Genomic DNA, 115,343 nt, shown 5'->3' on the forward strand with positions numbered 1-115,343 from the left:
TCTCTAAAAAACTACAGCAACTACCCACTCAATTTTTTGCAGCACTCGTTCAAAAAGTAAACTTGGCTCTAGAAGAAGGGCGTGATGTCATTAACCTTGGGCAAGGAAATCCCGATCAGCCAACGCCTATTCACATCATTCAAGCATTACAGGAAGCAGCTGAAAATCCTCAAAACCACAAATATTCACCATTTAGAGGTCTCGCTGAATTACGCCAAGCTGCTGCGGACTTTTATCAACGTGAATATCAGGTAGAACTAAATCCAGATACAGAGGTAGCGATTCTTGGTGGAACAAAAATTGGTCTAGTTGAGCTACCTTTAGCTGTGTTAAACCCTGGTGACACGATGCTCTTACCAGATCCTGGCTATCCAGATTACCTATCAGGTGTTGTACTAGGAGACGTCAATTTTGAAGTAATGCCCCTTTTTGCTGAAAATGATTTCTTACCTGATTATCATGCATTACCTGATGAAGTGAAAGAAAAAGCAAAGCTTCTTTACTTAAATTACCCGAACAACCCTACAGGTGGTACAGCATCACTTGCGTTTTTTGAAGAGACCGTTCGCTTTGCGAAGGAGCACAATATTATCGTATCACATGATTTTGCTTATGGGGCAATAGGATTTGACGGTAATAAACCAGTTAGCTTCCTTCAAGCAAAGGGTGCAAAAGAAGTAGGAGTTGAAATGTATACATTATCGAAAACCTATAATATGGCTGGCTGGCGTATAGGCTTCGCTGTAGGGAATGCCGAGATTATTGCTGCTATTAATCTAATCCAGGATCATCTGTTTTGTAGTCAATTCCCTGCCATTCAACAAGCCGCAGCAGTAGCACTGACGGCTTCCCAACAATGTGCATGTGAACTACGAGCTACTTATGAGCGTCGCCGCAATGTACTCATTGAAGAAGCTCGAAGAATTGGCTGGCATGTTACGGCTCCAAAAGGCTCCTTCTTCGCATGGCTCCCTGTACCATTAGGCTATACAAGTGAACAGTTTGCTGATCTTTTGCTCGAAAAAGCTGATATCGCTGTAGCAGCAGGTAATGGCTTCGGTCAATATGGTGAAGGCTATGTTCGCGTAGGATTGCTGGTTAGTGAGGAGCGCTTACGTGAAGCAATCCATAGAATCGAGCAATTACAATTGTTTAAAAGATAATGACGCCATATCCTGTAGCTATCCCTAGCTACAGGATTATTACTATTATTCAATTTTCCTTGGTTGCCCTAAACCATTTTCTAATGGATAAAATTGAACATGACCTGTTTCATCATCCCATTTTCGAATATGTTGAATCCCTTGTACCTCTGCCAACACGATATCAGCAGTAATAACAGGGTTGCCCCCTTTTATTAAATGCCCACCTGATACAACACCCCATTGATCGCTCATAGAACCATGGAAATGTGTCTCATATCCACCATCTCGCTTACACACCACACCTGAACCTTGAATAAATTCTAATGGTCCCTCTTTTTCAATCACATCACTAAAACGAACTTGAATTTGAACTGTTGCATCTGGCACTAAATAAACAAAGCTACTTTTTTGAAAGCTGCCAATACAGCTTACAATTGTTGCTGACTCTATACTATTCTCTTCGCAAAGCGCTTCAATCCCTTCAATGATATCTGTTCCCGTTAGAAAACGAGCACTAATAACCTTACCAAATGAACCTATACCATAATTAACTCTTACAGACATTGTTATCCCTCTTTTGCGTCGAAATATTATAATTATATAAAAAATTTAAAAATTATTTATTGACTTACTATACCCTATAAATTATATTAGTTCTATCGGAATTACAAAAAAATATTATAAATCTCTTATCAAGAGTAGCTGAGGGACTGGCCCTATGAAGCTCGGCAACCTCCTTTTTAAAGGAAGGTGCTAAATCCTGCAAACGATCTTCGTTTGATAGATAAGAGAGGACATCTTTTCATGAGCCTCTCTTAATTTGTAAGAGAGTTTTTTTATTTTCAAAAAACCGATAAAAACAATCTTGGAGGTATTTTCATGAAAAAGAAAAATAAATTTTTAGTAGGTTTAGCAAGTTTAACATTAGTAGCGGCTTTAGCAGGCTGTGGCTCTAAAGAAGATAGTAAAAGCCAAGCTGAAGGAATTGATGAAAAGAAAATCGTTGTAGGCGTCACTTCTGGTCCACACGAACAAATTGCAGAAGTAGCCGCTAAAGTAGCAAAAGAAAATGGGCTAAAAGTTGAACTAAAATCATTTTCTGACTATGTTTTACCTAATACATCCTTAGCTGAAGGTGATCTTGATGCGAACAGCTATCAACACGAGCCTTTCCTAGATACATTTAATAAAGACCATGATACAGATTTAGTACCAGTGGGCAAGACGATTTTAAATCCAATGGGTATCTACTCTGAAAAATATAAATCCTTTGATGACATTCCTGACGGTGCAACGTTTGGCCTACCAAATGACCCAACGAATGGAGCACGTGCCCTCTTTGTTTTACAGGAAGCTGGCTATATTAAGTTAAAAGAGGGTGCAGACTTAACAGCCTCGATCCGTGATGTAGAAGAAAACATAAAGAATTTAAAATTCATTGAATTAGAGGCAGCTCAAATTCCTAAACAACTTAGTGAAGTAGATGTAGCAGCTATTAATACAAACTTTGCACTAGAGGCTGGCATTAACCCTAAAGATGACTCTATTTTATTGGAATCTACTGATTCTCCATACGTGAACTATATTGTTGTACGTGCTGAAAATGAAAATGATCCAACAATTAAAAAGTTCGTTGAGGCTTACCAATCTGACGAAGTGCGTCAATTCATCGAAGAGGAATTCAAAGGTTCTGTAATCCCTAGCTGGTAATATGTTCAGAAAGCTTCTATAAAGCCGAAGAATCTGCTGAAATTCCCCAATGGGAAGACGAGCAGATTCTTGCTTTTTAGAAGGTTGAGAAAGGAGCAAACAATCGCATGATTCAATTACAAAATATCTCAAAAGAATTTAAATCGAAAAAAGGCATCATAAAAGCTGTGGATGGCATCAACCTTCACGTAAAAAGGGGACAAATTCATGGTGTAATCGGCTATAGTGGTGCTGGTAAAAGTACACTCATTCGTTGCGTTAATCTACTAGAACGTCCTACAGCAGGAAAAGTAGTGATAGACAATGTAGACATTACGACCCTTTCTCTTCACGAATTACGTCAAACACGCCAAAAAATCGGGATGATCTTCCAGCACTTTAATCTCTTAAAAACAGCAACAGTTTACAATAATATTGCAGTTCCCTTAAAGCTACTAGGCTATAAAGAGGCGGAAGTAAAAAACCGAGTAGCTAAGTATGCTGAAATTGTCGGTTTAACAGATAAACTAGATAGTTACCCAAATCAACTTTCAGGTGGTCAAAAACAGCGTGTGGCTATTGCACGTGCCTTAGCACAGGAACCAGAGATTTTACTTAGTGACGAAGCAACAAGTGCACTTGATCCTGAGACAACGGAAGCCATTCTTGAATTGTTGTTAAAAATTAATCGTGAATTAGGCATTACGATTCTGCTCATCACACATGAAATGAATGTAATTCAAAAAATTTGCGATGAGGTTTCTGTTCTAGAATCAGGGAAAGTTGTGGAATTTGGCACAGCGATTGAACTTTTTGCGAAACCGAAGCACCCTACAACGCGAAAGTTTTTGAATACAATTTCACAACGTAATTTATCCCCTTCTCTTATTGAGCAATTAAATGTTTCAGGAAGTGTAATCCGTTTAACATTCCTTGGTGAAAGTACTGGTAAGCCATTATTAGCAGAAGTCACTAAGGTATATGATGTGCAACCAAATATTTTAACAGCTAATATTATTGAATTAAAAAACGGTATTGTCGGCAATATTGTGGTGCATTTACATGGCGAAACGCAGATTGTCCAAAAGGCGTTAACGTATTTTTCAGAAAATGGCGTGGCAGTGGAAGAATTAGGAGGTGCGTTCAATGAGTAGTATCCAAAGCTTCTTTACAGATTGGTCAGATGTTATTGGCAAAGCAATTATCGAAACATTTCAAATGGTCGGAATTTCATTATTTTTCTCCATTCTGATTGGCATTCCATTAGGGCTATTAATCGTTTTAACACGACCAGGACAATCCTTTGAAAATAAATTTTTCTATCAGTTTTTTAATCTATTTATCAATATTGTTCGCTCTGTTCCATTTATCATTTTACTATTCTTCATCTTACCTTTTACCAAGTTAATTGTAGGTACAACAATTGGTGTTAAAGGTGTAATCGTTCCACTAGTTGTTTACACAGCTCCTTATATTGCACGACTGATGGAGTCTGCGCTTTTAGAAGTGGATTCCGGAGTAGTAGAAGCCTACACAGCCATGGGTATTAAACGTCGCCATATCATTTGGCATGTCCTATTACGTGAAGCGCGACCATCTATTATTTTAGGCTTAACAATTGCCACAATAGGATTAATTGGTGCAACAGCAATGGCAGGAATGGTTGGTGCTGGCGGTTTAGGTGACCTTGCCTATCGTTATGGTCATTTGCGCTATGAGGTTGATGTGATGTATGCAACTGTCTTTATCTTAATCATCCTTGTGCAGAGCATTCAATCCATTGGTAACCGCTTCGCCGCGAAGTTGAAAAAAGATTAAGAGGAGAATGAAGATGACAAACGAAATTTATGTAGAGAAAAATGGCTATATTGCAACGTTAGTATTAAACCGCCCGGATAAACGGAATTCTTTATCAAGGGCAATGTTTCAAGCCATAGTAGACCAACTAGAGCTGCTCCGTATAGATTCTTCCATCAAACTTTTAATTGTTCGCGGTGTCAATGAAGTAGCCTTTTCTTCCGGTGCAGATATTAGCGAGTTTTTAGATGTTCGTTATGCTACAGACAATGCTAAAGCCTATAATGAATTGGCTCTAAAGGCGATCGATGCTCTCTATAAATTTCCACACCCGACAATTGCTATGATTCAGGGCTTAGCAATTGGTGGTGGCTTAGAGTTAGCAAATGCTTGTGATTTTAGAATAGCAACGCCTAAGAGTAAGCTAGGCATTACCGCTGCAAACATAGGTATTGTCTATAATTTAGAAAGCACGAAACGTCTCATCAATATTGTTGGTGTCGCTAAGGCAAAGGAAATTTTGTACACAGCAACTATTTTTACAGCTGAAGAAGGAAAAAATATTGGTTTAATCACGGCCCTACACGAACCAGAGGAAATTGATGAGGCGACATTGCAATTCGCTGAACATTTATTAAGTAAATCATCCATTGCAAACGCAGGCATCAAAAAAATTATCCAAGCAATTGTTGATGGTGAAATTGAAGAAAACGATGAGCTGGCACAGTTAGTTTTGGATTCATTTAGTTCAGACGATTATAACGAAGGTATTCAAGCCTTTTTAAATAAAAGAAAGCCTATTTTCAATAAATAAGTGAGGTAGTAACGATGACAAACATAACTGATGGCGATCTACTCTTAAAAAATATAACTGCACAAGCCCCCTTCCCCATTTGCTTTGCAGATTTAGAAAAGGCCGTAGCGGAAAAAATCGATGCTGGCCCTTTTGGCTACATCCGTTCAGGTGCTGGCGGTGAACAAACACTGCGCAATAATCGTGCAGCTTTTGAGAAGTATTCCATTGTTCCCCGATTTTTAAATGATGTGTCACACGTTGATACATCGGTTCATTTGTTTGGTAAAACATATCCAACTCCTTTGCTTTTTGCTCCTGTGGGCATGAACGGAATGGTTCACGATGAAGGTGAGCTTGCCGTTGCACGTGCCGCCCAGTTTTTAAATATCCCTTATATACAAAGCACTGTGTCCACTTTTGCTCTTGAAGAAGTTGCTCAAGCTGCGCCTTCTGCAACAAAATGGTTTCAATTATATTGGTCTACTAATGAAGAAATTGCTTTTAGCATGGCTGCACGTGCGGAGGAAGCTGGATTTGAAGCGATCGTTTTAACTGTCGACACCGTAATGCTAGGCTGGCGTGAAGAAGATGTACGCAATCAATTTTCACCATTGAAGCTAGGCTATGCAAGAGGAAATTATATGAATGATCCTGTTTTTACAGCCACTTTACCTGATGATTCATTCGAATCCTACGTACAAGGTGTCTTGCAAAATGTCTTCCACCCAACACTTAATTGGGAGCATGTTCGAGAGCTAAAAAAACGCACCAACCTTCCTATATTATTGAAGGGAATTTTACATCCTGAAGATGCAAAACATGCTATCGACAATGGTATTGATGGCATTATTGTATCAAACCATGGTGGCCGTCAATTAGATGGTGTGATTGGTTCACTTGATGCCCTTCCTGCTATTGTGAAAGTTGTGAATGGACAAATTCCTATTATATTAGATAGTGGTATATATCGTGGCATGGATGCCTTAAAAGCACTTGCTTTAGGAGCGAATGCAGTTGCAATTGGACGTCCTTTCGTCTATGGACTAGCCCTTGAGGGACAACAAGGTGTCGAAAAGGTGATGACCAATCTTTATGATGAATTAAAGGTTTCTATCGCATTAGCCGGTGCTACCTCTGTCAAAGGATTACGCAACATCACATTAGTCAAACAGGATGGGACTGAGGGTAAATGAAACAAGCATTACAAGGATTAAAGGTTATCGATTTATCACAAGTCTTAGCAGGTCCCTATTGCACCATGGTATTAGCAGATATGGGTGCAGAAGTTATCAAAATTGAAAAATACCCAAATGGAGACGATACCCGTACAATGGGTCCATTCGTTAATGAAGAAAGTCATATGTATATGATGGTTAATCGTAATAAAAAAGGTGTCTGCATCAATTTAAAAACGACTGAAGGACTGACTTTATTTAAAGAATTGATTCAATCTGTTGATGTACTTGTGGAAAATTATCGACCAGGTGTCACGAAAAAGCTTGGTATTGATTATGACACATTAAAAGCCATCAATCCTGGCCTAATTTACTGCTCTATTTCTGGTTATGGTCAAACAGGTCCTTATAGTCAAAAGGGTGGCTATGATATTATGGCTCAGGGTCTGAGTGGCTTAATGCATATGACAGGTGAAGCAGATGGACGACCTGTAAAAGTTGGCTTTGCGGTGAATGATATTGCTGCTGCACAAACAGCCTTACAATCGATTTTAATGGCCTATATTTATAAGCTTCGTAGTGGTGAAGGTCAATATATTGATGTGTCCTTAGTGGAGTCAGGTCTTGCGTGGACTGTTTGGGAGGCCGCTGCTTACTTCGGAAAGGGTGAGTTACCTGAGCGAACAGGAACCGCCCATCGTGTGTCTGCGCCCTATCAAGGTTTCAAAACACAGGATGACTATATTCTAGTAGGTGCTGGCAATCAAAAGCTATGGGAGATTTTTGCGGCAAAGGTTGTCAATCGACCTGATTGGTTAGACAATCCTCTCTTTGCTACCAACTATTCACGTGCCCAACATGTGAGGGAGCTGGAAGCAGAAATTGAAAGCGAGCTAATTAAGCATAAGGCTATCTACTGGCTCGAACTATTAGATAAGCATGGTGTACCATCTAGTCCAATCTATTCTTATGACCAAACATTGAATGACCCTCATATACTAGAGCGTGGCATGGTACTGTCCTATGAGCATCCGACTGCTGGACCAATGAGAACATTGGGCTTCCCAGCTAAGTTTTCACAAACACCTGGACAGCTAACAAGTGCAGCACCCACTTTAGGACAACATAATGAAGAAATTTTACAGGCATTAAATATTTCTGATCAAGCTATTCAACAGCTCAAGGCAGGCAAAATAATTGGGTCAAAATAAAGAGATTGTCTATTTTTAGATCGCTATCAATTAGATTTAAGCTTCTATCGGTCACTTTTTCGATTCTATCCTTCACTTTTTCCTTTCTATCATGCAAAAAAAGGCTTCCCCATCCATGAGGAAGCCTTTTTCTTATTGAATAACCCCTAATTCACGACCAACCTTCTCGTAAATCGCAATTGCATCATCAAGCATTTCTTTTGTATGTGCCGCTGTTGGCATATTCCGAACGCGACCTGTACCTTTTGGAACTGTTGGGAAGACAATTGATTTTGCATAAACGCCTTCTTCAAATAAACGTTTTGAAAATTCCTGTGTTAACTTTTCATCCCCAATGATGCATGGAGTAATTGGTGTCTCAGACGCACCAATATTAAAGCCAAGCTTCTCAAGCCCCGCTTTTAAATAATTTCCATTATCCCACAGCTTATCGTGTAGCTCTGTTGAATCAATCAGCATTTGCACGGCTGCTGTAATAGCGGCTACATCACCTGGTGGTAATGCTGTTGAGAATAGGAATGGGCGTGAGCGAACTTTTAGCCAATCAATTAAATTTTTCTTACCTGCTACATAGCCACCTACTACACCAATGGCTTTTGATAATGTACCAATTTGGAAATCAATTTCTTTTTCTAATCCAAAATGCTTCACAGTTCCTTTTCCTTTACCTGTTACACCCGAACCATGTGCATCATCCACATACGTGATTAAATCAAACTCTTTAGCTATTTCCACAATTTCAGGTAATTTAGCAATATCACCATCCATTGAGAAGACACCATCTGTGATAACCATGATTTTATTGTATAAACCTGATTCCTTTGCTGCCTTTGCCTTTGCACGTAAATCCTCCATATCAGAGTGATTAAACGCGATGATTTTTGCCTTTGATAAGCGACATCCATCAATAATAGAGGCATGGTTTAATTGATCAGATAGAATGGCATCATTTTTATCCATTACAGCCGAAATAGCTGCCATATTACAATTAAATCCAGATTGATAAGAAATAGCCGCTTCTGTTCCTTTAAATTCAGCAAGCTTTTCTTCTAATTTTACGTGCAAGTCAAGTGTCCCGTTGATTGTACGAACAGCACCTGCTCCAACACCGTATTTATCAATTGTCTCTTTGGCAATACGCTTTAATTCTTCATTTGTTGCTAAACCAAGATAGTTGTTAGAGGATAAGTTAACAAGATTTTTGCCACGGACCTGAATAATTGGGCCATTTGCTCCCTCTACTGGATCGATTTCATTGTATAAGCCTTGTTCATGTAAGGCTTGTAGGTTTTCATCTAAAAATGCATTCAATACTTTTGACAAGCGTATCATCCTTTCCTAGGAAAACTGTTCTCGCTCCTAGTTTAGCACATGCAAGCCATTAGCTACATTACTTTGTTAATCTTTCGAATAGTGGCGCTGTTTTTTCGCGCCATAAAGAAGCCGATAGACAATTATCTAATAAACGACGAACGGTATATTCAGCTTCTGCATATCGTTTGGAATGGCCCATCGCATCCTGTATAGCTTCTTTGTATTGTGCTCGCACTGCCTCGATCGCAGTTTCTGCTTCCTCTGACAGCGCACAATGTTGACCAATATCAAATATCTTATCCCCTAACCTACCATCCTCTGGATCAAAGATATGAGGCTCTGTGCTATCAAAAATACAGAAATTAAGCTCTGGGATAATGACCATATCTACAGATCCCGCATCTAAGCCACACCAAACAATTTGTGCATCAAGCCCTCTTGCATTTGCTTCATCGGCTAAGCTTTTCATTAGTGAAGATTTGCCTGTACCTGGCTTACCTTTAATCATGAAGCGAGTCGTGATACTTTTGGTGATACTATCCACTGTATTTTCCGCACCTCTAGGAGTTAGCGTTCCCAGTAAACGATGTGTCCGCATACCTGTTTTATTCAGAATAATAGATTGGAACACTTCCGACTTTAAATTTTCCACCTGTTCATTTAATGCCTGCCAGTTCATACAGCTTTGTGTGATAACCTCCCAGTCATCATGTAGCTTGATTGCTTGATCCAGTTTCGCTATGCATTTTTCACGCCATGTTGCACGCTCTTGCATCGCCTCTGCAAGCTGTTCTCCTACCTTTTTAAGCTGTATGTCTTCTAAGCATTCATAGAAAGACATGACACGATGCTTTGTACCGAGTAAAGTTGGCTCGATATTCCACTCAGATGCCCATACAAAAAGTCTGTTACAGCCTTTTATATAAACGGCCTCAACAACCTCCTCTAATAAAGCATGCTTAAACCACTCGACAGCAAAGCCCTGTTTCACATAGAAGTATCCTAGTTCTTTTAACAGTTCTGAACCTTTAAATGTGGCAGGCCCTTGCAAAAAATAAACGAGAGACGCCTCTTCCATCATTTCTTTATATAAATGCTTCACACCTTGGCCAGTCAATGCGTGTCCAAAATAATACGTTACATTTCCGTTCAAATGTCGTTCCTCCTTTAGCTTGTGCCCTGCATTATATGAAAGAACGCTAAAAAAAATGAAAAGCTACTTCTATCCTTTACAGATATAAGTAGCTTCTTGGTTTAATAGAATGGCTTCATGCCTTCCATATTTCCAATACATTTCATCAATATTTTACGACAATACGGTAATGAATATTGCACAATATAGCCTGAAGTTAAAGCGATCAATACAGTCCCTACTCCAACTGGTCCTCCTAGAAGCCAGCCAACAATGGTTACAAGTACTTCAATTCCCATTCTTGCTGTTTTAATAGATCCACCAAACTTTTCGACAAGTATCATCATTAAGGTATCCCTTGGTCCTGCGCCCATATTCGGTGCAATATACATCCCACAGCCAAAGCTCAAAACAAATAAGCCAATAATAAAATATGTAATTTGTAAGCCATATACATCCGTTGAGGGCAACATCCAATTAAATACATCAATGAACGAGCCAATTAACAGCATATTGAGCCAAGTACCTATCTTTGGCCATTGACGTAATACAATGGATGTTGAAGCAACTATAAAGAGTCCTGTTACAATAGACCATGTGCCGATACTTAACCCAAAATTTTGAAAGAGACCTACATGTAAAACATCCCATGGGCTTGTGCCAACGATTTTCCCCTTTATCGACATCGTGATTCCAAGTGACATCACCATTAAGCCACCAATAAAAAAGGTCCAACGCCACCCCATTATTCTACGCATTCCTTATCCTTCTCTCTATGAATAATATTGCTATTACTTTATCATACTTTCAACCAAAATTAAGCTATAGTGCTTAAACTAAACCGTTTATCTTACCACATAAAAAACTACCCATTCTCTCACTCATGGGTAGTTGTAATTGAGGCAAGTTGTGCCTTTGTTATATTCTTCAAATCATCTATTTGTACATGAATTTGCATACCAATTTTCCCAGCACTAACGATTATACTACCTTGTTCTTGAGCAGATACATCGATGACCGTTGGATATAACTTCTTCATCCCTACTGGTGAACATCCACCACGAACATAACCAGTATGGCTAAGTAGATCTTTTACCGCTAACATTTCAATTTTCTTTTCCCCAACTACCTTCGCGGCTGCTTTTAAGTCCAGCTCTTCAGCCACTGGAATAACAAATACAAATAACCTTTGTGCACTTGCTTTTGCTACTAATGTTTTAAATACCCGAGCAACAGGCTGTCCTATTTTCTCAGCTACAGAAACACCATCAACTTGACCGTCCCCTGTTTCATATTCCATCACATCAAAATGAATTTTTTGTTGTTCTAATAAACGAATCGCATTCGTTTTCGCGTGCTTTGCCTTTGCCATGTCAACAATCTCCTATCTACAGCATCAGGCTATCAAAGAGAACATAGAATCCTTGTCTGGACGATAGCCATTTTTCGTCATTTGAACGTGAGCCGCATATCTTTCCGATGCCTGTTTAAATGCTCTTAACTTGAATGCAGTCTCATAGTTCTTACCGAAAATTGTATCTGCAAATGGGTCCAATTTCAATTCCTTCGAGTAACGTTCAGGAACCTTCACTTCAATGATGTCACGTACAAAAGATGGTTCGCTTTCATTTGTGGTAACCTCGTCAACATTTGAATTATTTAACATATGCTGTATTTGAGCATCAACGCTTTGCGCCACACGTAAATCTTGAGGAGAAGGCTCTGCTGATGACAATGCTGCATTACGTACCTGCTCTAAAATGTGCAGTGTGTCACCTAGTTCTGAATCGGATATATTCGAGGGATCAGCGTTATCATTCATTCCTACTTTATAGGTTTGCTCATGTGCCCGTACATTCTTTTCTGTTTGCTGTAAATCTTCCATAATGGCTTTCTGCTGAGGAGTTACTTCTTTTGACTCTTCTTGCTGCTGGTCATACAAATCTTGGTCAGTACGTCCTAATAATAAATTTTCAAGTTCAATCAATAATGGGTTTTTCTTCGGCTGAAAATACATCGCATTTTTTCTATAGGCATCTCCTGCCTCTTTACGCTGAAGTATTTTTTTACGATTATGCTGGGATGAAATTCTTTCTTGTTCCATTAAATTTGATATTTTCATAGTTTTCACCTCGCCCTTCTATCTACATATGCTAATAAGTTAATAGATATGAACATTCTTCCTCACACTCTATCTATACCATTTTATAAGTTTCTGTACACTTATTATCGGAATTTTCACTATTAAATTCAAGCACTAATTACTACTAACCTCCTAAAGAGATACTAATTATTTTCAAAAATAGGTATAAAGAATCTCATCTAATTAATGTTTTCATATTCATTTATTAGCTCCATATCCTTTTCAATAAAATTTATTACCATATACACTGCACAAATAGTGTTAATCAACGTAAAAAAACAGCCCTTCATACTGGACTGCTTTTCTTATTTTTTGGGTCTAATCAATATCCCTTTATAGGCTAAGTAACCAAGCCATGCACCAATTGTATTCAAAATTAAATCATCAATATCCGCAGAACCAACGGTAAAAATAAATTGAACGGTTTCAACAGCAAGACTAGAAATAAAGCCTAAACAAATAATAACCCACGCTTTTCGGAATTTCTTCGATAGCAATGGCAGTAAAAAGCCCATTGGAGTAAAAATTAATAAGTTGCCAAGTAAGTTAACGATTATAATTTCCCAATTAAAATATTGAGAGTAGTTTATATAACGGAGAATCGTTTCGAAGGGAATAAAATTAGTAGTTAATCGCCAGCTACTATAATCAAACAATCCTAAGTCACCTATAGAGTAATCTCCCTTTAATAAAATGACGACTACATCTACTAAGCGATCAACAACCAATTTATAAAAAGCCATAAATGAATAGATACTAAATAAAATCCAACCTGCGATCTTTAGCGGCAAATGATATGTATCAATGACATCCCGATATGGTAATGGGAGCTTGGCATTATTTTGAACATCCGCTATGTTGTTTTTAGACAAGCTTAACACCCACTTCCCTTTTATTCCTTCCCATATTTTAATATGCTCAACTATAGCTTGCAAGTAGCTGAAAAAATTATCATCCAAAAAGGCTGTCTCCTACCAGCAGAGACAGCCTTTTAATAAGTATGTTTAAACTGGGTTTACCCCATGCTTACGTTGTGAGAATAATAAGTATTTTGACATATAAAGTTCTAAGCGATTTTCTAGTACCTTACGCAGCTCATTAGGCTCAATCACATCATCAATGATAAGCTCTGAAGCTAAGCGATACACATCAATTTCCTCTTGATATTCTTTACGTTTCTCGGCAATGAAGCTTGCTTGCTCTTCTTTTGGAAGTTCTGCAATTTTATTGGCATAGACGGCATTGACAGCAGCTTCTGGTCCCATTACGGCAATTTGTGCATTTGATAAGGCAATACAGCAGTCTGGTTCAAACGCAGGGCCAGCCATTGCATATAATCCTGCACCATACGCTTTACGCACAATGACCGTTAGCTTAGGAACAGTTGCCTCACTCATGGCAAAAATCATTTTAGCACCATGACGAATGATTCCTGCTTTTTCTACCTGAGTACCAATCATAAAGCCTGGAACGTCTGCTAGGAATAACAGTGGGATATTGAATGCATCACAAAGTGAAATAAATTTCGCCGCTTTATCAGCAGAATCGTGGAATAGCACGCCTCCCTTAACACGTGGTTGGTTAGCGATGATCCCAACGGATTGTCCATTAATTCGTGCAAGGCCTGTAATTAATTCTGGTGCAAATAATTTCTTAACCTCACAAAACGAATCTTCATCAATAATACGATCAATTAGCTTATACATATCAAATGGTACATTTTGATTTTGAGGAATTAATTCTTCAATAGATTTATCAAATGAAGCTGGTGGTTTAGGAGCCTCTACCTTGCTACGCTCTGCATAGTTATTCGGGAAATATCCTAAATATTTGCGCGCATAAGTAATAGCCTCCTGTTCGGATTTAACAAGCACATCTCCACAACCAGAAACGGAACAGTGCATTTTTGCGCCACCCATTGTTTCTAAATCTACTTTTTCACCGATAACCATTTCGGCCATTCGAGGAGATCCTAAATACATAGAAGCATTCCCTTCTACCATCACCACGATATCGCAAAATGCAGGAATATAGGCGCCACCCGCTGCGGAAGGACCAAATAATAAGCAAATTTGCGGAACTTTTCCTGACAGTTTGACTTGATTGTAGAAAATGCGTCCTGCACCTCGGCGTCCCGGGAACATTTCAAGCTGATCTGTAATACGCGCACCCGCAGAATCTACTAAATAAAGTAATGGACAATTCAACTTTTCAGCGGTTTCTTGAATGCGAATCATTTTTTCAACCGTGCGTTTTCCCCAAGAACCAGCTTTAATCGTTGAATCGTTCGCTAGCACACAAACTGTGCGACCATGGATTTTACCAATACCAGTGATAACGCCATCTGCTGGTAAATCCCCTGCTAAACAGTTCGCATAGAGTCCATCCTCTGATTGAAGACCATCATCCAGTAATAGTTCAAGACGCTCACGTACAAATAGCTTGCCTTGTTGTGCATTTTTGTCATGATATTTTGGTAATCCACCTGCTAAAATTTTATCTTTCATTGTAGGTGGTGTATTTTCTGTCGAGATATTGCTCATGTTTTTTTCCTCCCTTTGCCCAATCGATTACACCAAAATTATTTCTTGGCGTTTTATTTCCCTGAATATTGTGGCGCTCGCTTCTCTTGGAAGGCAAGTAAGCCCTCTAATCGGTCTTCTGTTGGGATCAGTGCACTATATGCAAGTGATTCAATTTTTAACCCGGTAGCTAAATCTACCTCAACACCTTGATTGATCGCAACTTTGGCTTGCACTAGAGAGAGTGGTGCATTTTTTGCCATTTCCAGTGCAAGCTGTTGTGCCTTATCTAATACCTCATGTCCTTCATAAACATACTCGATAATGCCATAATTTTCAGCTTCTTTAGCACTGAGCCTACGTGCTGTATAAATTAATTCCTTTGCTTTACCAAGACCAATTAGACGTGGAAGTCGCTGTGTTCCCCCAGCTCCTGGAATAATACCGAGTGATGTTTCTGTTAAGCCAAGCTTTACATGTGTAGCCGCAATTCGTAAATCACAAGCTAGTGCCAACTCCAAGCCTCCACCAAAGGCAACACCATTTAGGACAGCAATGACAGGCTGTGCAAGCGTTTCAACTTTTGCCACAGTGGCACCAATCAGTTGCACGATCTGCTTCACTTGTCGATCAGACATTCCTTTACGTTCCTTTAAATCAGCACCTGCACAAAATGCCTTTTCGCCTGCACCTGTTAGAAGGACTACACGCACTGCTGGATCACCATTGATTTGGTCAAGTGTGGCAGACAGCTCATGCAGTAATTGAACCGACATAGCGTTAGCAGCTTCTGGTCTTGAAAGAGTAATAAGTCCAATACTACCCTCTAGTAATTCAAATCGAACGAGTTGTGTCATCCTTGATTTGCACTCCTTTCATTGCGGACAATAGCCATTTGCTTTGATGCAACCGCTTTGCCTAACTTCTCTTCAATAAAGAGTGCTGCCTCTAGCACCTTTTGTCGATCTACGCCTGTTTCAATGCCCATCTCATCGAATAAATACAATAAATCTTCTGTGGCTACATTACCTGAGGCACCTTTCGCATATGGGCAGCCCCCTAGCCCACCAAGCGCACTATCAAATTTGGTAATACCCATCTCTAAGGACTTCATAATATTGGCTAATGCTGTCCCACGTGTATCATGAAAATGCATGGCAAATTTTTCAGCAGGATACCTTTTTAGCAATTCCTCTAAAAGAAACTCAACCTGCGTCGGTACACCAACACCAATTGTGTCACCAAGCGATATTTCAGTCACACCCATCTCCAATAATTTTCCCGTTACTCGTAATACCTTGTCAGGGTGTATATACCCCTCATAGGGACAACCAATAACCGTTGAGATATAACCTCGAACATGTTTTTTTGCAGCCTGAGCTCCTACTACAACTTCCTCTAATATAGGAAATGTATCTTCTATGGTTTTATTAATATTACTTTGGTTATGGCTTTCACTAGCAGACATAAAAATACTTACTTCATCTACTTCAGCCTGTAATGCGCGTTCTAAGCCCCTCATATTGGGTACAAGTGCCGCATAGGTAATATCCTTATGTCTTTTAATGGCTTGCAGAACCTCGACTGCATCTGCCAATTGAGGAATCCATTTGGGATGCACAAAAGATGTCACTTCAATATAATTTAATCCTGTTTGACCTAATAAATTTACTAATTGCACTTTATCAGCTGTTGAAATATGCGTTTTTTCATTTTGTAAGCCATCACGGGGACCAACTTCTTTGATTGCGACTTGCTTAGGTAGCTGCATAAACAAGCCTCCTCTTATTCAATTTCTAAAATATCATCATCAACGTTAATGAAGTCTCCCTCATTGGCAATGATTTTCGTCACTACGCCATCCTCTTCTGCTGCAATTGGAATTTCCATTTTCATCGATTCTAAAATAGCTACATCTTGACCTGCTGTCACTTTCTCGCCCTCTGTTACGACGATTTTCCATACTGTTCCTGCCATGCTTGCTTTTACTGTTGCCATAATCATTCACTCCTATTTTTTTATCATGTATTCGTCCCTCTATAGAAGCACGAATACATGATAATTGTTATTTTGTTTCTGCTAATTGCGGTAAATAATATTGCTCTACAAATTTTGTTGTCGTATAGCCTTTTAAAAATTGCTCATGTGTGACGGTTTTTAACAGCATCGGGATATTCGTTTGAATCCCCTCTACTTTATACGCCTTTAGCGCTTGTGCTAATCTTTCACAGGCAATTTCTCTTGTTTCCCCCCACACCACCAATTTACTAATCATTGGATCATAGAATGGTGTTACCACTGAACCAGACTCTACACCACACTCATGTCGAATTCCTTCACCTGTCGGTAATTCAAGAGTCGTAATAGTACCTGGAGACGGGAAAAACGTCGAAGGATTTTCAGCGTATATGCGCACTTCAATCGCGTGCCCCTCTTTAGTAATACTTTCTCTAGTAAACGTAAGAGGTTGTTTTGCCGCAATTTTTAATTGCTCTTCTACTAAATCAAGCTTCGTAATTTCTTCGGTAACGGGATGCTCTACCTGTAGTCTTGTATTCATTTCTAAAAAATAAAAGTTTTGATCTTCATCAACCAAGTATTCGATTGTTCCAGCATTGACATAACCAATATGCTTCGCCGCCTTAACTGACGCTTCTAGCATTTTTTCTCTGGTCTCTTGTGAGATAAACGGTGATGGTGCTTCTTCTACTACTTTTTGATTTCTTCGTTGAATAGAGCATTCTCGTTCAAATAATGGAACGACATTACCTTGATGATCAGCAATAATTTGCACTTCGACATGGTGAGGGTTAGCAATGAATCGCTCCATATACATCGTGCCATCACCAAAGAATGATTGTGCACGCTTTTGATTGCCCTCAAAAGCTTTGGCTAGTTCCTCAGCATTTTCAACTAGCTGCATACCGATACCGCCACCGCCTGCCGATGCCTTTAACATAATCGGATAGCCTAAACGCTCCGCTATGGCAGTGGCTTCTTCTACATCCTTCACTGGCGCTTCTACACCCTCTACAATCGGTACACTAGCAGCTTTCATTGTTTTACGAGCCTCTAATTTACTGCCCATTGAAGCAATCACATCAGCACTTGGCCCGATAAACACTAAACCTGCCTCTGTACAACGTTTCGCAAAATTTGCATTCTCTGATAGTAAACCATAGCCAGGATGAATAGCCTCTGCGCCACTTTCTAGTGCAATTTCAAGAATGCGGTCGATGTTTAAATAGCTCTGTGCAACAGGGGACTTCCCTACACAGAAAGCCTCATCTGCATCTTTCACATGTAAGCTTTCAGCATCTGCCTCTGAATAGATAGCAACCGTATGAATATTTAGGCGCTTGCATGTTCTGATCACACGTCTAGCAATCTCCCCACGATTTGCAATTAATACCTTGTTGAACATATCCACTGCCCCTCCTTACTTTACAGTCATAACGAAATCTTCTCGTAATTTATATTTTTGAACTTTTCCAGATGCAGTCATTGGATAGTTATCAATAAAGAAAATATGTCGTGGAATTTTATGTCTTGAAATTTTATCCCGACAATAATCTCGGATTTCTTCCGTTGTGGCCTGCTCTCCTTCTTTTAAAACAATCCAAGCTGCCGCCTCCTCGCCATAAACAGGATCAGGGACACCTGCAACCTGAACATCTGAAATTTTCGGATGTGTATAAAGGAACTCCTCAATTTCACGAGGATATAGGTTTTCGCCACCACGGATAATCATATCCTTTAAACGACCTGTTACACGGACATAACCTGCTTCATCCATCGTTGCTAAATCACCTGTATGCAACCAACCATCCTCGTCAATAGCCAGATCTGTTTCCTCCTGGTTTTTATAATAGCCCTTCATCACATGATAGCCCCTTGTACACAGCTCTCCCTGTTCATTTGTCGGAGCTTCCTCGGTAGTTCCAGGAACAACAATCTTTACTTCTAGGTTAGGTAAAGCGCGGCCAACCGTCTCCACCTTTAACACTAGCGGGTCATCCGTTCTTGTCTGTGTAATAACAGGAGATGATTCTGTTTGACCGTAGCATATTGTTATATCTTTCATGCCCATCTTCTCAATGACCGCTTTCATAACCTCAATTGGACAGTTTGATCCTGCCATGACTCCTGTACGTAAAGTTGAAAGATCAAAAGATGCAAAATTCGATAAATTCAGTTCACTAATGAACATCGTTGGCACGCCATGTAATGCAGTGCATTTCTCTTGTTGAACGGTTCTTAGTACCTCTTCAGGTGAGAACTCCTGCACTGGTACCATTGTTCCACCTCTTGTTGTAATGGCTAATGTTCCTATGACACAACCAAAGCAATGGAAGAATGGGACTGGGATACATAGACGATCCTCTGCCGTTAAACGCATACATTCTGCAATGTTAACAGCATTATTGACTAAGTTAAAATGCGTTAGCATTACTCCCTTAGGAAAGCCTGTTGTACCAGAAGTATATTGAATATTAATGACATCATCATAATGAAGAGACTGCTCTCTCTGATCTAACTGTTCCTCGGTTACTTGCTCGGCAGCAGTTAAAACGTCTGACCAATTAAGTACGCCGGGGTATTTGGTTTCACCGATTAAAATAACATTTTTTAATAAAGGTAGTCGCTTTGATTGCAAATTACCTGGTTCACAATGTTCAAGCTCTGGACATAACTCTTGCAGTGTATTGATAAAAGAATGGTCTCGATAATTTTCAATTAAAAAAATCGTTTTAGCATCAGATTGCTTCAATAAATACTCCAACTCACTCGCACGGTAATTCGTATTTACCGTTACAATTGGAGCACCCATCTTCCCTGTACCAAATTGAAGCTGTACCCACTCAGGAACATTCGTCGTCCATACTGCGATATGGTCTCCCTTTTCAATTCCTAGAGCCATTAAACCTCTCGCTACGTATCGTGCTTGACGATTTAGCTGTTCATAAGTCATGCGTAAATTTCTGTCAGCATAGACTAATGCTTCATTCTGCGGGTACTTTTTTGATTGTTCATCTAGCAATTGACCAATTGTTTGATACACAAGTTCTGCCATGAAGATCCCCCTTATTTATGCTATTTAACTTAACTGATGATGATTAACAGCCAATTAGACGAGAAATAACAAGACGTTGAATTTCAGATGTTCCTTCACCGATTTCCATTAATTTAATGTCACGTAAATGACGTTCTACATCATATTCTTTCATATATCCAGAACCACCATGAATTTGGATTGCTTGATTACATGTACGGAAGCCCATTTCAGAAGCAAATAGTTTAGCCATCGCAGCTTCTTTGCCAAATGGCTTCTTTTGATCTTTTAACCATGCCGCTTTATGTACTAGCGTACGAGCAAGCTCTATTTCCATCGCCATATCCGCTAATTTAAATTGGATCGCTTGTAGCTTCGAAATAGGTGCACCAAATTGCTCACGTTCCTTCGCGAATTTTAGTGCCTTTTCATAAGCAGCCTGGGCAATTCCAACAGAAAGAGCAGCGATGGAAATACGACCACCATCCAATGTATTTAAAAACTGGCTAAAGCCACGTTTTTCATCCCCTAATAGATTTGTTCTTGGGACACGGACATTTTCTAACACAATTTCACATGTATTGGAGCCACGTACACCCATTTTGTCATAATTACAGTTGATTGTTACGCCTGGTGTGTTTGTTGGCACAATAATAGAAGAAATAATCTTTTTACCATCCTCACGTTTACCTGTTACCGCCGTTACAATAATTTGTCGAGCATATCCTGCATTAGTGATCCAGCATTTCTCTCCATTAATAATGTAGTCATCACCATCAATAACAGCTGTAGTACGTGTGCCCCCTGCATCTGAACCTGCATTTGGCTCTGTTAAACCGAATGATCCTAATGTCTCACCCTTAGCTAATGGAACTAGCCACTCTTGCTTTTGCTCCTCTGTGCCGAAGTTGTAAATTGGTGAGGCTCCTAAGCTAACAGCAGCTGCATAGCTTAACCCTGTGCCCCCACATGCTCGACCAATCTCCTCTACAGCTAAAGCGTAGGACACCGTATCACCACCTGATCCACCATATTCCTCAGGAAACGGGATACCCAATAAGCCTAGTTCTGCCATTTTCTTAAAACTCTCTATTCTCATTGTTGATGTCTCATCAACCTCACGAGCATACGGTTTAATCTCCTTCTCAGCAAAATCACGCACCATGTCTCGAATCATTTCTTGCTCTTTTGTTAATTCAAAATTCATCCCTAATCCCCCTATTGTTGAATTTGCCATAGTAGATGTAGCTCAAGAACAATTGCTTACAGTGTAATACCGACTAGTCGGTTTGTAAAAACAAATAATAAAACCAGTGTTTCCTACTGGCTACCCCTTTATTATAAATTGCTTCGCTTCTCCCATGGCTTGTTCTGTCACAATTGCCCGTAATACCATATCGGTAAAAACATCTGTGATTTGCTCCATCGTTAATGGTCCTGATTGCTTAAACCATTTGTACGTCCAGTTAATCATCCCAACAATTGCCATTGTTACAATTGTACAAGGTAATTCGGTACGAAAAACCTTTGCTTCCTGACCCTCTGCTATCACTCTTTGTAAAATATCACGATAGTGATCTCGCTTTTTATGGATGATGTCACTATATTCATCTGAGAGTGAACGACTTTCTTCATAAAAAATCGTAATATGTGCTTGATACATATCAAATACTTGTGTCAGTGTTTGCAGCATGGCACACAAACGTGTGATGGGTGTATCGAATTTGTCATATGCAGCTTGCGATTGTTGAATGACATATGAAATAAAGACATCATGAATTTCATACAACAGTTCATCTTTTGATTTAAAATTATGATAAAATCCACCCTTTGATGCCCCAATATATTCCACAATACGATCCACGGTTACATTGTGATAACCATCTTGTTGAAACAATTCAACTGAAGCGTCTACAATTCTTTGTTTTAACGTTTTCTTTACCATAGGCCCTATCATCCTTCATCTAGCTCTATACTTCATCACTCCTTATAATCAGGAAAAACCATTAAACCCATAAAGTATTCTATTTTTTCCTAATTATAAAAATACTATGACAATACAAATATAACATTCTCAAAAATTGGTGTCTAGCACCGAATAGCTTTTTTCTATAGTTTCGAGCATAATTTTTACTTAAAACAGCATGGATAGATTTTGCAAACACAAATTAACTGTATGATATATATCTTGCTTTCATCACAAAAAAATAGAAAAATTTCCCTTACGTTCACAAAAGGGAAATTTTTACTTTATAAAGTTTTTGGTAGTTTACGTAGCCACGAAATAATAACAGCAACAATTAAGGCGAAACCTAAGTAGCCCATTGTTGAATAGACTTTACCAACTAATGTAGTAAATCCTACTAGGCTTGCAGCAAAACCTATTAATCCTATAACTACAATAGCTACTTTAAAATATTGATGGTCTGGCGCAATAAATCGAACTGTAAATGAATAGAACATCCCCACCGCGGTATTGTACATCATGCCTAATAAAGCAATAGACATTAAGACACCTACTATAGGGTGAATTTGTTTTGCTAATTCTAATGTTGGCATTGCTACTCCATCAATAACATTTATTTTAGCAAACATGGCTATATTGATTAATACAATTAAGATACCAAGCATTAAGCCGCCAAGTAGTCCACCTCTGCCAGCAACTTTGCGGTCCTTTACTGTTCCACCCATTACAATTAACATTGCTGCACCAGCAGCGATATTATAGGAAACATAAAGTAACGCTCCCATTAACCAATTAGATGCTGCTGCAGATGATTGTGCTTTCGCTAAAGTATTTTGCTCTGCAATAGATATATCCATCGTAAAGATAGAATAAATCAAAATAATAAAAATGATACCCATTAAATAAGGGGTAACCAATGCTATTAAATTAATAATCTTATTAACATTTAATAGTAAGGTTAGTATAGTTATAACAACCATAAAAATACTACCAACTACTGGATTGATGCCAAACATCTGATGAAATGTTGAGCCTGATCCAGCAAACATGACAACAGCAACGCCAAATAAGAAAAACGTGATAACGATATCTAAAATAATGCCAACATATCGCCCTCCTATATGATAGATCACCTCTTTATGTGATGTTGTTTGTAAATCTGTTCCTAATTGAGCTAAACTCATTCCTAAAAATGCGAAGGCAAGGGTAGCAACAATGGCACCTACCATACTGTACAAGCCAAAGCTAGTAAAGTACTGCATTATTTCCTGACCCGATGCAAACCCTGCTCCAACAATTAAGCCTACAAATGCTCCACCTATCTGCCAACTTTTTTTCATAGCCCACCTACTATTCTAATATAAGAAATTTAAGTCTATTTATTGATATGTTTTCTGTGCGACTGTGAAGGAATTAACCGTTTCCCTATTTATTTCATAACCAATTCCTACTTGTTGTGGTACTTCAATATAACCATCTTTTACAACTACTTCTGGTTCGATAATATCCTTTTCCCAATATCGATTAGAGCCAGCAGTATCTCCCGGTAATATAAAATTTGACAACGTTGTTAAGGCTACATTGTGCGCACGACCAATACCAGATTCCAACATGCCGCCGCACCATACTGGGATGTTATGTGTCTCACAATAATCATGTATTTTTTTTGCTTCTGTTAGGCCACCAACACGACCAATTTTTATGTTTATAATTTTGGTGCTCCCTAGTTCTACAGCCTTTCGTGCATCTTCTAACGAATGGATACTTTCGTCCAAACAAATTGGTGTTTCCATTAATTTTTGTAATGAAGCATGGTCGATAATGTCATCTGAAGCCAGTGGTTGCTCAATCATTGTTAAGTTAAATGCATCCAGTTGTTTCAATGTTTCAGTATCCTCTAGACGATAGGCTGAATTGGCATCCGCCATAAAGGCTACATCAGGAAATGTTTCCCTTAATGTACGCATAACCTCTATATCCCAGCCCGGTTTTATTTTAATTTTCATGCGCTTATAGCCTTCCTTTACATAGCCGTCAACTAATGTAACTAACTCCTCGATCGAATTTTGTATGCCGATACTAATACCTACTTCAATTTTATCCTTTTTACCACCAAGTGCTGTTGCTAGGGATTGACCAGTTTGCTGTGCATATATATCCCAAATAGCTCCTTCTATCGTCGATTTCGCCATATTATTTTTGCGAATCGGCTCAAATAGTTGACTCACTTCATCGGGGTGATGAATCTCTTTATTTAAAATAAGAGGAATGAGGAAGTCTTCAAGCATATGCCAGTTTGTTTGAAGTGTTTCTTCATTGTACCAAGGTGAATGAAAGGCAACTGATTCTCCCCAACCAATTAAGCCTGTCTCATCTTTTGCCTCGAGGACTAAAAAGTCCCTCTCATCAAACGTGCCAAAGCTTGTTGTAAACGGTGCTTTTAATTTCATCTTCAATTGTCGTATTGTGATTTCTGTAATTTTCATATTAAAATGCTCCTTCCAAATTTAAAGCTGCTTTTTTCACTAAAACATATTCGTTATAGCATTCTCGTTGTTGCAGTGAAATTGCTGCATACCCTGCTGAAAATAGTTGCTTTAGTATAGTTCTTGTTTTGAAACGCCAATCCAATGCTAAGCTAGGATTTTGTGCTTTTAAGGCTTGAAAGTCCTTAGGAACAGGTAGCGTATACAACTCTTCTACAAATTCAAAATTTTCAGTTATTTTTAAACATAATAAGCCCTGCTTTGTAAGTTCACAGCTTGCCACTGGTTTTGCATCCGCTACTTCTATTGTAATGTCGTTCACCACATAATCTGAAGTTAAATGCCAGCTCACCTCAAATCGATCAGAGGGTAGCCCTTTATTGAAACCATCCTGCATTTCACCGTAGCAATTTTCTATATAGGTATAGCAAATACCCTTTAATTTAGATAAATTAAGATAAGCATTTCGGGTTTCAAGAGGGTCAAATGTCCATACCATTAAGTCATAGCCACGTTCAATAGCAATAGCTCGCTGTTCATACTTTAACTTTTCTCCTATGCCTAGTGATCGATATTTTTCATCAATCCCTAACATATGAGAGCATAGATAGCTTTTTCCTTCTCGAAAACCCGCAAAACCATAACTAAATCCGACTAATTTATCTTCTTGATAAGCACCTACAACGATGCCCCCATTTTTCACTGCTGTCAGCGTTTGATGGAGAGGAATAGCAGACATTCCCCATACATTCAACTCTAATTGCTGAACCTGCTCAAGTTGTTCTATTGTTTTGATTTCTCTTATCTCTATCATAGCTATCTCTTCTTTCTATATCTTTATAATGCTCTCAAAATAGCCCTTGTAATAATATTTACTCCTACTAACAGCCGGTCTTGATTAAAGGTCATTTGCGGATGATGTAAGCCAGGAGTAACCCCACAGCCTAATCCAAGCATTGTAGCTTTAAGCTTCGGACGTTCATAGGTATAAAAATGAAAATCCTCCCCTCCTGGTGTAACAACTGATGGAGCGCAAGCCTTTTCCCCAACTACATCAATAATAGCTGCCTTCATATGTTGTAAGGCTTCATCATTCACCAATGCTGCCACTATATGAGCATCTACCTGTAAGAATATCTTGGCACCATACATCGCTTCAACAGATGCTTTTACACGCTCTACCCCCTCTGTGATTACCTGCATCACTTCATTTGTTTGAGCTCGTGCATCAATGCTAAAGCTAGCTTTACCAGGAATAATATTTGTGGAGGTACCTCCTGCATTAAACTGTGTCATTTTGACAGAGGCAGAGATAGTTGGATCCGTCCAAATTTTTTGAAGACCTTCGACTATAGCTGCTCCAACCTCAATTACATTAATGCCGAGTTCTGGTCGTGCGCCATGTGCCTCTTCCCCAATAATGGTCCCTGTAAAAAGCTTTGCTGCTCCATGGTATAATGCTGGTGCATACGAACCATCCTGTAATTCCTTTAATGGTCGAACATGGACACCAAATAAATAATCTAAATCATCTATAATACCTTTTTCGACAAATGCGCGTGCTCCTTGGGCCTTTTCCTCAGCAGGCTGAAATAGTATGCGTACAGCACCTGACAGTAAATGCTCCATGTCCTTTAACAGCAATGCAGTTCCAATAGCCATCGTCATATGACCATCATGTCCACAAGAATGGTTAGCTTGAAAGACACCATTAACCTCCTGCCAAAGTGCATCTATATCAGTGCGGAACCCTACTCTAGGTGTTCCCTCCCCTATATCAACATAAAGTCCTGTCATATCTTCAAAAAGGTGTGGCTCCATTTGGGCCTCTCTTAATAAATTTGCTATATATTGAGTTGTATTGTGCTCTTGCCAACTAACTTCTGGATGTTCATGTAAATGTTTAAAAATATCTGTAAGAAGTGGCTGTAACTCTTGTAAAATTTGATTCATATTAGTCAACTCCATCGGTTTGCTAAAAAGCTATTTTGAAAATCGTCATATTTTACGCGCTGATTTTCATAATAGTCATGATCTTGAGCAGTCATTCCTGCTATTAGTGTATTTAAAAATGCTATGAGTGCTGGCATAGCATCAATTGTTGAAACTTCTTGTTGTTGTTCATTCACAAAGGTAATAGTTGCATATTGAGTTATAGGTGCAATCTGAGAATCGGTTATGCCAATAATCTCACATTTTTTTTCTTGTAATTCGGCTGCAAATTGGATCGGCTCTTTAAAGTAACGGTGGAATGATAAAATAATTACTACACTATTTTCATCAATCTCTTGAATAGCACGTATGACCTCACTTGTTTCAAAATTTAATAAAACAACATTCGGTCGCAAAAGATTTAATGTAAAATGAAGCCACTGTGCAGCTAAATGGGAAGAGCCATTCCCTGCAATATATATTTTTTTCTTCTCATGGAGCAATACTGAAGCTCGATTAAAGTCTTCCTCGTTAATGTTTTTAGCCATATTTAAAATGCGAGATGCATCCTTTTCCATCGTCTTTACATAAAAACGTGGATTTTCAAAAAGAGCTTGCTTCGATTGCAAATAATTCTGCAAACTACTTGCATTCCCTTCATTAAATAAATGCATGGTTACCTGACGTTGCAATTGTGCATAACCAGATAAGCCTAATGCGTAACAAAAACGGATAACTGTCGTTTCACTTACTCCGGCCTTTTCCCCTACATATGAAGCAGAGTGGATTCCTACTGTCTGTAAATTTTTTAATATGAATGTAGCTACCTTTTGTTGACTTTTAGACAACTCTTGATATTTCTCTTGAATCATTTGCTGAATTGTTTGATCTCTCATAAAAGAAGCTCATCCTTTTTTTATCTATACTATGAAGTCGTTACTTCATTTTCATGTACACTAGACTAACATAATAATTTTCAGAATTCAATATTTTTTCTGAAATTTATGTTTCCTTACTGTTACCTGCCTAAATCTATCCTCCGACATTTAATAAATTTCGCTTCAGTTAAACTGCGAACCCACTCAACCTATGCTATATTTAAAACCATGGAACTATGAAAGGGTGTTAACAATGGCAAAGAGCGTAGTAATTGCTGAAAAACCTTCTGTAGCACGTGATATTGCACGTGTGCTGAAGTGTAATAAAAAAGGAAATGGCTTCCTTGAAGGAGATAAATATATTGTGACTTGGGCGCTTGGACATCTTGTAACACTGGCTGACCCAGAAAGCTATGATGTGAAATATAAAACATGGAATCTTGAAGATCTCCCCATGTTACCTGAACGCTTAAAATTAACGGTTATAAAGCAAACTGGAAAGCAATTTAATGCGGTCAAAAGTCAGCTTACACGTAATGATGTTAATGAAATCATCATTGCTACAGATACAGGTGTATCTCCATAAAAGTATCATGTACATAAATCCTAATTATATAAAAAGATTGTTAAATATTAATTATCTTTCGATGTAAAAATGCACATAATTATTTTTAAATTTTGCACATAAATAATTGGGACTATAATACTTTACATAGAGTTATGTTAAGAACTAGACCCTTTAATTAATCGTTTAATATGATTTATTAAGGGCCTCTTTTCATTTAAAAGTATTTAGGATTTGGCAAGCCATTCAGTTAAAAATTGTTTCATCAGTAATTTTTGATGTACAGAAAAAGGACTGAATTTTGTTTCAGACCTCACCAGTATATTAGAAATGATAAAGTCTTTATTTCGGTTAAAGCAAATATACTCACAAATAATACCAGTTATTGTATGTTTGTCGTTTATTTGGATTATTGTAGTCCATAGCCAATAAAGAATATTTGAGACTAAATCTATCAAAAATTCTACCTTTAAATCTTCATTTTTAAAATAATGAAAGAGTAGTTGCATTTCATAATCCATAACGTAATTTTTCTCTTTTATATAACAAGTGAAAACTTCATCTGTAATTGGTATTAATGTATAACCAGCCATTATTAGTTTACCCATCAAGAAATTTTGTTCTTGTTGCGTTTGAATTTTTCTGAATTTTAATAAATTCATTATATCTAGCGTAGAGATACAGTTAATATTAAATTCATTTTTAGCTATATCTCTTACAGTTACACTATCGATTAACAGATTTAGTGATTGATTTTTACATATTTCAAAAATGTTTTCCAAGAATGGAATTTCTTTAGAATTAGAAACTTGATCTTTAATAATATTACCAACCATTATGCAATTTTCTTTAATCCAGTTAAGTATATACTCTTGATTTTGTACTGCTTCTTTTACTTGGCTTGGAGAGTATTCGATTACTTGTATTTTTTCATTTTCATATGACATTGTCTTAATACCATTGTGCATAGAAAGTTTATTATTGTAATATTCATGTAAGGCTGAATCAAATTGTTCTTGTTGAATATATAACTTGAATTCTGATTTAAGCATGTCAAGTAAATTTAAATGATTTAACATTAGTAAGGTAGTAAAATCACATAATATTCCTTTTGAATTTAAAGCAATTTTTAAACCTGACACTAATTCTTCAACAGACCCGTTTATAACCTTTATTGGGAGATCCTTATTATTAATTACATATGCCCATGTTTCAAAGGGGTTTCGATTTAAGATGTTGACTAGAAAATTTATAGGTAGTTTATACTTAATAAATAATGAAATAGGTTCTTCTGTAGATTCCTTTGGCTGTTTTAAGTTAGAAATTAATTCGGAAGATATTTTATCATTTTCTAATACTGTAATTTTTTTAAAATAGGATCATCATCTGGAAATGTACTTTCAAAGTTTTTAATAATATTTTGGTATTCTTTTATCCAGTTTTCTTCAGGGTCATTAATGAACTGATTCAGCGTTGAAAAATTGTAAAAATAAAATCCCCATATTTTTGCGGAATTTTTACCTGCCATGAAAGTTTTATACGCATATTCCATTGACTTCCTATATTCCATTGCTTCTTTATATGCAAAACTTATTAACTGGTAATCTTCTATATTTCCACGTTTATTTACTTCATTTTCCGCAGCAGATAAAATTTCAAGGCAAGTTTGGATATCCCCTTGTTGATAAAAACAATTTGCGTAACTTAATTGGTATTTTAATTCTCTAGTTTGTTGGTATAGTGATAAATAATTAATTTTTGCCTTTTCATACCACCCAAAATTGAAATAAATAGTTGCAATTACCTCAGATAGGATAATAGATTTAAAAGGCAATTTCTCCTCAAAGTCAACTATAGTTTTGTATTCACCAAGTTCATAGAGAGTTTGGATATAGCGATTAACTATAGATTCGTGTTGTATCCAATTAGGAATTGTAATTATAATTTCTTTTATCTTTATATAATCATCTTTAGTGTTCTTATTGTAATAAGCTATACTTAAGATTACTTTTATAGATACCTTATCTTGATAATTGAATTTATCTAAATTGGGTTCTAAAAGGGATATCGTCTTTTCCCAATCTTGTTTTTTAAATGAATAATATCCATTTAAAATGTCTTTGAACGAACTATTAAACTCGTCGATATTAAATGAATTAATTAATTCTATAATGTCCGCATGCTTTAATTGTGCAAACAACGCATCAATATATTTAAAATAGTAAGAAAAGTTAGTATAGTTAGGCTCCCTCAGTAATTGGTTTTCTTGCAGAAGTTGTACTGCTTTAGCAGGAATGCTTGAATTTATATATGAATCAGCTAAAATTAACATTTCATCTAGGTCTAAACCATCGATAGTTTTTTTCTCTTCTAATAAAACTATAGATTTTTCCCATTCATTAGAACCAATAATATTAAGAAGTAGATTGTCAAATATTTTACTACTATAATTTTTGTCTTTTTGAAATAATTCTTCATACAGTATCTTAGCTTCTGAAAACCTATTTGTTCTAAAGTAAAGACAAGCTTTTAACTCTTTTATTCTATCTAAAATATAAAAGTTCTCGGGTGTTTGCTTTTCAATATTTTCAAGAAGTGGTAGCACCTCTCTAAATGTAAGTTCTGGATATACAATTTCATTTCTAGACAGATTAGTCTCTAATTGTAATACTAATGCTTCAGCTTTTATTAATAACCAATCCATATTAAATTGATTATCCTCTAGTTTTTCACTTGCAAGATTAATGACTTTTCCAAACTCTTGCAAAAGAATCCATATACTAGCTTTTGTTTCCTCGAATTTTCCGTCTGATTGACTTTCAATAATATCAATAGCTTCTTGATATTTATTTTGGCCTATTAAAACATTTAATAAGACACTAAGATTTTCAGAAGTCTTTCCACCTATTTCAATAGCTTTTCCAATGTGAATTTCTGCTTTATTAAAACGTTCTTCAAATATGTTTATAAGAGCTAAAAAACGTTCTTTTCTAGCTTCGTCTTTGCAGTGTGTGATGGCAGTGTAGAGGTGTCGAATAGCCTTTTCAAATTCTCTAGTTTCAATAAAAGTATTTGCTATTACTATATGTAGCTCTAAAGTTTCGTCGGGCTTTAGATTTGGTTTATTTAATCTTTCAATAGCTTTTTCTCGAGCACTATTTAAGAGACCTTTTTTCATTAGATCATTTAAATCATTTAATTCAGTAGGGGTAATTATTTCTTTTAAGTAACTATTATTCTCTTCAACTAAATTAGTAGTTAAAGCTTGCTTTTCAATCACTGTATTAAAGCCTTCTTTAATTGTTTCTTCTAAATTTCCGATTTTGTATAGTAGTTCTAAAAATTCTGGATCCCAATTTTTTGTTTTATAGTCATTCATACAAAGAGCTATTAATTCAAAAAAGGGTTTAATTAAATCTTGGTACTCTCGATAAGATTCCATATAGGGGTCGAGATTTAGTTCGTCTGTATTAATACTTACTGGGGTCTCTTCTAAAATCCAGCGAAATACCTCATCTCTGTTTATAGAATCTTCTAATAAAGCTACTGCTAATTCATCAGGAATATTCAACACTGCTTTTGCGTCTTCAATAGCTGCTTTAAAAATGAGTGTAGTTTTTTGTGTATAATTGTCTCTTACCCATTTATCTTTAATATCACGAAAGATTTTTGTATTTGTAACTTTAGGAAGCAGATACGAAAAAAATTTAGGACCAATAGTTTTTAAAAAAATAATCAAAGATGGAGTATTCAAATTAACATTCACCTTTCATTTATAATTTAATTTCCGTTTTTATTAAATAAACTGCCATGGGGCGATTCTTATGGGAATTGAGGGTCTGCAGGTGTGAAGTGATGAAGAAGAATGGCACCTACCTGCGAAACTATTCCTTCGGAATGGTAATCAACTTGTTACATTAATTTAAAATAAAATATACTGAAGACAAACTCAAATTCCTTCGAGTCTGCCTTCGGTCCCAACCTTCTAATTAAAATTGGAGAGCTTATTTATCAGAATTAAAGCCCTTTAATAAATCTGCAAAAGGATTATTTAAAGGTTCTGCCTCTTTATCTTGCTTCTTCAAGTACTTTTGAACACTTCGCTTATCCACTTTACCACCGCCTTCTTTTTTACGACGAGCTTCAAATGCAGATAGCTTCTCACGGTGACCGCATTTACATACGAAGATTTGGCCATCTCCTTCACCACGTAACTCAAGCTTCTTCTTACATTGAGGACAGCGAGCGTTTGTTATGCGTGCAACATTTTTCTTATGACCACATTCACGATCTTGACAAACAAGCATTTTACCTTTTTTACCATTTACTTCAAGCATCGGCTTTCCGCAATCAGGGCATGATTTTGTTGAAATGTTATCATGCTTATATTTTTTATCACTTGCTTTAATTTCAGCAACTATTTTTTGCGTATGTTGCTTCATTTCATTAATAAATACTTCTTTTTTCATTTTCCCTTTGGCAATTAACTCTAGCTTTTGTTCCCACTCAGCAGTTGTAGCAGGTGAGCGTAACTCTTCTGGGACTAAATCTAATAGCTGGCGACCTTTTGAAGTAATATAAATGTCTTTGCCACCACGTTGCTCAATCATAAACGAGTTAAAGAGCTTGTCGATAATATCAGCACGTGTTGCAACCGTTCCTAATCCACCAGTAGATTTTAAAGTATCTGCTAGTTGCTTATCATTTGTTTGTAAATACTTTGTTGGATTTTCCATTGCAGACAATAATGTGGCCTCAGTGAAACGTGCAGGAGGTTTCGTTTGACCAGATGTTTGTGCTATTAAACGAACTTCTAGTGTTGCACCATTTTCTATACGAGGGAAGACCTGTTCCTTTAAATCGTCTTGATTTTCTTCATCATCAAAACGGTTTTCATATACTTCCTTCCAACCAGCTGTCACAATTGTTTTACCTCTTGCAATAAAACTTTCATTGCCAATTTTTGCACGTAGCGTTAATTGCTCAAATTCATGCGCAGGATAGAATACCGCTAAGAAACGTTTTACAACTAAATCGTAAATTTTACGTTCCTTATCATTAAAGTTTGCAAAGTTCACATGTTCTTCTGTTGGAATAATAGCATGGTGGTCAGACACTTTAGAATCGTCTACAAATGCTTTAGTTACTTTTATCGGCTTCGTTAATACTTTATTCGAAAGTGAACGATATTCGCCAACACCGCAAGCTTTTAAACGCTCTGGTAATGTGTTAACGATATCACTTGAAATAAATCTCGAGTCTGTTCGTGGATAAGTTAGAACTTTATGCTGCTCATAAAGCTTTTGCATAATGTTCAATGTTTCTTTAGCAGAGTAGCCGAAAATTTTATTTGCATCCCTTTGCAGCTCAGTTAAATCATATAGGCCAGGAGCAAATGTTTTTTTCGGTTTACGCTCGATTTCGACAACCTTAGCATTGTCATTGCTAACCTTTTTAACGATTGTATCGATTTTATCTTTATCGAAGCTACGTGAATTGCCCTTTGCATCCTGCCATGTTAGCTTTAATTTATCGTTAGTTTGCGCTTCAATGCCATAATACGTTTGTGGCTTAAAATGTTTTATTTCATCTTCACGTGCTGCAACCATTGCAACGACCGGTGTTTGTACACGTCCACAGTTTAGTTGAGCGTTAAAGCGTGTTGTTAAAGCACGTGTTGCGTTTAAACCGATGTACCAGTCTGCCTCGCTACGAGCAACCGCTGCATGATATAGATTATCGTAATTTTTGCCTGGCTTTAAGTTTGCAAAGCCTTCTTTAATTGCTTTATCGGTAACAGATGAAATCCATAATCGTTGAATAGGTTTTTTGTACTTTAATTTTTCTAAAATCCACCTTGCAACTAACTCACCTTCCCTACCACTATCGGTACCAATAATACAACTCGATACATCCGATCTCTCTAATACATGCTTGACCGCATTATATTGCTTTCCTGTTTGTTTGATTACCGATAACTTTAGCTTTTCAGGTAACATCGGTAAAGACTCTAAATCCCAAGTTTTATATTTTATATCGTAGCTTTCGGGATCGGCAAGTGTTACTAAATGGCCCAAAGCCCAAGTTACTATATATTTATCTCCCTCAAGATATCCATTTCCTTTTTTGTTACACTTCAATACTCTTGCAATATCTCTTGCAACTGAAGGTTTTTCAGCTAGCACCGCTATTTTTGACATAAAAACACCCTTTCTTATGATGCAAATATAACATAGAACTCTTTCTCAAATAAGTTATGAGCCTTTTTTATCATTTGCTCAAACTATATAAAATCATTACTTGTATGTTTCAAAAATATTGTTCGCAATATTTATTAACAATTGAATCTCTTTTTCAGATTTATCTTGCATATAGCTTGTGAATATTTGTAGTAATTGTTGTTTTTCCAAGGCTAGCTTAATTAATGGTGATTCCAGTTCAAATAGTTCCTTAGCGTTAATTTCTAACCCTAAAGCAATTTTTTCTAACGTTTGTAAAGTAATATTCCTATCTCCACGCTCAACTCCTGCTAAATAAGAAGTTTGTAATCCACACTTTTCTGCTAGCTCTTCTTGGGTTAGCTTTTTTTGCTTTCGAATTTCTCTAATATTAACACCAACGATATCTACTAACTGTTCCATTTTAATCACCTCACTTAAAGACTATGTGAGGCGCAAATTCACATGAAGTTTCATAAAAGTACATTTTATTTGTTTTTATTACTTATAAGTACTATTATGTACTTTGAAATATTTTTAAGGAGTGTTTACTTATATGAACAGTCATTTAAGTTCAAATATAGTTATAGAAAATGTTATCCAATCAAAGATGAGGGGAAGAGTAATATATCAAGGTGCTGTATCATCACAAATAGCTATTAATTTCTGTTATTCTAAATTATTTAATGATCCTTCAGGTAAAGGCTATCAACGTCCTATAAACAAAAAGAGATGTAAGGATTTTGCTGATTATTTATCGCAAGGTGAAGATTCATTATATACACCTATACTACTAAATGCTTGTGGAAACTGGGAATTTCATGCATATGATAGAAGCAGAGGAAGCTATGGCCGTTTAGTCTGCCGAAAAAAGGGAACCTTGATGGACGGGCAGCATCGTTTAGGAGGAATTAAAGAATATATTAGCGAAACAGATAGTACATTGACTGTGCCATTTTTAGCTTTTCATTATTTAGATGATGATGATGAAATTAAACTTTTCGATGTCATTAATACAAAAGCTAAAGGAATCGGTACTTCGTTGAGTCGTTATTTAAATCGGAATAATGACGATTTTGGATGGATAGCCACTAATCTTATTATAAAGCCGGAAAGCCCCTTTTTTAGTAAGGGAACATTAATTGGTAGACGTACAAAGGAAAAACACATTACTTTGCAAAATTTATATCAAATTGTAAATTTATTAACTAAAAAATCACCTTTAGCAAAGTTACCAAAGGAAAAAATATTGAATATTACATTATTTTACTTTAATTTAATCAAAGAATTGCTACCTGATGAATGGAATGATTATAAAAATTACCGACTCACACATATAACATGTTTAAACGCTCTTGCTATAGTAGGTAATGAGCTAGTGAATGAATTTTACTCAGAAAAATCACAACAAACAGATTCTGTTAAAATCGCAAAAAAGCTGCAAAGTTTAGGAGAAATCGATTGGTCGTCAAATGGAGATTTAAAATTTTTAAAAGGAATATCGGGGTCAAAAATTTTAGCTGAGGACATAAGAAATTGTTTGAAATAACTTAGTAAATTTAAAGGACTCCAAAAGTATAATATAATTTATCTTTTGAAATGTAGCCTTTTTATTAATGTCGATAACTTACTACAAATTTAGATAGTTTTAAATATAGGTTAATTAAAATCATCTCCCGACTAGAGACTTCTTTGTTGAGAGATGATTTTTATTGGGTATTTTTATTAAAGCAACAATGAAGATAGTGAAGAAACGCATTTAGACTAACGGCGCTGGTTAGTTTAAGTAATTTTTTAACTTGTGTTCAACAAAACCAGCTAATAGTTGTCAAGATTTTTCAATAAAAAAATTAAAACTCGCATGATATACTAAAAAAGGGTACAGCAAATAAGCCTTCCTCTTTAAAATTGGAAGGTTTTTCTCAATGTACTTAAATGTGATTTTTAAACCGAATTTTGGAAGGCTTCTTTTCTTTTTAGTAGGGCATATATCCAATGTAAAAGCTTATTAGCACATGCAATTATGGCTACTCTAAAAGGCTTCCCTTCTTCGCGTTTTTTATTGTAGAACTCTCTTAATTTCTTATTTCTAGGGATTATTTCTTCACTTGTTTTTTGCTTACGTGCATCTCTTATACCGCATTGTACAGCCATAAACAACGCTTGTCTTAACCTGCTAGAACCTCTTTTGGTTATGCGATTGATGGAAGCAGTAAACCGGCCAGAAGAGTAAACGCTAGGATCTATCCCGGCGAATGCTACTAGCTTTTTAGGATGGTTAAACCGTTCTATTTCTCCAATTTCAGAGATGATTGTTGCCGCAATCTTTTCTCCAACACCAGGGATAGACTGGATTATCTCATATTCTTCAATTTCTTTAGCGAGGGCATCTATTTCTGCTGCTAACTTCGATAGATGCTCTTGATATTGAAGAACAATGTTAATAAACATTCTTAGGTTAAAGATATGGCTTTGGTACAAGTTGTTTTGAAATGGATTACGTAATGCAGCTTCTCTCAATTTAATTGCCTTTTCTTTTGCCCATTTTTCTGAACGGGTTGTACATAATTCTGCAATTTTATTAGTAAGATCCGATTCGCTAACACTTAAAACCTCTTTGGAGGTTGGGAAGATTGATAGAATCTGTAACGAAATTTTTGAATAGAGATCCCCAAAGACACCTCTATATTCAGGAAATATTTGATCTAAGATTGATTGTAGCTGTAATTTTGTTTGTACAGCTGTGCTTGATACTGTTTCTTGTTGTCTAGTGAGATTACGAAGATTTAAGAGGTGTATGCCTCTTTTTTATATGGTTCTAACTCTTCCTTGTAATACAGTTCACATAGTTGATAGGCATCAATGGCATCTCTTTACTTTGCGTAAATTTGTACTTCTAGCTCGATGAGAGATGAGTGGGTTTACAATAATATAAACGTATTGTTGCTCCTCCAAAAATTGAATGACAGGCATATGATATTGACCTGTAGATTCTAAAATAACCGAAGGTTGCTTACCATCAGCTAGTTTCTCTATTTCCCTTAGAAATTCTAATAAACTACCTAAACCATCAAGAGTATGTTTAATACTAAAGCTCTTACGATATGGTTTGCCTTTATCTAAAAAGGCTTGAACCTGACTTTCTCCTTTTGAAACATCCAGACCAACGACTGGATTCATAATTACATCTCCTCCTAAAGAAAACTAAATTCGTCGGTAACCCCTAAAGCTGCTTGTAATGTCATAGGTTCGCTTGTTAAACGGGATCCTTGTCCCAACCAGCTCGAAACATGTTTATACAAGTAGGGGGTGAACAGTTTTGCGGACGGGATCTAGTCCCACGGGCCAGACGTTCTACCCCGACTACCGTTATAATAAGACCTAAAAGAAAAAGGTCAACCAGAAAAAACTGGCTAACCTCATATTACGATCGGGCCAGATTGTTGAATAACAAATTTTCGCTAAATATTACCAAGTAAGGGTTTGGGAACAATTTAATTACAATTTATGTCTATATTGAAAAAGGGAGGTGTCATTTTGTGGTTAATATTAGGTCTTATTGCTATAGTAGCAACTTTTATAAATCTTTATATGTATACAACAGGTAAAGATTATAAACTTGCGATGACAACCGGGTTATCATTTACAGCACTGACACTCTGTGCAGAACATAGACTTGTATCTAATTGGGTAAAAGTTGAAGATTGGACGGCTTTATTGGATGTTGCACCTACTATGGAAAAGGCGTTATGGTTTCTGACAATTGTTTCTATTTTACTAAATATAACACCTATACTTTTAGAACTAAAAAATAAAAAATAATTACTTATTGTTGTTCATTTGGATTTACAACGTTAAGAGCAAAAAGTCCCCAAATCTCGCTTTGGGAAGGTTATACTTTAATTAATTTAAAAGTATAGCGATTTTGATACGGAGGTGTTGAAATGTATACTCAAAAAATAATGTTAGCTTTATTTTTATTTATTTTTCTTTTAACAGGCTGTGGATTAGAAACGAAAACACTTACGGAATTTTATAAAAACGACCTTGAAGATGTTACTAAAATTCAAGTACAAGATGGAGGTACAGGTTATTCAAAAATCACAACAGATAAAAAAGTAATTGATGAGTTTTTGAGTGAAATCAAGGATGTACAATTTATACCTGAAGAAAATCAAGAAGATAGAGCTGGATTCCTTTATTCCATTACCCTTTATGAAGATGAACAAATGACTTTTATATTTACAGAAAATTATGTAAATGACTATTACTATTATACAGAGCCTGATATTTATCCAATAGTTGATAGCTTTTATAAAAATCTCAAAGTTGAAGAAGAATAAGCATTTCCTTATGCAACTAACGATGTCCCTAAGAATGGTAGGTTAGTATTTAAACTAACGGGATACTTTAGTGTAACATGGATTTATAACGCATACATCAATAAACAAAAAAACGTTCCCAAATCAAAGTTAGGGAAATGTTGTTTTCACAGTATTTTTTGGGTTCTCCTTTTAATTTAGTTAAAAAACTATCTTCAACAAAAGGGCGCTTTTCTGTAATGACGAGCGTCTTTCTTCATGAATAGGGACATTTTCTTGAGTAATACATTTAAAGAAAATCGTAATAGGCAATGAAATTTTGAAGATTTTCACTTAAACCAACAGAGCAGGATAGTAAAGAACATTTAGGGTACGTTACGTTACTTCTAAAAGGAGTAATCTAAATGATGAAAAATAAGAATGACAAAAAAGGTATCGAGAATACTCTTCTAGATACCTTTTATCTAAAGTTCACTGCAGCCTTAAAGGGTGCTTTTTTACGTCTCTTTTGACTATTAGGTTTTATTTTTCTAGTTCTAACCAACCCTCAAATAGGGTATCATCTTTTAAATCAAAATAGTATTTTACGAATCTCACAAATTCTTTAGTATCAATTTCTTTATATTTATAAAAATGGTAATATATTTTTAAAAATTTTTCAGCTTCTTTAACCTCTCCATTATCTTTAAATAATTCCCATAACTTTCTGGCAGATTTTCCATAAACATAGGAACTCATGTTGGATTCATATTGATTGAGAGGTAAATTTACTGGTAACTCTAAATTAGGATCTGGTCTGTACATTGAATTATAATCTTCAGTCTCTTTCAATTTGGAAAGTTTGAATAAACTCGCTGCAAATACTGCGAAACCTTCATCTAACCATGCATCACTATAAGGATCGTTGCTAACGATCCCATAAAACCATTGATGAGCAATTTCATGTATCACCATATTTTTTAGCTCTTGAGAATTACTAGGACCAGTATTATAAATCGAACCAACTGTAACTATTCCTGGATACTCCATCCCCATTCCATCTACTATAATATCAAATTGTTTGAAAGGATAAGGCCCCATAATTTCTTCAAAATAGTTTATTGCAGCTATAGCCTCATCTGCTATTTCTCGATATAGTTTTTCTTTATTTTCATTAAATCCAAATACTCTAACGGAAGGGCCCCCATCATTTTCCACAAGTATAGGATCTTTTAAAATAGCGACAAATATTTCTTTTATATTCTTTGCTTCAATGGAACCAACGTTTGAACTCGGAAAGACTTCTTTATCAGATGAAGATACAAAGGTGAAACCTTTCGGAATATCGTATGTTAATTTAAAATTACTAAATCCAGTATGGTAAGTCTCTCCTCTATCTCGGTAAGACTCCTTGTTCCACCGAGAGTTCCTATATGTTGCAAGCATTGGGTAAAATTGAGCTAAATGAAAATTACCATTATTACTCTTTGTAAATCTTAAGCCTTGTTCAGGAAAGGTGAGTTCATAGGAAAAATAAACTTTAACTTCTTGATTAGGTTTCAACTTATGGGGAAGTTGAATATTTAAAGTATCTCTTTCTAATGTGTAAACGACTTTTTTTCCATCAATAGATATGTTATGAAAATTAACCGTAGAGGGATTTTCCAGCTCTGGTGAAACACTTTTTGTAAATATATTTGGTATAAAATAGAAGGTTAATTGTTCCCAATCATCGGTAGATAGATTTTTGATTAAACCGGTTAATTCAAATTGGAAATTTCCGTTAGTATCCATTGTTAGTTTAATGTCATAATCACTGGAATTTCCAGGATTTACTCCTTTGGAAATAAATTCTTCTCTATTCACTTTTTTAGTAACAGTCGATTCCAAGTTATCATCTTGTTTATTTAACTTCCATGCTGCGAAAAATACACATATTAAGACTAAAAATATAATAATTATTTTCTTCTTAATAACTTCCCCTCCAATCTACGTAACACTAAAAAAATTTACTCCACTATATGAATTTACTAAAAAGTTTTTAAATTTATACATATTTCTTGAACTTAATAGTTACTACGTTTCTCTACTCAAAATGTCGGATTTGATAATGATGTTCTACCACAATTACAGGAGAAATTGTTGAAATCGAAAATGAAAGATCTTTTGTGGAAAGCACAACGAAAAATTCACCAGATGGGTTCGATACAAAAAAAGTTCTAAAATAAAAGTTTGGGGACACAGAAAAACATCTTCAACAATCGGGCGCTTTTCTGAAATAGGAAAGCGTCTTTCTTCATGGAAAGGGTCATTTTCTTGAATAACACATTTAAAGAGAATCATTATGAAGCAAATATACTATGAAGATTATCACTTTCTAAAGGTGCAGGATAGTAATAGTTGAAGAAAGAATTATTGTAAATGAACAAGACATACTATATCTAAATAAAAAATAAGGGTGATGAAATTGGATAAACGTATTCCTCTTCTAATGGTTTTATTTAGTCTATTAATTTGCGTGTGGTGTTTTGGAACAGTAAAAAATGCAAAGTCGAGTGATACTCCTCCCTCTTTTGAGGAAAAGTACACTGAAGCTGGATATAAATCTGTAAAAGCTGCTGTTAAGGAATTTGAAAATCATTGTAAATGTGATGTAAAGGTACCCGAAAAGTTGCCTTCTATTTCTTTCACACATCAATATGGAAGATTCTTTGAAGATAAGAACTATAATGTGAATGATTCCCTGGAAATTAGGTTTATTAACAAAGATTTAAGTAATAATATTTATAAAATTGATATTCGTCCTTTAAAAAACAAATTGGACTTTGCAGATAAACTGAACTTAAATGGAAAAGAGTATACACTTCAAGATGGTGCAAAAGCCATTTATTTTGAGCATCAACTATTTAACTTTTTTGTATTTGAAAAAAATAATTTGCAGTATATACTTGGAATTTATAATAAAGTAGCCAACAAAGTAACACCTGAAACTTTTGTTCTAATAGCTAACTCAATTTAATAATTAATTTAAATAATAATTTAGATGAAAATCATTGGGACCTTATAAAATGAAATAGCCATCTGGCTGATTTCTCAACAGATGGCTATTTAGTGTTTAAAGTAGAGTTGACTAATTAATCTTCGTATTAAAAATCAATATCTCTTTTAGCTTGCATTTCTTGCTCCACATCTTGTTTTAAATATAAAACATAATCCATAACAAAATGTAAATCTACTTGTCCTTTATTGTACGCCGATTCCAGAGCTTCATAATTTCTAGCAACCAAATAATAAAATAGATCATCTTTGTTTATACCTTGAATTTCAGCAATTTCAATCATGCTTTTATCTTCCCGCATTTGGAAGTATTCATTCTCAGAAAGGTTGAAAAAATTTGCTAAAGATTTAAAATCTCTTTTGTAACTAAAAACAACTTTTCCTTCATCGCTATTTTTTATATACGAAGAATTTTCAACGTTTTCTGTAGTCTGAGATTTTGCAGAAATTGAACTGTTTAAAAAAATGGAAATCAAAGAAATAAAGACTAGTGACGTGTATAAAATTTTTCTCATTGTACACTCCTTAATTATTTTTTATTTTTATTTCAACACAACTTATTATGTTCCAGAAATATTGATTTAAACTGCGTAAGGACAATGCTAACAGGGATATTTATGGTTAAGAATTTTGTAAATAGCTAAACTTTATAAACAATCAAAAGAGTTAAACTTGCTTTGTTTAAGAAAAAATATCCTTATGATCTTCCACAATCGGGCGCTTTTCCGTAATTGATCGCGTTCTCATTAAGGGCAATTTACTTGAATGGGGATTGTTGTAATTGAACTGGATATACTAAACCCATATATAATTTAAGGTGATGGAATTGAATAAAAGTAAACCTTTTCTTTTGGTTTTATTTAGTATACTAATTTGTGGTTTGTATTATGGAACAGTAAAAGCAAAATCGAATGATACTCCTCCTTCCTTTGAGGAAAAGATTACTGAAGGCAAACAACTCACTCCTTTAGAAAGCCAGTTAATGTCTTTTATGACTGGTTTGATGGTAACCGAACCAAAACAAGCTGTTGAATTGTGGATATCAGGAGTAAATAATCGAAGTGGTGCTGTTCAATATGCGATGCTGTCCCCTGCGCTTCGAAAGCAATCAAGGAGTAAATTCGAGCAAACTCACTGGATAACAGGTCAGTCAAGTCCTTCGGTTAGTAACTTTCGTTTTACTAAAGTAGAAAAGCTCAGCGAATCAAAAATGCAATATACCGTTAAATACGATTTATGGGCATCATATGGAGACTTTGGTGGTGGGGAGAAGATTATAATCGTGGTGAAAAATTTAGAACCATTTAAAGAGTATTGGTTTATTTCATCAATTACAACGAAATATAATCCATGGGAAGCATTTACCCCAGCCGAGACAGTTTTAAAATAGGGCATTGAAGATAAAAAAACTATTTTGTAGAGTATTTCTTTCTTCAACAATCGGGCGCGATTGTTGAAGATCACAAGACAAAAAAATAAATCTTTCTTTTTATAAAAAAGAAGCTTAAATAATGTTAGATAATTATCCCTTTTGATTAAACTTCTATCAAAAGGGGTTTTTTTAAATTGCCGTAAAACGCACTTTTATCGATATATTTGTTTATAAACCGTTATTTCCATGCTACATTTATAAATCAAATTCATCTTTTAAAAGAGTCATTACATCCTCTTTTTTATTTATTTCATCTAAAGACAAACTCTCTTCATAAGTTTCTTCTACATCGACATCTAGCTTAATATTCTTAAACATCATATGTTTATCCGTATTATTTTTAACATCTATAAGCTTGTTATTGATGTTAAATTCTTTCAAAAGAGGAGATTTAGAATATAGATGTGGATATAAACTTGAAGCAACTGTTTTATTGTATAATTCCTCGTAGTATTTTGCTTTTTGAAGCTGCTCTGTAGATTGTTTTTTGTATTTGATAGCTTCAATTCTATAATTACTTAACTTTTTATTTTCATCTCTTAATAATTTTACTTCAGAATATAAAGTATCTATCATTTCTTCTAAAGAATATAATTCTCTTATTATACCGATTTTATTATCTCCATGTTTTTCAAAAATCATTTCTATGTTAGGTAGAAAAATTTCATCTGAACCATTTAAAGGAATTGAGCGCAAAATAGGGTCATTTAATTCCTGTAAGAAATCTTTCAATCTTCTACTCCAAGTGTTTCTACCTATATCTGTTTCTTGGTCCAGTAACGAAGGAGTAATTTTCACACCTTTAAATTTATATTTTATTTTAACTGCTAGCTCTTTTAGCTCTGAATCAGTGTAACTTTCTGGTCTTCCAGGTCCTTTTTTATATTCTTTAGAACTCATGATTTTTATCACTCTCCAATATCTTTGCGTCGACTATAGCTTTTAAATCCATGTAACTCACAAGGTTTTGTGATGTGGTTTGTAATAAATTCTGAGCAGCCTTATTGTCATTATTTATACTATTAGTAACTATATCTTTCATGAAATCAATTGCGTTTTCAATTTTAATTTTCATTTGGTTAGATCCATTAACCAACCATTCCATTCCTTCATTAAATTCTGAAACAGCAGGTTTGAAATAGTACTTATTACAGAATCTACAGTCCTCAATACAATTCATAGGAAACTCTTTCTCTAACTCTTTACAGATACCGTAATCAACTTGTCCAACAATTTGTTCTAAATCTAATTCTTCATAAGAAATCGTTTTACCAACATCGTACATATAGCGTTTCCAGCCGACTAATCCACCAGAAAAGTTTTTAGAAAATGAAAATCCTAATTTTTCCTGAGCCATTATATATACATAAGATGTGGCAAAATGCTTCGCATGAGAGAAATATTCATTTTGTGTATAAATACTTTGATGACCTGCCATATTTGCTACAGAAAGCATATTAAACCCTTGCAAACACATATTAATGATTGCAAAATGTCTGGTATCTCCAAATTTAACTCTTTCAATCTCATTAACCTGATATATCCCACTAACTACTTCATTATAAAAGTCATCCAAAATCGAATAAAAATCCCTTCTATTTAATCTCTGGTTTGATTTTCTTCTATTGTGTTTTCGAGGACGACGATAATAATAAAAATCGATATTAAATAGATAAGGAGAATTGTTAGGAATCTGGGTAGTAATTTTATTTATGATATTATTTAAAATATTATAAGTTGCTTCATCAATTTCTATCGACTCTTTGTTATTGTTGTTCTTAATTCTATAAATCGTAATGAAATACCTATCTTCACCATCAATTTGCGAAGTAAGTAAACAGTCTTTCCTCAAAAGTAGGAATTCAGTTGGTCTCTGAGGAATAATGTTTGTAATTAACCACCACAACATTATTGGCAAATATCTAAAAATGTTATCAATCGAATTGTTTCTAAAATATTCATTGATAATTTCGTCAAATTTCAGAACATCTTTTAGATTTGGTAATTCTCTATTTAAATATTTTTCGCCAGGAAATTTTTTACAAATATTAATTAATTCTTCTTTATTTTTAATCTGGATAAACTTTAAAAATAGTTTTAAATCACTGGCTAAATTCCCACCTTGATTTTTACTTTTTGTATATTCCTCATTAAAAATATCTCTAATTTTACACTGTCTTTTAAACCATCACTACGCAAAATACAATTCTTAATAGATTGTATTTCGTTATACACAGTCATAGGTTTTTTTTTAGATTGTAACCTTAATAAGACATACCATTTTAAATAGTTTTGTAAAAAATTATCCCCACCTGTATCAAAAGAAAATTCCTTATACATGTCTTCTAATTCGTCCAATATCTTCCATTTGGGTAATTTATATTTACCTTTGATTAAGTTTATTTGTGATAGATTATTAAACATTTCTTCGTATTCTTTCTCTTTAAATGTTAAAACACTGACTTTCCTTACTCTTTGCATGACTAAATTTTCGGAAATATTAGATATATTTATTTTTAATTCCACTTATAAATCACCTCAAAATTTAGTTAATTACAAGCTTATGAGCTACTTTTTTAAGTTTATGTGTGATTTGGTCTTTGGGTAAATATGCGCTACAGATATCTTCTCCGTATGATAATCGAGCCTCTTTCCAGATAAATAGATAATGCTTTAAAAAATAAGTATGTTTTCGGATTATAGCTGCATTATTCGACAAATGAATAAGATCTATAACCTCATTAAGTTTCTGTTTAAGTTCAATCAAAATTAAATATTGTGGTATAAAATATTCACATTTAAAACAACCTTCCAATAGTGGATATTCACAGGTTGGACTTATTAAACATTGACCAAATTCATTCTTGGAAGGAAGTTCATTTTTAGCTAACTTAACAATTAATTTTTTTATTTCATCCCTAGAATATTTTTTTAATCTTTCGACTACGCTGTTGGACTTTGAATATATTTCATTTAATAACTTTGAGAAATCATCGTTCTCGCTTTCTTCAAAAAATCTTTCAATATCTCCTGATGATGTGTAATCTAAAAACAATTGAGCTATTTCTTCGGTTTTAATAGGAGAATACCTTTTTCTCAATTCTTCAATGGCGATTGTTCGTTCCTCTAAGGTATGTTTTACATTCTCATCTTGTAAGGCAAATAAAATTAAATAGTTATATAACCAACCAAAGTACCCTCTCCGAAATAAATTAATAGAGACACGATTAATATAGCCATCTTTATTAGTTAATTGGATATAAATAGCTGTAGAGTTAGAATCAACATGTGATCTGCTGTTTTGCGTTAATGTTAATGCCAAATCTGAATTCTCTGAATCCTCCTCCACAATACTAAAAAATAAATATGTTGCAACACTTCTATTCATTGTTTGACTATGAAACTTAAAATCATCTGGTAATTTACATTTCTTGAAAAACTCCTTGTGAGTACGAAGTCCACTAGTATATACAGTTTGAAACTTTGAATCACTAACAAATGTATTTAGTAATAGGGGGTTATTATTTTTTTGTCTGTGTAATTCACTGATGACTAATGCATGGGCTAAAGGCTCAATTAAATCAGGGGAAACTATAAAAGTTAAGAATTCTTCATTTTTACTAGCTCTTTTGTTTCTAAAATGAATATAAAGTTGGTTAATAACCAAATGTGATTCTCTTAACTTAAGATTAGTTGAATTTAAATCTTCTAATGATTTGATAGTTAAATCCTTTATATAGATATTAGGTGCTTGAAGTATTAAGTCTGCTCCACGTATAAAATCAGTTAGAAGGAGAAGTGTGTATGCCCACATATTCGCATAACCTTGATTTTCAATAGCCTCATTCTTATGAAATTTAACTTCTTTAGTGTAATCATAGATTTTATTGAATATAGCTGGGGAATACAGAGTGTCGTTTTTTTTTCTATTGGAGGAATCTATTGTTATTTTCTCATCATTATTAATTCCTTTAATTGAATAACAATAATTTGTAAATCTGAGAATTAACACTTTATTTGTCTTTGTATTAGACTCATTAAGAAATATATCCAGCTCATTAACTTTTAAGAGATAAATTTCGTTTTTAAGGTTTTGTTGTAGATAAATAAATATCTTTTTGTATGTGCCTTCTCTATCTCTAATATATGAAATGGAACCTCTCATTTTATTAAATTGAATCCTTACAAATTCTTTAAATAAATTTAGAGTTTCTTTATATTTAAAATTCATGGAACAATCATTAATGAATATTAGTAATTCTGTTAAAGCTATACTCGAGTTATATTCTTTTGCTTTTAAATAGTTTTCAAGGTCATGAGGGGGGACTTTCCAAATACCTCTAAAATCTTTAACAGCATTAGGAAAGTATTTTTCTATTCGCTGTGCTATAGCCGTAGAGTTTTTGTTGATTCTTGAAGCCGCCTCTTTTAAAGAAATATATTCTTCATTATATAGTCTTTGTTTATTTAAAAAGAGATCAAAATCAACTTTTGGAATTCTATATTCACCCTTAATTTTTTTATATTATTAGATATACTACCATTTGTAATTAAACGTGTTACTGTTACAGCTTGTACGCTCAATAGATTAGAAATATCTTTTCGTGTATAATAATCCTTTTTTGCATCTGCTTCTAATTGCATTTGATACTCTGTTATGTCTCTAATTGGAATTTTCCATAGACGAGAGTGCTTCTTAGCATTAGGAAAAATAACACCCCTTTTACATAAACTAGCCAGATATTGAGGATCTTTATTTAATTTATCCGCAGCTTCTTTTAAAGTAAAATATTCTTTGTTATTTAACCCTTCTAAAAAAGAATCTAGTTCCTCTTTAGAAATTAACCATTTCCCCTTTACTTTTTTTGAATTTATTAAAGAACCTTTACCTATAAGATTCCTAACACTGGTAGGGCTACTATAACCTAATTTTTTCTGGACTTCTTTTAAGCTTAAAAATTCCTCCATAATTAATCATCTCTTTCAATTAAGCTAGGTATATATACTTCATGAAGATTAGAAAACTTCTGTTGTATTTTTTCATGAATTCTAACAGATCGCTTTATATATGCTAACGAGGAGTTAAGATCATTATCTCCACGCGGCTGGGCTATTTCATAAGGATTTTCAGCAAACTCAGCTAATAAGTTTGAAAATGTACCTCTTCCTATATGCGTAGACCACTTTATTTGGTTTAAATGCAACCCTAACATTTTTTGCTCTATATCTGAGCTATTAATTAAAAGGTCTATGAATGCTTTTTTTACTTTTTCAAAATATTGCCTATAGCTTCTTACAGACATGGCGTTTCCTGCTGCATTAACGAAAAGAGGGTTAGATGGATCTGAAGATTTATATATTGCCAAATGGTCTTTTATTAACGAGTTTGTCCAATTATTTAATTCAAAAACTAGTTGAAACCGTTTCTTTTTAACGCTACTATTTTCTTTTAAATCTGGACGAAGGTTTCTATTCATTAGTTTTAAAGTCATGCCATGTTGAGAAACTGTTTTTAATACTTGATTTCTTGTTAAATTAACAACTTCACCAACCCTTAACCCTCCTAAAAATTGCATATATATTCCTAATGCAATTGGTTTGGCAACAGCTATGGCAACCTCAAAGAATAAAGGTATATAGCTAGGTGGAAAAGTATGTTCAATATTTTTCGGAGTAGCTGCTGGGTAAACAGGTGAAAAAGGTGACTCTAAAAATTCTCCTAATTTCCCATACTTAACGTTTATCCTTGGTAACTGAGTATTAAAGTTCTCTGATAACCATTTATAAAAATAAGATAGGGTTTGTTCAGCATTTTTTATAGTATCTTTTTTTAATCCTTCTTCAGTTAAAGTATTTAAGTACATATTTCCATGATTTAATTGTATATCTAAAATAGAGTCAATCCTGAGGCTCTTGTAATTCTTAATTAAATAGTTTAAAAATTTCACAATATTATTAGCATGTTTTTTTTGTGTATTAAACGCTTTATTCTGCCAAAAGCTCATAATAAATTCAGTTATAGGATGAATTAAATGAATATCAAGTTTTAAGCCTTTAATTCCTATCGCGCATATTTGCCTTTTTTCTATTTTTCCATCATTGTAAATTACATAATCAATCCATATAGGTATTGAAATAAATTTAATATCTTCTTTCTTTAGAAATATTAAATTATCATTCCCCAATAAAATCACTCCTCCATTTAATTTTAGAAAAATCTGATAATTTAAGATAACATAAAACACTTATTATGTGCAAAATATTTATGTACATTCATATGGAGATATGCTGGACGTGAAGGTGAATTAGTAGCACGCTGGATACTTGATAAAGTGAAAATTAAAAAGCCTTTGAAACGCTTATGGATTTCCTCTGTTACCGATAAGGCAATAAAAGATGGGTTTGCTAATCTAAAGCCAGGCAATGCATATGATAATCTCTATGCCTCTGCTGTAGCTCGCTCAGAGGCAGATTGGTATATCGGGCTTAATGCTACTCGTGCTTTAACTACCCGCTTTAACGCACAGTTGAATTGCGGACGTGTACAAACACCAACAGTAGCAATAATTGCTGCACGTGAAGATGAAATTAAAAACTTTAAGGCACAAACTTATTATGGTATTGAAGCGCAAACAACTGATAACTTAAAGCTTACATGGCAAGACCAAAATGGTAATAGTCGTAGCTTTGATAAAGATAAAATCAATACACTGGTGAAAAAAATAGGAAATAACAATGCCATCGTTGCGGACATTGAAAAGAAACCTAAAAAATCATTTGCACCTGGTCTTTATGATTTAACTGAATTGCAGCGAGATGCCAATAAAATCTTCGGCTACTCAGCGAAAGAAACATTGAATATCATGCAAAAACTCTATGAGCAATATAAAGTGTTAACTTATCCACGTACGGATTCTCGCTTTATTTCACAGGATATCGTTGCTACACTACCAGAACGTTTAAAGGCCTGTGGTATTGGTGAATATCGCTCCATCGCCAATAAACTGCTTACTAAACCAATCAAGCCAACAAAGGCCTTTGTCGATGATAGTAAAGTATCAGATCATCATGCGATTATTCCAACAGAGGGCTATGTAAATTATTCAGCTTTCACAGATAAGGAACGTAAAATTTATGATCTTGTTGTAAAGCGTTTCCTAGCTGTTCTACTGCCTGCTTTTGAATATGAACAACTAACACTGCGTGCAAAAATTGGCGATGAAAGCTTTATTGCTCGTGGAAAAACGATTTTATCATCTGGCTGGAAGGAAGTTTATGAGCATCGCTTTGATGATGAGGACACAGCAGATGACGTAAAGGAACAAATACTACCACGCATTGATAAGGGCGATATATTAAAAGTAAAGCTTATTGCCCAAACTTCTGGTCAAACAAAGCCACCTGCTCGATTTAATGAAGCTACTCTTTTATCAGCCATGGAAAACCCAACAAAATATATGGCAACGAATGATAAAAAATTAGCCGATACATTAAAATCTACGGGCGGTCTTGGCACAGTCGCTACACGTGCAGATATTATTGAAAAGCTTTTCAATTCCTTCTTAATAGAAAAGCGTGGTGGCAAAGATATTTATATTACCTCTAAAGGTCGTCAACTACTCGACCTAGTGCCAGAGGAATTAAAATCCCCTGCCCTGACAGCAGATTGGGAGCAAAAGCTTGAACTTATTGCAAAGGGCAAGCTAAAAAAAGATGTATTTATTAGCGAGATGAAAAATTACACAAAGGAAATTGTTACAGAGATTAAGGGTAGTGACAAAAAGTATAAGCATGATAATATCTCTACCAAATCATGTCCTGATTGCGGTAAACCAATGCTTGAAGTGAATGGCAAGAAAGGAAAAATGCTTGTCTGCCAAGATCGCGAATGTGGTCATCGGAAAAATGTCTCACGTACCACAAATGCACGTTGTCCACAATGTCATAAAAAATTAGAGCTTCGCGGAGAAGGTGATGGTCAAATTTTCGTTTGTAAATGTGGCTATCGCGAAAAATTATCAGCCTTTGAAGCAAGACGCAAAAAAGAAGGCGGCGGAAAAGTGGATAAACGCAGTGTCCAAAAGTATTTGAAACAGCAAGAGAAAGAAGCTGAGCCAATTAATAACGCGTTTGCAGATTTATTAAAAGGATTAAAATTAGATTAATTAAATATCCTGTCTTAAACAAAAGCACACAATTGATCGAATATCTACAAAATGATCAATTGTGTGTATTTGAATAATGTGTAATCACAAAAACAGTATATGTATGTAAAAAGTTGTAGCCTCTTAATTAAAAACATTATAAGGTAAATCTAAAAACTTCCTCGAATAAGAAAAAATAGAGTGAACAGCCTAAGCATTCACTCTTATATTTTTACTTTATTAGCCTAATTATTCGTGGAAACTAATCAGATATTATTTAGCATATATTTTCCCCATTTTGATTAATGGAGCTGTATAAAACCAAGCTATAATTAAGTTCGGGACCCAGCATAACCATGAAATTACTACATAATAGGATGCATATGCTTCACCACCAAATATGAGAGCAAATAAACCAAGCCATAAACGTAATGTAACAGCTACAAATGTTAAACTATAACTTCTAATTGCCCAAGCTCTGTGCAAGTATTTCTCACCTTTGATAGCAAAGTAAGTTACCATCAAACCTGTGTAAATCCATAAAATTGCGAGGATACCAAAACCAAAATGCGAAATAATCCCTCCTGTTGAATATAAAGCTGTATAGAAACCTGATATTCCTCCAATTAGAATTCCCGCTACATACGTGTAACCCAAGTATTTATGGACAGTCACTTTTTTTCTCCGTAGCTTTTTAATAAATAAAAAGGGACCAATCAGTAACGAAATAGAAGACCCAATAATATGAATAAGAATCATTGTATCCCATATATAAGAAAGTTTCTCCTTATAATAAAACACTTTAACAAAATAAAATCCAGAGTTAACCAAACCTATAATCCCATACTGAATAATAGCATATATGACGATGCTAAAACCTAATACAAACACAAGCCACTTAAAAAGTATTTTTATTTTACTAGGTTCTGTCAAAAATTAAGACCACCTTCCTCTTTTAGGATAACCCAAATAATGTTTATTACTTCTAACGATTTGTATGTACTATTAGTAAAAATAAACTTTTAGAGTTGCACATTTAACTTTATTTATATTTTTCCTCTTTTTTAATCAAATCCTTTAGTAATTTTTTAGCATCTAATGTCTCTATTTGTATATTTCCCCCTTCTCTTACGCATAGAGAAATTTGATAACTACTTTCAATTTGAAAGGTTTGAATATTTACATTTTGTTGTTTTCCATCTAACATAATCGTTGGTTTTTTAGCATAAACATTTGTTTGTAAACGATTAGGTGATAAACTTAGACCTTTGCCAATCATTTTTAAATAACTTTCCTTTATGGTCCAAATCATATAAAAATACTTTATTGCTTCATGATTAGAAAGAGATTTTAATTTCTCATACTCTTTCTTTGTGAGAGCACCTTCCATTGTTTCTAAACAAACAGGCTTTACATATTCAACATCTACACCTACCTCTTCTTTAGAAACTGCTAATACTACCCAATTTCTCGAATGAGAAATATTAAAATGAAAGTATTCTTGATCCCTAATAAACGGTTTTCCATATTTCGTAAAACTAATCGCATTGGAATACTGATCATATTCTAGAATTTTTTTCAACATCATATACCCTAGTAAGCTTCTGACCTTATCTTCTTTATGATAAAATGATTTTATTTTCTCTTTTATGGCAAAAGGAAGAAAACACGTAGCTCTATTTATTGTTTTATCATCTAAGGAATCCATTACTTTTACTAGATATAAATCAATACTCATTGTTTATACCAAAGATAATTCTAATTTCTCTACTATTTGTTGCACAATTAATTGTTCAAACTGATGGATAAAGAAGTGATTCCCTTCCATCTTAATTATTTCAAAGCTTCTATTTGTCAGTGAACCCCATTCCTCAATGGACTGAACTGTAACATTTTTATCATTAATCCCTGAAAAAGCTGTAATAGGAACAGGAATTATATCATTATCATTAGAAAATTGGTAAGTTTCACAAATTTGAAGATCAGCTCTCATAATTGGGAGTACTAAATTTAATAATTCTTTATTATTCAGTATCGTCTCTGGCGTTCCATCTAGTTCTCTTAATCTATGAATAAGTTCTTTATCTGATAAATCATACGTCTTTTTATTAGTACTTCTATTAAGATGGGGTGCTCGATGAGCTGAAGGGAAGAAGTACTTTGGCAACAGTCCTTCATCTTTATTTAAAGACTGAATCAATTCATAGGCAATTAAAGCCCCCATACTATGACCAAAGAAACAAAACGGTTTTTCCTCTAAATAAGGAATAATCGCTTTTTTTAACGATCCCACCAAAATATCTTTTTGACGAATAGATGGTTCGTTGATTCGTCTCCCTCTTCCTGGCAATTCTATACAAGCCAATTCAATATCATCCGGTAAATATTCATTCCATCTTTTATAAATATTAGATCCACCACCAGCATAAGGAAAACAAAACAACCTCAATCGTGCCTCTGTTTTTTTCTCATCTATTATTACCCATTTATTTTGCAATTAGTTCACTCCTTACTCTGATAGGAGTACTGCTCTTAAAACTACGAAAAGAGCAGTACCTTATTTCAAATCTTTATTTCTAATTTTGAAAGTCGTTTGATTTTATACATGTATTAATTTAGGTTCGATATAATCAGCTAAAGAACGAACGCTTGGATCTTGATAAAAATCCCTTAATGATAGTTCAATGGACAATTCTTTTTGCAGTTTGGTCATCATTCGTATTGCCTGCATCGAATCCCCACCTATTTCAAAGAAAGTGTTATTTATCCCTATTTTCCCCACTTCAACTTTTAAAATTTCAGACCATAATTTAGCAATTAGTCGTTGCATTTCTGTAACTGGAGGCTCCCACTTTTGCACCAAATGAGTTGTCTCATTTATAAGTGAATTCAATACTTTATAATCTACTTTTCCATTAGGTGTTAGTGGAATTGACTTAATACGGATAAATTGAGACGGAATCATATAACTTGCTATCTTGTTTTCAAGGAAACGGTATAAGTCCTCAGTTTCAATATCGTACTCGGTTATATAGAATGCAATAAGGCTTTTATTATCCTCCTTATTGCAAGCTAATATAGTACATTTATCAATCTTTGAATGTTTGATCAAGTTTGCTTCAATTTCTCCAAGCTCTACTCTATGACCTTGGATTTTTACTTGATTATCTTCGCGACCTAGCAGTTCAATATTACCGTCCGGTAGATATCGCCCGATATCTCCTGTTTTATAAATCCGTTCTCCAGTTCGTGGATGAATAATAAAACTATTTCGGGTTTTCTCTTCATCTTTCCAATAACCTTTCGCAACCCCTAGACCGCTGATATAAATATCTCCATACCCCCAAATAGGACAATGCTCTAAAAATTTATTTAAAACATATACCTTCTGGTTTTTCATCGGCTTACCATAAGGAATACTCTTCCAATCTGTCTCAATAGTTTCTATAGGGTACAGAATAGACCAAATTGACGCTTCTGTAGCACCACCTAATGAAATAACTTGTAGATTAGTATTTTTCGATAAATCCTTTATTTGATCTGGTAAGGATAGTGGGATCCAATCTCCACTTAACATAATTAATCGAAGAGTTTTTGGAAGACTCAATGTATTACTATAGACATACTCTACTAATAACGACATAAACTGTGGTACTGAATTCCAAATAGTAATTTGTTTTTCATTTATTAATTCAAACCAATGGATAGGATCTAAAACTTTCTCCTTGTCCGGAATTACAATTGTCCCCCCTGTTGCTAACATTCCAAAGAAATCATATACAGATAGATCAAATGTAAAACTAGATAACGCTAAAACTTTATCTTGTGCACCTATAGAAAAACGGTCATTAATATCTAAAATTGTATTCATTGCTGACTGATGAGAAATCATAACGCCCTTTGGATCACCAGTAGAACCAGATGTAAAAATTACATAGGCTAAATCATCAGGATTAACTCTTGCTGGAATCGTATCCTCACTATACGAAGAGAAATCAAAGGTATCCACTTCAACTAAATGTATTGAACGATTTTCTTCAATGTTTAAATCCAACCATGATTGAGTTAGAACAATCTTAACATCTGCCTTTTGAATTAAATAATCGATCCTTTCTTTAGGTAATTCTGGATTTATCGGTAAATAGGCGGCATTTGCTTTAAGTATGGATAATCCACCAATGGCCTGTTCCCATCCTTTATCCATGAAAATACCGATAACCTGATTTTTCTTTGCTCCTAAATCAATTAAATAATTACCAAGAGAATTTGATTTTTTATTTAACTCATGATACGTAAAGTTACGATTAGTGGTCTCAACTGCAATTGCATTTGGGTACTGTAATGCTTGCCTCTCAAAGCTTGTATGCAGGAGTTCCTTTTCCCAATCTTGTTCTGTATCATTTATTAGGGCTCTTAATTCTTTCTGATTATTCGGAATTAAAGAAATTACAGTTTGTTCCCAGATTTCATCTTCTATAGCTAACTTCTCAACAAACGACCAATAAGATTCAAACATTTCTTTAATAAACCCATCAGGATATACTTCTTCTACAACATCCCAATTGCACAGCAATCGTTTAGTATCTTCCCAAACACCACAATCGAGCCATACTTGGGATGTTTGTGTAATTCCATCTTCACTTACAGGCTTAAATGGAATCGGTGTATCTTCTTGATCAGGCACTGGGACCACAAGTGCCGAGGTAAATACAACAGGCATCTTTGCTTGGGTTGCTTCTCCTTGGACACTTGTCATAGCTCTAAGTACTTCCACTCCAGAAATATAATTATGCTCTAAATCTATCCATAAATCTTTTTGAATTTTTCGAGCCCTTTCAATAAATGTAATATCCATTTGTTGATTAATTGCTAATAGCGTTAATGAAGTGAATTCTCCTACAATGTCTGTAACTTGCGGATGAACGGCATGCCTGCTTAAAAACGTCAAATTCAATGAAAATGCAGATTCCTTACTCCAAGCAGCAAATACTTCTGCATGTATGGCTAATAATAAAGCAGTAACAGTAATTCCATAACTACTCGCTTTTTTCTTTAATACTTCCCACCGTTCCCTTTCTAAGACTCGATGATATCGAGTAAACTTTGGATTATGAATTGAACGTGGATTTCTTGCTATTGGGAAATCAGGAGCAGGAGGCAATGATTTGACTTTTTTGTACCAATACTCTCTTGCTTCTTTATATTTTGGGGAATTCTTAATAATTTCTTGTTCGGCAAATACATAATCTCTAAATGAAAAATCTAATACAGGTAGCATCTCTGACTTACCTTCGTATAGAACAACCAACTCTCTAACTAAATTGACAAAGCTCCAGACATCCCAAAAAAGGGCATCTGTTGAAAAATGAATTCGTGCTTTATTTTGAGGTAACTTTGTGATCCGAAGGTCGAAGGTTGGCCATTCAGTCACACATAATTGTTGATGAGACATTTCATTTCTTACCTCTTGTAAACCACTAGCACACTGTTCCTCATTTAAATTCTCTAAATCTTGTACTTTAATTTTATAATACGGAACCTCTTTTAAAGTTTGTTGGTACCCATCTTCTGTAATAATCGTCCGCAGCATTTCATGACGGTTAATTAATTGATTCCATGCTTGCTCAAAAGCCTCAATCCTTAAATCTTCAGCTTCTAACTCATCATAGCTATGTGTTGTAACATTTCCTAACTCAAATATTTCCTGTCTGCCTACCCAATACGCTTGCTGTACATCAGTTAATGGGAAAGGCTTATACTTATCTTCCTTTCTAGGTTGATATTCAGGAAGATCATATTCTTCATTCTGCTCCTCCCCCTCAAGCTTTGAAATGTATTTAGCTAATTTTGATATAGTTGCATTTTCAAATATTGCCTTTAGTGGGACATTTATATGAAAAGCTTTACGAATTTGACTAGTGATTTGCATCGCCATAAGCGAGTGGCCGCCTAACTCAAAGAAATTATCATTAACTCCAATTCTTGGTTGTTTAAATGTTTGTTCCCAAATGTCTTGTAACATACTTTCAACTAAGGTTCTTCCCGAGATATAGGAGGATATATACTTTTCTAAATCAGGAAGTGGTAACAATTTGCGATTAACTTTTCCATTAGCATTGAGTGGAATATGATCGATTTTAATAAATTGATTTGGAACCATATAATCAGGTACATACTTTTTCATATGGGCTCTTATTTCTTTTGTTGAAACTTCTTTTTCACTTTCTACATAATAGGCGATTAGTTGTTTTTCATCATTTTCACCAACATCAACTACAATACCTTCTTTTAAATGAGCAAGCTTTAGAAGAACAGAGCTCACCTCATTGAGCTCAACACGAAAACCTCTAATTTTTACTTGACTGTCCATTCTACCAACAAGTTCAACATTCCCATCAGGTAAAAATCTAGCTAAATCTCCTGTTTTATAAATAAATGAGTTCTCTTTCCCTAGTGAATGATAGATAAATCTTTCGTTTGATAATTCTTTTCGATTCTTATAACCTTTAGCGACTCCTCTCCCACCGACGTATAGTTCCCCAACTACACCATAGGGTACGATGTTTCGCTTAGAGTCTAAAATAAACATTTGTTTATTAGCAAGGGGCTTTCCAATGGGAACAGTAGATACTTCAGGTAAATACTCCCCATTCCATTCAAAATAAGATGTATCGATTGTATCTTCCGTTAAGCCATATGAGTTGATTAATCTTGTTTCTGCATTCAAATATAATCGAAAATATTTATATTCGTTCATATACCAAATATCAGAGCCAAGAACTATAATTTTTATTTGGTCTAGTTTTTGTTTGCTATCCTCGCAATACTGAATAAGATGACGGAAAACTGCTGGGACAAATTCTGCAAAATCAATTTTTTCCTTTACAATTAATTCATATAATTCTCTTGAGTTTGTCAAATACTCTGGAGGACATAAAACAAGTTTTGCACCAGATAAAAGCGCACGAATGATATCTCCAGTGCAAACATCAAAGGAAAAGCTCGCCATTTGTAAATGATTTTTTATTCCATTATTCAAAGCATATGCTTTTTCCCAGCCATAGTAAGCATTAAGAAGATTTCCATGAGAAATAATCGCTCCTTTAGGCTGTCCAGTAGTCCCCGAAGTATAGATGATATAAGCAGTGTCATCTAAATCGATTTCTTCCCCTTGATAATTTTCATTCATTTCGCTCAATTTTTCTTTAATTGTGTTGTTTAGAACAATAACTTCATTTAAACCCAGAGATACATCTGGATTGAAGTTATAAGAAGTAATAAGGACTTTGATACCGCTATCTTTTATAATAAATTCTTGCCTTTCAATAGGATACTGAGGATCTATAGGAATATAAGTCGCCCCTAATTTTAATACTGCCAAAATACTAGTAACCATTTCGATTGATTTATCAACTGATATTCCAACCAAAACATTTTTTTTGACACCCTTTATATTCAAATAGTTAGATAAACGGTTTACTTCCTTATTTAATTCATCGTATGTTACTGAATGATCTTTGTAAGAAAGAGCAATATGATCCTTGTTTTCTTGAACAACCTTCTCAAACAATGTCATTACAGTATTAGAAGCGTTAAAAGGTATTTTTGGACCACTTCCTAATGCAACTAGTTCTTCTTTTTCTTTTTCTGACATTAAATTTAAATGAAAGATATTCTGTTCTGGATTTTCCGAGATTTGACCCAATAAATGTAAATAATGAGATGCCATCCTTTCGATTGTATCTCTTTCGAATAATTCTGTATTATACTCAAATACAATTTTAGGTAGAACATCCCCACTTCCTTCGAAAATATCTAATGATAAATCAAATTTGGATGTTCCTGGATTTACATGTTCGAAATCAACAGTTAGATTTTCTAATTGTATGGAAGGAATGGCATTTTGATAAGAGAATAGCACTTGAAATATTGGATTGTAACTTAGCTCTCTAGTCGGTCGTATACATTCTACGACGGAATCAAATGAAACATTTTTATTTTCAAAAACCTTTAAGGAATTAGATTTTACTTGCTTTAATAAATCTGTAAAAGTTATTTGGTCTGATAATTTTGTTCTAATAGGTAAAGTGTTCACAAATAAACCAATCAAGTCTTCTATCTCTGATTGATCCCGGCATGAGATGGGGAATCCTACAGTTATATCGTTCTGGTTTGTATAACGACTAAGCAGGACTTTAAATGCTGCAAGAGTTATCATAAATAATGTTGTATCGTTCTTTTTACATACACCGGCTAACTGATTGTAGATATCTCTAGGCATCTCTAACGAGTATAAATCTCCCTTATGATGCTGTTCCCTTGGCCGTTTATAATCTAAAGGCAGATTAAGTAATTCTGTACACCCTTCTAATTCCTTCCGCCAAAATACTAACTGCTTTTCCCTTTTTTCTTCCGTCATATAGGATTTTTCCCACTCAACATAATCAGTATATTGAAGTACCTTACTATCAACGGCTTGTATTATATTTCCTTCCTCTAACTGTTTATAAGTTGTTAATAGCTGTTTGATAAAGTTTTCAAGTGACCAACCATCAAAAATAATATGATGGAAGGATAAAATAAGTAGAAATTCCTGTTCTTCTATTTGTAAAAGAGTAGTGCTCCATAAGGGACCCTGTTCTAAATAAAATGGCTGTTGAAGAATATCAGTAATACGTTGTTGAATCTGATCATTAGAAAAGCCTTGTACGTCGTTCAACTCTAAATTTATCCGATTTAATTGATTATTAATTTTTTGGTATCCTTCTCCATTTTCGTCGGCCCAAAAATGCATACGTAGAATATCATGTCTCTGGTTTATTAGATTAAGTGCTTCTTCCAAAACTTTTGGGTTTAATGAGCCTTTGAATCTTAAGCAACCAGGAATATTATAAAAAGGATTTCCATAATCAAGATTTTCTAGAAAATATAGCCTTTGTTGACTTGAAGATAGAGGGAAAGAAGTTTTCTCTCTTTCCCCCGGAACAATCTTTTTCTTTTCTTTATTTAGTTTTTTTTGTAACTCTTTTTTTATTAACTCTTTTTTCTCTTCTGATAACTTAGATATATTATCCAATAATCTATTCGTCACACCTATTCTCCTTCTTCACTTGCTGAAATTTCTTTTAAGACTGCCTCTATTTCCGTTTGTGAATACGATTCCATCTCACTTATAAGCTCAGAAAGTTCAACATCCTCTTTTAACTGAATTGATTCAAAGATGGTTATAAGAATCTGTTCGGATAAATCTAAAATATTAATTCCTTTTAATAAATCTACAACAGCCATTTCTACATTTAAGTCGCGTTCGATAAAATTCTTTAATTCAATGGATATCATAGAGTCTAACCCCCAACTTGTTAAAGATTGCGAAAGGTTTAATTTCTTTTTACTCATCCTTAAAACAGTCGATACAGTGTCTAGCAAATATTCTTGAATGGCACTTAACTTATCACTATCTTCTTCTAAACTGTGAATTTTTGCTAAAATACTCTCTGTCTGTTTCGAATCCATTGTTTTTGTAGTTGAGGCTGAATCGATTAAATTAGAAATCATCAGTGGTGTATACTCGACTGGATAATTTCTTTTTGCGATTTTATCCCAATCTGCACCTAACACTGCTAATTGAGATTTTGATTGACTTAGAATCATTTCTAAGCACTTTAATCCCTCGTCTGGAATCATTGGATATAAACCTCTGTCAGTAAAGAAGGTATTTAAATCCAATTTTGTAGCCATCCCTACTTCTTTCCAAGGTCCCCAGTTGACACTAATAGTACGTTTTCCAATAGAATTTCTATAATAAGATAGTGCATCGAGAAAGGCATTGGCTGCTGAATAATTACTTTGACCTGGAGAAACAACAAGTGAAGCAACTGAAGAATACAATATTAAAAATTCTAATTCCTTATCATTAAAATACTCGTGTATATTCCATGCACCCCAGATTTTCGGTCGTAGAATACTATTAAATTCCTCCACTCCCATGTCTTTCATTAACTGCGGCTTTGCAGTACCTGCTGAATGAATTACACCTTTGACCTCTGGTAGGCCCATTTTATAGAATTTATCCATATATTCAGTCAATTGTTCTTTATTAGTAATATCAACAGATGATACATGAATAGTTGCCCCTAATCGTTCCAACTCAATAATAGAATTAATTTTTGTATAATGAGGATTATTACTGTCTATCTCCCCCCAACTTTCTCTATCCGGAAGTTGAGTTCTCCCCATTAGAATAAAGTGGCGTGCCCCCTTCGAAATCATCCATTTTGCTGTAACGATTCCTAAAGAACCAAGTCCTCCTGTAATTAAATACGTTACTGATGGATTAAAAACAACAGGGAAAGGCTTTGGGTGACTTTCACTAAAAAGATTCTTTTCCAATCTAGCTACAAACCTTTTCCCATCTCTGTAAGCAATTTGATCCTCGTTATCTTCATATAAGATTTCATTTAAAATGTTTTTTGAATCTTCATCATAATCATGAATATCTATATCTATTATTCCTCCAAAGAGGTGGTAGAATTCTTGATGACCAATAACTCGCGCCATACCCCATATACTGGATTGGGAAACGTTTACTAAATCATTATCTACTATCTGTTGCGCGCCCCTAGTAATCAGCCAGATTAGTCCTTCTTTGTTGGTTACTTTACTATCTGAGAGAGCTCTTAATAACAATAAAACTGAGTTTGTCGTTAATGTCTCTGCTCTTTCTAAAAGATTCAAATCTAATGCTTCATTGTCTAATAAATCAAGACTCCATAAATGAAGGATCCGTTTACAATTATATGTATCCAATAATTTTTTATATGAATCTTGATCTTTAGCATCAATAACTGTAGTGGATTGTGCGTTTTCTAAAGAATGATGTACTAGTTTAACCTTCTCACCTACCTTTTCTAGTAAAGAAGCTATTCTATATCCAACTCCCCCTTTATCAGCAAAAATAAGCCAATATTCTTCACCTATAGCTACTTTCTTCTCTTCTTTCTTCAGTTTCGATTCCTTCCACTGTAATTCATAAATTCTTTGTTGATCGGATGATGAATGATTTGCATCTCGTAAAGAAACTGCTTTACATTGATTAATTTCTAAAATTACTTCACCCTGTTCATTTACTAAATAAATATCACCAATTAGATTACCTTCAGATTTTTCACTTATTTTTGCGTATATCCACATATCTTTAGTTAGAGAGTGATATACTTTACCTTTCCCGATTTCAATAGGCATATATACGGTAGGGGTTTGCTCGAATGGCAAGGCTGCAGCCATTACTTGAAAGCACAAATCCAACACTGCAGGATGAATAGTATAATCGTTAATATCTTTTAAAAGTTCTGCTTTTATTTGAATGCGGCCGAAAGATTCATTTTTACTTTGATTTCTCCATAACTGTTCTATTCCTTGGAATTGTTCACCATACTCTAAGCCTAATGTTTTAAAATGTTGATAACATGCTTGTTTGCTAACTGCATCTGTAATTCGTTTTTTTAAAGCCTCAATTTCTATCTTCCTTGTTGTTGTAGAAACTGGATAAACAACCCCTGTAGCGTTAAGATCCCAAGGAGTTTCTTCTTCATAACCACGACTAAAGATTTGAAACTCACCTTTTTTGTCATTGTATGTGAGATTCATTTCAACATCCTTTTCGTGTGTTAAAAATAGCGCTTTTTTGAATTGAACATTCTCCACACTTAATGTCACATCATCTTTTCCATATATCTCTCTTACAGCGGATAAAGCCATATCTACATACCCAGCACCTGGGAAAACAATTGTACCTTGAATCTTATGATCACCAATAAATGGTGAATTATTAATATTTAACTCGTTTTTCCAGATATAATTTATGGTATCTATCCGTTCACCTAATATTGGATGTGTTTCACTATTTCCTAATCTATCTCGCATCGCTGGTTCTGTTTCTGCCCAATAATACTCTTTTTGCCAAGGATACGATGGGACCTTAGTAGAAAAAGCATTAGAACCATCCATTATTCCCCAATCTAATTCAATTCCGTTGACATACAGTTGCATATAGGTTTGATTAACATATTGAGTTTCTGATTCTTTCCTTCTAAGAGAAGAATGAACATGCCCATCAACTCCACATTGTTTTAAACATTCATAAATGGACGAAGTCAGAACAGGATGTGGACCTATTTCAAGGAACGAGCAGAAATCATTTTTAATAAGTTCTATACAGCCTTCAGCAAACCGAACTGGTAATCTAATATTTTTCCACCAGTATTCAGCATCGAAATATGTTTCATTACATTTTTCCCCATCAACAGTAGAATAGATTGGAATTACTGGTTTATGAGTACGGATGTCTTTTAAAGAATGTAATAATTCTTCTTTAATACTCTCCATGTAATGACTATGATAAGGTACATCTACTTGTAAATATTTACTGAAAACTTTATTAGCATCTAATAATTCAAAAATCTCACCTAGCGCACTCTCATCTCCTACAAGTGTTATTGAAGTGGGACTATTAATAGCAGCGACAGATACAACATCCTCATAATTTTTAATATAGGGTTGGATAGTCTCTTCTGACATGCCAACCGCTAACATTTTCCCTTCTCCAGTTAATAGCTGTTGCAACCTACTTCTTGTGTAGATAACTTTAACAGCATCTTCTAGGCTTAAGATGCCTGATACAAATGCAGCAGCTGCCTCTCCAGCACTATGGCCAATAATTGCAGCAGGTAGAACCCCTTTTGATTTCCATAATTCATAAAGGGCCACTTGAATGGCAAAATTTGCGGGTTGAGAAATCTTTGTTTGTGACATTAATGAATCTCTTTCATTTTTCATCATTTCATCGCGTAAAGACCAACCAGATAAGTTTTGAAAAATTTGATCAATATTATCAATTGTGTTTTTAAATATTTCTTCTTTCTGATACAACTCATGGCCCATCCCCCACCATTGTGGTCCCATACCTGTAAATACAAATACTAATGGAGATTTATTAGTTACAACCCCTTCATATATACAGGAATCTGATTCATCGGATATATAGGCATTAAGTTTATTTTTTAAATCTTTAATCGATTTAGCAATAATTGACAACCTATGCGAATAATGATCCCTTCTACAAGCTAATGTATATCTTAAACTTTTCAATGAAGTTTGATTGCTATCAAGAGATGCTTTTAATTGACTTGCAAAATCATGCAATGCATTTTTATTTTTAGCGGATAACGGTATTAATAAATTTTTCTCAAGTTGATCATTTTCATAGAGATTATTTTGTTCAGGGATATATTCTTCAATTAATACATGTGCATTCGTTCCACCAAATCCAAAAGAATTTACTGCTGCTCTTTTAGGACCTTTTGTTTCTGGCCAAGGTGTGTTTTCTTTTGGAATGGTTAAGCCTAATTTTTCAAAATCAATATCTGGATTGACTTTATTTAAATGGAGATGTTTTGGAATTAAGTTATTTTTCATACTCATAACAGTCTTAATAACACCTGCTATGCCAGCTGCTGCTTCTGTATGGCCTATATTTGTTTTGACAGAACCTATTAACATTTTTTCACCATCTATACGTCCTTTTGAAAAGACATTTCCAATTGCTTTGGCCTCGATTGGATCCCCAACTGGTGTTCCTGTACCATGGGCTTCAATATACTGAATGCTAGAAGGTGAAATATTGTTTTTTTTCATATGTATTTCTCATTAAATCTTCTTGGGCTTGACCATTAGGTACTGTAATACTCGATGTATGACCGTCTTGATTACTTCCTGATGCACGAATAAGTGAATGTATATGATCTCCATCTGCAATAGCTTGAGAAAGTGGTTTCAAAATAATTACTCCTGCGCCTTCCCCACGAACATACCCATTTGCACGACTATCATAGGTTTTTGAACGACCATCTGGTGAAAGCATTCCTGCTTTTGATTCAGCGATAAAATATTCTGGCTTTAACATAACATTTACACCGCCGACTATTGCCATTGAAGATTCATTTTGCAATATGCTTTGACAAGCAAGATGTAAAGCTACTAAGGAAGCGGAACATGCTGTGTCAACAGAAAGTGAGGGTCCTTTCAAATCAAATGCGTAGGATATGCGGTTAGATAATAATGTCATCATTGAACCTGTGGCAGAATGTGAATCAATTCCGCGTCGGTTACTTTCTGTAAATTGCAACAATTTCCAATCTAGAGTAAATGCTCCTATAAAAACGCCTACGTTTCTTCCGGCTAAATTTTCAGTTGGTAACCCAGCATCCTCAATTGCTTCATGTGTCACTTCTAACAACAAACGTTGTTGGGGGTCTAATAAGCTAGCCTCTCTTGGCGATATTCCAAAAAACTCAGCATCAAACTCTGCAACTTTATCGAGAAATCCTCCCCATTTAGCTCTAGTTTTACCTCTTTTTTTGTTATAAGTATCATAATAACGATTAATACTCCATCTATCCTTTGGAATCTCCGTAATAGAGTCCTTCCCATTTTTGATGTTATTCCAAAACTGCTCTGGATTATTACTGCCTCCGGGAAATCTACATCCCATCCCAATAATAGCAATTGGTTCATTTTTTTCGCTCATGCACCCATCTCCTTTGTAATTTTATAGAAAAAATATAACATATTGTAAATTTTATTTTTCCTGATTATTCATTTTTCAATAATTTGTAATATTTTACTTATTTAAACTTAGTTATAAGAAGAAAGTTATTGATAAAATTCAATTTAAGGGATAAAATATTTAATTTACAACTTATGGTATTTTTAGAATTTTTTCTATAATATAACATATTTACAAAAAATATTTTAGAATTTTTATATATTTCATCTTTTTGTAATAATTAGTTAAATTATAATTAGGTATAAATAGGAAAACATTGATAAAATTACAAATTAAGAATAAAATTCTTATTATTACTATTTAGTTAATAATTTATTGAAGCAAATATATTTTTTGGAGGTAATTTAATGAGCGAAGAGTATCATGCGATTTTTGGGACGGGTCCACTGGGACTAGCAATTATGGATCAACTTATTCAAGAAAACAAAAAAGTGCTCTTAGTAAACAGGAGTGGAAAAGCAAATGCTCCACAATCTGTAAAAATCATAAAAGGAGATGCTACTAAACTTGAAAGTGTAATAGATATTTGTAATTCTTACAAAATTTCAGTCATTTATCATTGCCTAGGTCTTCCCTATTCATCTTGGTCTGACTTATTCCCACTTATGATGAGTAATATCATTGAGGCAGCGTCAATCCATAATATCAAAATAGTCTATGCAGATAATCTCTATGCATACGGTCCACAAAACAAATCTCTACATGAAAATGATCCATATAATACTATTGGTAAAAAAACTAAAGTAAGAGCTGAGGTAGCAACAAAATTAATGAATGCTCATAAAGCGGGTAAAGTAAAAGCAACTATTGGAAGAGGTACGGATTTTTTTGGACCACGTGTCAAAACATCTGCCTTAGGTGAGCAGGTAATAAAAAATTTAATGCTCGGCAAGCCAGCAGATGTTTTAGGTAATCCTGATGCAAAACACTCTTATATTTTTATACGAGATTTTGCTAAAGGACTTATAATATTGGGGGAAAATGAAGAAGCATTTGGTGAAATTTGGCACATACCAACCAATGAACCTACTACAACAAGATTAATAGTACAAAAAATTGCAGAAGAGCTGGGAACTACAGCTAAGTTTAGGGTTGCTGGAAAATTCATTGTTAATATAGCAGGAATATTTAACTCAGACATGAGAGAACTTAAAGAATTAATGTATCAACATTTACATGATTTTGTTGTAGATTCAGAAAAATTTCAGAGAAAATTTTCGTTTTCTAATACACCTCAGGAGGAGGCAATTTACCAAACTGTCGAGTGGTATAAAACAAAGTATGAGTAATTTTCAGCAGAACTAGCGGTTTTCATCCGCTAGTTTTTTTATTGACTAATTCTTCAAAAAAATATTTACGTAGGATTCATACTCAAACTTCTTTTACATATCTTGAATTGACTGAATATTCTATATCGAGGGAGGTTTTTAATGGAAGCAAAAAATTTTAGGCCACGTAATGTAATTTTTATGACGGTTGTTGTAGGTGTCTCTGTGTTAATTGGCCAAGCTATTTATGTCTTGTTTATTGATGTACCTTTTCCATAAGAAAGATTTATATCTTTAATTGACTAAGTAAATATTTCCCATTATTGATTATTTCCTGATGATTCGGTTTCCATTTTTGTGCCTCTAGATTATGCTGATAGGCATTTTCAAATAACCGTAACTCCCTGTATAAAAGGCTTAATTGTAAATGAGGAATCCATGTTGAATAAGCACGCTTTTGGATAGTCATTGTATCGGCAGGAGCTTGTTGCAAGGCTTGAGAGTACCAGTAAATAGCCTCTTTATGTTTTAATTGCTCCATAAAAAATTGGCCCATTCGGCAACATGCTTCTGGCTTTGGTCGATCATATAAGAAAGATTGCAAAACAGCTTGCTGTGCTTGTTGATCATCATGTAAACGTCGATAGCATTCCCCTACATGTAAACAAGCCTCAATGCGATTATCTGTAGTGCCTAAGTTGCTATCCAAAAATAGGTTGTATTGATTAATAGCTTCTAGGTAACGGTGATGCAATTTTAGTTCATTGGCATAATGAAATTTCTCAATTGCTGAAAGAGAATGTCCATTCTTTATTAATCCCTCATAAATATTTATATTGCGATGAATATCTTTCGTTAACGGTAAATGTGTGACAGCTATATCACTATGAAAGAGCTGCCCTGACACCTTTAAATTCTCATGAACAGTACCCTCCCATTGAAAATGATTGGCCCTTTTTACTAGACGAAACTTTCGTTCACTACACTCCACTTCCCCATCACAATCAAGCGTCAAATAATAATCCATTGTTACAGCATCAATAGAAGGAAATAATGTTTGCTTTAGTTGGCTGAACTTGTGCTGATTTTCCTTTGTCATAATATCATCAGCATCAAGCCATAAAATATAGTCTTTTGTTGCCTGCTGAAAGGAAAAATTTCGTGCTTTGGCAAAATGATTACACCAGGAAAAGTCATAAATTCGAGAGGTAAAATTTTGAACAATCTCTTTTGTACGATCAGTTGAACCAGTATCAATAATATTAATCTCATCCACGAGGTGCTGAACCGAATCTAAGCATCTTTCAATCGTACATTGTGCATTTCTAACAATCATACATAAACTAATCGTTAACATCTGTCCCCTCCTTAGCAATGGTTTAATTTATGCTAATGTAGTATTTTATCGAAAAAATTTTTCGATTATCACCTAACTCTGTAAATTTATAATGTAAAACAAAAAAACGAACGCGATTTACGTTCGTTTTTTCTAGCAATTGAAATCCTATTGAATCAAGATAAATATTGCTCACGCCATGTTAATTGTTCTTTGTCTGTAAGCTGTTGCTCTAAATGATGATCCCATTGATTGAGTAATGTATTCCATACTCGTACAAATACTATATCCTGTTCCTTATCATAAAGAACAAACTCTAAACATGGGCTATCATTAATTTGTTGAGCTTCTGTTCGAACAATTTTTGCGATGACTTTCTGAGAGCTACCTTCCTCTTCTTCATCCGCTTCCTGCAAAGCTGCAATCACCATGGACTCCTCAAATTGTTCCTGTTGTTCTGCCTCTTTGTCAATATAACGATAAAGCTCTGGCAATTCATCATATTCATCATTCCTCGTATCGATAGTGAGAAACGATTGATGGCAAGGACTAAAGTAAAGCGTGGAGGTTTCTTCCTCTAGTTCTTCTTCAAAAATACCTCTTTCTAGCTGCCTCTGTCCTTTTTCAGTTAGCCTATAGAAATCATCTTCATTCCTCACAAGGTTTACTCGAATCATTAAAGAAACCAAGTCTTCAATAAATAACGGGTCTACAAGCAATAACTCGCTCAATTCCTGTGCGTTGCTAAAATCCGCCTCTTGAATACTAAGCAGAAGCATTGTCATTAAGACATCCATTGTTGAACGACGAACAGGCTCATAGGTCACATCAACTGTTCGAATGGGAATACACCATTCAGCCGTTTTGACAATCTTAATATTACGATTCTGCTGAAGCTCACGCATTAGTCGTTGTTGTAATTTTGACAATCTATATCACCAATCCTTCATGATTACGTAAGCCATCGTAGGATTTTACTGTTTTTAACAAATTCGCATACATCTCTCTTGTCTCTTGATGTTTTGCACGTTTTGCAAACATTTCTGCACTTCCAACAAGCAGTAGTAACTCACGGGCACGAGATAGCGCGACATTTAATCGACGATAATCTCTAGCAAAGCCAATATCCCCGCCTTTAGGTGTATTACGAACCATGCTCACTAAAATGACATCCATTTCCATCCCTTGGAATTTATCAACAGTCCCTGTTCTAAATTGCAGATGTGGTAGCTGTAATTCTTGCTGAAGAAGGCGATTAATTTTCTTTACCTGCTCACCATAGAAACTGATGACACCAACGCTTTTTTGAGCATCCTGCGGCATACGGCCTGCTTCTTTTGCTGCCTTCACAGCTTCATTGAGATCTAGTAAAATACGTCTAATTGTGAGCAATTCTCCTTCATTAAAACGACTCGTTCCCCCTTTTACTTGCTCCTCTAAATAAGGTTTTTCTGTTGGAATATCAATCCACAGTAAATGGTCATCACGTTTTATAAACTGCCCTTCTAAGCCATGATCTCTTGCTGCATCCGAATCTGGTAAACCACATTGCAAGCCATTTTCTTCTTCCGCATAAAACGGTGTGATACTTTGCATGATTTTCTCATGCATGCGGTATTGCAATGCTAGCATTTGCTTATGTGTTGGTGGCAAATTATTAAATAAACGCTCAAATAATGATTCACGCAACAGATTTTTTAATTCCTGTGCGCCTTCAAAGTTTGGATTTTCTTCTAGCATTGCCTTTAATGTTTCCTCCAGCGTATCATCCCCAAGTAATGGTGGTAGCTGATGATGATCACCTACTAAAATAACTTTCTTCCCCTTTAGCATTGGTAAGAGCAATTCTGGTGGTGTTGCCTTTGAAACTTCATCAATAATAACCACATCAAAGGTCGGATAATTTTCCATAAACTCCTTACTGGCAGAAGCTACGCATGTTGTACCAATAACGTTCGCATGTCGCACATACAATTTTCGAATTTCATCTAAATCATATTCTGTTGCGTTTTGTAATTTTTCACGCCATTGTTCTTGTAGTTTTTTGTGAAGAGGTAGCTGTTTTTCCTGACGTTGGAATGCTTCGATTGCTTGCTTTGCAGTTTGAATAGCTTCTTTCACCTCTTCAGCCGTTCGTTCTGGCATAGATTGTAAGAGCTTTGTATAGGTAGCTAGTTGCTTTTCTTTCTTCAATCCTGCTATATTAATATCTTTTATTTGTTCTTCTATAAGCGTTAGCTGCTGTTCTACTTCCTGCAAGTTTGTTTGGACAGTCTGTAAAGAGGCTTGTTTAGGAATGAGTTGTACTTTAGCCTGTTCCACTGCCTCCAGTTGCTGCTTTGCTTGTAGAAGAGACTCTCTAGCTTGTGAGGCAAGAATTTTTAAATATTCTACAGATTCTTCTGGTTCTTCAGTAATTTGAAAGGCGTTTGCTAATTGTTGTAACCGCTCAGTATGCTGTATAAATGGTTGGAGCTGCCGCTGGTAACTTTGCACATCGAAGCTAGTTATTGCACACTCCTGATGAATTAAAGTTACTAGATTTTTACGAAAAGTTTCGTATTCCTGATCTTTATGCTCTTGCTGTTGCTTTAGTGCTATTCCCTTTTGCCAAACAAAATCACGACGCATATATAGCCCGAGCAAATAACTTTCAATAACATCACTTGCTGGTGCTTGACCATCTTGAAAAGCCGTGTTTAATTGTGCAAATACACCAGTAAGGTTTTGCAAAGAAAACGATTGTACTGGTTGTAGTCTACTTTTAGCAAGGGCACGCTCCTTGACTTCATGCGTAACCAAAGCCTCTAGCTTCACAATTGCCTTTTGTAAACGAGCATTAATCGTTGACCATGCCTCTAAATCTTTCGCATCCTCTAAATGCTGCAAGCGACCTATTTGTTGCGAAAGTACATGAGAAGGGCGAATTTGATAATGTTGTAAAAAACGCTGAATAAGCTCAAATGAGGTTAAGGTGTATATATATTTTTGCGCTTCCTTCATGATTACTAGACGATTACTTTCGATTTCATATTTCTGCTGTATCTCTTCAAATTGCTGTGTTAACTGGTGCTTTTGTTCTTGTAGTTCTTTATATTGAGCAGCAGCCTCTAGATGTTTCACTTTTTCAGTAGTTTCCTCAATCGTACGCTGTAGTTGCTCGACTGAAGGGTAATCAGCAAGTGTCTGTTCAAGCTGCTGTACAATTGGCTCAATTTGTGCGAGCTGTTTTTCATAATGCTCTTTTTGAGTCTCACATGTTTGTTGCTCTGTTTTAACAGCCTTCAATTCTTTTTTTAATGCTTGAATCTCTTGCTGTAAAATGGGTTCTTCCATAGCTGCCTGCTCTTTTGCAGCAATTTCCTGTGTTAATTGCTCTAGCCATTGCTCTAATTTCTCTAGCTCATCTTTTGCTTTTACAAGGTTTGCTTCTAGCTCTTGCTGAAGTTCTGGAAATATTGTAATTGCTTCTTCAATCGCAGCAAGTGTCTGCTCACGCCATTGAAGCGCAACATTTTCCTCTATGAATTTTTTACCCTCTTCCTCAATACTTTCCGTTCTACCATAGCGTAAAATTCGAATTTCTTGATTGGACAGTAAGCGTCCTAATGCATTATCTACAGCTAAATTAGACTGTGAGGCAACAAGTGTTTTTAAGCCTGCTTTAACATTTTGCTGACAAATCTCTGAAATGACAGTTGTTTTCCCCGTACCAGGTGGACCCTGAATGACATACAAATCCTCAACAGATAGTGCACCTAAAACGGCTCGTCGTTGATATTCATTTAAATTATTATGAAACTCAATATCTTCGCGTAGCTTAGATGCCCGAACTACAGGACGCCGCTCAAACAGTATGGTTTCTAAATTAGGGTTTACTGCCTCACCCTTTTCTAGCTTTGTAAAACCATTACGTAGTCGTCGAATTTGGCTTAATGTTGCAAAATTACTAAAGCTCGCTTGTTTGGAACGAAGATTCAGCTGGTCCTTGCGAGCCAAATCCTGTATAAAAGGCTTTACATCAATTTCTACCGTTTGCTTTCCTGCATTAGCCTTAATAACCTGTCCTATCTCGCCTCGAATTCCTTGAATGCTAACACTTAACCCCTCTAGCTTTTTCCATTCTTTACTCTTTATGTAGGGACATACAATGGTTAAGCGTGTAAAATCTTCATTGAAATAGCTTTGCTTAAATTCTGTATGAATATCATCAATGGTTGCATCTCGTTCTTGTATTTTTAAATAGCCTTCCCAGCTGGCTATACGTTTTTTTACATACTCTGTACGTTCCTCTGCAATCGGTAGCTGTCTTATTTTGGTGTGAAGCTCAAGTGGAATACCTGCTCCATTATTAGGCTTCGTCACAAATTGTAATGCGGCTGCTAAGCGACGATTTGTGTTAATAGGTCCACGCATATGGACAAATCGAATATTGGTTGCCAGCAATCCTTCCACCTTTAGCACACAATCCATAATAACCGTTTTCTCAGTAAGAATATCGATTAATTTTTCATTGTCCTCCGCATTAAAATAGATGGATAAAAAGGTTTCACCAACTGTTTTTGCTTTTCGTTTTTCAATATAGACAGTAAAAGATCTTTGTAACGCAAAAAAGGCATGCTCGTTTGCTGAGCATTCCTCTACCGCTTCCTTCGCCTTATTGGTCAAAATAAGATTACAGCGTTGTTTTTCTAGTAAAGCGATGTCCTGCATGAGCAGCCCTCCTTCCTGAGTCACTAAAGTTTTATTTTATCACATACTAAAACAATACTTACAAAGAAAAATCCCCTGCACAGTGATTTCTTACCACCGTACAAGGGCTATCTTAATGTTGGTCAATTGTTTCTTTGGGCAAGTTCTTGCTCATTTCACAGTATTGAACAAATACACGAGCTAATTCACGTAAACGACTATGAACGTCTGCATCTACAATAGTATTATTTGCATCGAAATGTGATGTATGTGTATACACATAATTTGGCGTAACAAGCGCTCGGAAGTAGTCTAAAATAGGTTTTAGCTGATTTTCGACTACAAGGTGATGCTGATATGTGCCTCCATTTGCAACAATGGATACGGGCTTATAGCGCATTGTTTTAGGGTGTAAGAAGTCAAAGGCATTTTTCAAAACGCCTGGAATAGACGCTTGGAAAATAGGCGTTGCAATAATGTAAGCGTCTGCCTCCTCAAATTGTTGAATCATTTTTTTCATATCATCATTTAATGGAGAACCATCCACAATTTGATGCTTATATTGACTAAAATGCATCATTTCTAACTCGAAACTAGCATCTAATTCTTTAATATATTGCTCTACTTGCTCTAAAATAGCACCAGTTTTACGACCAAACATCGTGCCATCTACGAGTAAAATTTTCATCTTTACTTTGCCTCCACATTCATCTTCTACAATAATATTGTAACAAATGAAAAGTGGCTCGGAAAGGATTGTCATGACAATTGATATAAATTCAGTCTTTAGACGGAACGACAAATTTAATCCCTAAATTAATTATCCTGATCACGTTGTTGGAAATGGACTTCCTTATCAATGACCGTTTCCTCAAGCTTATATTTATCTCGATTAATGACAACCTCACGATTAACTTTCTCGCCTTCATTCAGCTTATCCCAATTAAATAATATCTCTCTTGAAATGTCCTCTTCTGGTACTTCCGGATACTCTAATGTTGCTAACTCATCTGATGGATAAATAGTGACTGGCTGTTGTTTACCATATAGGGCAATGATAATCATAGCCTTTGCCACTTGTGTGGCTTCAATTGCTCTAGAACGTTTTAAAGGTCCAATTAATAAAGGCTGTGCAAGCTTTAATAATTTTTCTCCTGCCTTTTCTCCTAATCGAAATTCATCACGGTTCCCTACTAAGAGTGATGGGCGAATAATGGAAAGCCTTTGTAAGCCTAGTTCCTCTAAATCACGCTCAAGTTTACCTTTAACTCGATTATAGTAAAATGGAGAATTTTCATTAGCTCCCATTGCAGTAATCACAAGAAAATGAGGGATTCCCCGTTTTTTTGCTAAAGAGGCAATTGCTAACGGGTATTCAAAATCTACCTTTTCAAACATTTCACGAGAGCCTGCCTTTTTATTGGTTGTACCTAAGCAACAATACAATTCATGAGCAAATCCTATATCGTTTTCTTCTATTCTATCAAAATCACGAATTTTCACTTCTAACTTTGGATGCGTATAAGTTAGCTTTCTTCGTGCAATAACTGTTACTGAAATATACTCATCATGTTCACATAATTGTTCAACTAGAGCGGAGCCGGTTAAACCAGTCGCCCCTACAACAATCGCTGCACGCATACTCATTTTTTCTCCCGTCCTTCTACTTATTGATAGTATATCAATTACGCTTATCTTGACACATCGGATTTAAAAAACATCCCATCATCTCCATTTGTAGAGGGATTTTTCGAACCAAGATAAAGAACTTCCAATTGTTATGTATATTCCTACAATTCGCCTTACTATATATATCGACCATTTTTTTGATGTTTAAAACTGATTAAAGATAGCTATTTTAGAAGATACCGCTAGAGACAATCATGATCAAATCCTAAATTTTACACATACTTGCTCTTTCTTCGCCATAATTTAAAGAGACAGAGGAAAGGATGGGATACATTTGCAAAACGAAACACACGCAATTGAACCAAAAAAAACGATTGTTTTCATTATTGAAAGCTGTATTGATAAAGGGCTGTATCCTTTTGAACGGGTTTCAACATTAGCTAAACTACTTTCGAATGAGAAGGTTTTTATCTTTGTAAAGACTCCTTCAAATGACGGAATTCAAATTTTAATGAATGAAGGAGTTACGCCTATTCTATTTGATCACTTTAACGAATTACCTAAGCAAATCAAAGGACTTCAACCTGATTTAATTGTTAGAGATGGGCGAAATTCTGAAGGCTGGCAAGTAGAGGAATTACGACCTTTCTGCAAAACAATTATTCATTTTGATGATTTTGGTGAAGGTGGCCAAGCCTGTGATTGTGTATTACTAGCACTCTATCAAGAAGTGAAAGATTATTTACCATCGCATTATATTGGTGGAAGCTTTGTTTTTGCTCTTCCAGATGCCTATCAACATTTCGATAATATACCTGATAGTAAAACACCTGAAAATCCGCCTCATATCGTTGTCGCTTTTGAGGACGGGGACGAGCATAATTTAACGTATCGAACACTTCGACACCTAACTCAACTACAAATACCACTACAAATTACAGTTATGATTGACGACAGCTATCGCCATGCAACGGATGACTTGCAAATGATGGTACTTAGTCGTCGCAATACTGCTATTCTTCGAGATAAAGATGCACTCCTCAAACTACTACCTAAAGCAGATGTCATTATTTGTAATGCTAACTATACACCTTATAAAATTGCCTCTTATGGCGTGCCATGCATTACACTTGCGCAAACTGAAGCTGAGCTTTTACATGCTTTTCCTCGTGAGCATAATGGCTTTATCCATCTAGGACTTGGTCGTAAAATGAAGCAATCACAAATCCAAAATGCTGTCATGGAATTTCTTTTACACGAAGCTCGCAGTGAACGAGCAGTGAGAAAACAGCGACAGCTCAATCTTGCTGGTAATAATGAAACACTCCAAGCATTACTCTTAGATTTTGCTTATGATCGTCATAATATCGCTTCTACTTAGTGCTACTTCCAAGATGATTATGATACAATATATAAGAATTTTTCACTCCAACTCCTCTTATAGAAGTTGGGACATCAGTATATTCAACAGGTACCCGATTGATTTTAAAGAATAAGCGGTGGGGGATTCTTAAAACCTCCATCGCTTTTACACGCATTCACTATAAAAATATTCTCAAAAGGAGTAGTCTTCATGCCAACAAAAAGTAATATTGAATACCAAATTAGAGAGTTAAAAATGGACTATATGAATTTACAAGGTGATATAGAAAAGTTGGAGTCTACTGGACACAACGATCAAGTAGCTAAGGCAGAGCAACGTCTTGCGAATATGGAAGCTCAATTAGCAGAACTTAACAAGCAGCTTGCAGAACTATAAAATGTAAACAAGAAAGATAGTTGGAGGAACAGATATGGCAATATTAACAGTAGAAAATTTAGGTCATTCTTTCGGTGATCGTACACTCTTTAAAGATGTATCGTTTCGCTTAGTGGAGGGTGATCATATTGGACTCGTAGGGGCTAATGGTGTCGGTAAGTCTACATTAATGGGCATCATTACAGGTCAAACGATCCACGATACAGGAAAAGTTGAGTGGCTGCCTGGTACACACTATGGTTATCTAGACCAACATACCGTACTAACGGCTGGTAGAACAATGCGTGAAGTGTTACGCGATGCCTTTTTACCATTATATAAAAAAGAAGAAGAACTGAATGAAATTACAGGCAAGATGGCAGACGCAACGCCTGAAGAATTAGAAGTACTTTTAGAACAAATGGCAGAAGTGCAGGATGCATTAGATGCAGGAGATTTTTATTCATTAGATATGAAAATTGAAGAGGTGGCACGTGGACTTGGCTTGGATGCCATTGGCTTAGAACGTGATGTAGCTGCTCTTTCTGGTGGACAACGCACAAAAGTACTACTCGCTAAGCTTTTATTAGAAAAGCCAAAAGTACTTTTATTAGATGAGCCGACGAACTATCTTGATGAGGAACATATTACTTGGTTGAAAATTTATTTAAAGAACTATCCATATGCTTTCCTTCTAATCTCACATGATACAGAATTTATGAACGAAACAGTGGATGTCATCTTCCAATTGGAATTTTCTAAATTAACTCGTTATACTGCAACATACGAAAAATTCCTTGAACTTGCTGAAATCAATAAACGTCAGCATATTGAAGCCTATGAAAAGCAACAGGAGTTCATCAAGAAGCAAGAAGATTTTATAGCCAAAAACAAGGCTCGTTACTCCACTACTGGTCGTGCAAAATCACGCGCTAAGCAACTTGATCGTTTAGAGCGAATTGATCGCCCAGAAACAGCTGTAAAACCAGAATTCGGTTTTAAAGAAGCCCGTTCATCTAGCCGCTATGTTGTAGAGGCTGAGAACTTAGTGATTGGTTACGATAAAGACAAGCCATTACTTCCTCCACTTTCTTTTGCGATTGAACGAGGAGAAAAAATTGCTTTAGTCGGTATGAATGGTGTTGGTAAATCCACATTATTAAAAACAATGTTAGGTAAAATTAATGCACTTGGTGGGAAAGTAGTCCGTGGTGACTACCTATATCCTTCCTATTTTGAACAGGAAGTAAAAGCTGAGAAAATCACGCCAATTGATGATGTTTGGAATGCATTCCCTTCTATGGAACAAGCCCAAGTACGTGCAGCTTTAGCAAGAGCTGGCCTAAAAACTGACCATATTACACGTCCGCTTAATTCTTTATCTGGTGGCGAGCAAGCTAAAGTGCGTTTATGTAAATTAATGATGGAGGAAGCTAACTGGCTTCTCTTCGACGAACCGACAAACCATTTAGATGTAGATGCAAAAAATGAATTAAAACGTGCCATGAAAGAATTTAAAGGTACCATTGTGCTAGTAAGTCACGAACCTGATTTCTATGAAGGACTCGTAACAAAAGTCTGGAATGTTCAAGATTGGTTTACTTCTGGACAACAAGGCCAAGACTAATTATTTCAAGGGCAGCTCCAACATGTTATGGGGCTGCTCTTTTAAATTTTTTTAACTTCTATGTATAAATAGCCTCATTTAAACATACTATAATCAGTGGACTAACAATTTTACCCCTACTTCCAACTAACTCTCTCCTACGAGACAACTTAGAATTCTAGTAGTTCCTATTAATTCAACATGGATTTTATAGCTTAAAAAGACATTTTCTATAGAGTTAACATAACTTACATCATTGTAAGCTGAATAAACGAAACTTTTTACGCTTATCTTCGTATATTTTAATATAACTGAAAAAATAATAATTCGATTGAGAAATTTTTTCAATTAACTATTGATTTATATATAGCTTACTAGTAAGATATATATATAAACTATTAACTTACTAATAAGCTATTTGTAAAATATAATCTAAAAAAGAAAGCGAGGAATGAAGAATGACAGTTACAATTTACTCACAAGCGAGCTGTTCTTCATCCAGAAAAGCACTTAAATGGTTAAAAGATCACAACATAGAATATAAAGAAAAACGTATTACATCTCATCCACTTACACTTGCAGAATTCAAAGAAATTCTAAGTATGACTGAAGATGGCACAGATGAAATCATTGCAACAAACTCAAATGACTTTAAAAACTTAAATATCGACATCGACCAACTTTCTATTCAAGAGCTATTTGCTATCATTCAGGCACACCCAAGAATGTTGCGTAGCCCTATTATAATAGATGAAAAACGTATTCAAGTTGGTTACAATGAGATGGACATCCGTCGTTTTATCCCACGTAAAGTACGTGCTTACGAATTAAATGCGATGACAAGATTGGCACAAGAAAGTTAAAACAGTTTTGGAGATGACCTTCTATGGACCAAGAAAAACAAAAAGCCATTACCTCGTTGTTTGAAGTCGTTTCATCTATTGAGCGTAAGTGGGCAAACGAGTGGAATAATCATAATGTACTCGGCTTTTCAAAATCCCATATTTTAATTTTAGACTACTTATCGCAGGAGGGCCCAAAACGCCCTTCTGCTATTGCTGAGCGGTTAAAAGTAACTACTGGTGGTGTCACTGTTTTAACAACCAAGCTGATAAATGGTGGCTTTATTGAAAAAACACAGCATGCCACAGACCGCCGTGCTTCTCAACTAGTCATTACGGCTGACGGTGAAAACATATTAAAAGAATCTCGTCAACAAGTGAGCGAAATCATTAATAATATGTTTGGTATGCTAACAGCGGAGGAACTGCAAACCTTACGAACTATTTTCTCTAAATGTTTATTGGATGTGGAGACAAATCGACCAGATTAAAGCACAATAAAAAGATGCATTTGCAACTGTTTGCGAATGCATCTTTTTTGATTAGTCGACCAAATACTTCCGTCTAAGTACTGTGATGTGCGACCAATCTGCTTTATTACGCTGGAAGCACAGATTCCACAATAGCTGTATCTGACATGAGCATTTCTTTTAATCGAGCCTTTGCACGGAATAAACGAGATTTCACAGTACCAATGGAAACTTTCATAATTGTAGAGATTTCTGCAAGTGAGTATTGGTCTATGTAGAAATACCATAAAGTCTTTCTATAAATAGCATCTAATTGCTCCATTTTATCCTGGACTAGTTTTGTTACAATGTCCTTTTCAATTTTTTCTTCTGTAGAAATATCGTTATTGGGAACCAAATCTAGAATCGGCACGTCTAATGTTTCAGGTTGATTCATCATATATTTGCTACGTCTTACTTTTTTACGATAGCGATCTCTAAATGTATTCATTGTAATAGTTGTCAGCCAAGCTTTAATATGCTCTACTTCGGCCACGCTATCTTCATAGCGTACAACCTTAACCCAAACTTCTTGCATTAAATCTTCAGCTTCTATATTATTGCGAGTTAGTTTTAAACATAAATGATATATATAACGATTGTATTCCTCGTATACGCCTTCTAATTTTTCATTCATTGTGTATGCCTCCGCTTCTTGTTCTTGCTTCTATACACATTCTCGCAAAATAATGTATTACACTCTATCGCATTGGCTTTCAATTTCATTACAATCGTGTAAGCTTAATCGCTTTCACTTGTAATATTCGTAAAAATTGTTTTACTACTATACTGCTTTCCCTCCAAAAAAGCTTTTGATGACAATAGTTACCTATTAATTAAACTATATTTTTAATAGTATTTATTGTCAGAATATTAATTAGCATTTGAAGAAACAAAAAATGCACTCCTAATAGAAGTGCATTGGGTGTTTTAGCTTAACAGTCCTAGACGAAAGGCTGAGGCAACGACCTGTGTTCGATTCTTTGCTTTGAGCTTTGTCATAAGACTGCTCACATAATCCCTGACAGTATGCTCACTTAAAAATAATAAACCAGCAATTTTTTTATTATCATATCCTTCGGCAAGCAGGCCAAGTATCATCGATTCCCTTTCAGTTAAATGAAGCTCTGTATTCTTCTCTACCTTCTCCCCCTTACGTGATAAAAATAAACCTAAACGCTTCCCTACTTCCTCAAGGAGTGTTAATTCTTCCTTTGTACAATCAAACTCCTCCCCTAGCTGATCAAATGTTAGCCATCCAAATAATTGCTCTTGACGCAAAATGGGAATAAAAATAATCGAGGATAAATTAAATAATTGGATATGCTCTTCTTTCACGTAATTTTTAGGATTTTTTAAATAAATGGGCTTTCTTGAACTAAGTATCGTGTTTTCCCCAGTCAACTCCCCTTTCATGCTTTGCACCTTAGGCAGCTCTGCGCCAATAACTCCATAAAATTGATTGGACCATGGGACATATGCGTAAAATACACATCTTTTATAACTAAAATACTCTTCACATTTTTTTAAAATCAGCGCTAAATCCTGATAACCTGAGGAACTAATAAGCAATTTATCAAGCCTATCTAATAATTGTAAGTGCCTAATTTTCTGATTTTCGCTAGCTATGTTACTAGTTTGGTTATCTCCCTCACAGTCATAATAAAGCTCTACAAGTAACGTAAATGTCGATAATACATACATGAAGATGGCGTTCGTTCGACTACTCTTCTGTTGAATCATAAAAGTAATCAACGATTTCTCAAATATTAATTGAAATAAATTAAAGCTCTTCCTATCAATAATGGACAACTGTGATTGAAGCCATGTGTTGAAAAAATACTTCTCATCATTATTTAATTCATCGATATTTGCATGTGTCATTAAACGCAAAAATGAATCTAATAGCATTGCTGTTCTTTTTCGATCTGCACCAGTTATAGAAGGTTCTAGATTAAGGTAAATAATTGTATTCTCTTCAATTTGCTGATGATGGATTTTAATAAACAACACAAACTCTTGAAGTGTTACTTCTTCAATTGATTGAAATGGATGCGTCATAGGAAATTCTTCTCCTTCACACTAAAAATACCCCTATAAATGGAGGATATTCACTCACTATATTATACAGCATCTTATAGGATAGTATTTCAAATTGAAAGGAGTAAGATGAAGGTATCGCTAAACAATGCGAATACTTTTGAATCCTAAGGCAACCATATAACCAGAAATAATGAAAGGTGCGTGCTTGAAATGAGATTAGAAAACAAAGTGGCCATTATTACAGGTGGAGGTACAGGAATCGGGAAAGAAACTGCACTATTATTTGCTAAAGAGGGAGCAAAAATAGTTATTACTGATATAAATGAACAATCTGGGAACGATACAGTCCGTGATATTCAAACTATCGGCGGTGAGGCAGTATTTATCCGCCACGATGTTAGTAATGAAGAAGACTGGAAAAAGGTTGCAGATGAATCAATAAAAACATTTAAGAAAGTGGATATTCTTTTCAATAATGCAGGTATCTATATCATAAAACCCCTTGCAGAAATCGAGCTTTCTGACTGGAACCGCTTAATGTCCATCAATGTGACAGGTGTGTTCTTAGGCATGAAACATATTATGCCACTTATGGCTAAACAACATAATGGTTCTGTTATTAATGCTTCCTCTATTGCAGGCTTAACAGGTGCTGCTGGTCACGTATTATACGGCGCTAGTAAAGGGGCTGTTCGCATTATGACAAAAGATGCTGCTATGGAGTATGCTCCATACGGCGTACGTGTCAACTCCATTCATCCTGGCTACATTGATACAGGTATGGCAGACTATGCATCAGCAACAACAGGAAGCTCAAAAGATGAATTAGGCAAAAACTTATTCCCATTAGGACGTTTAGGCTCTGTAAAGGAAGTAGCGCAAACTGTATTGTTTTTAGCTTCTGATGAATCTTCCTTTTCAACAGGTGCAGAATTCGTTATTGATGGCGGAGCAACAGCAAAATAACATTAAAGGTGGTCATTTATATGAAACTAAAAGATAAAGTAGCAATTGTTACAGGTGGGGCTAGTGGTATCGGTGAAGCCACAGTTCGTCTCTTTGTAGAAGAAGGCGCTAAAGTCGTTATTGCCGATTTTTCTGATCGTGGACAAAGCGTTTCTGAAGAATTAAATAACAATGGTTTTGATACACTTTTCGTAAAAACAGACGTAACAAATGAAGCGGACATTCAAAACATGATAAAGGAAACCGTTACTAAATACGGTAAACTTGATATTATGTATGCAAATGCAGGCGTAGCTGACGATGCACCAGCACACGAGCTTTCTTTTGAAAAATGGAAAAGAACAATTGATATTAATTTATCAGGTGTATTTCTATCAGATAAATATGCTATTGAACAATTCCTTGCCCAAGGAACAGGTGGCGTCATTGTTAACGCTGGTTCAATTCATAGCTTCGTTGCCTTACCAAACCCTACAGCCTACTCATCTGCAAAAGGTGGCGTTAAATTATTAACACAAAACCTATGTACTGCTTACGCTAAACAGGGTATTCGTGTAAATGCGGTGTGTCCTGGCTATATCGACACTCCTCTATTAGCTGAGGTCGATGCTCAGAAGAAAGAATATTTAGCATCCCTTCACCCACAAGGTCGACTTGGTAAACCAGAAGAAATCGCTAAAGCCGTTCTCTTTTTAGCAAGCGATGACGCAAGCTTTGTTAATGGTACAACGCTTCTTGTTGATGGTGGTTATACTGCTCACTAATGAGGCTTTGAATAGACTCGCCTAAAAGCTAGTGCATTTAATGATGCCATTCTAGCCGTTAAAAGTGCGAAGCGATCTGGCTGTTGTATCTGAACCCTTCACTGAAAAATGACGAATTTATAATCCACTCAAGTAAGACTCAACCACAATTGCTATTTAGCTCTTGTGGTTTATTTTGTAGGTGCTATGTGTAATCTTTCAATTCAATTTAAGATTCCTAAAAGTAAATTGTGCTATACTATTTCTATTATCGAAATATTAGAAAGAGGGATTCTTAATGACTAATTTACAGCAAATTGATGCTTATTTTGCAGAACACCGTGAGGCACATTTAAATGAATTGAATGAATTTTTACGAATTCCAAGTATCAGTTCTTTATCCGAGCATAAAGAGGATATTCAACATGCAGCTGAATGGCTAGCCAGTGCGTTTGAAAAACTAAATCTTGAAAATATCTCCATTACACAAACAGCTGGGCACCCTGTTGTTTATGCAGACTGGCTACATGCAGAGGGTAAACCAACTATTTTATTTTATGGTCATTATGATGTTCAACCTGTTGATCCATTAAATTTATGGGACAGTGAGCCTTTTAATCCTACAATTCGAGACAATAAATTATTTGCTCGTGGTGCGAGTGATGATAAAGGACAAGTCTTTATGCACTTAAAAATGATTGAGGCATTGTTTGCCACAACAGGGACATTACCTGTCAATGTTAAGTTCATTTATGAAGGTGAAGAAGAAATTGGTAGTCCACATCTACCTGCCTATGTTGAACAATATAAAGAAAAACTAGCGGCAGATTTAATTTTAATTTCCGATACAGGTCTTTATGGTCCTGGGAAGCCTGCGGTATGCTATGGTTTACGGGGCTTAACGGGCATTCAAATTGATGTGCGAGGAGCTAAGGGAGATTTACACTCCGGTCTTTATGGTGGTGGCGTACAAAACGCTATTCACGCATTAGCTGAAATTTTAGCATCCTTCCGTGATGAGCATGGTACGATTCAAGTTGAAGGTTTCTACGACAAAGTGTTGCCATTAACAGAAGAGGAACGTGAGGCTTATCTTGCGCTTGGCTTCGATGAAGAATCTGTTAAACAGGAAGTTGGCGTAAAAGAATTATTCGGTGAACAAGGGTATTCTTATTTAGAACGTACTTGGGCCCGCCCAACCCTAGAGGTTAACGGTGTATTTGGTGGTTTCTCAGGTGAAGGCATCAAAACAGTGCTGCCCGCTGAAGCTGGCGCTAAAATCACATGCCGTCTTGTACCAAATCAAGAGCCCGATGAAATTGTAGCACTTTTAAAAGCACATGTTGAAAAGCACAAACCTGCTGGTGTGGAAATCAACATTTCTGAATTCGATAAAGGCCGTCCATTCCTAACGCCTTTCGATCATCCATTTATCCAGGCTGCTGGACGCTCCTATGAAAAAGTGTATAATGTACCAACAGCGTACACACGTGGCGGTGGATCCATCCCTATCGTCGCTGCGTTTGATGAAATTCTAGAATTACCTGTAGTGCTAATGGGCTTCGGTCTATCAAGTGAAAACTTCCATGCACCAAATGAACACTTCCATTTAGAAAACTTTGATAAAGGCTTACGTGTTCTTAGTGATTATTTATATGAGGTTTCAGGATTACAAAAATAAATATCGATTAATTAAAAAATCCCCTCACTGTCAAAGTGAAGGGATTTTTTTATTTGATTACTCACCAAAAATCGTAACGATATCAGCTGCTTGTTTGCGCTCTTTACCTTTTGGCACTTCATCAAAATAACCAACTTGTAGCATAGCAATGACACGCTCACCTGGCTGTACCTTTAAAGCTTCACGGAATTTTGGATTATCTAGGAATCCTGGTGTTTTCCAGCAAGAGCCTATGCCTTTATCCCATGCCAGTAACTGCATGTTTTGAATAAATGTACTTGCTGCTGCATAATCTTCTAAACGTTCTTTTTGACGCGCATCCTCTGGAACGATAACAAAGGCATAGCCACCTGGTAATGTAAATTTCAACATCTGCTTCGCTAAATCTTCGCTTGAAAGCTCCTGCCATTTAGGAATTGTTAAGTCACGTAATAGCTGGTGAAGATTTGTTAATTCCTTTCCACAGGCAACAACTAATCGCCACGGCTCACGATTACCATGATTGGGAGCCCATACTGCATCGTCAATAATAGCCATTAAATCCTCACGCTCTACAGGCTGGCCATTAAACTTTTTAATGGAACGACGTTGAATAATTGCATCTCTAACAGATAAAATTTGTTCGCTCATATATCAATTCTCCTTCTACCATAAGACAACATATTAGAGTTTATCTCTTCTATCTTTCACATTATCATATATTTGTATGCTTTAAAACTACCTGTTCCTAAGCAAAGCTGTCATCTATATGATAGAAAAAGTAGGTCATGCTTGGCGTATAGGCGGTGGAATCCTCATAAAAATAAGGTCGATTAATACTATCTGAGGTGTGGGCATTCACATAAGGAATACCATTTTGAATACTTGTAACAATAACGGAGTGGTCAATTCTACCATTCCCTTGAAAATCATAAAAAATGACATCTCCAAGCTCTAGTTCCTCTGCATATTGAACACGTCTACCCTTCAATCCTGTTGTAGATCCTTCTAAATACCATCGTAATGAATGGGCAACAGACCAGCTAAAGCTCCAATTCCCTTGCTGAATCCACCAGCCTTTCTCTCTACTTGGTGCACCTCGCATCGGTGCCCCTCCTGCAAGTAAACACTGAGATATATAGTTCGTGCAATCTACATCAAAATTTGGAAAAGCAGGATTGCGTCTGTTCCACCACAAATTAGCATATTGAACTGCAGCCTGCCTATTATACATTTTTGCCATACATAACCTCCTCATGCCATCATATGTCTATTTAAGCATTTCTATTAGTTAGGTCCTTCCTCATAATTCTTATTGAAATCCATTATATTCAGCATGTTCCTTTCCAATTTCAAGAACATTTTTGCTACAATAAGGATTAAAGATATGTCAATTTTATTTTATGACCAGAAGGGATGTTGAATGTGAGGCAGCATGCTGAAAAAGAGATTTTACAGCCAACTCTTTTATGCGATAAAAAAGGTAATTTAAATCCAGCAGCCATCGGATTTGCACGCAAACCACTTATTAATAGCAATTTAAGCGGCCATCTCATGCGCAAAAAGAAATGGAACTATTGGTGTGTCTACGGTGATGAAATCTTGTTTTCAGCTACGATTAGTCATCTAGATTACGCAGCAGTCTGCTTCGTTTATTTCCTTGAATATGAAACACAGCGCTATTTTGAAAAAACGATCACAATCCCCTTTGGTGGTAAACTAAAAATGCCTACACAGGTTTTAGAATCTGTTTCATTTAAAAATAGTGAAATGATGATTGATTTATTATATATACAAAATGAAACACATCTATCTGTTTCCATACCAAACTTTGACGGAGATGTTTTACGAGCAAAGCTTATCATTCAGCACCCACCAGCGGACGAAACCTTAAATGTAGTCATTCCTTGGAATCGCAAAACATTTCAGTTCACAGGCAAGCATCACATATTGCCAACATCAGGTGTTGTCACAATTGGTACTCGGCGTTTTAATTTCTCAGCTGAGGAGAATTTTGCTGTGTTGGATTATGGACGAGGTGTATGGCCACGTGAAGCATTATGGAATTGGGGAATGGCCTCTCAACGAGTACGTGGACGACGCATCGGACTTAATTTAGGAGGTAAATGGACAGATGGCACAGGCATGACTGAAAATGCTGTTTTTGTTGATGGTAAAATGACAAAAATACATGAGGATTTATTATTTCAATATGATTCTGAAGATTATATGCAGCGTTGGAAAGTGAAAACAAAATTTTCTAATCAGGTCTCCTTAACCTTTTCACCCTTTTTTGAGCGTATAGCCCAAACGAATGCCAAACTAGTTAAATCAGAGGTACATCAACTATTTGGCTATTACGACGGTTCTATTTTACTCGACAATGGTGAAACACTGGTTATTCAACAAATGCTCGGATGTATTGAGGAACATCGTGCAAAATGGTAAAAACCCTCTAGAAGACGTTGCTTTCCGTGGGTATTTTGAAAATGCAAATGATTCCACGGAAGCTTTTGTCTCCTAACTGTCCACTTTTGCTCTAACTAAGGGCTCTTAATATTTTTTCTGGATCATCTGTAAATATCGCCTGTACACCGAGCTGTTGTAAACTTCGAGCATCGCGTTGTTCATTGACGGTATACACACGTACAGTTGCACCTTCAGCGAGAGCTAGTTTAACTGATTTACGGAAGGAAGTTGGCAAACTTACATGTAACGCCTTAGCTGGTATAAGAGCAATGTAAGTTGGGAAATCCACCAGCACCTCTGCAAACAATGCTGCACTTTCTATATAAGGCGCTATTTTTGATATTGTTTGCAATGATTCATGATTGAAAGATGAAATGATCACCCGCTCTGTCATTTGCTGTGCTGCTACTTCTTTGAGCACGAGCGCTTCGATTCCTTCATATGCAATAATGTCTGTTTTCAGTTCAATATTGATACGGTGATTGGTACCTGCAAATAACTCCAACACTTCCCCTAAGGTTGGAATTACTTCATCTCCGAACTCCCGTGAAAACCACGAGCCAAAATCAAATGTACGTAATTGTTGTAATGTAAAATCTTTTACATAGCCTGAGCCATTGGAGGTACGATCAATGGTCTCATCATGAATCACTACTACCTCTTTATCTGCGGTTAAATGAACGTCTAGCTCTACCCCTGCTATAGGAAGCTTTGATGCTGCTTGAAAGGCAGCCATCGTATTTTCTGGATAGTTTATCGAAACACCTCTATGTGCAAATATGTCCAAATTCAATAACCTCCTCTATTATTATTCAAAGAAAAACCTTCCAGCCCCATGTAATAGTAGCATAATTAACATTTTAGCTTTCACTTGCTGGTAAATATTATATATAGTAGTATGATAATCTACTTTGAAATTGTAAGTACCTAGGAGGTGCTAAAAAATGACTGTACAACATCCAGATTTTCAGGCTGAAGTAGAGCGGTTAGCGTATACCCAAGGCTATATGCAACAAATATTAGACGAATCACAACAAGATTTAAAGTCTGCTCAAGAAAATATCCGCAAATCTATGGCCGATCTTGATTACTTAGATTCGAGTTTAAGTTATTTAAATATCTTAACAAATGCCAGATTTTTTGAAATGGCACGTAATCAAAAAGAAGGTCTAGAGGCCGTTCGCAAGAAGCCCTATTTCGCTAGAATCCATTTCCAAAAAACCGGTGACCCAGAAGAATTCCTTTATATTGGGAAAACATCACTATTTCATCGTGAAACCCATGAGCCCATTATTGTTGACTGGCGCTCACCCGTAGCTAATGTTTATTATGATGGACGTCTTGGTGACATGGAGTACGATGTCCGTGGTGAAGTTCATAAAGGACATCTCTTTGCTAAAAGGCAATACAAGATTGAAAATGGCGAATTACTCGATATACGAGATATTGATCTAACAACAAATGATGAACTACTACAAGAAGCATTAGCTGGAAAAGCTGATGTCCGTCTAACTGAAATTGTTTCAACCATTCAAAAGGAACAAAATGAAATTATTCGAGCACATCTTCGTCAACCAATTATTGTGCAAGGTGCTGCTGGTAGTGGAAAAACAACCATTGCTCTACACAGAATATCCTATTTCCTTTATACAATGGGTGAACATTTTAATCCTGAGCAGCTCATGATTTTAGCACCGAATAAGTTATTTATTGATTATATAGGCGATGTTTTACCAGAGCTTGGCGTCGATAAAATATGCCAAACTACTTTTACAGACTACGTTCTTTCTGCCACTAAATTAAAGCTTAAGCTTCAAAATCCAAATGAACAATTAGAATTGCTCGTTGCTGGAGGAAGTCAGCCTACTGCCTGGATTGCTGAAATGAAAGGCTCACTTTACTATCGTGATGTCATCGAACGCTACGTACAAAAGCTGGAACAAAAGATCGCAGAGCAATTCGAAGATGTCTATATTGAAAAATACTGTATCATGCGTGCTTCCCACCTGAAGAAGCTGTTTTTATATGAATTCTCATATATGCCTATCGAAAAGCGACTTGAACATATTAAAAAGGTCTTAGCAAGCCATGTACGTCAAAAAAAACAGGCTGTTTTAGCTACACTCCATAAAAAGTATGATGAAGCATTGGGTAAAGCCTTAAATGGAATTCGAGATGATGAAAAACGGCGACGTGTTGTCACAAAATTCATTGATGAGCGTGATGAACGAATTCCTGCCATTGAAAAAGAAACGAAGACAACGGCATCAGCTTATATGCGTCGCTTTCCCAAACATAATATTAAAACACTCTATCGTACCCTTCTCACCGATGCAGAATTATTAGCAGAACTCGCCCCTGAATGGCATTACCTTGAACAGCAACAATTTTTGCAGGCACATCGTAAAGAACAATGGGCACTCGAAGATTTAGCTGCACTATACTATTTACAAGCACGTTTAAAAGGCATTGCAGATGAATGGAAGATGCGTGTTGTCTTTATCGATGAGGTCCAAGATTACAGTTTATTTCAGCTTGCTGCTTTAAAAGCAGGTCTTGATACAGATATGTTTACTATGGTCGGTGATTTAGCACAAGGTATCCATAGCTATCGCTCATTAACAGCCTGGGAACCTGTCCAAAGCTTATTTCCTCGTGCAAGCTTCCGCACTTTGCAAAAAAGCTATCGAACAACAATTGAAATTATGGAAGTCGCGAATCAAATTCTAGCACAGATGAATGAACAGCTACCTTTAGTAGAACCCGTTGTGCGTCACGGTAGCGTACCAAGTTTTATTCAAGCGGAGCAATTTGATGCCTTCAAAGTTAAAGAGATCTTTGAAGCTATTCGTCAAAATGGCCATCGATCCATCGCTTTAATTTGCAAAACTACTGCAGAAGCCATTACTATGCAACAGGCATTAAAAGACAATGATATTGCTTCACAACTACTAACGGAAAATGAATCTATTAATCAAGAAATGTTACTTGTTGTGCCAAGTCACTTAGCTAAGGGACTTGAATTTGATGCTGTCATTGTAGCTGCCTACGATACACCATTTTACGATACACCCATTGACCGAAAGCTACTTTATGTAGCTCTTACACGAGCCATGCACGAGCTATACTTAATCGGTCCATCCAAAAAGACATTTTTATTAGAAAATTAAAAAGTCGCTAAAAGGCGACTTTTTTCTTTGCATCATTAATTTCTTGGGGGTAATTTATAAAACTTCCCTTTGGATAAATAAGCTTTCACAACTTTCCACCATGAATTAGGGGCTTCCTTCGGAGGAGACTTCTTCTTTGGCAATGCTGGCATGCGCATGATCACGACTCCTTTCTTAAAGCTTATTAATATTATATGAAGATAGTAGGTGATTATGATAAAAAAGGGCGATGAGTTGATATTAAATACCTCTCATCACCCTTTTTTCTATTGTTTTACATAATAATCAATTTGCTGTGCTTTCATAAAGCCTGCTTTTTCATAGACTGAAAGTGCTTTTTTATTGTCTACTTCTACATCTAGCATGACAAACGTTGCACCAACCTTACTCGCATAATCCTTTGAAAAGGAAAGAAGGGCTGTCCCAATACCTTGTCCTTCACAATTTGGATGTACAGCAAGTGCAGTTACCCACTGGATTTCATTTTCCTTAGCTGTAGTCACTGTGCCAACAACTGCACCATCTCTGTAAGCAATCCAAAGCTCTCTTCCATTTGTTGATGTATTAAAAGCAATAAGCTCTTCTGATTCTTCGGGTAGATCTCCAAAAGCCTCACAATAAATAGTAATCAGTTCAGCTTGCTCTCCGTTATAGGCTTGAATATTTATATCACTTCGTAATGTAACGGGCTCTGCTTTTGTTTCTAGGGTCGTTTCTGAAAAACTATAGGTAAACCCTTTGTTTTCAATAAATGTATGCCCATAAGGGGAACCATCAATTACTACAGCTAATTGCCCCTCTGCCCCTCTTTCTTTTAGCCCTACTTGTATACCCTCAACTAAGGCAGTTCCAATACCCTTTTGTCGATATGCAGGTGTCACCACTAATGACCACTCATATGTATGAAGTCCCATTAAGTCGATAGCACTAGCAGCACCAACTAGTAAATCCTTTTCATCCTCATACGCTAGTACCATGAAGCCTTTATTCTCGAAAGAGCTAGCCATTGGTACATTCATAATGGTTTCATATACTCGATAATCTTGAACTGTTGCTTCTTCACATAATAACTTTACTTCTTTCAATGTTTCTCCATCTAATGGAAAAGACACTGTCATCACTGAAATATTCATCATTTACTCCGTTCCTGTAACAGACTATTGCCCTATTGTAGCAAGAATGAAAATAAGCTGGCAACAAAATATATTAATACCCGCTATTAATCAGAATTTTACTTCAAATATTAGAAAAATAAAAGGATTTATACTATAAAAATTCAGTAAAATGACTGAAATTTACTAGAAATAATATACTATTTTTTCTAAAATAGAGATATTTATTCTTTCACAACCCATTACTTTTAAACTATCTACTGCTTCATATTTTAATAATGTTATATAATAATTATACCATTTATTCAAATTAATAACATTTTAATTCAATAAAAAAGAGCAACTTCAAATGAAATTGCTCTTTTTCCATCTATTCCTCAAGATGGTGTGAGGATGAATGCAGCATTTGTGCATAAAGACCACCTGATTCGATTAGCTTTTGCTGAGGTCCAGCCTCCACTAATTCCCCTTTTTGCATCACTAAGACCATATCGGCATTATGGACAGTATTTAAACGATGCGCGATCACAAAGCTCGTGCGCCCTTGCATTAACGTATCGAGTGCCTCTTGTATCGCCAGTTCTGTCACAGTATCGATACTGCTTGTCGCTTCATCCAATAGTAAAATTTTCGGATCAGCAATAAGTGCCCTTGCTATAGAAAGTAATTGCTTTTGGCCTTGGGAAATCTCACGTCCATCCGCTGCAAGAATAGTATCATACCCATCCTTTAGTTTCATAATGAATTCATGTGCATTAGCTTGCTTGGCCGCTTCCTCAATCTCTGCATCACTCGCATCCAGTCTACCATATCGGATATTCTCGCGAACAGAAGCCTCAAACAAAAATGGATCCTGTAAGACAAAGGCCATTTGTGAACGAAGGGATTGTCGATCAATTTGCTGTACATTTATACCATCAAATAATACCTCTCCCTTTGAGACGTCATAAAATCTTGCAATAAGTTGAAGGATTGTCGTTTTACCAGCCCCAGTTGCACCAACAAGGGCTACCGTTTGACCAGGTTCCACTTTAAAGTCTACATTTTTTAGTGTGTACCCCTCTTCTTCTAGTTCATATTTGAAGTACACCTGCTTAAACGTTACATGTCCCAATAGCTGATGCTTTTGTGCTGACACATTTTCTGCCTCTGGTTGTTCATCAAGCAAGGAAAATACACGTTCTGCACCAGCAATGGCTGACAGTACTGTATTAAACTGGTTTGCTAAATCATTTAAAGGACGTGTAAATTGTCGTGCATATTCAGTGAATATAACAATTACCCCTATCGATACATGTCCATATAACGCAAGAACTCCTCCTACACCTGCTACAATGGTAAAGCTCATATTATTTAAGAAGTTCATAACTTTAGGAATATAACCTGAGTATGTCTGTGCCCAAAAACCAGTTCTTTTTAAGCGCAAACTTTTTTCACGAAATTCTGCTTTCATTCGCTCCTCTTGTGAAAATGCCTTCACAATCCGCTGTCCTGAAATTGTTTCTTCGATCATCCCGTTTAAGGCGCCAATAGCTACCTGCTGTTCTTTAAATAGTGGTGCTGTACGACGTGTAATCCATCGCATCGCCCAAAACATCAGTGGAATAATGATCATCGTCAGAACTGTCAGCAATGGGCTTAAACTGAGCATAATAATGACGGTTCCACCAAGCGTAAGAACACTTGAAAATACCTGAATAAAGGAACTGTTCAATGTTGAGCTGACAGCTTCAATATCATTCGTCATTCTACTCATCAATTCTCCATGCTGACGACGATCAAAGAATGCCACTGGCAGTCTTTGAAAATGAGTGAATACACTTGTCCTTAATCTATAGATCGTTTGCTGGGCGATGCCAATCATCCAATAGTTTTGTAGGAAAAGTGAAACGGCTAATAACACATAAATACCAATTAATAAGCCAATCCCTTTATCTAAGCCTGAAAGCTCGCCATGCATAACATAGTGATCAATCATTTGACCGATTACATAAGGACCAACTAAAGCTAATATGGAGCTAATCATCACTAATAAGAGCACCACAATAAGCAGTGCACGTTGTTCGTCGACAATTTTCCATAACCGCAGCAATGTACTTCTCCAATCAGCTGCACGTGGCCCCTTCTTTTTCTTCACACCCTGTTTCAGATCATCTTTTGTCAAAAGCGGTTCATAGCCAAAAGGTTTCTGGAAAAATCCCATTAATCCTCCACCTCCTGTTGAGAGATAGCTATTTTTTTATAAAGCGAGGAAGTCTCTAAAAGCTCTTCATGTGTGCCATAAGCAACTACTTTTCCAGCATCAATCAGTAAAATGCGATCTGCACCTTTAGCTGTACGTATTTTTTGTGTAACAACAAGCATCGTTGCTTTTTCTTCACTCAGTGCCGCCCACAAAGACTGTTCAGTTTTCACATCTAAAGCACTAGTACTATCATCAAGCATTAAAATATGTCCCTTTCTCAAAAGAGCTCTAGCTATAGATAACCTCTGTTTTTGCCCCCCAGATAAATTGACACCCTTTTGCCCAACCTTGGTATCATAACCATTTGGAAAATCTTCAACAGATGCATGAATTTGCGCCTGCATTGTAGCCTGTAATACAGCATCCATTTCAGCCTGTGTATCTCCCCAACGCACATTATCTGCAATACTTCCTGTAAATAACAATGACTGCTGGGGGACATAGCCAATCACTTCCCGCAACTCTTGTAAATCCCAATGTTGCACATCCTGACCTTCCACAAGTATTCTGCCTTGCGTTACTTCATAGAACCGAGGAATGAGCTGTAATAATGTTGATTTTCCTGCACCAGTTGCCCCCATGATCGCTAGTTTCTCGCCAGACTTAACTTGAAAGCTCACATCTGACAGAACAGGAACATCTCCTCCTGGATAAGTAAAACTAACATGGTCAAAGGTTAATTCTCCATATTGTGTGGCATGACCTACTTCTTCTAAAAGAGATGTATCTTCAACCTCATTTTCAACGGAAAGGATTTCTGCCATACGTTCTGCAGATGCCTTCGCACGTGCGTAGAAGATAATAATAAAAGCGAACATTGAAAATGAGCCTGTCATACGCATTGCATAATTCACAATAGCCACAATATCACCAAGTGGCGTTGTTCCTGTAGCAATTTGTTTTGTACCAAACCATAAAACTGCGAGCAGGCTCATATTCATAATGAACAAAAGAACCGGCATAATATATTCCATTATGCGTAAGGCCTTCACAGTATCAACCTTTAACCGTGATGCAACTTCATCAAAGCGTGTAGCCTCATATGCCCCTCTTAAGTAAGCCTTTACTAATCGTATCGCCTGTAAATTCTCCTGTAAAACTCTGTTTAAACGATCGACCCTCTTTTGTACACGCCCAAAATAAGTCACACCTTTTGCCACCATAAAAAGAAGAAAAATAAAAATGATCGGTGCACCAATAACTAAAAATAAAGCTAATTTCGGATTTACGACAAAAGCCATAATAATGCTTCCTATCACAGCAAGTGGCGCTCGAAGCATAATACGTAAGCTCATAAACAGCACCGTTTGTACCTGTGTAACATCATTTGTTAATCGAGTAATAAGCGATGCAGTGGAGAATTTTTGATAGGTTCCTAGCGTAAAGGATTGAATCCTATCAAACAGGGCATTTCGAAGATCATATGAAAAGCTTTGAGCTGTATGTGAAGAAAAATAAGAATTGATAACGCCCGCCAGAAAGGCAACAAAAGATAGCCCAAGTAAAACAGCCCCCCATTGCAAAACCATTCCTTGATTTTGTGCCCTTACTCCCTCGTCGATTATTTTTGCCATAATGAGTGGCTGCACAAGCTCTACAAATAACTCTAAAAGCATTAAACATAAAGCAAAAATAGCTGTCCATTTATATGGCTTTACATAGGAAAAAACTTCTTTCATATTCTTTCCCCCTTGTTGGTAGATAAAATTTAATGATAGTTAAAAACTACTAACACTATAGTATATTTATGCTTTTTCTCCTGCTATAGAAAGCCAGGTTACACAAACAAGCATAACGAATACTCCTATTAATTGCCAAAAACCTAAAGAAGTACCGAAAATAATAACAGAGATCACCATTGCTGTTAATGGTTCAATACTAGAAAGAATGCTCGTTTCAACTGCCGTAATGTATTTCATACTACTTAAAAACAATATAAAAGCTACTGTTCCAAAAAATATTAAAGCAACTAATAACATTAAAATTTTAAAATCTACTAGAACAACCCATTGAGTGGACTGCTGCCAAACACGGCTTACTAAGCCCAAAGTGAAGCCACCCACCAGCATCCCCCAGCCCACTACTAAAAGCACACTCCACTCCTTCATTAAGCGTGCAGGATACAAGGTGTAAAATGCAAATGTTAAGCCTACTCCTATTCCCCATAACAAGGCTTTTGGACTAATAAGTAAACTTTCAAATGATGCATTCGTTAGTAACAGAAATAACCCTATAAGGGTACCAATAATACCTAACACTTGATATTTTGGTGGCCATTTCTTTAAACTAAGAGAGACATACGCGACAACAAATATTGGCGCTAAAAACTGTAGTAAGGTAGCAAGCACAGCATTACTTTCATTAATTGCAGCAACAAATGTAAATTGGACACCAAGCATACCTGCAATACCAAAAACTATGAGTTGCCTCCCCCATAGCTTGTGCTGCCAAATTCCAAAAATATTTTTTCCTGTTAACAATAAATATGTAAGTAGTAATATACCTGCAACCGATAAACGGATTGTTAACATAAAGGATACAGTCAAAGGTGTATGATTAAGCAACCACTCCATTAAAGGGCCAGTTGCTCCCCATAACATAGCACCCGAGACGATAAATATTATTCCTTTTAAACGTTTCATACCAATCCTGCTTCCTATATACGTACTAAAAATTGTTACTTTTCTTCAAATCATTTCTTATATTTCACTAGAAAAGTCCTATTAAATTTTACTATCAAATATTTACAAATATATTCATAATGACTAATTCCCGATTATTATCTATAATATTAGTATATATTGATTACCCAAGGAGATCGAATAATCATGAGTCATATGCATAAATCATTTACGATTGATGAACATTATTTAAATTCACTTCCTTTTCCTGCAATTATCATTAATCAAGATGGACAAGCAACAGTCTGGGGAAAGAGTGCTGAACATCTGATTGGCTTATCAGCTAATGATATTAAAGGAAATACTACTCCATCTATACACGAAAATCTACTGCGTCAGCTTCCTGTCGAAACACTTCAATCTATTTTACAAAATGAGGACAGTACGTATCTAGAAAAAATTCAAGTACACACAACTTCAAATGCAGAAATAACAACAGCTCTGCTAGCTAAACCTTTTACAGATGAGGGAGAACGTTTTATTCTATTGATTTTTATGCTCCCAGAATTAATGACGCAGGCTATCTCTCAATGCAATACCTTTGTAAACCTTAAGCAAGGTTTAGATGCAACCTTTATGACCGTTACACTCGATCACGATGGATTTATCTTGGAATGTAATAATGAATTTCTAAAAACAAGCCAATGGACACCAAAGCGTGTTATCGGCAAAACCTTTTGGCAACTGTTCCCTGATAATGAAATGAGTGAAAAAATAACACATACGATCTGGCGTAATTTAAATAATGGTCATACATGGCAAGGAGAAGTTGAAAAAATTACAAAAACGGGGCAATCCTATTGGGTGCTACTAACGGCTATCCCCCTCGTTAATCTTGAAACAAATGAACAACAGTTTATCCTAATTGAAAAGGATGTAACTAAATCAAAAACGATTCAACACCAACTTGAAAAAATTGCTTACATCGATACAGAAACTGGTTTGATGAATGCACATCGACTTGAAAAAGTAATCACCAATATGATTGACGATGAGAGACACTTTTCATTTGTTTATCTAAGTATTGATAAATTTTATACACTTAAAGAATTACATGATCAACAAATCGATCAAAGCCTTATTGTTGAATTTACAAATCGTATAAAAATGTATTTCCAAGATAGCACGATGGCTCGTATAAATGAAAATGATTTTGTTGTCATTACGCCTTTAAGTGAATGGTTTATTCAAGGCTTTTTATCTTACTTACAACAACATCCGATTTATAGCGGCAATATTGCTGTACCAATTTCTATTAGTGGTGGCATAACTAGATATCCTGAGGATCAATCAACATTCTCTCAGCTTATGAAGGCATCCATTGCTACTATTTCAACAGTCCGTGAGGCTGGCGGAGATAAAATTGTTTCTTTATCAACAGCAACACATAAAGCTTTAAATCGTAAAGCATTAATTGAAAAGCGCTTACTCCAAGCACTTGACCAAAAGAACTTGAAGGTACTCTATCAACCACAAATCGATGTGTATTCTGGAAAAGTTACTGCTGTTGAAGCACTTGTACGTTGGGAAGATGAGGTAATAGGTGTCGTAACGCCTGATGAGTTAATTCCTATCGCTGAAGAAACAGGTCTAATTAATAATATTGGGTCCTTCATGCTGGAAAAGGCATGTGAACAAGCATTACTTTGGAAAAAGGCTGGCTATGATTTAAAAGTATCTATTAACTCTTCTGTACGCGAATTCCGTGATAAGAATATGGCAAAATCTATACTTGAAATGATTACAAAAACAGGTTGTCCAGCGAACCTATTACAAATTGAGATTACTGAAAAATTTGCTTTAGAAGCTGAAGCCGCAACGTCTATTGCACAGCAAATGCGTAAGCTTGAAAACGAAGGCATTTCTTTTGTATTAGATGATTTCGGTACTGGCTACGGCTCATTTAGATATATGCAAATTTTACCGATAAGTACATTGAAAATCGATCAAACGTTTACAAATTCACTCTTGAAATCCGAAAAGAGCCAAAAGCTTATGAATGGTATGGTGCAACTAGGTAAATCAATGGAATTGAAAGTGGTCGCTGAAGGTGTAGAAACAGCTGAACAAGCAGATCTATTAATCACTTACGGCTGCGATGCCATTCAGGGCTATTATATTAGTAAACCTGTTACACCTGAAGAGATTGAACTATTGCTGACAAAATAACAATAATGAAGAAGGAGGCTGCGTTTATTTTGCACGCAGTCTCCTTCTATTTTTTATAAACCTTTTGTAATTTTACTTTACTGGAACGAACTGAGCGGAATATGAGTTGGATAATTACTTCTGCAAAAACTAGTCCAATAACAATAGCACCTGTAATTAAAAATGCCTTTAAGCCATATTGCAAGCCTTGTAAGTAATCATCTTCTACCACATTTCTCATTGCATTATAAGCCATGCCCCCTGGTACTAATGGTATAATTCCCCCAACAATAAAAATAATCATGGGTATTTTAAAGCGTCGGGCATATAAATGAGCAACGATGGCAATGACAAATGAGCCAAAGAAAGAAGCTTTGACAACATCCATGCCTTGCTCTGTTAGAACATAGTATATAATCCAGCCAATTACCCCAACGAGTCCGCAATGAAGTAGTGTTTTTCTAGGAACATTAAAAATAATGGCAATCCCAGCTGTCGCAAAAAAACTAACTATTAATTGTATAATAATGTCCATCATCTGCATATTATCCGCCTCCTAAAATCCTAGTGTGACGGCGATTGCTGCACCAATAGCAAAGGCTGTTAAAAAGGCCTCTGCTCCCTTTGCCATCCCTGACATAAAATGACCTGCCATTAAATCACGTACAGCATTTGTAATCAAAATACCTGGTACTAGTGGCATGACGGAACTAATAATAATTTTATCAAGTTCAGTACCATAACCATACTTTACTGCAAAGAAGGCAACAAAGCCGAGGACGAGTGATGCAGTAAATTCAGAAAAAAACTTTACCCTTGTTAAATGATTAATGATTACCAGTACTAGGAAACCGAGCCCGCCTGCCAAAAAAGCTATCGGAAAATCCGACCATCCACCCTTAAACATAATAAGGAAACAACCACTAGCAAGCGCAGCTGCCAAAACTTGCAAATAAGTTGGTAAAAAATAATTTGTTTTTTGTATCGACTTTAACTCGTCATAAGCTTCTTCTAATGTTATGATTTGAGATGTGAGTCTACGAGATACTGAATTTACCAAGGCGATTTTTTGCAAATCTGTAACCCTACTGGGAATTGATGTAATTCTTGTTGGCTGTGTCTTGCCTAACGAAAAAATGATGCCCGTTGGTGTGGCATAACATTGAGCATTTGGCATATTTTGAGAATGTGCCATACGCAGCATCGTATCCTCAACACGGTATGTTTCGGCACCACTTTCAATCATAATGCGTCCTGCAAGCAACAAACAGTCAATCGTAAGTTCATTATCCGCATCTTGTAAGACCATTGCAGCTATCTGCCTCCTTCAAAAGGTTCCTTGCCAATATTAACGAACTGCCAATAAAAACTCAACTGAAAATTTTTTTCTTAAGCAATGGATTATCTTTCAATTTATTTTTACAGTTACACTAATATTACGCATGTGTTTTTTCTATTTTAGTAGGTATTTTACAACCTCTTAAATAGAAGTACAACTACAATTAATTCGCTGATTTTTGAAGAAAAAGTGATCTTAATAATTTTCCACAAAATTACATAAAAAGATTCTAGATTTGTATAACTTTTTTAATGACTGGCACGTCTGATTGTATAGAAAATAAAAAAAGAGGGGAGCGTATCCAAAACCATGCAGGAACGTAGAAAAAGACGCGGTCCAATAATTGATTTCTTATTACTTAGCCTTATTGTGACCTTAACAACTATTATACTTTTTATTATCCTTTCAAAGGATGACTTTAAGTTTCAAAAGATTAGTGCTTCAAAAGAATCCGAGACGGAATCGGTGAATAGTCATTTATCGACCGAAAGTTCTGCGTTTCCAGGCATACGTATTGTTACAGACGTTTCAAATGACAAACGAACACCATTTGCTATACATTACCCACAAACAGATAACGAGGTTTTTAATGATGCCGTATTACAATACATATCGGATTCAAAAGAAAACTATCTAACATCGATGAAGAAAAATAAAGATACAGATGCTATGGGTGAATTAAATATTAGTCTAGAAACTTTTCCGTACCGAGAGCATTACTATTCCTTTGTGCTAACAAAAATGCTATATGTAGGTGGAGCCAATCACGAGGTCTCCACAAAAACATTCTTCATTAACAACGAAACGGGCGAACAAATTACGATCCAAACGCTCTTACAAAATGATGAGAATAACTTATCTACGTTGGCTGTAAACGTCCGAAAAGATTTGCAAAAAAACCTCCAATTAAAGGATGAGCTTTTCAACGATGAACTATTAAAAGCTACCGAACCAAAATGGTCTAACTTCAATCGCTTTGCTATTGTTGATGATTCATTACAAATCTATTTCGATGAATATGAGATTGCTAGTGGAGCAGCAGGTACCCCAATAGTGAAACTACCCCTTTCGCTTATTAACCCTTTGTTAGCCTCCGAATTTCAAATCGCAATGGAAAATGTAAAACCAATTAATCCACCACCAACTGGTGATCCGAATAAAAAACGTATTGCTTTAACATTTGATGATGGTCCACATCCAAAAGTCACGGAGCAAATTTTAAATATTCTTGATAAGTATCACGCAAAGGCTACTTTCTTCATGCTCGGTAGTCGTGTACAATACTATCCTGACATCGTAAAAGATGTTCTTGCGCGCGGTCATGAAATTGGAAACCATTCGTGGAACCACCCTGTCTTAACAAAGCTTACGCAGGAACAAGTGATGAAAGAATATAACACGACTGCCACTGAAATTGAGAAGGCAATCAATCAAGGTGCCACAGTTTTTAGACCACCATACGGTGCAACTAATGACACAATTAATGCCGAGATTCCTATCCCTGTTGTGCTATGGACAATTGATACATTGGATTGGAAACATCGAAATGCACAGCAGCTATTGCCACACGTAAAAAATAATTTACACAATAATGCCATTGTCTTAATGCATGATATTCATCAATCCACTGCAGACGGACTTGACGCTGTTCTTGCCTATTTACAAGAGCAGGGCTATGAATTTGTGACTGTATCCGAGATACTGCCATATCGACAATAGTAATAAACAAAAAGTCCAATGAATTTCTCCATATTCATTGGACTTTCTTTTTGGTTGAAAAAGATGATGTCAACGGCAGAAAAAGCAACTTTGCAAGGCGAGAGGTTGACTTCTGTTCCGCCAGCGTCCTTTCCAGGGCGTCCGATGAGCCGCTTCACTCACCTACGTTCATCCAGGGTCTCATCTGTGACGCTAAATCCCCTAGGAGTGACGCTGGCTCCACTCCAATCAACCATTCTGCAAATTGTCTTTACTTTTTTCATAGTAGCATAGTGATCAAATAGCCCATTATCAGAGGATGATGGGTGACAACACCTCTTCATAAAGAATAATGAACACCTTCACTATATTTGAAAACCGTTGCTAAAGATACAGGATTGGAGTAAAGGCTACTTGATACCTTTCAATTGACTGTTTTGTTTTTCTTATTATTTTATTGTTAATGTATCTAAAGGCTTGAAGTCATTTAACTGATAGCTTTTTATCTCGTTACGCGCTATTGTATACAGCGTATTATCTATATAGACAACACGTTGTACAACTTGCTCCCCATTCTCATAGGACTCATTATTATTACGATTGATTATATTTCCTTTCAATACTATCCCTTTCTCTGCAGTAATTTCATAAATTTGAGCACCTTGACCTTGATAGACAACTTCGTCTCCCTTACCTGCCTCATACAGTACTACAGGGAAGCCAAAATAGTTGTATTCCTTATTGCGGAATAGCGCTTTAGGATTGTATTGCACTTCAGAGGAAGAACCTTTCCCACCAATTTTTACGGTTGATTGTTCTTTCGGATTTCGGAAGTCTGATACATCGAATAGGGACATCTTCATATTGGTTGTCACAGTAAAATTACGTTTCGTATACGAATCATAGCGTTGCTCCGTATCATAACCAATACCAATTAAATGCGTATCATCTAATGGATGTAGGTAATTACTGAAGCCAGGAATCTTCAATTCCCCTAGTACAGCAGGCTTTTTCGGATTCGCTACATCAATGACAAATAGTGGATCCACTTGTTTAAATGTCACCACATATGCTTTTTCTCCCATAAATCTAGCTGAATATATCTTTTCTCCAGGCGCCATATCTTTTACTGCACCAAGCGGTTTTAAATGTTCATCCAAAATAAAGAGATGGTTATAGGAAGTACTTTTCTCATTCCACGTATTACCTTCTGTTGTAAAGATCCGGAAGTTCCCCTTATATTCATCCATTGAATACTGATTTAACACAGTTCCCTTTACTTCCGTACTTCCGACAAAGTTCAAAGTCGTTCCATCTACATTCCACTTGAAAATTTGAGTGTCGGCTGACCTCGGTAACCAAATCATATCCATAACGCGCTTTTCTGATGAAACATCAATACTACTTTCATACATTGGTGTCGTTAAATACAGGGCTTTCTCTGACATATAAAGACCACTACTTCCACCTAAGTACCCTTTCGTATTGGCCGTTGTCTTAGCTCCATTTTTTAAATCGACAGCTGTAATTAAACTATAGGTACCATCCATCGTATTTGGTAAGATTGAGATTTTTTCTAAAGGAAGACTTTGGTACTCTGTTCCTGCCATACTATCAAATGTTTTAGGCTTTAAATCGGTTTTATTGTCTTCTTGTAGCATCCAGTAATTTGGATACATATTACCGATTAAATATAATGTGTCATTCGTTATGCGAATATCCTGCAAGAAGCCTTCTTGCCCAACATCACGTACATGCTTTGGATTGCTTGGATTTGAAATATCATAAATTGAGGCTGTTACCATAGCTGTGCCTGCTTTTTCAATATATTGATCCCCGATGGCAATTAATAGATTGTCATATAGGGCAAGCTTAGAAATATATTGGGAATGTTTTAATTTGATACTTGTAGCCATCTTTAAATTCTTAGGATCTTTAGCATTCACCACTGTAATGCTCTGATCTTTTGCAGTGTAAATAAAGTCATCTTTTACTACTACAATGTCACCCTCTTCTACCCCCTCTACTTGATTATTAGTTGTAGACTCATTATTAGCTGTTGCTTTATCTTCACTTGCTGTACTTTGTAAGCTCTCTTCTTCTCTAATTTCTACTCTTTGAGTTGTTAACAACTTTTTAAAATACTGCTGTAACTCTTTCTCCGATTTAACGGCTGTTAATGTCTCAATAATTGTAAATGGAATTGTCTGTGAAGCTACATTCAGTCCGCCTTGTGCAAAGGCCTCCTTTTTTACATGCAATTGATAATTACCTGGTGCTAACTTTTTCACTACTATCGTTTTTTGATCTTCCAACAATTCAATTGTTGCAGGTACTTTGCTTCCTTTTTCCGTAGTGATATAGACATATTCCTCAGTTATTTTGTTTTTCTTTAAAGCAACTGAAAAAGATGCTTGCCAGTTTTGTGTTGCCATACTTGCGCTAGCCGCCTTTGCCGTCACATCTGTATTCACTATCAATGTAAAAATTCCAGGCACGATAGCTAGAACGATAATGAGCATAATTGCGAACCATTTACTTTTCATCATTTTTCCTCTCCTTCATATACTTGTTTATTAATTAGACTAGTAAAAAAGAGGAAAGTTACATTTTTCTGAAATTTTCTAAGTAAGTTGAGGCACAATAAAAAACGAGAGGGAAACACTTCCCTCTCGTCTATTCTTCAAATGGCCATTTAGGCAACATATTTTTTAATGGCTTATCTTGTCGTCTTCCCAATACATAATCTGCCTGCATAATAGTATGAATTTCGCGAGTCCCTTCATAAATGACTGGTGCTTTGGAGTTTCTTAAATAACGGGCAACTGGATACTCGTCTGAATAGCCATAGGCTCCATGAATTTGGACCGCATCATCCGCAGCCTTATTCGCAAAATCACAAGACTGCCATTTTGCCAATGATGTCTCTCGAGTATTTCGAACACCTTTATTTTTCAATTCTCCAACACGATAGACAAGGAGACGACTCATTTGATAGCCTGCTTCCATATTAGCAATCATTCGTCCGACAAGCTGATGCTCACCAATAGGTTTACCAAATGTCTCTCGTTCATGACAGTATTTCACACTAGCTTCTATGCAAGCTTGGATCAAACCAACAGCACCTGCTGCTACTGTAAATCGACCATTATCTAGCGCAGACATGGCAATTTTGAAACCCTCGCCCTCTTCACCAAGTCGGTTTTCAATTGGCACGCGTAAATCTTCAAAAAAGAGCTCACCTGTATTACCAGCACGAATACCATATTTTCCTTTTATCGCTTTAGATGTAAAGCCAGCCATGGAACGTTCTACAATAAACGCACTAATTCCATGATGTTTTTTCGATTTGTCTGTATAGGCAAATACGATAAAGTGGTCTGCAATATCACATAAAGAGATCCACGTTTTTTGCCCATTGAGGATATAATGATCTCCATCACGGACGGCAGTTGTTGACATGGCAGCTACATCAGACCCAGCCCCTGGTTCTGTGAGACCAAAAGCTCCAATCCGTACACCTTTAGCTTGCGGAACAAGGTATCGCTGCTTTTGCTCTTCAGTCCCCCACTGCATTAAGGTCATGCTATTTAAACCTGTATGAACAGATACGGCTGTGCGAAATGCCGTATCTCCCCGTTCAAGCTCCTCACATACGATAGCAAGTGCATTATAATCCATGCCACTACCTCCGTATTGTTCAGGAACACAAACACCCATTAAGCCAAGCTCAGCAAGTCTGGACCAAATTTTAGCATCAAAGCCACCTTCAGCATCCCATTTTGCAATATAGGGAATGATTTCGACATCAACAAACTGTCTTACTGTTTTTCTTAGCATTTCCTGCTCAGTGGACATTTCAAAGTTCATGGTCAGCACCTACCATTTCACAATCATAGCAGACTTATGTGATGTCTCTTTAATGACCACACCTCGTTTAGCCATCTCTTCAATATACGTATCACCTGGCACGATTGCTTCAGGCGGGAATACACCATGCTCTGTAATAACACCGGCACCAATCATCTGAGCAACAACTGAAATCGTATTTGCCGTAGCACGGGCCATAGCTGTTTCATTAATTGTCATATCTTTACGTACAACCATTTCATATTCATATGTCACCTGCTGTTGGGCCTTTTCACCTGCTACAATAACACGTAACAATACAGCATCAGGTTTTGAGCCCAATTCAAGCTTCTTTTTGAGTGCCTCTCGTACGACTGCACGAACAGGCACTTCTTGATTATCCACTTCTACCTTATTCGCAGAATCAAGGAAGCCTAAGTCTGCTAAAAGTTTAAATTTCTCAGCATGGCCTTTATAACGGATGGTTTTATATTCTAATGTGCGGACATTCGGGAATGTCTTATACAATGTGGAGATACCACCAGATGTATAAAATGCCTCAAGCACACCGAAATCATCAAAATAAATAGGTTCAACGCCTGATAGGGATGGAACTTCTTCAAGCTTGCCCTTCTGAATCGTTTTTGAAGGCTCAGTATAATGATCGAAAACGCCATCTAAAGAAAACACGCGTGTATAATGAAGCGGAGGCTTTGGCTCAGTTGGAATACCACCAACAAATAGTTTAATAGATTCTACTTCGTCTAATTTTGAAGCACCATAGCCCGCTAGAATATTGATCATGCCGGGAGCAACACCTAGGTCAGGAATGATTGTAACACCTTTTGCCTTTGCTTCCTCATGTAAATCTAATATCTTCTCTGTAACGCCACCGATATGACCACCTAAATCAACAGAATGGACGCCTGCCTCAATAGCTGCTCTTGCTACTCGTTCATTGAACGAATAAAACAATGCATTGACGGCAACATCCCCCTTCGAAATAACACTCATTAATGAATCGTCACGTTCTGCGTGTAGCTCTACCACTTCTACCTTATTTGTATCTAGCGTATCTACAAAGTCCTGTGCAACTTTTACATCGATATCCCCTAAATACACACGCTCCACTTTATCGTTTTTTATTAAATCACGAGCTACCTCTTTCCCCATTAAACCTGCACCTAATACAACAACTTTCATCAAGAACATCCCCTTTCGTTGATCTGTTACTCTGTATCGATTTGTGCTCTTTGTAATTTACCGCTGTAGTCTACATAAATACTCTTCCACTCTGTGTATACATCTAGGGCTGCTACACCTGAATCACGGTGTCCATTTCCTGTCCCTTTAGTACCTCCGAATGGCAAATGGATTTCAGCACCTGTTGTGCCAGCATTTACATAAACAATACCTGTATCTAAATCACGTTGTGCGCGGAAAATTGTATTGACATCTTGGGAGAATATTGAGCTAGATAAGCCAAATTTCACACCATTATTTACTTCAATTGCTTCTTCCAAACTTGCCACTTCAATTAGAGATACGACTGGACCAAAGATTTCTTCTTGAGCAATAATCATGTCAGGCTTCACATTTGTAAACAATGTTGGCTCATAATAGAACCCTTTATCATAAGGTGGTTCATTTAGTATCCTGCCACCTGCTAATAATGTAGCACCCTCTTGTTTACCTATTTGTACATAGTGATTAATTTTTTCCAATGCTGCTTTATTAATCACTGGCCCGATTTTTACTCCCTCATCTAGACCATCCCCAATTGTGAGCTTTTGCATTTCATCTAAGAGACGTTTCTCTAATTGTTCTTTTACATCTTTATGCACAATGACTCGACTACATGCTGTACACCTTTGCCCAGCAGTACCAAATGCGCTCCATAAAATCCCTTCTGTAGCTAGCTGTAAATCAGCATCATTCATGACAATAACAGCATTTTTGCCACCCATCTCTAAAGAAACCTTTTTCAAATGCTTCCCGCCAAGCTCAGCTACTTTACTGCCCGTTGTTGTAGAACCTGTAAAAGAAATAACCTTGACGTCAGGATGTTCAATTAATGCTGTGCCTACTGTAGGTCCTGTACCAAATACGATATTAGCGACACCATCTGGTAAGCCTACTTCCTCAAAGATTTTACCCATTTCATAGGCCATCATTGGAGTCTCATTAGACGGTTTCCAAATGAATGTATTCCCTGCAACAATGGCAGGAAATGACTTCCATGTGGCGATAGCAACAGGGAAATTCCAAGGTGTAATGAGTGCTACAACGCCTATAGGTGCCCTTACACTCATAGCAAATTTATTGGCAAGCTCAGACGGTGTTGTTTCACCAAACAATCTACGTCCTTCACCAGCCATATAGTATGCCATATCAATTCCTTCTTGGACTTCTCCTCTAGCCTCTTCAATGACCTTACCCATTTCTTTTGTTAAAACGGTCGCCAAATGTTCTTTTTTCTCTTTCATTTTTTGACCGATGGCATATAAATAATCTGCACGTTTTGGTGCTGGTATAAGTGCCCAGCTCTTTTGTGCTTGTTTAGCAACAGCTACAGCCTCGTCTACCTCATTCGAAGTAGAGCGTGGAATGGTAGCAAGCTGCTCACCGTTTGCAGGGTTCGTCACTGCTATACTTTGTAAATGTGAATGTGTGATCCATTTACCACCGATATAGTTTTTAATCTCCACTACATACACCCCCTGAAATACTCTATGATGCCTCAGCTGTTGTACCAGTCGTATTCCATAGGTATAAGTCTATGAATTTAACCAGAATCCACTTCGCCTTGGAATAATTGCGTCCGAGCAGTGGAATGTGCTTACACGTTTCACTATTCGTGACAGCTACCAGTGGCTTTATCTCCATACATCAATAGTTGCTCCCCACCAAAAGAAAAATGTCTCATTAGGAATCTTGGAGTGAGCGGAGATAAAATATGTCAAAATTCCGAATTTTCAATATACACCACACCTTGTAATACTAGCATTTCAATAATAATCGGTGACAACTGCCAGAGGCTTTATTTCCACTTAACTTCCTTACCTCAATATAGAGGATGACTTCTAAATTTAGAAGCCTCTTAAGGTTATGTATATTCACAATACCCTTAGTTAAATGAAAATAAATAATACACATTCTAGTTTTTTATATTCGACATTTTCTAACTAATTCCCTTTTTTTCTAAAATATTTAATTTTCTATTGAAACCAATGTAACTTATAATCGTATACAATATCATTAAATTTATTTTTGGAGGAATCCCTTTATGAATAATCATGAAATTGACTACAAGTTATTTGGTGACGACATGCAATATGTGCAAGTTGAGCTTGACCCTCAGGAAACAGTTGTTGCAGAAGCAGGAGCGTTAATGATGATGGATGATTCGATCCATATGGAAACTATTTTTGGTGACGGCTCACGAGGTGGCTCACAAAGTGGTCTAATGGGTAAATTATTAGGTGCCGGAAAACGCCTAATAACAGGTGAGAGTTTATTCATGACAACATTCACAAACGTTGGCTCAGGTAAGAAGCATGTTTATTTCGCATCACCATACCCAGGGAAGATTATTCCGATGGATTTAAGCCAATTAAACGGTAAAATTATCTGTCAAAAAGATGCATTCTTAGCTGCTGCTAAAGGGGTCTCTGTTGGCGTTGAATTTCAGAAAAAAATTGGAGTAGGCTTCTTCGGTGGTGAAGGCTTCATTATGCAAAAGCTAGAAGGTGACGGCATGGCATTTGTTCATGCAGGAGGAGCCATTCATGAAAAAACATTACAACCGGGTGAAGTTTTACGTGTGGATACAGGATGTCTTGTAGCAATGACATCCAATGTGGATTACGATATTGAAATGGTTGGAGGCGTAAAAACAGCCCTGTTTGGAGGCGAAGGAATCTTCTTTGCTACATTACGTGGTCCTGGAACAGTGTGGGTACAATCATTACCATTTAGCCGTTTAGCCAGTCGTGTCTTTGCAGCTGCACCTATTTCGCAAGGTGGAGGCGGTCAATCTAAAGGTGAAGGCGGTATCGGCGGCTTATTCGATTTATTCAATAGATAAAAAAATGGAGCATATCTTTCACCGATATGCTCCTCTTTTTAATCAATTCGATTGGATATTGCCTTGCCTTGTCCATAAGCAGTCAAAGCTTTTACATTTAACATTAGCATAGCCGTTCTCGTTTCTAATGACGCGCTACCGATATGTGGCAGAGCTACTACATTTGGAAGTGTTAATAAGGGATGATCCATCGCAATCGGCTCTTGTTCAAACACATCTAGTCCTGCAGCCCAAAGCTTCCCATTTTTAAGAACATCGTATAGCGCATCCTCATCAATAATTCCACCACGTGAGGCATTAATTAATACCGCATCTTCTTTCATCAAAGCAAGTTCCTTTGCACCAATGAGTCCTTCCGTATCACTATTATAAGGTGTCATAATCACAACAAAATCAGATTGCTTTAATAGATCCTCCAGCGAAACATACTGGAAGCCATACATTTCTTCTGCTTCATGACGACGTCTGCGATTATTATACAAGATTTTCATATCAAACCCTTTTGCTCTTCTAGCAACAGCTTGGCCAATTCTCCCCATGCCAATAATGCCAATTGTGGCTCCTGAAACATCCTTGCCAACCAGTTGCATTGGATACCAGCTTTTCCATTTACCCTCACGTAAATATCTTTCACTTTCTGGAATTCTACGAGCAGTTGCAAGCAGTAAGCCAAATACTAAATCCGCAGTTGTATTAGTTAAAACTCCAGGCGTATTTGTCGCCATAATGCCTCGTTTTTTTAAAGCCTTCACATCGATATTATTATATCCAACTGCTAAATTCGTCACTAATTTTAAGTTGGGTGCATGCGAAAGTAATTCTTCATCTACTTGGTCAGCTATCGTTACCCACAGTACCTCACAGTCAGCGACAGCTGCGAGCAATTTTTCACGTGGAATCACAATTTCTTCCTCATCCCATTGTGAGATTTCATAAAACTCCTGTAGCAGTTCAACAATATGTGTAGGAAACTTACGTGTTATAAATAATTTCTTTTTCATGCTCCAAACACCCCTCTACTCAATTCCCTAATTCGCCTATAGCGTAACACTTAAAACAAGCATTTTCTAGGTTTTTGTAATCTTCCTCTTTCTATAAAATTTGCTATTAGCTAATTCATCAGCCTCTTAGTTGATTTATCCATAAAATAAGACCTTTTATCCTAATTCACATACTAAAAAACTATGCATAGATAGTATGCATAGCTATATTTCTTTTAAAACTCTCTTATTGTTGTATTTAAGCGATTAGCGACCCTCGCTAATTCTTCCGAAGATTCACCAATCGATTCAATAATAGTAGCTAATTCAGATACTTGATTATCAACTTTTTGGAAATTTGAGATTGAAACTTCTACAGAACCCGAAATCGCATCAAAAGCTTTTAGAGATTCAGCATTACGTTCGATACTACTATTTACAAGCTCCTGTATGTTCTGAATTGCTTGTACAACTTGTGTTGTGATACCATTTGACGTCATGATTAACTCAGCAATCTGTTCAACAGAGCTTTTTGTTTGATCCGCAAGCTTGCGTACTTCGTTTGCAACAACTGCAAAGCCTTTACCATGCTCACCGGCACGTGCCGCCTCAATTGCAGAGTTTAACGCAAGTAAATTTGTTTGCCCAGAAATACTTTTCACAATTTCTACAACGGCATTTATTTTCGAAGAGGATGCATCTAATTGCTCCACCATATTTGCCATTTCAACGGTCTTATGATGAATCTTCCCTGTTTGTTCATTAATAGATATTATTTTAGTATAGCCTTCATTAGACACTTTTTGCATTGATTCTGCTTCATACATACTTTCCTTCAAAGAAGCGTTGACACGCTTTGCGCTATATACAAGTTCTGTTACTGTTTCAGTTGTAGTTTGTGATTGAACCTCTAATTGTGTAGAAACTCCGCCGATAACATCCTTTACATGGTCCCGAACATTATTGCGTTGTGTTTCAATTAGTATACTTGCATAGCTATCGTATTCTTCTAAAACGATTTGTTGTTCAAAATTACATATTTTACTGATAGCATCACAAAACTTCTCTTCTTCGCCCTTTGGTAATCGTAGTTCATAGACTATTTTGCGAAGTGATTTCTCAAGTATTTGAAAAGCAGCTAAATACCACTTCGGATATAAATTAATCTTTACATGCATTTTGGCCACACGTCTTCGCTTTTCTAAAAAGGCTTCATCTATTCTCCCCTCAAACATTTCAATAATATGGTGACGTAATGTCTGTCGTAAACGTTCGCTGGAGCTATGTGATTGAATAACCTTTTGTAAGGCAGGAACACTTTCTATTGCATGATAAAATGCCGCTACCACTTCTACTACATTTCTTTCTACATATGGTTTTAAACTATTAATCAGCTGAAGATCATGCACACTTAACCCTACAAGATTTAATTGTAGTAAACGGTCTGGATCTTCTATAAAAATACCGATTGTTGTTTCATTGCTTATTTCAATTGTATTTTTCTTAGATCTATTGATAAGTTGAAACATTTTCTCCACCTCATATATTTAATCATATATCTTAATAAGTCTATATTCCTACTTTTTATAAAAAACAACAAATAATTAGACACTTTATGTATCAATTATAATCTCAAAACATCTAAATGAACAATATGTAGGTAAATGTTGTCTAATATTATTATAATTCGCTATTAATTTATGCTTTAACATGATTCTTTATACTCATTTTCTCTCAATTTACTGAAAAAATGGATATATGGTTCAATAATCTTAACGCAAAAAAAGCCACTGCTTCTTGAAGAAGAAGCGTGACTTATTGTTTACATGAAAATGATAACGCAAAGAACTGCTGCTAAAACTAAACGATAAATGGCAAAAGGCATTAATTTTACCTTTGAAATAAGCGCTAAGAAAAACTTAATGGACAATAATGCAAAGACGAACGAACTAATGAATCCTACAGCATAAAAGCCAAAATAGTCCATCGATAAAGTATCCCAGTTTTTCAAAACGGATACGAGGCTAGCTCCTGCCATGATTGGCACAGCCATAATGAATGTAAAATCGGCTGCAACACGGTGACTCATACCAAATAGTACCCCACCCGAAATCGTCGCACCTGAACGAGAAAAACCTGGCCATAGTGATAGGCATTGTACAAGTCCTACCTTAAATGCTAAACCATAGGAAATCTTATCTAAAGAATCAACTTTTGGTTTTCTCGGTGCCAACTTATCTGCAGCAATCATCAGAATTGCTCCTGCCACTAGTGCATAAACAACATGCTCTACTTTAAAAAGATGGTCGTCAATAAAATCCTTGAATGCAAAACCTAAGACAACTGCTGGTAGCATACCAACAATAACATGCAATAAGTTAAAGCGGCCATTTATGGACTTAGCTTGACCTTCAATTTTATATAAACCAACTAAGCTTAGCATACGTTTCCACATAACTACGATAACCGCTAATATGGAACCAAGTTGTACAACAATTTTAAATGTGTTGGCAGGATATTTCCCTAAAAACTCCTCAGTCTTTAACCACATATCATCCACGATAATCATATGTCCCGTAGAAGATACTGGTGCAAATTCTGTCATACCCTCGACAAAGCCTAATATTAATGCTTTTAATAACTCTATAATTTCCACCATGTCACCTTACCTTTTTTAATCAAATACCCACTTATTATAAAATACTAAGTTTTTATATACTACTGCCTTTTCACCTAAGAAGCCGATTGTTAGATTATCACATACTATTTAAATGTTATATCTACTACCCAAAGCTCTGATCTACTGCCAATTCGCATCGGTGGGCCCCAGAAGCCATAGCCTGATGAAACAAGTGTATGCATCTGTTCCTTCAACTTATAACCATAATCCAGTTCAAATACACGAGCTGTTATATACTGATTCGGCCACAGCTGTCCCTTGTGTGTATGACCAGACATATGTAAATCAACGCCCATTTGGGAAGGCGTGTTTAAATCGTCAGGTGTATGATTCATTACAAGCCATGGTAAATTAGCAGAAGGCTTTAGCACCTCAAGTGGTTTTCTTTCTTTATTCGTTCTGTCCTCTTGCCCTGTTAATATAAACGCATCTTCTATAAGAATTGTTTCATCTAGGAGCATTTTCACATTGGCATTTTCCATTTCCTTAATAAATTCAGGAATTTTTTTGCCATAATATTCATGGTTACCTAATATACCATATGTTCCATATGTAGATGTTAATTGTTTCATGACATCTGCCATACCCTCTTGAACAAACCATTTAGGGTCATCGTCCACAATATCCCCAGCTAACAACACGATATCTGGTTGTGCTTCATTAGCTAAGCTGACAAAACGTTGTAAATGTCGTTTATGGGATAAAACACCTAAGTGAAAATCAGATGCTACAACAGCTCTTAGTGTGTTTAAGTCACTATCTTGTTTATCAACAGTTATTTCTAAATGACGAACAACTGGAGAGTAGGCTAAATAGGAGCCAATGATACTTAACAAGAATAGGATAGCTACTACTATACTACCTATTATTTGCACGTTTTTAAAAGGTGTAAGCCAAATAATGAATTGTGCAACTAAACATAGCAATAAGCCATATTCAAAGATAAACATCCAATAATTACTGATTACAGAAAACACACGTAATGACTCGTGTAATCTTCCGATTATAATACTAAAAGCAACCATATACAGCACGATCCAAAATAATACTGGAAAACGAAACCACCCCATTGCTACAAGCCACTGCTTTACTCCCCACCCTAAATAGAAAGTCAAAGCACTATAAATACTAATTAAAAGAACAGCGCCGATTACTTTTGGCATAACCAAGCCCTCTACTTTCTTTCTATAATTTAATTGATTATACCATTATACTTATCAATCATATTGCTTAAAGCACTTGAATAATCTTCTAAAGAAAGTAGGAACTTGTCCCTTTATTCTATGACAAATTTAAGTTTACCTTTTCATTTCATTCGTTACTCTCGTTTTACATGACATTTCACTGTATATAGATGACATTTTCGTCATTTACATACTAAACGCTACTTTTATTTTCACATTCCTTCCAGTAACATAGTAGATGAACGAGCAAATTCGCGTATTTACGAAGAAAAAGGGGTGCTATTTCAAATGACACGTTATAAATTTGAAACAACAGAGCATGAATTATTTCGCAAAACCTTTCGTAAGTTTTTAGCTGAAGAAGCTGAACCGCATTATGCACAGTGGGAAAAAGATCATCTTATTCCGCTTTCTTTTTGGCGTAAGCTTGGCGATATGGGCTATCTTTGTCCACAAGTAGAAGAACAATATGGCGGGCTGGGCTTGGATTTCAGCTTTGGCGTCATCATACAAGAAGAACTTGAACGTATAGGCTCAAGTCTTATCGGGGTAGGCCTGCATAATGATATTGTTGTCCCATATATCGAAGCATATGGGACACACGAACAAAAATCTCGTTGGCTGCCAAAATGTGTTACAGGCGACTATATAACAGCTATTGCAATGACGGAGCCAGGTACAGGTTCAGACTTGGCTAATATCAAAACGTCAGCCATTCGCGATGGGGACCATTATATTGTAAATGGTCAAAAAACCTTTATAACAAATGGCATCCATACAAACTTAGCGGTTGTCGCAGTAAAAACAAATCCTCAGGCTGAGAAAAAACATCGTGGTATTAGCCTACTTGTTATTGAAGAGGGCACACCTGGCTTTACAAAAGGAAGACAGCTCGAAAAAGTTGGTATGCATGCCCAAGATACAGCTGAACTCTATTTTGAAGATTGTCGAGTGCCTGTTCAAAATCTACTTGGCGAAGAAGGCAAGGGCTTTCATTATATGATGGAAAAACTGCAGCAAGAGCGATTAGCAGTAGCGATTGCCGCACAAACAGCCACTGAGGATATGCTTACACTAACGCTGGACTATG

The 115,343-nt window shown here is 35.9% G+C and carries 89 protein-coding genes, 3 pseudogenes and 1 riboswitch (2 of these 93 running past the window's edge); of the genes and pseudogenes, 29 read left to right on the top strand and 63 right to left on the bottom strand.

The genetic code is table 11. The features are described from left to right. On the top strand, positions 1-1,163 hold the 3' portion of the coding sequence (locus HXV90_RS13085; RefSeq protein ID WP_269897377.1) for a pyridoxal phosphate-dependent aminotransferase. It extends 7 nt beyond the left edge of the window; only the last 1,163 of its 1,170 coding nucleotides appear in the window; the start codon falls outside the window, past its left edge; the stop codon is at positions 1,161-1,163. A 45-nt stretch (positions 1,164-1,208) separates the two neighbouring features. On the opposite strand, the gene HXV90_RS13090 is transcribed toward HXV90_RS13085, so the two are convergent. Then, entirely contained in the window at positions 1,209-1,709 is a 501-nt protein-coding gene (locus HXV90_RS13090; RefSeq protein ID WP_269897378.1) for a PPC domain-containing DNA-binding protein, read from the bottom strand. 122 nt (positions 1,710-1,831) lie between these two features. Beyond that, a riboswitch (SAM riboswitch) is annotated at positions 1,832-1,936 on the top strand. Between the two features lie 88 nt (positions 1,937-2,024). Between HXV90_RS13090 and HXV90_RS13095 the strand changes: the two genes are divergently transcribed. From HXV90_RS13095 to HXV90_RS13120, 6 genes are all read left to right on the top strand, one after another. Further along, the gene (locus HXV90_RS13095) at positions 2,025-2,855 is read left to right on the top strand and encodes a MetQ/NlpA family ABC transporter substrate-binding protein (protein ID WP_269897379.1); all 831 of its coding nucleotides are present in this window, start codon (positions 2,025-2,027) and stop codon (positions 2,853-2,855) included. Between the two features lie 107 nt (positions 2,856-2,962). After that, on the top strand, positions 2,963-3,988 hold the full coding sequence (locus HXV90_RS13100; protein WP_115674319.1) for a methionine ABC transporter ATP-binding protein: 1,026 nt from the start codon (positions 2,963-2,965) through the stop codon (positions 3,986-3,988). Next, on the top strand, positions 3,981-4,652 hold the full coding sequence (locus HXV90_RS13105; RefSeq protein ID WP_048393370.1) for a methionine ABC transporter permease: 672 nt from the start codon (positions 3,981-3,983) through the stop codon (positions 4,650-4,652). Before HXV90_RS13100 ends, HXV90_RS13105 begins: the two co-directional genes overlap by 8 nt. A gap of 13 nt (positions 4,653-4,665) precedes the next feature. Next, positions 4,666-5,445 (top strand): enoyl-CoA hydratase/isomerase family protein, encoded by a 780-nt coding sequence (locus HXV90_RS13110; RefSeq protein WP_048393368.1) that lies wholly within the window; start codon positions 4,666-4,668, stop codon positions 5,443-5,445. A gap of 14 nt (positions 5,446-5,459) precedes the next feature. After that, positions 5,460-6,620 (top strand): alpha-hydroxy acid oxidase, encoded by a 1,161-nt coding sequence (locus HXV90_RS13115; protein ID WP_269897380.1) that lies wholly within the window; start codon positions 5,460-5,462, stop codon positions 6,618-6,620. Continuing rightward, positions 6,617-7,813, top strand: coding sequence for a CaiB/BaiF CoA transferase family protein (locus tag HXV90_RS13120; RefSeq protein ID WP_048393363.1), 1,197 nt, complete (start codon positions 6,617-6,619; stop codon positions 7,811-7,813). The genes HXV90_RS13115 and HXV90_RS13120 overlap by 4 nt, the downstream gene beginning before the upstream one ends. Before the next feature lie 132 nt (positions 7,814-7,945). Here the strand turns inward: HXV90_RS13120 and HXV90_RS13125 are convergent, their stop codons facing one another. The 19 genes from HXV90_RS13125 to HXV90_RS13215 all read right to left on the bottom strand — a co-directional run bounded on the left by HXV90_RS13125 (position 7,946) and on the right by HXV90_RS13215 (position 27,257). Continuing rightward, positions 7,946-9,145 (bottom strand): glycine C-acetyltransferase, encoded by a 1,200-nt coding sequence (locus tag HXV90_RS13125; protein WP_016992223.1) that lies wholly within the window; start codon positions 9,143-9,145, stop codon positions 7,946-7,948. Between the two features lie 58 nt (positions 9,146-9,203). After that, entirely contained in the window at positions 9,204-10,280 is a 1,077-nt protein-coding gene (locus HXV90_RS13130; protein ID WP_009371628.1) for a hypothetical protein, read from the bottom strand. Between the two features lie 101 nt (positions 10,281-10,381). Continuing rightward, the gene (locus HXV90_RS13135; RefSeq protein WP_225340661.1) at positions 10,382-11,017 is read right to left on the bottom strand and encodes a YczE/YyaS/YitT family protein; all 636 of its coding nucleotides are present in this window, start codon (positions 11,015-11,017) and stop codon (positions 10,382-10,384) included. A gap of 119 nt (positions 11,018-11,136) precedes the next feature. Continuing rightward, entirely contained in the window at positions 11,137-11,631 is a 495-nt protein-coding gene (ybaK, locus tag HXV90_RS13140; protein WP_009371630.1) for a Cys-tRNA(Pro) deacylase, read from the bottom strand. Between the two features lie 24 nt (positions 11,632-11,655). After that, positions 11,656-12,381, bottom strand: a complete 726-nt coding sequence (locus HXV90_RS13145) for a hypothetical protein (protein WP_269897381.1) — start codon at positions 12,379-12,381, stop codon at positions 11,656-11,658. A 326-nt stretch (positions 12,382-12,707) separates the two neighbouring features. Continuing rightward, a complete protein-coding gene (locus HXV90_RS13150; protein ID WP_269897382.1) occupies positions 12,708-13,361 on the bottom strand; it encodes a VanZ family protein in 654 nt (217 codons plus the stop codon). A 45-nt stretch (positions 13,362-13,406) separates the two neighbouring features. Then, entirely contained in the window at positions 13,407-14,945 is a 1,539-nt protein-coding gene (locus tag HXV90_RS13155; RefSeq protein WP_004225528.1) for an acyl-CoA carboxylase subunit beta, read from the bottom strand. Between the two features lie 53 nt (positions 14,946-14,998). Further along, a complete protein-coding gene (locus HXV90_RS13160) occupies positions 14,999-15,781 on the bottom strand; it encodes an enoyl-CoA hydratase (RefSeq protein ID WP_048393353.1) in 783 nt (260 codons plus the stop codon). Continuing rightward, positions 15,778-16,695 carry a hydroxymethylglutaryl-CoA lyase gene (locus tag HXV90_RS13165; protein WP_269897383.1) on the bottom strand — a complete coding sequence of 306 codons (918 nt, stop codon included), beginning with the start codon at positions 16,693-16,695 and terminating at the stop codon, positions 15,778-15,780. Before HXV90_RS13165 ends, HXV90_RS13160 begins: the two co-directional genes overlap by 4 nt. 14 nt (positions 16,696-16,709) lie before the next feature. After that, positions 16,710-16,922 (bottom strand): acetyl-CoA carboxylase biotin carboxyl carrier protein subunit, encoded by a 213-nt coding sequence (locus HXV90_RS13170; RefSeq protein ID WP_004225532.1) that lies wholly within the window; start codon positions 16,920-16,922, stop codon positions 16,710-16,712. Positions 16,923-16,989: 67 nt separating this feature from the next. Then, positions 16,990-18,348, bottom strand: a complete 1,359-nt coding sequence (locus tag HXV90_RS13175) for an acetyl-CoA carboxylase biotin carboxylase subunit (protein WP_048393349.1) — start codon at positions 18,346-18,348, stop codon at positions 16,990-16,992. A gap of 15 nt (positions 18,349-18,363) precedes the next feature. Beyond that, positions 18,364-19,998, bottom strand: coding sequence for an AMP-binding protein (locus HXV90_RS13180; RefSeq protein ID WP_269897384.1), 1,635 nt, complete (start codon positions 19,996-19,998; stop codon positions 18,364-18,366). 43 nt (positions 19,999-20,041) lie between these two features. After that, the gene (locus tag HXV90_RS13185) at positions 20,042-21,184 is read right to left on the bottom strand and encodes an acyl-CoA dehydrogenase (RefSeq protein ID WP_036078132.1); all 1,143 of its coding nucleotides are present in this window, start codon (positions 21,182-21,184) and stop codon (positions 20,042-20,044) included. A gap of 120 nt (positions 21,185-21,304) precedes the next feature. After that, complete coding sequence (locus HXV90_RS13190; protein ID WP_036078131.1) at positions 21,305-21,922, bottom strand: TetR/AcrR family transcriptional regulator; 618 nt, start codon at positions 21,920-21,922, stop codon at positions 21,305-21,307. Positions 21,923-22,227: 305 nt separating this feature from the next. Further along, on the bottom strand, positions 22,228-23,283 hold the full coding sequence (locus HXV90_RS13195; protein ID WP_269897385.1) for a YkvI family membrane protein: 1,056 nt from the start codon (positions 23,281-23,283) through the stop codon (positions 22,228-22,230). A 39-nt stretch (positions 23,284-23,322) separates the two neighbouring features. Beyond that, positions 23,323-24,429, bottom strand: coding sequence for an o-succinylbenzoate synthase (gene menC, locus HXV90_RS13200; RefSeq protein WP_004225539.1), 1,107 nt, complete (start codon positions 24,427-24,429; stop codon positions 23,323-23,325). 1 nt (position 24,430) lies between these two features. Further along, positions 24,431-25,243, bottom strand: a complete 813-nt coding sequence (locus tag HXV90_RS13205) for a GNAT family N-acetyltransferase (protein WP_269897386.1) — start codon at positions 25,241-25,243, stop codon at positions 24,431-24,433. Positions 25,244-25,266: 23 nt separating this feature from the next. Then, a complete protein-coding gene (locus HXV90_RS13210; protein WP_112117218.1) occupies positions 25,267-26,382 on the bottom strand; it encodes a M20 peptidase aminoacylase family protein in 1,116 nt (371 codons plus the stop codon). A gap of 5 nt (positions 26,383-26,387) precedes the next feature. After that, positions 26,388-27,257 carry a MurR/RpiR family transcriptional regulator gene (locus HXV90_RS13215; protein ID WP_004225544.1) on the bottom strand — a complete coding sequence of 290 codons (870 nt, stop codon included), beginning with the start codon at positions 27,255-27,257 and terminating at the stop codon, positions 26,388-26,390. A 235-nt stretch (positions 27,258-27,492) separates the two neighbouring features. Here HXV90_RS13215 and HXV90_RS13220 point away from each other — a divergent pair. Continuing rightward, positions 27,493-27,813, top strand: a pseudogene (locus HXV90_RS13220) (toprim domain-containing protein); the annotation flags it as partial. Positions 27,814-28,031: 218 nt separating this feature from the next. Here HXV90_RS13220 and HXV90_RS13225 read toward each other — a convergent pair. The 4 genes from HXV90_RS13225 to HXV90_RS13240 form a co-directional block, all read right to left on the bottom strand. Then, complete coding sequence (locus HXV90_RS13225) at positions 28,032-28,946, bottom strand: PIN domain-containing protein (protein WP_269897387.1); 915 nt, start codon at positions 28,944-28,946, stop codon at positions 28,032-28,034. A gap of 209 nt (positions 28,947-29,155) precedes the next feature. Next, on the bottom strand, positions 29,156-31,558 hold the full coding sequence (locus tag HXV90_RS13230) for a tetratricopeptide repeat protein (protein ID WP_269897388.1): 2,403 nt from the start codon (positions 31,556-31,558) through the stop codon (positions 29,156-29,158). A gap of 250 nt (positions 31,559-31,808) precedes the next feature. Next, the gene (locus HXV90_RS13235; RefSeq protein ID WP_269897389.1) at positions 31,809-34,004 is read right to left on the bottom strand and encodes a DNA topoisomerase III; all 2,196 of its coding nucleotides are present in this window, start codon (positions 34,002-34,004) and stop codon (positions 31,809-31,811) included. Positions 34,005-34,100: 96 nt separating this feature from the next. Further along, entirely contained in the window at positions 34,101-34,445 is a 345-nt protein-coding gene (locus HXV90_RS13240; protein WP_259419748.1) for a helix-turn-helix domain-containing protein, read from the bottom strand. Between the two features lie 133 nt (positions 34,446-34,578). On the opposite strand from HXV90_RS13240, the gene HXV90_RS13245 reads away from it, so the two are divergent. Next, positions 34,579-35,571, top strand: a complete 993-nt coding sequence (locus HXV90_RS13245; RefSeq protein ID WP_216486250.1) for a DGQHR domain-containing protein — start codon at positions 34,579-34,581, stop codon at positions 35,569-35,571. Positions 35,572-35,966: 395 nt separating this feature from the next. On the opposite strand, the pseudogene HXV90_RS13250 reads toward HXV90_RS13245, so the two are convergent. After that, positions 35,967-37,202: pseudogene (locus HXV90_RS13250) on the bottom strand (IS110 family transposase). A 357-nt stretch (positions 37,203-37,559) separates the two neighbouring features. Between HXV90_RS13250 and HXV90_RS13255 the strand changes: the two are divergent. Together HXV90_RS13255 and HXV90_RS13260 are read left to right on the top strand one after the other, a co-directional pair. Further along, the gene (locus tag HXV90_RS13255; RefSeq protein WP_269897390.1) at positions 37,560-37,844 is read left to right on the top strand and encodes a hypothetical protein; all 285 of its coding nucleotides are present in this window, start codon (positions 37,560-37,562) and stop codon (positions 37,842-37,844) included. Positions 37,845-37,966: 122 nt separating this feature from the next. Then, positions 37,967-38,365: a hypothetical protein gene (locus HXV90_RS13260; RefSeq protein ID WP_269897391.1), complete on the top strand. Its 399-nt coding sequence runs from the start codon at positions 37,967-37,969 to the stop codon at positions 38,363-38,365. Between the two features lie 501 nt (positions 38,366-38,866). On the opposite strand, the gene HXV90_RS13265 is transcribed toward HXV90_RS13260, so the two are convergent. After that, positions 38,867-40,213: a M1 family metallopeptidase gene (locus HXV90_RS13265; RefSeq protein WP_269897392.1), complete on the bottom strand. Its 1,347-nt coding sequence runs from the start codon at positions 40,211-40,213 to the stop codon at positions 38,867-38,869. Between the two features lie 571 nt (positions 40,214-40,784). Here HXV90_RS13265 and HXV90_RS13270 point away from each other — a divergent pair. Beyond that, positions 40,785-41,342 carry a carbon monoxide dehydrogenase gene (locus HXV90_RS13270; protein WP_259419744.1) on the top strand — a complete coding sequence of 186 codons (558 nt, stop codon included), beginning with the start codon at positions 40,785-40,787 and terminating at the stop codon, positions 41,340-41,342. Positions 41,343-41,469: 127 nt separating this feature from the next. Here the strand turns inward: HXV90_RS13270 and HXV90_RS13275 are convergent, their stop codons facing one another. Continuing rightward, complete coding sequence (locus HXV90_RS13275; protein WP_259419743.1) at positions 41,470-41,895, bottom strand: hypothetical protein; 426 nt, start codon at positions 41,893-41,895, stop codon at positions 41,470-41,472. Positions 41,896-42,200: 305 nt separating this feature from the next. Between HXV90_RS13275 and HXV90_RS13280 the strand changes: the two genes are divergently transcribed. Continuing rightward, positions 42,201-42,770, top strand: a complete 570-nt coding sequence (locus HXV90_RS13280) for a hypothetical protein (RefSeq protein WP_269897393.1) — start codon at positions 42,201-42,203, stop codon at positions 42,768-42,770. Positions 42,771-43,007: 237 nt separating this feature from the next. Here HXV90_RS13280 and HXV90_RS13285 read toward each other — a convergent pair whose 3' ends face one another. The 6 genes from HXV90_RS13285 to HXV90_RS13310 all read right to left on the bottom strand — a co-directional run bounded on the left by HXV90_RS13285 (position 43,008) and on the right by HXV90_RS13310 (position 48,997). Then, positions 43,008-43,712 (bottom strand): hypothetical protein, encoded by a 705-nt coding sequence (locus tag HXV90_RS13285; RefSeq protein ID WP_269897394.1) that lies wholly within the window; start codon positions 43,710-43,712, stop codon positions 43,008-43,010. Continuing rightward, entirely contained in the window at positions 43,702-44,721 is a 1,020-nt protein-coding gene (locus tag HXV90_RS13290) for a tyrosine-type recombinase/integrase (RefSeq protein WP_269897395.1), read from the bottom strand. Before HXV90_RS13290 ends, HXV90_RS13285 begins: the two co-directional genes overlap by 11 nt. A 200-nt stretch (positions 44,722-44,921) precedes the next feature. Further along, positions 44,922-45,338 (bottom strand): hypothetical protein, encoded by a 417-nt coding sequence (locus HXV90_RS13295; RefSeq protein WP_269897396.1) that lies wholly within the window; start codon positions 45,336-45,338, stop codon positions 44,922-44,924. Positions 45,339-45,357: 19 nt separating this feature from the next. Continuing rightward, a complete protein-coding gene (locus HXV90_RS13300; protein ID WP_269897397.1) occupies positions 45,358-47,043 on the bottom strand; it encodes a hypothetical protein in 1,686 nt (561 codons plus the stop codon). A 236-nt stretch (positions 47,044-47,279) separates the two neighbouring features. After that, positions 47,280-47,780 carry a helix-turn-helix domain-containing protein gene (locus HXV90_RS13305; RefSeq protein WP_269897398.1) on the bottom strand — a complete coding sequence of 167 codons (501 nt, stop codon included), beginning with the start codon at positions 47,778-47,780 and terminating at the stop codon, positions 47,280-47,282. Positions 47,781-47,782: 2 nt separating this feature from the next. Beyond that, positions 47,783-48,997: a site-specific integrase gene (locus tag HXV90_RS13310; RefSeq protein WP_269897399.1), complete on the bottom strand. Its 1,215-nt coding sequence runs from the start codon at positions 48,995-48,997 to the stop codon at positions 47,783-47,785. A 102-nt stretch (positions 48,998-49,099) separates the two neighbouring features. Between HXV90_RS13310 and HXV90_RS13315 the strand changes: the two are divergent. Further along, a pseudogene (locus tag HXV90_RS13315) lies at positions 49,100-50,977 on the top strand (DNA topoisomerase III); the annotation flags it as partial. A 252-nt stretch (positions 50,978-51,229) separates the two neighbouring features. Here the strand turns inward: HXV90_RS13315 and HXV90_RS13320 are convergent. The 6 genes from HXV90_RS13320 to HXV90_RS13345 all read right to left on the bottom strand — a co-directional run bounded on the left by HXV90_RS13320 (position 51,230) and on the right by HXV90_RS13345 (position 65,540). Next, positions 51,230-51,889, bottom strand: a complete 660-nt coding sequence (locus HXV90_RS13320) for a DUF2306 domain-containing protein (RefSeq protein WP_269897400.1) — start codon at positions 51,887-51,889, stop codon at positions 51,230-51,232. Positions 51,890-51,998: 109 nt separating this feature from the next. Then, positions 51,999-52,694, bottom strand: coding sequence for a 4'-phosphopantetheinyl transferase family protein (locus tag HXV90_RS13325; RefSeq protein ID WP_269897401.1), 696 nt, complete (start codon positions 52,692-52,694; stop codon positions 51,999-52,001). A gap of 3 nt (positions 52,695-52,697) precedes the next feature. Continuing rightward, entirely contained in the window at positions 52,698-53,453 is a 756-nt protein-coding gene (locus HXV90_RS13330) for a thioesterase II family protein (protein WP_257961663.1), read from the bottom strand. 102 nt (positions 53,454-53,555) lie between these two features. Next, positions 53,556-60,047, bottom strand: coding sequence for a non-ribosomal peptide synthetase (locus tag HXV90_RS13335; RefSeq protein ID WP_269897402.1), 6,492 nt, complete (start codon positions 60,045-60,047; stop codon positions 53,556-53,558). 2 nt (positions 60,048-60,049) lie between these two features. After that, a complete protein-coding gene (locus HXV90_RS13340) occupies positions 60,050-64,648 on the bottom strand; it encodes a type I polyketide synthase (protein WP_269897403.1) in 4,599 nt (1,532 codons plus the stop codon). Next, complete coding sequence (locus HXV90_RS13345) at positions 64,620-65,540, bottom strand: beta-ketoacyl synthase N-terminal-like domain-containing protein (protein WP_269897404.1); 921 nt, start codon at positions 65,538-65,540, stop codon at positions 64,620-64,622. The genes HXV90_RS13340 and HXV90_RS13345 overlap by 29 nt, the downstream gene beginning before the upstream one ends. A 386-nt stretch (positions 65,541-65,926) precedes the next feature. Between HXV90_RS13345 and HXV90_RS13350 the strand changes: the two genes are divergently transcribed. Further along, complete coding sequence (locus tag HXV90_RS13350; protein ID WP_257961666.1) at positions 65,927-66,868, top strand: NAD-dependent epimerase/dehydratase family protein; 942 nt, start codon at positions 65,927-65,929, stop codon at positions 66,866-66,868. A gap of 265 nt (positions 66,869-67,133) precedes the next feature. Here the strand turns inward: HXV90_RS13350 and HXV90_RS13355 are convergent, their stop codons facing one another. The 5 genes from HXV90_RS13355 to HXV90_RS13375 form a co-directional block, all read right to left on the bottom strand. Further along, positions 67,134-68,204 (bottom strand): glycosyltransferase family 2 protein, encoded by a 1,071-nt coding sequence (locus tag HXV90_RS13355; protein ID WP_269897405.1) that lies wholly within the window; start codon positions 68,202-68,204, stop codon positions 67,134-67,136. Positions 68,205-68,359: 155 nt separating this feature from the next. Further along, complete coding sequence (locus HXV90_RS13360) at positions 68,360-69,112, bottom strand: hypothetical protein (RefSeq protein WP_269897406.1); 753 nt, start codon at positions 69,110-69,112, stop codon at positions 68,360-68,362. 1 nt (position 69,113) lies between these two features. Continuing rightward, positions 69,114-72,896, bottom strand: coding sequence for a DEAD/DEAH box helicase (locus HXV90_RS13365; RefSeq protein ID WP_269897407.1), 3,783 nt, complete (start codon positions 72,894-72,896; stop codon positions 69,114-69,116). Positions 72,897-73,008: 112 nt separating this feature from the next. Next, positions 73,009-73,563: an NADPH-dependent FMN reductase gene (locus tag HXV90_RS13370; protein WP_054549088.1), complete on the bottom strand. Its 555-nt coding sequence runs from the start codon at positions 73,561-73,563 to the stop codon at positions 73,009-73,011. 128 nt (positions 73,564-73,691) lie between these two features. After that, entirely contained in the window at positions 73,692-74,522 is an 831-nt protein-coding gene (locus tag HXV90_RS13375; protein WP_269897408.1) for an oxidoreductase, read from the bottom strand. Between the two features lie 316 nt (positions 74,523-74,838). Here HXV90_RS13375 and HXV90_RS13380 point away from each other — a divergent pair, with 316 nt between their 5' ends. From HXV90_RS13380 to HXV90_RS13400, 5 genes are all read left to right on the top strand, one after another. Continuing rightward, complete coding sequence (locus HXV90_RS13380; protein ID WP_048393328.1) at positions 74,839-75,885, top strand: PseG/SpsG family protein; 1,047 nt, start codon at positions 74,839-74,841, stop codon at positions 75,883-75,885. A gap of 192 nt (positions 75,886-76,077) precedes the next feature. Continuing rightward, positions 76,078-76,263, top strand: a complete 186-nt coding sequence (locus tag HXV90_RS13385) for an SE1832 family protein (RefSeq protein ID WP_269897409.1) — start codon at positions 76,078-76,080, stop codon at positions 76,261-76,263. 34 nt (positions 76,264-76,297) lie between these two features. Beyond that, positions 76,298-77,869 (top strand): ABC-F family ATP-binding cassette domain-containing protein, encoded by a 1,572-nt coding sequence (locus HXV90_RS13390; protein WP_054549086.1) that lies wholly within the window; start codon positions 76,298-76,300, stop codon positions 77,867-77,869. A gap of 437 nt (positions 77,870-78,306) precedes the next feature. Continuing rightward, complete coding sequence (spx, locus tag HXV90_RS13395; RefSeq protein WP_004225558.1) at positions 78,307-78,711, top strand: transcriptional regulator Spx; 405 nt, start codon at positions 78,307-78,309, stop codon at positions 78,709-78,711. Positions 78,712-78,734: 23 nt separating this feature from the next. Beyond that, the gene (locus HXV90_RS13400) at positions 78,735-79,181 is read left to right on the top strand and encodes a MarR family winged helix-turn-helix transcriptional regulator (RefSeq protein WP_009371643.1); all 447 of its coding nucleotides are present in this window, start codon (positions 78,735-78,737) and stop codon (positions 79,179-79,181) included. A gap of 106 nt (positions 79,182-79,287) precedes the next feature. On the opposite strand, the gene HXV90_RS13405 is transcribed toward HXV90_RS13400, so the two are convergent. Both HXV90_RS13405 and HXV90_RS13410 read right to left on the bottom strand, forming a co-directional pair. Then, positions 79,288-79,836 carry an RNA polymerase sigma factor gene (locus HXV90_RS13405; protein ID WP_036078118.1) on the bottom strand — a complete coding sequence of 183 codons (549 nt, stop codon included), beginning with the start codon at positions 79,834-79,836 and terminating at the stop codon, positions 79,288-79,290. A gap of 293 nt (positions 79,837-80,129) precedes the next feature. Further along, complete coding sequence (locus HXV90_RS13410) at positions 80,130-81,260, bottom strand: LuxR C-terminal-related transcriptional regulator (protein ID WP_269897410.1); 1,131 nt, start codon at positions 81,258-81,260, stop codon at positions 80,130-80,132. Positions 81,261-81,452: 192 nt separating this feature from the next. Between HXV90_RS13410 and HXV90_RS13415 the strand changes: the two genes are divergently transcribed. From HXV90_RS13415 to HXV90_RS13425, 3 genes are all read left to right on the top strand, one after another. Then, a complete protein-coding gene (locus HXV90_RS13415; RefSeq protein ID WP_048393320.1) occupies positions 81,453-82,208 on the top strand; it encodes an SDR family NAD(P)-dependent oxidoreductase in 756 nt (251 codons plus the stop codon). A gap of 20 nt (positions 82,209-82,228) precedes the next feature. Further along, entirely contained in the window at positions 82,229-82,972 is a 744-nt protein-coding gene (locus HXV90_RS13420; RefSeq protein ID WP_048393318.1) for an SDR family NAD(P)-dependent oxidoreductase, read from the top strand. Positions 82,973-83,249: 277 nt separating this feature from the next. After that, positions 83,250-84,632, top strand: coding sequence for a dipeptidase (locus tag HXV90_RS13425; RefSeq protein ID WP_131520707.1), 1,383 nt, complete (start codon positions 83,250-83,252; stop codon positions 84,630-84,632). 57 nt (positions 84,633-84,689) lie between these two features. Here the strand turns inward: HXV90_RS13425 and HXV90_RS13430 are convergent, their stop codons facing one another. Together HXV90_RS13430 and HXV90_RS13435 are read right to left on the bottom strand one after the other, a co-directional pair. Further along, positions 84,690-85,262: a nitroreductase family protein gene (locus tag HXV90_RS13430; RefSeq protein WP_115674304.1), complete on the bottom strand. Its 573-nt coding sequence runs from the start codon at positions 85,260-85,262 to the stop codon at positions 84,690-84,692. 97 nt (positions 85,263-85,359) lie between these two features. Next, on the bottom strand, positions 85,360-85,854 hold the full coding sequence (locus tag HXV90_RS13435; RefSeq protein ID WP_004229655.1) for an amidase domain-containing protein: 495 nt from the start codon (positions 85,852-85,854) through the stop codon (positions 85,360-85,362). A 182-nt stretch (positions 85,855-86,036) separates the two neighbouring features. Here HXV90_RS13435 and HXV90_RS13440 point away from each other — a divergent pair, with 182 nt between their 5' ends. Beyond that, positions 86,037-87,059 carry a DUF2804 domain-containing protein gene (locus HXV90_RS13440; RefSeq protein ID WP_054549082.1) on the top strand — a complete coding sequence of 341 codons (1,023 nt, stop codon included), beginning with the start codon at positions 86,037-86,039 and terminating at the stop codon, positions 87,057-87,059. 91 nt (positions 87,060-87,150) lie between these two features. Here the strand turns inward: HXV90_RS13440 and HXV90_RS13445 are convergent, their stop codons facing one another. Further along, on the bottom strand, positions 87,151-87,867 hold the full coding sequence (locus HXV90_RS13445) for a glycerophosphodiester phosphodiesterase (protein ID WP_048393311.1): 717 nt from the start codon (positions 87,865-87,867) through the stop codon (positions 87,151-87,153). A 157-nt stretch (positions 87,868-88,024) separates the two neighbouring features. Between HXV90_RS13445 and helD the strand changes: the two genes are divergently transcribed. Next, positions 88,025-90,250 (top strand): RNA polymerase recycling motor HelD, encoded by a 2,226-nt coding sequence (gene helD / locus HXV90_RS13450; RefSeq protein WP_269897411.1) that lies wholly within the window; start codon positions 88,025-88,027, stop codon positions 90,248-90,250. Positions 90,251-90,516: 266 nt separating this feature from the next. Here the strand turns inward: helD and HXV90_RS13455 are convergent, their stop codons facing one another. From HXV90_RS13455 to HXV90_RS13470, 4 genes are all read right to left on the bottom strand, one after another. Further along, positions 90,517-91,386 (bottom strand): GNAT family N-acetyltransferase, encoded by an 870-nt coding sequence (locus HXV90_RS13455; RefSeq protein ID WP_269897412.1) that lies wholly within the window; start codon positions 91,384-91,386, stop codon positions 90,517-90,519. A 346-nt stretch (positions 91,387-91,732) separates the two neighbouring features. Continuing rightward, positions 91,733-93,565 (bottom strand): ABC transporter ATP-binding protein, encoded by a 1,833-nt coding sequence (locus tag HXV90_RS13460; protein WP_066038238.1) that lies wholly within the window; start codon positions 93,563-93,565, stop codon positions 91,733-91,735. Further along, a complete protein-coding gene (locus tag HXV90_RS13465) occupies positions 93,565-95,286 on the bottom strand; it encodes an ABC transporter ATP-binding protein (protein ID WP_103117367.1) in 1,722 nt (573 codons plus the stop codon). Before HXV90_RS13465 ends, HXV90_RS13460 begins: the two co-directional genes overlap by 1 nt. A 66-nt stretch (positions 95,287-95,352) precedes the next feature. Next, a complete protein-coding gene (locus HXV90_RS13470) occupies positions 95,353-96,249 on the bottom strand; it encodes a DMT family transporter (RefSeq protein ID WP_048393305.1) in 897 nt (298 codons plus the stop codon). A 186-nt stretch (positions 96,250-96,435) separates the two neighbouring features. Between HXV90_RS13470 and HXV90_RS13475 the strand changes: the two genes are divergently transcribed. Further along, positions 96,436-98,457 carry an EAL domain-containing protein gene (locus HXV90_RS13475; protein WP_054549078.1) on the top strand — a complete coding sequence of 674 codons (2,022 nt, stop codon included), beginning with the start codon at positions 96,436-96,438 and terminating at the stop codon, positions 98,455-98,457. A gap of 46 nt (positions 98,458-98,503) precedes the next feature. On the opposite strand, the gene HXV90_RS13480 is transcribed toward HXV90_RS13475, so the two are convergent. Together HXV90_RS13480 and HXV90_RS13485 are read right to left on the bottom strand one after the other, a co-directional pair. Beyond that, on the bottom strand, positions 98,504-98,980 hold the full coding sequence (locus tag HXV90_RS13480; protein WP_081010948.1) for a threonine/serine exporter family protein: 477 nt from the start codon (positions 98,978-98,980) through the stop codon (positions 98,504-98,506). Between the two features lie 12 nt (positions 98,981-98,992). After that, complete coding sequence (locus HXV90_RS13485; protein WP_009371811.1) at positions 98,993-99,745, bottom strand: threonine/serine exporter family protein; 753 nt, start codon at positions 99,743-99,745, stop codon at positions 98,993-98,995. Positions 99,746-100,084: 339 nt separating this feature from the next. Here HXV90_RS13485 and HXV90_RS13490 point away from each other — a divergent pair, with 339 nt between their 5' ends. Then, a complete protein-coding gene (locus HXV90_RS13490) occupies positions 100,085-101,494 on the top strand; it encodes a polysaccharide deacetylase family protein (protein WP_048393300.1) in 1,410 nt (469 codons plus the stop codon). A gap of 428 nt (positions 101,495-101,922) precedes the next feature. Here the strand turns inward: HXV90_RS13490 and HXV90_RS13495 are convergent, their stop codons facing one another. From HXV90_RS13495 to HXV90_RS13510, 4 genes are all read right to left on the bottom strand, one after another. Then, complete coding sequence (locus HXV90_RS13495; protein WP_269897413.1) at positions 101,923-104,022, bottom strand: beta-propeller domain-containing protein; 2,100 nt, start codon at positions 104,020-104,022, stop codon at positions 101,923-101,925. A gap of 127 nt (positions 104,023-104,149) precedes the next feature. Next, a complete protein-coding gene (locus HXV90_RS13500; protein ID WP_269897414.1) occupies positions 104,150-105,343 on the bottom strand; it encodes an acyl-CoA dehydrogenase family protein in 1,194 nt (397 codons plus the stop codon). A 9-nt stretch (positions 105,344-105,352) separates the two neighbouring features. Beyond that, entirely contained in the window at positions 105,353-106,525 is a 1,173-nt protein-coding gene (locus HXV90_RS13505; protein ID WP_269897415.1) for a saccharopine dehydrogenase family protein, read from the bottom strand. 26 nt (positions 106,526-106,551) lie between these two features. Continuing rightward, a complete protein-coding gene (locus HXV90_RS13510) occupies positions 106,552-108,030 on the bottom strand; it encodes an aldehyde dehydrogenase family protein (protein ID WP_269897416.1) in 1,479 nt (492 codons plus the stop codon). Between the two features lie 578 nt (positions 108,031-108,608). Between HXV90_RS13510 and HXV90_RS13515 the strand changes: the two genes are divergently transcribed. Further along, on the top strand, positions 108,609-109,409 hold the full coding sequence (locus tag HXV90_RS13515) for a TIGR00266 family protein (RefSeq protein WP_004229711.1): 801 nt from the start codon (positions 108,609-108,611) through the stop codon (positions 109,407-109,409). 38 nt (positions 109,410-109,447) lie between these two features. Here the strand turns inward: HXV90_RS13515 and HXV90_RS13520 are convergent, their stop codons facing one another. The 4 genes from HXV90_RS13520 to HXV90_RS13535 all read right to left on the bottom strand — a co-directional run bounded on the left by HXV90_RS13520 (position 109,448) and on the right by HXV90_RS13535 (position 114,232). Next, the gene (locus HXV90_RS13520) at positions 109,448-110,410 is read right to left on the bottom strand and encodes a 2-hydroxyacid dehydrogenase (RefSeq protein WP_004229713.1); all 963 of its coding nucleotides are present in this window, start codon (positions 110,408-110,410) and stop codon (positions 109,448-109,450) included. Positions 110,411-110,625: 215 nt separating this feature from the next. Continuing rightward, positions 110,626-111,918 carry a globin-coupled sensor protein gene (locus HXV90_RS13525; protein WP_054549076.1) on the bottom strand — a complete coding sequence of 431 codons (1,293 nt, stop codon included), beginning with the start codon at positions 111,916-111,918 and terminating at the stop codon, positions 110,626-110,628. Between the two features lie 293 nt (positions 111,919-112,211). Further along, complete coding sequence (locus HXV90_RS13530) at positions 112,212-113,048, bottom strand: undecaprenyl-diphosphate phosphatase (RefSeq protein ID WP_175400802.1); 837 nt, start codon at positions 113,046-113,048, stop codon at positions 112,212-112,214. Positions 113,049-113,152: 104 nt separating this feature from the next. Beyond that, a complete protein-coding gene (locus tag HXV90_RS13535; protein ID WP_269897417.1) occupies positions 113,153-114,232 on the bottom strand; it encodes a metallophosphoesterase in 1,080 nt (359 codons plus the stop codon). A 309-nt stretch (positions 114,233-114,541) separates the two neighbouring features. Between HXV90_RS13535 and HXV90_RS13540 the strand changes: the two genes are divergently transcribed. After that, a protein-coding gene (locus HXV90_RS13540) for an acyl-CoA dehydrogenase family protein (RefSeq protein ID WP_269897418.1) crosses the window boundary here: on the top strand, positions 114,542-115,343 show its 5' portion. It continues 347 nt past the right edge of the window; the window shows 802 of its 1,149 coding nt (coding positions 1-802); the start codon lies at positions 114,542-114,544; the stop codon falls past the right edge of the window.

Origin of the sequence: Lysinibacillus sp. JK80, from assembly GCF_027557635.1 — a bacterium.
Classification (GTDB): Bacteria; Bacillota; Bacilli; order Bacillales_A; family Planococcaceae; genus Lysinibacillus; species Lysinibacillus capsici.

Coding starts and splice junctions, on each gene's coding strand:
- HXV90_RS13090 (WP_269897378.1), bottom strand. CDS start 1,709: ATGTCTGTAAGAGTTAATTATGGTATAGGTTCATTTGGTAAGGTTATT.
- HXV90_RS13095 (WP_269897379.1), top strand. CDS start 2,025: ATGAAAAAGAAAAATAAATTTTTAGTAGGTTTAGCAAGTTTAACATTA.
- HXV90_RS13100 (WP_115674319.1), top strand. CDS start 2,963: ATGATTCAATTACAAAATATCTCAAAAGAATTTAAATCGAAAAAAGGC.
- HXV90_RS13105 (WP_048393370.1), top strand. CDS start 3,981: ATGAGTAGTATCCAAAGCTTCTTTACAGATTGGTCAGATGTTATTGGC.
- HXV90_RS13110 (WP_048393368.1), top strand. CDS start 4,666: ATGACAAACGAAATTTATGTAGAGAAAAATGGCTATATTGCAACGTTA.
- HXV90_RS13115 (WP_269897380.1), top strand. CDS start 5,460: ATGACAAACATAACTGATGGCGATCTACTCTTAAAAAATATAACTGCA.
- HXV90_RS13120 (WP_048393363.1), top strand. CDS start 6,617: ATGAAACAAGCATTACAAGGATTAAAGGTTATCGATTTATCACAAGTC.
- HXV90_RS13125 (WP_016992223.1), bottom strand. CDS start 9,145: ATGATACGCTTGTCAAAAGTATTGAATGCATTTTTAGATGAAAACCTA.
- HXV90_RS13135 (WP_225340661.1), bottom strand. CDS start 11,017: ATGCGTAGAATAATGGGGTGGCGTTGGACCTTTTTTATTGGTGGCTTA.
- ybaK (WP_009371630.1), bottom strand. CDS start 11,631: ATGGCAAAGGCAAAGCACGCGAAAACGAATGCGATTCGTTTATTAGAA.
- HXV90_RS13145 (WP_269897381.1), bottom strand. CDS start 12,381: ATGAAAATATCAAATTTAATGGAACAAGAAAGAATTTCATCCCAGCAT.
- HXV90_RS13155 (WP_004225528.1), bottom strand. CDS start 14,945: ATGAGCAATATCTCGACAGAAAATACACCACCTACAATGAAAGATAAA.
- HXV90_RS13160 (WP_048393353.1), bottom strand. CDS start 15,781: ATGACACAACTCGTTCGATTTGAATTACTAGAGGGTAGTATTGGACTT.
- HXV90_RS13165 (WP_269897383.1), bottom strand. CDS start 16,695: ATGCAGCTACCTAAGCAAGTCGCAATCAAAGAAGTTGGTCCCCGTGAT.
- HXV90_RS13170 (WP_004225532.1), bottom strand. CDS start 16,922: ATGGCAACAGTAAAAGCAAGCATGGCAGGAACAGTATGGAAAATCGTC.
- HXV90_RS13175 (WP_048393349.1), bottom strand. CDS start 18,348: ATGTTCAACAAGGTATTAATTGCAAATCGTGGGGAGATTGCTAGACGT.
- HXV90_RS13180 (WP_269897384.1), bottom strand. CDS start 19,998: ATGGCAGAACTTGTGTATCAAACAATTGGTCAATTGCTAGATGAACAA.
- HXV90_RS13185 (WP_036078132.1), bottom strand. CDS start 21,184: ATGAATTTTGAATTAACAAAAGAGCAAGAAATGATTCGAGACATGGTG.
- HXV90_RS13190 (WP_036078131.1), bottom strand. CDS start 21,922: ATGGTAAAGAAAACGTTAAAACAAAGAATTGTAGACGCTTCAGTTGAA.
- HXV90_RS13195 (WP_269897385.1), bottom strand. CDS start 23,283: ATGAAAAAAAGTTGGCAGATAGGTGGAGCATTTGTAGGCTTAATTGTT.
- menC (WP_004225539.1), bottom strand. CDS start 24,429: ATGAAAATTACAGAAATCACAATACGACAATTGAAGATGAAATTAAAA.
- HXV90_RS13205 (WP_269897386.1), bottom strand. CDS start 25,243: ATGATAGAGATAAGAGAAATCAAAACAATAGAACAACTTGAGCAGGTT.
- HXV90_RS13210 (WP_112117218.1), bottom strand. CDS start 26,382: ATGAATCAAATTTTACAAGAGTTACAGCCACTTCTTACAGATATTTTT.
- HXV90_RS13215 (WP_004225544.1), bottom strand. CDS start 27,257: ATGAGAGATCAAACAATTCAGCAAATGATTCAAGAGAAATATCAAGAG.
- HXV90_RS13235 (WP_269897389.1), bottom strand. CDS start 34,004: ATGTCAAAAATAGCGGTGCTAGCTGAAAAACCTTCAGTTGCAAGAGAT.
- HXV90_RS13240 (WP_259419748.1), bottom strand. CDS start 34,445: ATGGAACAGTTAGTAGATATCGTTGGTGTTAATATTAGAGAAATTCGA.
- HXV90_RS13245 (WP_216486250.1), top strand. CDS start 34,579: ATGAACAGTCATTTAAGTTCAAATATAGTTATAGAAAATGTTATCCAA.
- HXV90_RS13260 (WP_269897391.1), top strand. CDS start 37,967: ATGTATACTCAAAAAATAATGTTAGCTTTATTTTTATTTATTTTTCTT.
- HXV90_RS13270 (WP_259419744.1), top strand. CDS start 40,785: ATGAAATTGGATAAACGTATTCCTCTTCTAATGGTTTTATTTAGTCTA.
- HXV90_RS13275 (WP_259419743.1), bottom strand. CDS start 41,895: ATGAGAAAAATTTTATACACGTCACTAGTCTTTATTTCTTTGATTTCC.
- HXV90_RS13280 (WP_269897393.1), top strand. CDS start 42,201: ATGGAATTGAATAAAAGTAAACCTTTTCTTTTGGTTTTATTTAGTATA.
- HXV90_RS13285 (WP_269897394.1), bottom strand. CDS start 43,712: ATGAGTTCTAAAGAATATAAAAAAGGACCTGGAAGACCAGAAAGTTAC.
- HXV90_RS13290 (WP_269897395.1), bottom strand. CDS start 44,721: ATGTTGTGGTGGTTAATTACAAACATTATTCCTCAGAGACCAACTGAA.
- HXV90_RS13300 (WP_269897397.1), bottom strand. CDS start 47,043: ATGAATTTTAAATATAAAGAAACTCTAAATTTATTTAAAGAATTTGTA.
- HXV90_RS13305 (WP_269897398.1), bottom strand. CDS start 47,780: ATGGAGGAATTTTTAAGCTTAAAAGAAGTCCAGAAAAAATTAGGTTAT.
- HXV90_RS13325 (WP_269897401.1), bottom strand. CDS start 52,694: ATGAGTATTGATTTATATCTAGTAAAAGTAATGGATTCCTTAGATGAT.
- HXV90_RS13340 (WP_269897403.1), bottom strand. CDS start 64,648: ATGAAAAAAAACAATATTTCACCTTCTAGCATTCAGTATATTGAAGCC.
- HXV90_RS13345 (WP_269897404.1), bottom strand. CDS start 65,540: ATGAGCGAAAAAAATGAACCAATTGCTATTATTGGGATGGGATGTAGA.
- HXV90_RS13350 (WP_257961666.1), top strand. CDS start 65,927: ATGAGCGAAGAGTATCATGCGATTTTTGGGACGGGTCCACTGGGACTA.
- HXV90_RS13355 (WP_269897405.1), bottom strand. CDS start 68,204: ATGTTAACGATTAGTTTATGTATGATTGTTAGAAATGCACAATGTACG.
- HXV90_RS13365 (WP_269897407.1), bottom strand. CDS start 72,896: ATGCAGGACATCGCTTTACTAGAAAAACAACGCTGTAATCTTATTTTG.
- HXV90_RS13370 (WP_054549088.1), bottom strand. CDS start 73,563: ATGAAAATTTTACTCGTAGATGGCACGATGTTTGGTCGTAAAACTGGT.
- HXV90_RS13375 (WP_269897408.1), bottom strand. CDS start 74,522: ATGAGTATGCGTGCAGCGATTGTTGTAGGGGCGACTGGTTTAACCGGC.
- HXV90_RS13385 (WP_269897409.1), top strand. CDS start 76,078: ATGCCAACAAAAAGTAATATTGAATACCAAATTAGAGAGTTAAAAATG.
- HXV90_RS13390 (WP_054549086.1), top strand. CDS start 76,298: ATGGCAATATTAACAGTAGAAAATTTAGGTCATTCTTTCGGTGATCGT.
- spx (WP_004225558.1), top strand. CDS start 78,307: ATGACAGTTACAATTTACTCACAAGCGAGCTGTTCTTCATCCAGAAAA.
- HXV90_RS13400 (WP_009371643.1), top strand. CDS start 78,735: ATGGACCAAGAAAAACAAAAAGCCATTACCTCGTTGTTTGAAGTCGTT.
- HXV90_RS13405 (WP_036078118.1), bottom strand. CDS start 79,836: ATGAATGAAAAATTAGAAGGCGTATACGAGGAATACAATCGTTATATA.
- HXV90_RS13410 (WP_269897410.1), bottom strand. CDS start 81,260: ATGACGCATCCATTTCAATCAATTGAAGAAGTAACACTTCAAGAGTTT.
- HXV90_RS13415 (WP_048393320.1), top strand. CDS start 81,453: ATGAGATTAGAAAACAAAGTGGCCATTATTACAGGTGGAGGTACAGGA.
- HXV90_RS13420 (WP_048393318.1), top strand. CDS start 82,229: ATGAAACTAAAAGATAAAGTAGCAATTGTTACAGGTGGGGCTAGTGGT.
- HXV90_RS13425 (WP_131520707.1), top strand. CDS start 83,250: ATGACTAATTTACAGCAAATTGATGCTTATTTTGCAGAACACCGTGAG.
- HXV90_RS13430 (WP_115674304.1), bottom strand. CDS start 85,262: ATGAGCGAACAAATTTTATCTGTTAGAGATGCAATTATTCAACGTCGT.
- HXV90_RS13435 (WP_004229655.1), bottom strand. CDS start 85,854: ATGGCAAAAATGTATAATAGGCAGGCTGCAGTTCAATATGCTAATTTG.
- helD (WP_269897411.1), top strand. CDS start 88,025: ATGACTGTACAACATCCAGATTTTCAGGCTGAAGTAGAGCGGTTAGCG.
- HXV90_RS13455 (WP_269897412.1), bottom strand. CDS start 91,386: ATGATGAATATTTCAGTGATGACAGTGTCTTTTCCATTAGATGGAGAA.
- HXV90_RS13460 (WP_066038238.1), bottom strand. CDS start 93,565: ATGGGATTTTTCCAGAAACCTTTTGGCTATGAACCGCTTTTGACAAAA.
- HXV90_RS13465 (WP_103117367.1), bottom strand. CDS start 95,286: ATGAAAGAAGTTTTTTCCTATGTAAAGCCATATAAATGGACAGCTATT.
- HXV90_RS13470 (WP_048393305.1), bottom strand. CDS start 96,249: ATGAAACGTTTAAAAGGAATAATATTTATCGTCTCGGGTGCTATGTTA.
- HXV90_RS13475 (WP_054549078.1), top strand. CDS start 96,436: ATGAGTCATATGCATAAATCATTTACGATTGATGAACATTATTTAAAT.
- HXV90_RS13480 (WP_081010948.1), bottom strand. CDS start 98,980: ATGCAGATGATGGACATTATTATACAATTAATAGTTAGTTTTTTTGCG.
- HXV90_RS13485 (WP_009371811.1), bottom strand. CDS start 99,745: ATGGTCTTACAAGATGCGGATAATGAACTTACGATTGACTGTTTGTTG.
- HXV90_RS13490 (WP_048393300.1), top strand. CDS start 100,085: ATGCAGGAACGTAGAAAAAGACGCGGTCCAATAATTGATTTCTTATTA.
- HXV90_RS13495 (WP_269897413.1), bottom strand. CDS start 104,022: ATGATGAAAAGTAAATGGTTCGCAATTATGCTCATTATCGTTCTAGCT.
- HXV90_RS13500 (WP_269897414.1), bottom strand. CDS start 105,343: ATGAACTTTGAAATGTCCACTGAGCAGGAAATGCTAAGAAAAACAGTA.
- HXV90_RS13505 (WP_269897415.1), bottom strand. CDS start 106,525: ATGAAAGTTGTTGTATTAGGTGCAGGTTTAATGGGGAAAGAGGTAGCT.
- HXV90_RS13515 (WP_004229711.1), top strand. CDS start 108,609: ATGAATAATCATGAAATTGACTACAAGTTATTTGGTGACGACATGCAA.
- HXV90_RS13520 (WP_004229713.1), bottom strand. CDS start 110,410: ATGAAAAAGAAATTATTTATAACACGTAAGTTTCCTACACATATTGTT.
- HXV90_RS13525 (WP_054549076.1), bottom strand. CDS start 111,918: ATGTTTCAACTTATCAATAGATCTAAGAAAAATACAATTGAAATAAGC.
- HXV90_RS13530 (WP_175400802.1), bottom strand. CDS start 113,048: ATGGTGGAAATTATAGAGTTATTAAAAGCATTAATATTAGGCTTTGTC.
- HXV90_RS13535 (WP_269897417.1), bottom strand. CDS start 114,232: ATGCCAAAAGTAATCGGCGCTGTTCTTTTAATTAGTATTTATAGTGCT.